This window comes from Bradyrhizobium sp. AT1, from assembly GCF_001590795.1.
In the GTDB taxonomy this organism is placed as follows: Bacteria; Pseudomonadota; Alphaproteobacteria; order Rhizobiales; family Xanthobacteraceae; genus Bradyrhizobium.
In genome coordinates this window covers 1064589-1148862 of sequence record NZ_JXDL01000001.1, presented here as the reverse complement: position 1 = coordinate 1148862, position 84274 = coordinate 1064589, and the positions used below count along the sequence as shown (strand labels likewise).

The following is an 84274-nucleotide window of genomic DNA, read 5'->3' as shown; positions in this document are numbered from 1 at the left end:
GGGCGCGCTGACGGCGGTGATGGTTCGGCCCGTCGATACCGCGGTCGAGTTCGGCGAGCTGCTCGGCGACAAGCGCTACGGCACCTGCATCATCGGCCCCGGCGCGGGCGTCGGTGAGCGCACCTGCGATCTCGTCCACACCGCGCTGGGCGCGCAGCGGCATCTGGTGCTCGATGCCGATGCGCTCACGAGCTTTGCCGCCAGGCCCGAGCGGCTGTTCGAATCGATCAAGTCCTCAGGTGACAAGGCGGTGGTGCTGACCCCGCACGAGGGCGAGTTTCCGCGCCTGTTCTCCGATCTCAGCAACAAGTTCCCGGGCCGTTCCAAGCTCGAGCGCGTGCGCACCGCCGCCGAGCGTTGCGGTGCCGTCGTGCTGCTGAAGGGGCCGGACACCACGATCGCGGCCCCCGACGGCCGCGCCACCATCGCCGCCAACGCGCCGCCCTGGCTCGCCACCGCCGGTGCCGGCGATGTCTTGTCCGGGATTATCGCAGGCCTGCTGGCGCAGGGCGTGCCGGCCTTCGAAGCCGCCAGCATCGGCGTGTGGATGCACGGCGAGGCGGCGCGCGAGGCGGGGCCGGGCCTGATCGCGGAAGACCTCACCGAGACGCTGCCCGCGGTGCACCGCCGGATCTACGACGCGCTGGGGGTGGAGTACTAGTGCTTCGGCAGCTCGCGCTCGCCGATATGGACGCGGCGGCGCAGATCCATCGGATTGCGTTCGACTTCGCGATGCCATGGCTCGCCGGGCTGCACACGCCGGATGAGGACCGCTGGTTCTACCGCGAGCGTGTGTTCCTGACGTGCCAAGTGTGGGGCCGCTTCGACGGTGGCGAACTGATCGGGATCATCGCGTTCCGCGAGGGGTGGATTGAGCAGCTCTACGTGCTCCCTACAGTCCAGGGCCGCGGTGCCGGCACCGAGCTCCTCGACATCGCGAAGGACGCCGGCGAACGGCTGGAGCTCTGGACCTTCCAGCGCAATACGCCGGCGCGGCGCTTCTACGAGGCGCGTGGGTTCGTGCAGGTGGAGCAAACCGAAGGGGCGAGGAACGAGGAGCGGGAGCCCGACGTCCGCTACCTCTGGACCCGTGGGCCACTTGATCCGCGGTCGATAGTAGTTTAAAAACTACACGTGGTTGAGCTCAAGCAAACCGAGACGTTTCGAAAGTGGCGATCGCGTCTCCGGGATCAGCGAGCCAGAGCGTTGATTTCCTCGCGCCTGGATCGGTTGGCTTAGGGACACCCCGGAGACGTCGAGCCCGTAGGCGATGGAATAAGCGAATTGCGTATCCATTATGGGCCCGGCTACCGCGTCTATTTTCAGAAGCGGGGCAATACGATCATCGTGTTGCTGTGCGGTGGCGATAAGAGCACGCAGGCGAAAGACATCAAGGCGGCAAAGCCTTGCCGCCATGTGGAGCAAATGACATGGCCGAGAAGCTGACGACTTATGATCCGGCCGAGGACCTTCAGTCCGACGAGGCGATTGCCGTCTTCATGGAGGAGGCGTTCAAGACGGAGGATGCGGCCTATATCGCACATGCGCTTGGCGTCGTCGCCCGTGCCAAAGGCATGACGCAGATCGCCAAGGATACCGGCCTGTCACGCGAGCAACTCTATCGCTCGTTCAGCACCAACGGCAATCCGACGCTCAAGACGACGATCGCGGTGATGAAGGCGCTGGGAATCGAGCTTACGGCCAAGCCGCACGTCTAGCTGCGTGTATCACTCCACCCCGTACCAGCGCACCAGCCGCGGCGCGGCCCAGTCTGTGGCGACGGATTCGAGCAGCCAGCGTCCGGGAGAGGCCGCGGCGAAGGCGATGCGCTGGGTCTGGCCGGGCTCGATCGCGAGCGTGTCGAGCCAGTAGGGCTTCCAGCCGTCATCGAGCTTGTCGAGCAGGCGGAAGGGTTGGCCGTGCAGGTGGAACACGGTTGTTGCGGGAGCAGCGTTTTTGAGGGCCAGCACGACGGTGCGGCCGGGCCTGGCGCGGAAGGCGGGCGCTGAGGCGGTCGAGAAGCCTGCCGGCCGTACCCAGCCGGCCTCTGTTGCGCCGAGCGCGACATCGAACCGCAGGGCGCCTCTCAGGTCGAGCTTCTCGGGCAGGTCGTTCGGAGGCAGCGGCTGCGCCGGCAACAGGGGCACGCGCCGCTCCAGCTGGCCGGATATCTTCAAGCTGCCGACCTGCCGGGAGGCCTTGCCGTCATGCAGCAGCAATGCGGCCGATGTGGCCGCATCCACGAAGGCGTCGGCACGGCCACCGGGCGCCAGCACCAGGGCGCCATTGCGCGCCGAAAACGGTTCGGCCGGCTGGCCGTCCAGCGCCATGACGCGGACGTCATGGCTTTCCAATTTGATTGCCAGAACAGTACGTTGGGAGCCGTTGATAAAGCGCAGGCGCAACCGCTCCCCAACTGCGGCTGAGAGTTCGAATGAACTCTGCCCGTTGATCGTATAGAGCGGCGTCGCGTCCTTCGCCTCCTGGCCCGGCGGGATCGCGGTGCCGTCGGGGCGCAGACGCCATTCCTCGATCAGCAGCACCTCGTCACGATCGACCGCGACCCCGGCGGTTTCGGCAGCGATGATCGGGAGCGGGCGCGCCGGTTGCTTCAAGCCATCCTCGAACAGGCGGAAGTCGGCCAGCAGGGTCCCTGCGTTGAGTATTGAAATAATTGATGTTTCAACCGCGTTGGGCGGCGCAGGCGCGCGCCCCCGGAGCGGGTCGGCCGGTGCCCCGCCGCTCAGGCCGTACCAGACTGGCGCAAGCGGCACAGGCAGATCGTTCCGAAACACCAGCTCGCAGCGGTCACCGCGCTTGAGACGGACGTCACGCACATGGCTTACGGCGGCCAGCTCCCAGATTGGTGTAGGCGGCTGGCCCGGCCTCAAAGCCAGCGTCGCCGGCCTGGCCTGAAGGGCGAGCTGGGCCGTCACCGGCGGGCCCGCGCCTGCCGCGATCAGCCCGGCCGCCGAGGCGCCAAGCCCGGCCAAAAGCTCGCGTCTGGTCGGGTGGAATATCCCAGATTTCATGCCTCGATCCGGACCACGCCGCGCTGGATAAGTCCAGCCGCAGCGCCTACTTGAAGCCTGCCGCCATCGGGCCATTTTTTTGCTGCGAACAGTCAGGCGCATGTTATAAGCCCGGCCGCCCGCGGCATCGCGGCCGGTCTTGATGCAACTTCACGCGGGCGTGGCGGAACTGGTAGACGCGCTGGATTTAGGTTCCAGTGACGAAAGTTGTGGGGGTTCGAGTCCCTCCGCCCGCACCAAGCGCTTATCGCGTTTGCACGGATTACGAGACCTGCTTTCGCGCGGATGTTTGTCCGCCGGGAGCCGGTCCGATTGAAGCACCGGCGTTGAGGCGTTTGCCTCGCGCCGGATCGATTAATGACAGCGTCCCGACGCATGCGCGCCGGGACCGAAGAGAAGAAGATTGGACGCCATGCAGGTCACAGAGACCCTCTCGGAAGGTTTGAAGCACGAGTTCAAGATCAGCGTCCCTGCGTCGGATCTCGACGCCAAGGCCGGTGCCAAGCTCGTTGACCTCAAGGACAAGGTCCGCATCAACGGCTTCCGTCCCGGCAAGGTGCCGGTCGCTCACCTGAAGAAGGTCTACGGCCGCTCGGTGATGGCCGAGACCATCGACCAGACCATCCGCGACACCAACACGCAGCTGTTCTCCGAGCGCGGCTTCCGCCTTGCGACCGAGCCGAAGATCACCATGCCGAGCGAGCAGGCCGAGGTCGAGGAGCTCCTCAGCGGCAAGACCGATCTGACCTACACGGTCGCGATCGAGGTGGTTCCCGCGATTGCGCTCGCCGACTTCAAGACCTTCGAAGTCGAGAAGCCCGTCGCCGACGTCACCGACGCCGACGTCGATGAGGCCATCAAGCGCATCGCCGATACCAACCGTACCTTTGCCGACAAGGGCGAGGGCGCCAAGGCCGCCTCGGGTGACCGCGTCACCATCAACTTCAAGGGCAGCATCAACGGCGAGGTCTTCGAGGGCGGCACCGGCGAGGGCATCCAGGTCGCCATCGGCTCCAACACCTTCATTCCCGGCTTCGAGGAGCAACTGATCGGCATCGGCGCGGGCGAGACGCGCACGCTGAAAGTGTCGTTCCCGAAGAACTACATGAACGAGAAGCTCGCCGGCCAGCCCGCCGAGTTCGAGACCACCGCGACGCTGATCGAGGCGCCGCAGGATCTCGCGATCGACGACGAGTTCGCCAAGACGCTCGGCCTCGAATCGCTGGACAAGCTGAAGGAAGCCGCGCGCGAGCGCCTGGTTGCCGAGTTTGCCGGCGCGACGCGCCAGCGCGTCAAGCGCGCGCTGCTCGACCGCCTCGACGAAGCGCACCGCTTCGAGGCGCCGCCCTCGCTGGTCGATGAAGAGTTCAATCTGATGTGGAACTCGGTCAAGGCCGAGATGGATTCCGCCGGCAAGACCTTCGCCGACGAGGACACCACCGAGGACAAGGCCAAGGAAGAGTACCGCAAGATCGCCGACCGCCGCGTGCGGCTCGGCCTCGTGCTCTCCGAGATCGGCGAGAAGAACAAGATCACCGTGACCGACGACGAGGTCGGCCGCGCTGTGATCGAGCGCGCGCGCTCGATGCCCGGCCGCGAGAAGGAAGTCTGGGACTATTACCGCAGCAACGCCCAGGCGCTGGCCCAGCTTCGCGCACCGATCTATGAGGACAAGGTCGTCGACTTCATCCTCGAGCTCGCCAAAGTGACCGAGAAGAAGGTCTCGCGCGAGGACCTCTACAAGGACGACGATGCGGAAAAGACCGCGGCCTGAAGGGTTTGACGAAGTCGTCTATTAAGGATGATCGGCAAAGAGGCCCAGCTAGCCAGATGGCCGGCTGGGCCTCTTTGTGCGAATCAGCTTCAACTGCCCGACGGATTAAGCCTTAATGCGCTCCGCACTTGTCAGAAGCGAATTGGGCTATATCTGTCGGTACGCCTTCTGCTTCTTACCCAAGTTCCTGCATCACAGGACGTCCATTCGCCCTTCCGGCAAATCCAGCCAAACTGGCCAGCCTGCCCGGCGATGTCCGTCTCCGAAAACCCTAGGTGACTCATGCGCGATCCGGTTGAAACCTACATGAACCTCGTGCCCATGGTGGTCGAGCAGACCAACCGTGGCGAGCGCGCCTACGACATCTTCTCGCGCCTCCTGAAGGAACGCATCATCTTCCTGACCGGGCCGGTCGAGGATGGTATGTCGACGCTGGTCGTCGCCCAGCTCTTGTTCCTCGAGGCGGAAAATCCGAAGAAGGAAATCTCGATGTACATCAACTCGCCGGGCGGCGTGGTGACGTCGGGGCTTGCGATCTACGACACCATGCAGTTCATCCGCCCGCCGGTCTCGACGCTGTGCACGGGGCAGGCCGCCTCGATGGGCTCGCTGCTGCTCGCCGCCGGCGAGAAAGACATGCGCTTCTCGCTGCCGAACGCGCGCATCATGGTGCACCAGCCCTCCGGCGGCTTCCAGGGCCAGGCCACCGACATCATGCTGCACGCCCAGGAAATCCTGAACCTGAAGAAGCGGCTCAACGAGATCTACGTCAAGCACACCGGCCAGACCTACAAGGCGATCGAGGACGCGCTGGAGCGCGACAAGTTCCTGACCGCGAACGACGCCAAGGAGTTCGGCCTGGTCGACAAGGTCATCGACAAGCGCGCCGAGGAGCCGGCAGCGGCGAAGACCCAGTAACACTACTGGGATGGACGGCGATCCCTCGGCAAGCCCTTGGGACCGCCGGTGACTTATCAGGTGGCGTTCACGCTATGGACGCGTGCGCGCCTTGCAAAACGCAGTTTTGCGCCCTGCAGCAGGCAGAAAGTTCCGCTTTCGTGCTTGTTTTTCGTGGCAATCCAGCAACGCGGTGGTGATTTCGGTCACTTCGCCCGTGCCAAGACCGGAAATCACGGTATTGTCACGGGTAGCCGGCGACCCCCGATTAGCGAATTCTTGATAGTCGGGTGACAGCATGGTTGGCTACGAATGATCGGCTATGATCGCGGAGAATCGAGCGACCGTGATTCGCACGGGATGTAATGCGTAGGGTCTTTTTTGGTACGGAATTTGCTCTACTTAAGCTTCATGCCGGCCATCGTGTCGGAATGGAGCGATCGAGCGGAACGGGATCGAACCGCGGACGGAGACATGAATGAGTAAGGTCGGCACGAGCGACTCCAAGAACACGCTATATTGCTCGTTCTGCGGCAAGAGCCAGCACGAAGTCCGCAAACTGATCGCGGGTCCCACGGTCTTCATCTGCGACGAGTGCGTCGAGCTCTGCATGGACATCATCCGCGAGGAGAACAAATCCTCGCTGGTCAAGTCGCGCGACGGCATTCCGACGCCGAAGGAAATCTGCAAGGTCCTGGACGACTACGTGATCGGCCAGAGCCATGCCAAGAAGGTCCTGTCGGTCGCGGTGCACAACCACTACAAGCGCCTCAACCACCAGACCAAGCACAACGACGTCGAACTCGCGAAGTCGAACATCCTGCTGATCGGTCCGACCGGCTCGGGCAAGACGCTGCTCGCGCAGACGCTCGCCCGCATCCTGGACGTGCCGTTTACCATGGCCGATGCGACGACGCTGACCGAGGCCGGCTATGTCGGTGAGGACGTCGAGAACATCATCCTGAAGCTGCTCCAGGCCGCCGACTACAATGTCGAGCGCGCCCAGCGCGGCATCGTCTACATCGACGAAATCGACAAGATCAGTCGCAAGTCCGACAATCCCTCGATCACGCGCGACGTGTCGGGCGAGGGCGTGCAGCAGGCCCTGCTGAAGATCATGGAAGGCACGGTGGCTTCGGTCCCGCCGCAGGGCGGCCGCAAGCATCCCCAGCAGGAATTCCTGCAGGTGGACACCACCAACATCCTGTTCATCTGCGGCGGTGCGTTCGCCGGGCTCGAGAAGATCATCTCGGCACGCGGACGGTCGACCTCGATCGGTTTCGCCGCCCAGGTGATGGCGCCGGAAGATCGCCGGACCGGCGAGATCTTCCGTCACGTCGAGCCTGAGGATCTCCTGAAGTACGGCCTCATCCCCGAATTCGTCGGCCGTCTGCCTGTCGTGGCGACGCTCGAGGACCTCGACGAGACCTCGCTGAAGAAGATCCTGACGGAGCCGAAGAACGCGCTGGTGAAACAGTACCAGCGGCTGTTCGAGATGGAGAACATCGAGCTGACCTTCGCCGACGAGGCGCTTGGCGCGGTCGCCCGCAAGGCGATCGAGCGCAAGACCGGCGCGCGTGGTCTGCGTTCGATCCTGGAAGCGATCCTGCTCGAGACCATGTTCGACCTGCCGGGCCTGGAAGGTGTGGAAGAAGTCGTGATTTCCCGCGAAGTCGTGGAAGGCACGGCGCGTCCGCTCTACATCTACGCCGATCGGTCCGATCGCGCCGTCGAGAACGCCAGCGCCTGATCTGACGGCGCTGGAACGCTCCAATCTTACCTTCAAGTCGGGCTGCGGACGAGTATCTCCGCAGCCGGTGTTGCGTCGCTTACCGCGTTGCGTAAGCGCCTGATGGCGCGCGTTTTTCAATGACTTGACACCCCCCGGGTCGATAGCCACCTAATGTCGGCGGCGAGCGAAAATTCTCTTCAAGATTCGCCTCAGTTCCGATCCGGCAAGCCCGGTCCAACCTTCGATTGGTAGGCCGGTTTCTCGGATCACCTCGGCACCTTGTGGCGGTTGCGCATGACGACGGCGGGCTGCGTGCAAGGGGGCAAAGCAAAAGGAAAAGGCCATGACTAATCCAAAACCGCGGCCAACCATCGTCCATGGCGAAACGCACGCTTATCCCGTGCTGCCGCTGCGCGACATCGTCGTCTTCCCGCACATGATCGTTCCGCTCTTCGTCGGCCGCGAGAAGTCCATCCGCGCGCTCGAAGAGGTGATGAAGAACGACGCGCTGATCATGCTCGCGACGCAGAAGAACGCGTCCGACGATGATCCGGCGCCCGACGCCATTTACGAGACGGGTACGCTCGCCAGCGTGCTGCAGCTCTTGAAGCTCCCCGACGGCACCGTGAAGGTGCTGGTCGAAGGGCTCGAGCGTGCGCGCGTGCAGAAGTACACCGATCGCGCCGACTATTACGAAGCGACCGCCATCGCGCTCGCCGACACCGATGCGAAGTCGGTCGAGGCGGAAGCGCTGGCGCGCTCGGTCGTGTCCGACTTCGAGAGCTATGTGAAGCTCAACAAGAAGATCTCTGCCGAGGTCGTCGGTGTCGTGCAGGCGATCACCGATTTCGCCAAGCTCGCCGACACCGTCGCCTCGCATCTCGCCGTCAAGATCGCCGATCGCCAGGGCATCCTGGAGACGCTGTCGGTCACCACGCGCCTGGAGAAGGTGCTGGGCCTGATGGAGAGCGAGATCTCGGTGCTGCAGGTCGAGAAGCGCATTCGCTCGCGCGTCAAGCGCCAGATGGAGAAGACCCAGCGCGAGTATTATCTCAACGAGCAGATGAAGGCGATCCAGAAGGAACTCGGCGACGACGACGGTCGCGACGAGCTCGCCGATCTCGAAGAGAAGATCTCCAAGACCAAGCTCTCCAAGGAAGCGCGCGAGAAGGCGCAGCATGAATTGAAGAAGCTGCGCCAGATGTCGCCGATGTCCGCGGAGGCGACCGTCGTGCGCAACTATCTGGATTGGCTGCTGTCGATCCCGTGGAACAAGAAGTCCAAGGTGAAGAAGGACCTGGAGCAGGCGCAAGCCATTCTGGATTCCGATCACTACGGGCTGGAGAAGGTCAAGGAGCGCATCGTCGAGTATCTCGCGGTGCAGTCGCGCGCCAACAAGCTGACGGGCCCGATCCTGTGCCTCGTCGGTCCTCCCGGCGTCGGCAAGACCTCGCTCGGCAAGTCGATCGCGAAGGCGACGGGGCGCGAATTCGTGCGCGTCTCGCTCGGCGGCGTGCGCGACGAGGCCGAGATCCGCGGTCACCGCCGCACCTATATCGGCTCGATGCCCGGCAAGATCATCCAGTCGATGCGCAAGGCCAAGTCGTCCAACCCGCTGTTCCTGCTGGACGAGATCGACAAGATGGGCGCCGATTTCCGCGGCGATCCGTCGTCGGCTCTGCTCGAGGTGCTCGACCCCGAGCAGAACGGCACCTTCAACGACCACTATCTCGAGGTCGACTACGATCTGTCCAACGTGATGTTCATCACGACCGCGAATACGCTCAATATTCCCGGCCCGCTGATGGACCGCATGGAGATCATCCGGATCGCGGGTTACACCGAGAACGAGAAGGTCGAGATCGCGCGCAAGCACCTGATCCCGAACGCGGTGTCCAAGCACGGCCTGGACTCCAAGGAGTTCTCGATCGACGACGACGCGCTGCTGCTTCTGATCCGCCGCTACACCCGCGAAGCGGGCGTGCGTAACCTGGAGCGTGAGCTCTCCACACTCGCCCGCAAGGCGGTGAAGGAGCTGATGATCTCCAAGAAGAAGTCGGTCAAGGTCACCGAGAAGACTCTGGAAGAGCTGCTCGGCGTGCCGAAGTACCGCTTCGGCGAGATCGAGAGCGAGCCGCAGGTCGGCATCGTCACCGGCCTTGCCTGGACCGATGTCGGCGGCGAGCTGCTGACCATCGAAGGCGTCATGATGCCCGGCAAGGGCAAGATGACGGTCACGGGCAATCTGCGCGACGTGATGAAGGAGTCGATCTCGGCTGCGGCGTCCTACGTCCGCTCGCGTGCGATCAACTACGGCATCGAGCCGCCGATGTTCGACCGCCGCGACATCCACGTGCACGTACCGGAAGGCGCGACGCCGAAGGACGGTCCGTCCGCGGGCGTCGCCATGGCCACCGCGATCATCTCGGTGATGACCGGCATCCCGGTCCGCCACGATGTCGCGATGACCGGCGAGATCACGCTGCGCGGCCGCGTGCTGCCGATCGGCGGCCTGAAGGAGAAGCTGCTGGCTGCGGCCCGCGGCGGCATCAAGACGGTGCTGATCCCCGAGGACAACGCCAAGGATCTCACGGAGATTTCCGATGCGATCAAGGGCGGCATGGAGATCATCCCGGTCTCCCGCCTCGACGACGTCGTCGCCAAGGCGCTGGTGAAGAAGCCGGTGCCGATCGTCTGGGAAGAGGACACCAAGGTGACGGTGAAGCCGGACGGCGACGAAGCCGCCGGCGGCCTGACCGCTCACTAGGCCATCGCGAAAGATGATAAAACGGCGCCTTCGGGCGCCGTTTTTGTTTTGCGGCCAAGGGGAGAGGGCGATGCAGATCGACGGGCAATGCCATTGCGGCAAGATCACCTATGAAGCCGAAGTCGATCCCGAGGCCGTGTCGGTCTGCCACTGCACCGATTGCCAGACCCTGACGGGCTCGCCGTTCCGGGTGACGGCCGTCTGCACCAAGGCCGATGTCCGCCTGACCGCCGGCACGCCAAAAATCTACGGCAAGCGCGGCGACAACGGCCGGATGCGCTTCCAGCACTTCTGCGCCGATTGCGGTTCCCCACTGTTCACCAGCGGCGAGGGCGACCAGGCCGACGATTGGGGCGTCCGCTGGGGCTCCATCCGCCAGCGTGACAAGCTGCGGCCTGTGCGGCAGATCTGGTGTCAGTCCGCGGCGGTCTGGATCGATGCGGTGCCGCTACTGCCGGGCAGGCCGGGGGATTGAGGAAGGGCTGGCCTGCCGAGCCGTAGCTCGCGAAGCGAGCGAAGGCTGGTGGGCGGTCACGGATTCGAACCGCGGACCCTCTCGGTGTAAACGAGATGCTCTAACCAGCTGAGCTAACCGCCCCTCGGCGCCCTCTTTAGCGCTCCGGCGGGGGGAGGAGCAAGGGGCCGCAAGAGCGAAGATCCAGCCCATTTGACCGCTCGATCGGCTTCCGACGTGTTATCACCGCTGGGGAAAAGTGACTGAGGAACCCGATGCAACAGCCAAGCGGCCACGAACAAAACGCCGACCAGATCGCCTATTGGAACGGCCCGAGCGGCCAGCGCTGGGCTGATCGCCATGCGGCGCAGGAGAGCCTGCTCGGACCGATTGCCGAGATGCTGATCGATCGCGCCAAGCCAAAGCCGGGCGAGCGCGTTCTCGATGTCGGCTGCGGCTCAGGCGCGACGACGTTCGCCTTCGCCAGGGCGGTGGCGCCCGATGGCTTCGCGCTCGGCCTCGATGTGTCGGAGCCGATGCTGTCACAGGCGCGCGCGTTTGCGCCAAAGGGCCTGCCGCTCGATTTCGTGCAGGCGGATGCGACGGTGCATCCGTTCGAGCCGGCCAGCTTCGATCTGCTGACCTCGCGCTTCGGCGTGATGTTCTTTGCCGATCCCGTTGCGTCCTTCACCAACCTTCGCCGCGCGCTGAAGCCGACCGGGCGGCTCGCCTTCGCCTGCTGGCGCGAGCCGAAGGAGAACCCGTGGATGATGGCGCCGCTGATGGCGGTCTACAAGCACGTGCCGAAAATGCCGCCGGTCGGGCCGGAGGAGCCGGGCCCGTTCGCCTTCGCCTCGGAAGAGCGTGTGACGCGCATCCTGAAGGGAGCGGGCTTTGCGGATGTCGCCATGGAGCCGCACAATCTGGCGATGGACGTCGCGATCGGCGACGGCCTCGACGCGGCGGTCGACGGTGCCCTCCAGATCGGCCCCGCCAGCCGCGCGCTGCAGGGCCACCCGCCGGAGACCTATGCTGCCGCAAGAGCCTCGATCCGCGAGATGCTGGCGCCGTTATTGAAGGGGCAGAGCGTGGCGCTGCAGGGCGCGATCTGGATCGTGACCGCGAAGGGGGCCTAGTTGTGCCTCATCCGAACTGTTCGCGAGCGAACCAGCTGAGCCGCGTGGCGTTGCACACCACGGGATGCGCTGCTAGGTGTGGACGGGATGGGAGACGCTCAACTTCATGGTCGGCTGCCGGGCGTGCAGCTCGGGCGCGCGGTCGCTGCCCTGGCAGTCTTTTACTTTCACACGCATCTCGCGCTGGTCTATTTCGACAAGTCGCAGCTGGTCACTTGGAAATTTCTGGCGGATCGCGGGGCCGACGGTGTCGACCTCTTCTTCGCCATTTCCGGTTTCATCGTCTGCTACATCTCGACGGCGCCGGGCTACACGCCCTTCAGTTTCCTCGCCAAGCGCTTCTTTCGCATCTACCCCCTCAACGCGCTGGCCACGCTGGTCATGATCGTTTTCTTCAGCCGCAGCATCGGCGAGGCGCCTCACGAGATCGAGCTGGGACGGGTAATACGGTCGTTCTTGATCGTTCCGCAGTCCGCGCCGATGAACGCGGTCGGCTGGACGCTCGAGTACGAAGTGATTTTCTACCTCGTCTCCGCGGTGCTCATCCCGCTCGGCGGAGTCCGGCTGCTGCTCGTCTGGTGCATTGCCGCCACCTGGATCGGCAGAGCGATCGAGCCTCAGCCGCCGATCATCGCGCGTTTCCTTGATGGCCACTACGCGGACTTCGCCGCGGGCGTGTTCGCCTATATGATGGTTGCACGGCTCTCGCCGCGCTGGAGCTCCAGTCTGGGGTTTCTGGCGCTCGCGGTCGGCACGTACGCATACGGCTCGCGACTGACGATATGGTCGACCTCCATGGCGTGCGGCCTGGCCGTTGCCGGCTTGGCGCTGTTGCCCGCCGCGCCGCGCCTGCTGGTCAGGCTTGGCGACATCTCCTATGGCATTTATGTGTGGCACTGGCCGGCGGTCATGTTCTTGCCGTGGCTGGCGGTTTCGAGGCACTTGGACAAGGCGAATGGCGAGATCTGGCGCTGGAGTCTGCTCGTGCTCGTCATCGCGGTTGCGTCGGCGTCCTGGATCCTGTTTGAACGCCCGATCAATCGTTGGGCGGCGCGTTGGCTGGCGCGGCGCTCGAAGACCGGCGTCGTCGCAGGTGCGCCCAGTTCCGGCGTGACGACCTAGCGGACATATCGATGGCCGGCATGCAAATGGATCGAGGACCACGCCAGCGCTCCGGCTTTTGGTCTGCATGGCCCGGGCGGGTGAACTCTGTCGCGTGGTTCTGGGTCTGGGCTGGCGCGATCGGCCTCGCCCTGATGGTCCACCTCGCGTTCCTGGCGGCCTGGCCGGATCATTTCATCCACGAAGACAGTGCGGCCTATATCATACAGACGGAATCCATCCTCAGGGGCCAATATGTCGACGACGTGATGAAGCGGCCGTATGGGTTGGCCGTCTTCCTCGCGCTGCTGTCGAAGCTGTTCGGCCCGCACATCCTCGTCTTCGTCATCGCACAGCACCTGATGAGCGTCGGCACCGCGCTTTTCGTCGCGGCAATCGTGCGTTTTGCCGGCGCGCCGCGTTTCTTCGCGCTCGTGGCCTTTTGTCTGGCGGCGTTGCACGGCCGCATCGTCCACTACGACAACACCATTGGCGCGGAGACGATCTCCAACTTCCTGGTCAGTCTCGCGGCCTTCATCGCCGCGGGCGCCACATTGAGGAAGTGGCCGGCGTTGCCTGCTGCGGCGGCGGTGGGTTTGACGCTCGGTGCCCTGTTGGTCTGCCGATCGGCGGCGATAGGACAGGCGGCCGTCATTCTGTTGTGGCTGGCGGTGGTGCTGGATGCAGGCCTTCTGCGCCGGCTCGGCGTGCTCGCGCTTGCGGGATTGCTCGCATCAGTCGTCTCTGTGACGCCGGCGGCGATCAATGCCGTGATCGGCAAGCGCGCCGCCGGCAACGAGATTCTGGCCGTGATGGCCTTCGTGGTCGGCTATTCCGGCGATTTCGAACACGGCGTTCATCTCGACCGCAAGGCGCAGGCGCGGCCGTTCGTCGAGCAGATGAGGGCTGCGGACACATCTCAAGGGTGGCCCGACGTCGAGGTCTATCAATGGCCGTTCGGCGCGATACACCGCCTGGCGAAGCCGGGCGACGGCGATGCGGATATCGAGAGGGTCGTTCGCGACATCTTCATCGAGACACTCACGACCCCGTCGACGCTCTATCGACACCTCACCAGGCATTTTCTCCGTGAGATGTACTTCCTGCTGTTCGACGCAAATTCGGTGGCGCGACGGACGCCCAATCCGCAGGGCTACGAGTACTTCATGAACCGCGACAGGTTTCCGTTCTTCGGCAGCCCGACCGGGCTCAAGCCCGGACAGTTGATAAGCGAGTATTACAAACCCTGGTGGCCGCTGTCGCGGCTGCTGTCCGCGGATCAGCTTCAGCTCACCCTCAACCGGGTGTTTGCGCGCGGCTATGCGCCGAACTCGGAACTCGTCCCGCTGTGCTGCGGGTTGCTGGTGTCGACCGAATATGACGATGTCCCGGGCGCGATCTGGTGGCTGTCCTCGGCGACGCTCTTTCTTGCCCTCGTGCTTCTGATCGGCGTCCCCGCGCGCCATGCGGGCTGGATTCGGCGGCCCTCCGGCGGGCTCGTTGCCGGCGGGGCCTTGATGATCATGCTGGCGCTGGTGAGCGCCGCAGTTCCGACCTTCCTCATTTATGGGCTCAATCGCTACGCGTATTACGCCATTCCCTTCCTCGCCGGCGCGAGCGCGATGCTGGGAAGTCTCCTGTTCGATTGGTTGAGGGCCAAGACCGGTCGGGCCGGCGGGGGCCAAGCGTAAGCGCGCTCACACCACGTCATCCGGCGCCAGCGCGCAGCCATTGTCCGGATGGGTCTCGACCTGAAGCGTGGTGTGGCCGATGCGGAATGATGTTTTCAGGAGCTGCGCCGTCTCCATCAGGAAAGCATCGGCGGTGCCGGCGGGCATGACGAGGTGGCAGGTCAGCGCCGTCTCGGTGGTCGAGATCGGCCAGACGTGGAGATCGTGAATCGCCGAGACGCCGGGACGCGCCAATAAAAACACCCTGATCGCGGCGAGGTCGGTGCCCCTGGGCGCTGCGGCCATCGACATGTCGATGGAGCCGCGCAAGAGGTTGGTGGTGCTCCAGAGGATGGTGGCGCAGATGACGAGGCTGGTGACGGGGTCGAGCCAGAGCCAGCCGGTCCAGATGATCAACGCGGCCGACACCACGACGCCGAGCGAGACCGCAGCATCGGCCGCCATGTGCAGATACGCGCCTTCAATGTTGATGTCGTCCTTGCGCCCGCCTGCAAACAGCAAGGCAGTGAAGCCGTTGATGAGGATGCCGATGCCGGCGACCACCATGACGGTGAGGCCTGCGACCGGCTCCGGCTCGCGCAGGCGCAGGATCGCTTCCCAGCCGATCGCGCCGGTCGCGACCAGCAGGAACACCGCGTTGGCTAGCGCCGCAAGAATGGTGGAGGCGCGAAAACCGTAGGTGAAGCGACCGCTGGGCGCGCGCCGCGCCGCGATCGAGGCGCCCCAGGCGACGACCAGGCCGAGCACATCGGAGAGGTTATGGCCGGCGTCGGCGAGCAGGGCGGTGGAATTGCCGAGATAACCGTACACCGCTTCGGCCACGACCAGCGCGGTGTTGAGCGTGATCCCGATCGCGAACGCCTTGCCGAAATTGGCGGGCGCATGGACATGACCATGTGTGTGGTCGTGACCATGGCCATGACCGTGATCGCCGTGATCGTGGTGGTGATGACCGTGATGGTCGTGGCTGCCCAATTCTAGCGCTCCCCGGAAGCCGCCAAATCAGGCGCCATTGTAGGCGTTTCGGTTGCCGCGTCACGCCGGAACAGCACGTAGAGTGCCGGCAGCACCAGCAGCGTCAGCACTGTCGAGGAGACGATGCCGCCGATCACCACGGTCGCCAGCGGCCGCTGCACCTCGGCGCCGGCGCCGGTGGCGAGCGCCATCGGCACGAAGCCGAGCGAGGCGACCAGCGCCGTCATCAGCACCGGCCGCAGCCGCGTCAGCGCGCCTTCGCGCACGGCCTCCACGAGCGGGCGCCCCTCGCTGCGCAGCCGCTCGATGAAGGCGATGATGACGAGGCCGTTGAGCACGGCGACGCCCGACAGCGCGATGAAGCCGACGCCGGCGCTGATGGAGAGCGGAATGTCGCGCAACAACAGCGCCGCGACTCCGCCGGTCAGCGCCAGCGGCACGCCGGAGAACACCAGCGCCGCATCCGCCACCGATCCCATCCCCATGAACAGCAGCAGGAACACCAGCAGCAGCGCCACCGGCACCACGATCGTCAGCCGCTTGGTCGCGGAGACCAGCTGCTCGAACTGGCCGCCCCAACCGATCCAATAGCCCGGCGGCAGCTTGACCTTCTCCGCGACCGCTGCCTCGGCCTCGGATACGAAGGAGCCGAGATCGCGTGCGCGGACATTGGCGGTGACGACGATGCGCCGCTTGCCGTTCTCGCGGCTGATCTGGTTCGGGCCGGGCGTCGCATCGACGGTCGCAACCGAGGACAGCGGTACATAGCGCATCTGGGTGAGGGGCGAGGCGGCCAGCGCGGTTCGAATAGCCGTGCCGGAGCCGGCCTCCTCGCCGGGCGGCAGCGGGATCGGGATGGCCCGGATCGCCTCGAGGTCGCCGCGCAGATGCTCGGGCAGGCGGACCACGATGTCGAAGCGGCGGTCGCCCTCGAACAGCTTGCCGGCCGACTTGCCGCCGACCGCGATCTCGACGATGCCCTGCACCTCGCTGACGCTGAGGCCGTAGCGGGCGAGCGCCTGGCGATCGAGGCGGACGGTGAGGATCGGCAGGCCTGCGACCTGCTCGATCTTGACGTCGCTGGCGCCGCGGATGCCGCGGATCGCGGCCTCCACCTGCTTGGCGGCGCCCTGCAGGATGTCGAGGTCGTCGCCGAAGATCTTGACGCCGACATCGCTGCGCACCCCCGAGATCAGCTCGTTGACGCGGAACTGGATCGGCTGGGAGAGTTCGTACGCGCTGCCGGGAATGTCGTCGGCGGCCTTGTCGATGGCCTCGATCACCTCCGATTTCGTTTTGCCCGGGTCGGGCCATTCGGCGCGCGGCTTCAGCATGATGTAGCCGTCGGTCTGCGCTGGCGACATCGGATCGGTCGCGATCTCCGCGGTGCCGATGCGGGTGAAGAACTCCTTCACCTCCGGAATCTGCATGATGCGCTTTTCCAGCGCCTTCTGCAGGTCGAGCGATTGCGTGAGGCTGGTGCCGGGAATCCGGATCGAGGCCAGCGCGACGTCGCCTTCATCCAGGCTCGGAATGAATTCGCCGCCCATCCGCGAGGCCGCAATGCCGCTTGCGATCACGATGAGCGTGGCCATGATGGCGACCGCGCCCCGGTTGTCGATGGCAAAGCGGAGCAGGGGGAGATAGACGCGCTTTGCCATCCGCATGAACAGGTTTTCGTGCTCGGACACCTTGCCGGTGACGAAGATGGCGACGGCCGCCGGCACGAAGGTGATGGAAAACAGGACGGCGGCGCCGAGCGCCATCAGCACGGTCAGCGCCATCGGCGTGAACATCTTGCCCTCGACGCCGGTCAGTGTCAGCACGGGCAGATAAACCACCGCGATGATCAGCGTTCCGAACAGGCTCGGCTTGATCACCTCGCTCGATCCGCGCAGGATCGCGCGCAGCCGCTCGGATGTGGTCAGCAGCCCGCCTTTCTCGCTCTGGGCCGCGGCCAGCATGCGCAGGCAATTTTCGACGATGATCACGGCACCGTCGACGATGATGCCGAAGTCGATGGCGCCGAGGCTCATCAGGTTCGCGCTGACCTTGGTCTCGACCATGCCTGATATCGTCATCGCCATGGACAGCGGAATGACGCAGGCCACCACCAGCGCCGCGCGGATGTTGCCGAGGATCAGGAACAGCACGGCGACCACCAGCGCCGCGCCTTCGAGGAGGTTGTTCTTGACGGTGCGGATGGTGGCTTCGACGAGATCCGTGCGGTCGTAGACGGTCCGCGTCACGACGCCTTCGGGCAGCGATTTGGCGATCTCGTCCAGACGGGCGGCGACGCGGCGCGCCACGGTTCGGCTGTTCTCGCCGATCAACAGCATGGCGGTGCCGAGCACGGTTTCCTCGCCGTTGCGCGTCGCGGCTCCGGTGCGAAGATCGCGCCCCTCTGTGACGGTTGCGACATCCCTGATCCTGACGGGATTGCCGCCGCGCGAACCGATCACGACGTCCTGGATCTCGCTGATATTGCCGACTTGGCCCGGGGAGCGAACAAGGTATTGCTCCCCATTGCGCTCGATATAGCCGGCGCCGACATTGGCGTTGTTGGCGGCGAGCGCCGTCATCACGTCGCGAAAGCCGAGCTTATAGGCCATCAGCTTGCCGGGATCGGGCAGCACGTGGAATTGGCGCTCGAAGCCGCCGATGGTGTTGATCTCGATCACGCCGGGCACGTTGCGAAGCTGCGGCTTGATGATCCAGTCTTGCACGGTCCGCAGATCGGTGAGTGAATAATCGTGGCCGCCTTGCGCCTTCGCGCCCGTCTTGGCGCCCGGCTTGGCCTCGACGGTGTACATGAAGATCTCGCCGAGTCCGGTCGAGACCGGGCCCATCGCGACCTCGACGCCAACAGGCAGCTGGTCCTTGACCTGCTGGATGCGTTCGCCGACGAGCTGGCGGGCGAAGAAGATGTCGGTGCCGTCCTTGAAGACGACCGTCACCTGGCTGAGGCCGTAGCGCGACAGCGAGCGGGTATAGTCGAGTTTCGGCAGGCCGCCCATCGCGGTCTCGACCGGGAAGGTGATGCGCTGCTCGGTCTCCAGCGGCGAATAGCCGGGCGCGCGGGTGTTGATCTGGACCTGGATGTTGGTGATGTCAGGCACCGCGTCGATCGGCAGGCGCTGGAAATTCCAGGCCCCGAACGCAACAGTGCCGAGCGCAAGCAGCAGGACCAGCCAGCGCTGCGCAAGCGAGGCGGCGATGAGGCGCTCAATCATGTTCGGCCTCGCCCTTGCCCATCTCTGCCTTCACGACAAAACTGTTCTCGGCGACGTAATGCTCGCCGGCGGACAGGCCCGCCTTGATCTCGACATGGCGCGGATCGGAATCGCCAAGCTCCACCGGACGTGCCTCGATCTTGTCGCCATCCTCGCGGACGAACACGATGGTCCTGTTCTCCAGCGTCTGGATCGCGCTTCGGCGCACGGCGACGGCGACGTTGCGCGCGGCGAGGATCAGCCGCGCGGTGACGAACAGGCCGGGCCGCAGCCGCCCGTCCGGGTTTTGCAGCACCACGCGCGCCAATGCAGTCTGGGTCTCGCTCGAGCCGATCGGCGCCATGTAGGAGATCGTACCTTTGATTTCGCCGCGGCCGTCGTCGGGATCGATCAGCACCTCGTCATTGAGGCGAACGCGCCTGAGATCCTGCCGGTAGATCGACAGGTCGACCCAGATGGTGGAGAGGTCGGCGACGACGAAGGCCGGCTTCTGCTCGGAGGCATATTCGCCGAGCGAGATCTGCCGCTCGATGATGGTGCCGGCAATCGGCGCCTTGAGTTCGTAGACGGTGAGGCTCTGGTTGCTCTCGATCGCGGCGAGCAGATCGTCCTTGGCGACCTTGTCGCCGATGCGCTTCTGGATGGATTTCGCAAGGCCCGGGAAACGCGGCGTCACCTGCACCACAGCTTCCTGATTGGCGCGCAGGATGCCGTTGAAGGCGAGCGTGTCTGTCAGTGTCGCGCTCGCAGCCTCCGCGAGCACCACGCCCGCGGCCGCCAGCTTGACGTCGGAAATGCGGATGCGGTCGGCGCCGTGCTCGTCCTGCTCGACATGGTCGTTCGGTTTCTTCGGCTCGGAATGCTCTGCGTGCTCGTCAGGGGCATGCTTGCCGGGAGCGAGCAGGGAATAGCCGTAGGCGCCGAGCGCCGCGGCGACGATGGCAACGAGGATGGTCGAGGCGGTTCTCATCGCGCGCTCTCCCGCGCCAGCGTGAAGGGATTGCCGACGAGGCCTTCGATGGTCGCGACGCCGGCATGGAAGTTCTGCAGCGCCTCCTGCTCGCGCAGCCGCGCCTGGGTGACGCTGGCCTGGGCGTCGAGCACCTCGAGCAGGGTGAAGCGGCCCTGGCCGTAGCCTTGGGCGATCGCCTCGGAGGCCTCGACGGCCTTGGGGATGGCAGTCTCACGCAGCACTGCGAGCTCGCGCAGCGAGCCCTGCAGCGAGTCGTAGGCGCGGCCGGCGATCACGATCAGCGTGTTGCGGTTGGCCTCGCGCTCGGCCTTGGTCTTGGCGAGGCTTTCCTGCGCCGACAGGATGTTGCCCTTGTTCTGGTCGAACACGGGGATCGGCACCGAGAGGGAGAGCCGCACCGCATCGTCATTGGTCTCATTGAAGTGACGCCAGCCGGCCGCGATCCGAACGTCCGGATAGGGTTTGAGCCGCGCCAGCAGCAGTTCGGCATTGCGCTGGGCAAAGACCGCGGTCCAGCGCACCAGCTGGGGATTGGCGTCGATGGCGGCGATGACCGACTGGAACGTCGGCGGCTTGCCCATGGTGTCGAGCCGGCCGGAGACCTCGCCGAATTTCGCGTTGGGGTCGCCCATCAGCACCGCAAGCTCGCGCCGGGCACTGGCCAGACTTGCCTTGAAGCGCTCGCGGTCGGCCTTCACCAGGGCGGAGGCGACCTCGGCGCGGCCGGTCTCGGCCGGCGAGGAGGCGCCGGCCTCGACGCGGCGGCGCAAGAGCGGCGTCAGGCGGTCGATGGCGGCGATCTGCTCGTCGAGGATCTGGATGCGGCGCTGCGCGCCGAGCACGCTGAGGAAGGCGATTGCGGTCTCCGACAGCACCTCGAGCCTGACGGCCTTGCGCTGGATCGCTGCGACCTCGACGCCGGCAGCGCCGGCCGCGATCCGCGCGTCGCGCTTGCCGAACAGCTCGAAAGCCTGGCTGATCTGCAGCGTGGTCTCGGCCGATCGGGTCCCGCGATATTTGCCGGAGCCGAATGAATCGTCCTGCTCATAAGTCAGTTCCGGATTGAGCAGGGCGCCCGCCTGGATGCGCTGGCCCGTGGCGATGCCGACGTCGCGTTCCGCCGCCGTCAGCCGCGGGCTCGCGGCCAGCGCGCGCGTCAACGCGCTCCGCATCGTCAAAGTCTGGGCGTGAGACGGTTCAAACACCGATCCGGCAATCAGACACGCCGCCGCGCACGCCATGCGCGCGGCCATTCCCCTGGAAAACATGAAACCGACCTGTGAAGGATGAACCTAATGGGCGCGGGGCGCCCGACCAATCCGTTCAGGCAATATGTTTGGGAGGCGGGGAGTCGGTATCGGGGATGATTCCGGCGAGCCGGGGCGCAGGTTGCGGGCTCGTTGCCGACACGAGCGCGCTAGATGCGGCCGATGGCGCGGGCTGCGCAACCGTGACCGAGAAGCAGCCATGGCAATGATGCCCGCCGATGGCCTTGTGGTCGCTATGACCCGGGGAGCTATCGAGGGCCGCAGTGATCTCCGAGCCCCCGCCGGGCGTGGTGACGTCGATATCGTGCGCGCCGTGCAGCGCGCTCGCGAGCAGATAGACAACCGCGATCAGCACGGAGAGCAGCCCGCGCCAATTGCCCGGACGGCAGGTTCCTGATGACTGGCGGTTCGCGGGCACGACGTCACTCTGGTTGCGGTCTATGTCCGGCCTAGCATGACGGTAGGAACAGTGTCGACCCGCAACATTGTTACGTCCTTGGAACAATTGCCGCAGCGGTGCTGCCGCCTCTCACTGGCGGACGATGACAGCTCGATGCGAGGCAATAGTTTCGATGTCAGTCGTGCGGGTCGGTCGCGCGACGTGGCTGCCAACGTCGGCTTTCACGGCGATGGCGGGCCGGCAACTCGCTTCCATCGCCCGCTCCAGCCATTTGATGGCTTCGTCGATCCACTGGTCGTGATGCTCGGGATCGGCGAGGGCCTTCTCCCGAAAAGCATCCGCCTGATGCAGGCACGCCGTTCTGCGATCCACGCGCCGCTCCCGATCTGGAGGGTTCCTGCCCGGTTGCATCTTTGATGATCTCCCGGTCGGCGTCGTTAACATAGGACAGGCCAGGGAGAGAGAGCGGCGCATCAAATGCGGAAGGGCCCCAGCCGCGGCTTACCGGCTGAGGCCCTCGTGCTCACAATCTTCATCCTTTGGACTCGCACAAGCAATGCGCATCCGGCCGGTTCGTTCCGCAACCTTGCCGAATTTAGGAACGTTCCTCCTCCTTTCTGATTAGCCAGCAGAAACATCTTGAGGAGGATGGGACCATGGACGGACTGATTTATCTGATCGGCTTGATCGTCGTGATCATGGCGGTGCTGTCGTTCTTCGGCCTGCGTTGAGAGGACGGCAATGGAAACGCTCGTAAGGGAAGACATGATGGAGGGCGGCGTAACGGCCGCCGACGGACGCCGGGCCATCCAGTGGAGCTCTGTGTTCGCAGGCGCTCTCGCCGCTGGCGCCATGTCTTTCATCCTGATCGGCTTCGGGGTCGCAGTCGGCCTCGGTGTCAGTTCGGCCTCGCCGACTTGGCGCGATGCCTCGGCGGCACTGGCGCTGCTCTCCGGGTTCTATCTGATCATCCAGGCGATCATCAGCTTCGGCTTCGGCGGCTACATCGCAGGAAGGACAACGCGACCGGCGCCCGCGCTGGCGACGATCGAGGACGACGGCGAGCGGCGCGACGGGCTGCATGGCCTGACCGCCTGGGCGCTGGCCGTGCTCGCTGGCGCAGCTCTGCTCGCACTTCTCGGCGCGGCTGCGATCGACCGTTCGCCGATGCGGAGCTCGGCGAGCAATACCTCCACGGCCGAGCCTCTGCTGAGCTATGAGCTCGACAAGCTGTTCCGCGCGCCTCGCCGCGCGCCAAACATCGATCTGAGGGAAGCGCGTGCTGAAGCTGGACGAATCCTGATGACGTCGTCCAGCCACAGCGGCGTCAGCACCGATGACCGGGCCTATCTGGTGCAGCAGGTTGCCGGTCTGACGGGGCTGCAGGCCCCTGACGCCGAACGGCGTGTCGATGCGCTGATCGCGGACTCCAAGACCGCCATCAACCGCGCGCGGCGCAACTCCATCATCGTGGCCTTCTCGGTCGCAGCCGCGACCCTGATCGGCGCCGCGGTGGCCTGGGCTGCGGCTGTCGCCGGCGGACGGCATCGCGATGGCGCGCCATTGCCGAACTGGATGGCGAGCTCAAATCGCTTCCATCGCAATCCGCGCGCAATGCCGGTCCCGTAGGCGCCAAACAAATGGCCGGGCGCAGGCCAGGCCATGGCGAACGTCTGCAGGAAAGCTCAGGCCTTCTCTTCCCAGATCATCGCCAGATGCACGATGGTCTGCACGGCCTTCTCCATGTCCTGCCGGCTGACCCATTCCAGCCGCGAGTGAAAGGCGTGCTCGCCGGCAAAGATGTTGGGGCAGGGCAGGCCCATGAAGGACAGGCGCGAGCCGTCGGTGCCGCCGCGGATCGCGGTGCGCATCGGGCGCAGGCCGGCGCGGCGGATCGCCTCGATGGCGTATTCGAGCACGTGCGGGTGACGGTCAATCACCTGCTTCATGTTGCGATACTGCTCGCGAACCTCGAACTTGTAGGTCGAGCGCGGATAGTCCTTCATCACGCCCTTGACGATGCCCTCGAGCAGGTCCTCCTTCTCCTTCAGCCCTTCCTCGGTGAAGTCGCGGACGATGAAGGACAGCCTTGCCTGTTCCAGCGCGCCCTCGATGCCGATCGGATGCAGAAAACCCTGCTTGCCCGAAGTGGTCTCCGGCGAGCAGCCTTCTTTCGGCAGCCGCTCGACGATGGCGGCCGCGATCTTGATCGCGTGCTCCATCTTGCCCTTGGCGTAGCCGGGATGAGCGCTGACGCCTGATATGGTGATGGTGGCGCCGTCGGCCGAGAAGGTCTCGTCCTCGACACAGCCGGCGCTCTCGCCGTCCATGGTGTAGCCGAAATCGGCGCCCAGCTTCTTCAGGTCGACATTGTCGACGCCGCGGCCGATCTCTTCGTCGGGCGTGAACAGGATCTTGATGGTGCCGTGCTTCACATCGGGATTGTTGATGAAGAAATGCGCGGCATCCATGATCTCGGCGACGCCGGCCTTGTTGTCGGCGCCGAGCAACGTGGTGCCGTCGGTGGTGATGATGTCGTTGCCGATCTGGTTCTTCAGCGCAGGGTGCTCATTGAAGCGGATCACCTGGCTGCTGTCGCCCGGCAGGGTGATGTCGCCGCCGCGATAGTTCTTCACCAGTTGCGGCTTGACGTCCTTGCCGGTGACGTCGGGAGAGGTGTCCATGTGCGAGCAGAAGCAGATCACCGGCACCTTCTTGTCGGTGTTGGCCGGGATGGTGCCGTAGACGTAACCATAATCGTCGAGATGCGCGTCGGCGACGCCCATGGCTTTCAGCTCGGCGGCGAGGACGCGGCCGAGATCCTTCTGCTTCTCGGTCGAAGGCGAGCGCGGGGATTCCGGATCGGACTGGGTGTCGATGGTGACGTAGCGCAGGAAGCGTTCGGTCACGGTATGCGAGAAGGTGAGGGAGGACATTTCTGGTCAAACCGCCGGGTCAGGGGAAGCGGGCGGTATATCAGAAAAAGCGGGCCGGGATGCGGCCGGAACGGCGCCGATCGAACGCTGACCCTCAGATCGCCTCTTTGAGTTCCTTGACCGGGCGGAAGGTGACCTTCTTGCTGGCCTTGATGTGGATCGGCTCGCCGGTGGCGGGGTTGCGGCCTGTGCGGGCGGCACGCTTGCGGACCTGGAGGATGCCGAGCCCGACGATGCGGACGCGGTCGCCCTTCTTCAGGTGCTTGGCGATCAAATCGACCATGTCGGTCAGGACGGCTTCGGCGTGCTTTTTGGAGAGGTCCTGGCTCTCGGCGATATCGGCGGCGAGGTGCTTGAGGGTGACGGTGGCGGGAGCGGCTGCCTTTTTTGCCGAATCCTTCTTACCCATAGCTGGCCTCCTCGATTGTCCAATGACAGGGAGGCCCCGAAAAGCCGGCAACGTGTGGGGAATCCCTCTAAGCCCCGGAAGACGTAGACGATTCGGCTGCAGGCTGACTATGCCGAGAGTTCCCGTCCAGCCGCAGGCCATCGTCGGCGCAGATGCGATCGGCGTCGAGAAGATCTCGCTAAGACTATGAAGGAATTGCCAAAATGGCGCGAGAGACGGGGCTCGAACCCGCGACCTCCGGCGTGACAGGCCGGCGCTCTAACCAACTGAGCTACTCCCGCGTGGTTCGCTCGATGCGCGCGGAACGAGGGGGGAATTAAAGGCGGGGCTGGGTGAAGTCAAGGACGTTGCGCTTCGCCGGTGCATCTCCGCTTAAGCATTGCTCTGGAAAACGAAAAAGGCCGCCCGGAGGCGGCCATGGGTCAGCCCGGAAGGGGGGCGTGTCAGCGAATCTCCGAGGTCCCGGCGCTCGTCACCACCACCGGCTTGCCGGCCTTGATGACGTGGGTCGACTGGGCGGTCTGGCTGTAATCGGCATTGGTGCGGGCTGCGATCCCGAAGCCGGCCACCATGATGCCAGCCACCAGCGCCACCACCACGATCTTCAGGTGGGTCGCACGATCAGCAGAGTGAATGGAGTGGTTCATCTGAGCCTCCCGACGGGCTTTGCCGCCGTCTATGGGCTCATCTTTTAGGGACCATCTGTTTCCGGATGGTTTCGCGGGTTCCGCAAAATGGTTTCATTCATACGCCCGTCCGGTTTCGCCGGGCTTGCGGGGGATAAGGTCTCAGGCCGCGGCCCTCTCGATATCGGCCCGGATCGACCGCGCCGCCCAGATGAAGAGCAGGGCGCCGACCGTGGTCGTGACCGCCGCCGAGAGCAGGGAATAGCGCACGGCCTCGACGCCATAGCTGCCTTTCAACGCGTCGTTGACCATGCCGACCGCGAGCGGGCCGACGCCCTGGCCGAAGCAGGTGGCGGTGAGCGCGATCAGCGCGGAGGCGAGCGCCCGCATGCTCGGCTTGGCCACCGTCTGCGCGATCGCGAAGATGGGGCCGAGATGGAAGCCCACCAGGAACGAGGTCAGCGCCAGCATGGCGACCATCATCGAAAAATCCTGCGTCAGCATGCACAGCGCGAACACCGGGCCGGCGAGCCCTGATGTGATCGCGGGTGCCCACAGCTTCCAGCGGTCGTCGCGACGGCCGATTTGCGCCACCACGAAGCCGCCGAGCAGGGTGCCGGCCATGCCGGCGAGACCCTTGAAGGTGCCGGCATAGGTGCCGATCTCGGCGCTCGACAGATGATGCACGCGCGCCAGGAATGGCGGGATCCAGGCCGCGGTCGCGTAGTTCGTGTAGGTGGTCAGGCAGAAGCCGATCAGCACGATGAGGAAGCTCTTCTGCGAGGCGAGAAAGCGCAGCGTCGGCCCGAGCGGCTCGGGCACGAAGCTTTCCTGCATCGCGCCGCGCTTCGGCTCGGAGATCGTCAGCCACAGGATAGCCGCGAGCAGGATGCCGGGCAGGCCGGCGACATAGAACGCCATCCGCCAGCCATAGTGCTGGTTGACGTAGCCGCCGACGAAATAGCCGAGGAAGACGCCGAGATAAGTGCCGATGGCGTAGATGCCGAGCGCGCGCGGGCGCTCGTTCTTGGCAAAGAGATCGGCGACGATCGACTGCGAGGCGGGGGAGCCGGCGGATTCGCCGATGCCGACGCCGATGCGGGCCAGCGCCAGCGAGGTCACGCTGGTGGCCGCGCCGCATAGCGCCGTCATCGCGCTCCAGAACGCAAAGGCCGCCGCGACGATGTTACGGCGGTTGAGCCGGTCGGCGGCGCGCGCGATGGGGATGCCGAGCAGGGAATAGAACAGCGCAAAGCCGAAGCCCGCGAGCAGGCCCATCATGGTGTCGCTGAGCGCGAACTCCTTCTTGATCGGCTCGATCAGCACGTTGAAGATGGTGCGGTCGAGGAAGTTCAGCGCGTAGATGATGGTGAGCAGTCCCAGCACGTAATAGCGCCGCGCCGAGGGCTTTGCCGCGGCGGCCGTCTGTACCGACATCTGTGACGTCACATCCACCATCGCGTCCCCCAATTTGTCTTTGTTATCGTTGGCGGTCCAGCCTGATCGGCTGCAACTCAGCCTTCGCGGATGTAATTCCCCGCTTCGAATTCGACCGGCGGCGCGCTCGCATCGAACGAGACGCCGATCGGATCGCTACCCGCGGCGAGCGCGTCGAGCTGGTCGCTCAGCATGCGCCGGATCATCAGGATGCCGCGGTCGCTCTGGCCGAAATGCTCCTCGGAATGAATCGTCACCTCGCCCTGGCCGACCTGGGCTTCGTAGTCGCCCGGGAATTGCTGGTGCTCCTGCTCGGTCATGTCCCACCAGAACTTGCCGTTGAACTTCGAGCGCATCCGGCCGATGTCGCCGGAGGTCTTGACGCGGCCGGCGACATAGATGCGGAACGAGGTGTCGTCGATCGGCAGCGTCCAGCCGATCGACTCGACGCGGGCGAATTGCGCCACGCGCGGGTTCGGCACGACGCGCAACGTGGGGAGGGCGGCTTCGGTGACGCGATAGAACACCTTGCCGTCGTCCTGCTTGCGGATCGAGCGCACGGCGATGCCGCGCGGTGTCTTGTCGAACTTCACCTCCGGGATCGAGGCCATCATGTTGGTGAATTGCGGTCCCGAGAACGAGCCGTGCAGCACCGGCACGTGATAGGGATCGACCACGTTCTCGAAATGCTGCAGCCAGTTGCAGGGGATGATGGCGGGGCCGCCGCCGCCGATCGAGGAATCGTCGGCCTCGACGAACTCGCCATCGTCCATCTGCTCGAGACATTCGTAAGCCGGCAGCACCGGGCGTTTCTCGGCCGGGCCCATATAGGCGAAGATCAGGCCGTAGCGCTCCTCGACCGGATACCAGGGCTGGCGCACCTTGTCCTTGTACGGAGCGCCCTCGGGCTCGCAGGGCTGCTCCAGGCAATGGCCTTCGGTGTCGAATTTCCAACCGTGATAGCAGCAGCGGATGCCGTCCTCCTCGACCTTGCCGTAATAGAGCGTGGTGCCGCGGTGGCAGCAGCGGGCGTGCAAGAGGCCGGCGCGGCCCTGCTTGTCGCGAAACAGCACGAGATCCTCGCCCAATGCGCGCACCTTTTTCGGTGTGTCGGTGGCGTCACCGACGAGCCCGACCGGGTGCCAGTAGCGGCGCAGCAGCTCACCCATCGGCGTGCCGCGGACGACCGAGGTCAGCTCGGTGCGGGTGTGCGCCGGCTTCATCGCATAGGCCGTGCCGAGATCGCGATCCCGCTGGGTGATCGTCATGCTGGTCCTCCCGCTGTGGGCCGTGCTGGCCGGGCCCTTTTTGGGCGTCTTGCGGCCAGTGAAAAATAATTCGATGACAATGTCAACGATATTTCCAAATGCCTCTTAGTCGCATCTGATGAGCTGGCCGGCGCTTGGCAGGTCCCGGCTTTCTTGGCAGAGGTGGATCATGAGCCAGAGCGAGAGCAGCGGCGGGGAGACGTCGCCCGCGGCGGACGAGAGCGAACCGTCAGCCCCGATCACAGTGATGCTGTCGTCACGACTGATGGTGCTTGCCAACCTGCTCAAGCGTGGCGCGATCCTGCGCTACAAGCGTCTCACCGGATTGTCCTCGGTCGAGTTTGGTCTGGTCGCCTCGCTCGGCCGCCGGCCGCCGATGAGCGTGGCGCGGCTCGCCGAGGCCGTCGGCCAGGACAAGGGGCAGATCAGCCGCGCACTGGCCAATCTGCTCTCACGCAAGCTGATCGCGAAATCGGCCAATCCCAGAGACAGCCGCGAGGTGCTGATCTCGCTGACCGCCACCGGCCTTGCCGCGCATGATGCGATCGTCGAAGGGGCGCAGGAGCGCAACCGGCGCCTGCTGGAACATTTGAGCGAAGCCGAGTTCCGCACGCTGCTGGGGCAGGTCGATCAGCTCACGGCGATCGCTGCCGACATGCTCGAGAGCGAGAAGAGCTCACGCTGATCTCGCGCCGATCCCTCGATATGTTGGATCGCTTATAAGAGCCCTTCTAAGACCTTTTCAATTAGGGAATTTTCGCGCCCTCACATAAGCGTCGCCCTCGAGCGCGTGCCGTCCGGGGACAGACGGCATGGCGCATCGAACATGCAGTTTCGGGGTGGCGCGTTGAACAGTCTTGGAATGCTGCGATCGGCCGTGTTGGCGACCGCATCCGCTTTGGTCTTGGTGCCGCAGGCATCGCTTGCACAATCATCCGCGCCGAGCGGCGCAACGAGCCTGCCGTCGGTGACCGTCACTGCACCGGAATCTCGCCGCCGTGCGGCCACAACGCCGCAGCGTCGCGCGCCGAGTTCGGTGCAGACCGCCAATCGAAGCAAGCCGCAGCCGCAGCGCAATGTCGGCTTCGTCGAGACGCCGCGTGGCCCTGTGAACGGCTACGTCGCCGGCCGCAGCTCGTCCGGCACCAAGACCAACACGCCGATCATGGAGACACCGCAATCGGTGTCCGTCATCGGCGCCGAGCAGATCCGCGACCAGAAGCCGAACAAGCTCGACGAGGTCTTGCGCTATACCGCCGGCGTGCGGGCAGGGACCTTCGGCGCCGACACGCGCAACGATTGGTGGCTGATCCGCGGCTTCAAGTCCGACGACATCGGACTGTTCCTCGACGGCATGCAGCTGTTCTATACCTCCTATGCGAGCTGGCGGCTGCCGCCGTCCAACATGGAGCGCGTCGAGGTGCTGCGCGGCCCGTCCGCCGTGCTCTATGGCGGATCGAGCCCGAGCGGCATCGTCAACGTCATCAGCAAGATGCCGCCCACCGAGCCGATCCGCTACATCGAGACCGGCGTCAACAATTTCGGCAACGCCTATGTCGGCTTCGACGTCGGCGGACCGGTCGCGACGCAGCCCCGGGATGGCAAGCTGTTCTATCGTGCCGTTGGTGAGATCAGGAATGGGGGCACGCAGGTCGACTTCACGCCGGACAATAATTATTTCATCGCGCCGTCCTTCACGTGGAGGCCGGATGCCGACACCAGCTTCACGGTTCTCGCATCGGCCTCGAAGACCGACACGAGAGGCATCAACTTCCTGCCCTACCAGGGCACGGTGACGAACGCGCCGTTCGGCAAGATCCCGACCAGCTTCTTCGTCGGTGATCCCAGCGTCGACAAGTTCACGCGCGAGCAGGAGATGCTCGGCTATCAGTTCGAACGCAATCTCACCGACGACCTCACGTTCCGGCAGAATGCACGGTTCGCGCATATCGACCTGACTTATCGCGGCTACATCGGTAACGGCTGGGACAACATCAACACCGCCACGATGGGGCGATATAATTGGTACGCGAAGAACACCGCGAACCAGGCCAATCTCGACAACCAGCTGGAGTATCGCTTCAACACGGGGCCGGTGCGGCACACGATGCTGTTCGGGGTGGATCTGAAAGGCTATCAGATCGACGACTACCAGAATTTCAATTTCGGCACCGTCCCATCGGTCAACGTCTTCAATCCCGTCTACGGTCTCAACATTCCGCTGACGGGCGCGCCGTTCCGCAACTTCCTGATCACGCAGAAGCAGGCGGGCACCTATCTTCAGGATCAGATGAAGCTCGGCAACTTCACGCTGGTCTTGAGCGGCCGCAATGATTGGGTCGAGACGATTCAGGACGCGCGCGATACCGGGGCCAACGTCGCCAGCCGTAGCGACAGCAAGTTCAGCGGGCGGGCCGGGCTGATCTACAATTTCGACAACGGCATCGCGCCCTATGTCTCCTATGCGACGAGCTACAATCCGGTCGTCGGTCTAAACGCCAGCAACCAACTCTTCCTCCCCGAGACCGGGCAGCAGACCGAGATCGGCGTGAAGGTCTCGCCGAAGGGCTTTGACGGCTATTTCACGGCTTCGGTGTTCGACCTGAAGCGCCAGAACGTCGCGACGACCGCGGGCACGCCGATCCTGCTGAACCAGACCGGCGAGGTAACCTCGCGCGGCATCGAGCTCGAAGCGGTGGCCAACGCCACCAAGGAACTCAAGCTGATCGGCGCCTTCACCGCCTATCATCTCTTCAACAGCCGGGATCTCGATCCGTCGCTGGTCGGCAAGACGCCGACCAACACGCCTCAGCTCCTGGTCTCCGGCTGGGCCGACTACACCTTCAAGGACGGGCCGCTCGAAGGCTTCGGTTTCGGCGGCGGCGTGCGCTATATCGGCTCGTCCTGGGCTGATCCCGCCAACACCCTCGAGGTTCCCGCGGTGGTGCTCGGCGATCTCGCGCTGCATTACGAATGGCAGAACTGGCGCACCGCCCTCAACGTCATCAACCTGACCGACAAGATCTATGTCGCGAGCTGTTCGTTCCCGACCTCCTGCTTCTACGGCGACCGAAGGCGCGTCACGGCCAGCGTCTCCTACAAATGGTGAGGATCGGGGAGGGCGGCGACATCTGGTGCCGCCGCTCTTCCACACGGGATCGATGAGCTCCCGGCTATGCCCCCCCGGCCTGAAGCTCATCCGGGCGCGGCGCGCGCGACGGCCATGCACGTCGCCGGCGCCGCGCTCGCGGCCCGCCGGACTGCGAAATATATGGCAGGACGCGGCAGCTTTCGCGGAAGGCGGGTCCGGTCCCGCCGTCACGCATGGCTCGTCTGATCATTTGCGCCTGTGGATAGGTGTCTTTGCTGCAACTGTCCTGCGCGCGATCGCGACCATTTTCGGCGATCCGGCATCGCGGCTCCCAGACACGGGGCAGCCAATATGTCACCGGGGCGACAGTTGGGCTCCCAGCCCTCGGTTTGGGTGCGCTGCCGCACTCGAAACCAAGCATTTTTCTCGGACGATGCACGGCAAAGCGCTACCGCAGCCCGTATGCCGCAATCCCCGGACTGCCGCCCTGCAAAACCGGTGGCCGCCCTTGCTGGCCCTGCCGATCTGCTCCATACCAGCGCGGGGTGATTCCGGGATTTTCACCGTTCTGGGAGCGGCAAAGGGCCTGAAAAGAGCGTGTCTTGCGCCCATTGGTGCACTGCGCTAAGGCTCAGAACAATTCCAAATCGGACGAATCCGTGGCTGTCCCGAGGCTGCGGGAAAAAGGGCTCGCCAATGAGCGGCATTCTGCAGAACTATCTTCCACTCGTCGTCTTCATAGCGGTCGCGGGCCTCATCGGCCTGGTGCTGCTGATCGCGCCCTTCATCGTGGCGTTCCAGCAGCCGGATCCGGAAAAGCTGTCGGCCTATGAGTGCGGTTTCAACGCCTTCGACGACGCACGCATGAAGTTCGACGTCCGCTTCTACCTGGTCGCCATCCTCTTCATCATCTTCGACCTCGAAGTGGCGTTCCTGTTTCCCTGGGCGGTGGCGTTCGGCAAGCTTGGCGCGACCGGCTTCTGGTCCATGGTGGTGTTCCTCGGCGTGCTGACGATCGGGTTCGCCTATGAATGGAAGAAGGGAGCACTGGAATGGGATTGAACCCTGCATCGCCCGCTGGTCCGGCGATCGCGCCGGCCCCCAAGGGCATCCTGGATCCCTCGACCGGCCGGCCGGTCGGGGCCAATGATCCGTTCTTCCTCGAGGTCAACTCCGAGCTGTCCGACAAGGGCTTCTTCGTGGCCGCGACCGACGACCTCATCACCTGGGCCCGTACCGGCTCGTTGATGTGGATGACCTTCGGTCTCGCCTGCTGCGCCGTCGAGATGATGCAGGTGTCGATGCCGCGCTACGACGTCGAGCGCTTCGGCTTCGCCCCACGTGCCTCGCCGCGCCAGTCCGACGTGATGATCGTCGCGGGTACGCTGACCAACAAGATGGCGCCCGCGCTGCGCAAGGTCTACGACCAGATGCCCGAGCCGCGCTACGTCATCTCGATGGGCTCCTGCGCCAATGGCGGCGGCTATTATCACTATTCCTACTCGGTCGTGCGGGGCTGCGACCGCATCGTGCCGATCGACATCTACGTGCCGGGCTGCCCGCCCACGGCGGAAGCGCTGCTGTACGGCGTGCTGCTGCTGCAGAAGAAGATCCGGCGCACCGGCACCATCGAACGCTAAGGTTTTACGTCATGGACGACGCCAAGCTCGACGCCCTGGGGCAGACGATCGTTAGCGCGCTTCCGGGCGCCGCCACCGGTCATTCGGTGGCCTTCAACCAGCTGACGGTTGATGTCGAGGCCAGCAAGATCGTCGAGGTGGTCAAGTACCTCCGCGACGATCCGAACTGCCGCTTCGTCAACTTCACCGACATCACGGCCGCGGACTATCCGTCGCGCGAAAAGCGTTTCGACGTGATCTATCACTTCCTGTCCCCGACCTTGAACGCGCGCATCCGGCTCAAGGCCCAGGCCGACGAGACGACCCAGGTGCCGTCGCTGATCGAGGTGTTCCCGGGCGCCGACTGGTTCGAGCGCGAGGCCTACGACCTCTACGGCGTGTTCTTCGTCGGCCATCCCGACATGCGCCGCATCCTCACCGATTACGGCTTCGAGGGGCATCCGCTGCGCAAGGATTTCCCGACCACCGGTTTCGTCGAGGTCCGCTACGACGACCAGGAGAAGCGGGTGGTGTACGAGCCCGTCAGGCTCAACCAGGAATTCCGCAAGTTCGATTTCCTCTCGCCGTGGGAAGGCGCGGACTATCCGGTCCTTCCGGGAGATGAAAAAGCGGGGCCGAAGGTCTGATCATGAACGAGCAACCCGAACAGCTTCGCAACTTCACCATCAATTTCGGACCGCAGCATCCGGCGGCGCACGGCGTGTTGCGCCTGGTGCTGGAGCTCGACGGCGAAGTCGTCGCGCGCGTCGACCCGCATATCGGCCTGCTTCACCGCGGCACCGAAAAGCTGATCGAGCAGAAGACCTACCTGCAGGCGATCCCTTATTTCGACCGGCTCGACTACGTCGCGCCGATGAACCAGGAGCACGCCTTCTGTCTCGCCGCCGAGAAGCTGCTTGGCATCGAGGTGCCGCGCCGCGGCCAGCTGATCCGCGTGCTTTATTGCGAGATCGGCCGCATCCTCTCGCACCTGCTCAACGTCACCACGCAGGCGATGGACGTCGGCGCGCTGACCCCGCCGCTGTGGGGTTTCGAAGAGCGCGAAAAGCTGATGGTGTTCTACGAGCGCGCCTCGGGCAGCCGTATGCACGCGGCTTACTTCCGCGTCGGCGGCGTGCATCAGGATCTGCCGCAGAAGCTGGTCGACGACATCGAGGCCTGGTGCGATCCGTTCCTGAAGGTCGTGGACGACCTCGACCGGCTGCTCACCGCCAACCGCATCTTCAAGCAGCGCAACGTCGATATCGGCGTGGTGCCGCTGAAGGAAGCCTGGGAGTGGGGCTTCTCCGGCGTGATGGTGCGCGGCTCGGGCGCGGCCTGGGACCTGCGCAAGTCGCAGCCCTATGAGTGCTACGCCGAAATGGATTTCGACATTCCGATCGGCAAGAACGGCGACTGCTACGACCGCTATCTGATCCGCATGGAAGAGATGCGCCAGTCCGTGCGCATCATGAAGCAGTGCATCCAGAAGCTGAACGCGGCCGACGGCAAGGGCCCCGTCGTCGTCGAAGACAACAAGGTCGCGCCGCCGCGACGCGGCGAGATGAAGCGCTCGATGGAAGCGCTGATCCATCACTTCAAGCTCTACACCGAGGGCGTTCACGTGCCGGCCGGCGAAGTCTATGCCGCGGTCGAGGCGCCCAAGGGCGAGTTCGGCGTCTATCTGATCTCGGACGGCACCAACAAGCCCTACAAGTGCAAGATCCGCGCGCCCGGCTTTGCGCATCTGCAGGCGATGGACCACATCTGCCGCGGCCATCTGCTCGCCGACGTCTCGGCCATCCTCGGCTCGCTCGACATCGTGTTCGGAGAGGTCGATCGGTGATGGGGCAGCAGGCGCCAATCCAGTTCGACCGCGCCTCGGGGGCCCTGGAAGGGGCCAACCTGTGGGAGCGGACTGCTGCCTTGGCGCTGGTGACGGGATCGAAGATCTCCTCGCACTTCTCGCATATGGGCTACATCGCCTGCGCGAATTTGCTGCGGAAGACGCTGCCCGAGCGCAACATCGCGATCAGGCTCAATCCCGACGCCGTGTTCGAATTCCCCTATGGCGACGGCTATTGGAGCAAGCTGCTCAACCGCTCCTACAATTACGAAGACGAGCTCGAGGTCCTGTTCGCCGATAGCATCGACGTCGACTATACGCTGCTCGATTGCGGCGCCAATTACGGCTACTGGTCGGTGCTGGTCTCGAGCAAGCCGTTCGGTTCGCACAAGGCGATCGCGATCGAGCCGTCGGGGCAGAACTATCCGAAGCTCGCCAACAACGCTCGCGTCAACGGCAATCGCTTCGAGACCATGAAGTGTGCGATCGGTGCATCGCGTGGCACGGCGCGGCTGTCCGGCACCAAGCACGAGGCCTTCAGCATCGCCGGCGATCCGTCGGCAGGCGGTGAGGACGTGCCGGTCATCTCGCTCGACAATCTGATCGAGGACGGCAAGATCGCAGCTACCGGCAAGTACCTGATCAAGCTCGACGTCGAGGGCGTCGAGATCGAGGCGATCAAGGGCGGCGCACGGCTGCTCGAAGCCGACAGCGTCATCATGTGCGAAGAGCACGGCAGCGACCGCAATCACTCCGTGTCGCGCTTCATCCTCGAGCAGACCCCGCTGAAGCTGATCGTGTTCGATCCGCGCAGCAACCGCATGGAGACCGTGACCGAGCTGTCGATCCTCGACCGCATCAAGGTCTCGACCCATGTCGGCTACAACGTTTTCGGCACCGCAAGCGCATTTTGGCAGGACAGGATCGAAGCCCTGAATGCCAAAACCGCGCGCCGCATGCAGTGAGAGATAGAAGAGATGTCCGTTCGCCGATTAGCACCGAAGGAAGTCCAGCCCGCGAGCTTCGCGTTCACGGAGGAGAACCTCGCGTTCGCCAAGCAGCAGATCGCGAAATATCCGGCCGGCCGGCAGGCCTCTGCGGTCATCGCGATCCTCTGGCGCGCGCAGGAGCAGCACGAGGGCTGGGTCTCGGAAGCCGCGATCCGCGTCATCGCCGACATGCTCGACATGCCCTATATCCGCGTGCTGGAAGTCGCGACCTTCTACACGATGTTCCAGCTCGCCCCCGTCGGCAAGAAGGCCCACGTCCAGGTCTGCGGCACCACGCCGTGCCGGCTGCGCGGCGCAGAGGATCTGATCCACGTCTGCGAGCACCGCATCCATCACGAGCCCTTCCATCTGTCCAAGGACGGCAATTTCAGCTGGGAAGAGGTCGAGTGCCTCGGTGCCTGCGTGAACGCGCCGATGGTGCTGATCGGCAAGGACACCTATGAGGACCTGACCAAGGAAAGCTTCGGCAAGGTTCTCGACGGTTTCGCATCGGGTAATCCGCCCAAGCCCGGTCCGCAGAACGGCCGCCAGTTCTCGGCGCCAATCACCGGGCCGACCACGCTGAAGGAGATCACCTGATGCGTGATCTCTCGCAGCCAGCCCTGCAGGGGAACGGTGCCATGAAGAGATGGGGCTTCATCGCGATGCACGCCGCCGTGGCGGCCACCTTCATTTTCCTGCTGCAGCGCTTCAGCCTGAACGCCTCGCTGGAATCCAGTCTGCTCTGGGCGCTGACTTTCGCCGTCTGCGCCGCCGCACTTGCCTACAAGCAGACCATTCGTTGATCGGAAAGCACTGATATGCTCGAGGACAAGGACCGCATCTTCAAGAACCTCTACGGCCTCCACGATTGGGGGCTCGAGGGTGCGCGGCGTCGCGGCGCCTGGGATGGCACCAAGAACATCATCGACAAGGGCCGCGACTGGATCATCAACGAGATGAAGGCGTCGGGCCTGCGCGGCCGCGGCGGCGCCGGCTTCCCGACCGGTCTGAAATGGTCCTTCATGCCGAAGGAATCGACCGACGGGCGGCCGAGCTATCTCGTGGTCAACGCCGACGAGTCCGAGCCCGGCACCTGCAAGGATCGCGAGATCATGCGGCACGATCCGCATCTCTTGATCGAAGGCTGCCTGATCGCGAGCTGCGCGATGAACGCGCATGCCTGCTACATCTATGTCCGCGGCGAGTTCATCCGGGAGCGCGAGCATCTCCAGGCCGCGATCGACCAGGCCTATGAAGCCAAGCTGGTCGGCAAGGACAACGTCAACGGCTGGCCGTTCGACATCTACGTCGCGCACGGCGCCGGCGCCTATATCTGCGGCGAGGAGACCGCGCTGCTCGAAAGCCTCGAAGGCAAGAAGGGCCAGCCGCGGCTGAAGCCGCCGTTCCCGGCCAACGTCGGCCTGTTCGGCTGCCCGACCACCGTCAACAACGTCGAGTCCATCGCGGTTGCGCCCGACATCCTGCGCCGCGGCGCCGCCTGGTTCGCCGGCATCGGCCGTCCGAACAATGTCGGCACGAAACTCTTCTGCATCTCCGGCCATGTCGAGCGGCCCTGCAACGTCGAAGAGGCCATGGGCATTCCGTTCCGTGAGCTGATCGAAAAGCATTGCGGCGGCATCCGCGGCGGCTGGGACAACCTCAAGGCCGTGATCCCCGGCGGCTCGTCGGTGCGCATGGTGCCGGCCGAGCAGATCATCGACACGCCCATGGATTTCGACTCCTTGAGCAAGCTGCGCTCGGGCCTCGGCACCGCGGCCGTGATCGTGATGGACAAGTCCACCGACCTGATCCGCGCCATCGCCCGTATCTCCTATTTCTACAAGCATGAGAGCTGCGGCCAGTGCACGCCGTGCCGCGAGGGCACCGGCTGGATGTGGCGCGTGCTCACCCGCATGGCCGAAGGGCGCGCCCACAAGCGCGAGATCGACATGCTGTTGGAGGTGACCAAGCAGGTCGAAGGCCACACCATCTGCGCGCTCGGCGACGCGGCGGCCTGGCCGATCCAGGGCCTGATCGCGCATTTCCGTCACGAGATCGAAGCGCGCATCGACGAGTATTCCCACAAGTCCGACATTGACGATATCGGCGTCCGCGATCCCGTGAACATGGTCGCGGCGGAGTAAGAGACATGACCAAGCTCATCATCGACGGCAAAGAGATCGATGTGCCCGCCGAGTACACGCTGCTTCAGGCGTGCGAGGCGGCAGGCGCCGAGATTCCGCGCTTCTGCTATCACGAGCGGCTGTCGATCGCCGGCAATTGCCGGATGTGCCTCGTCGAGGTGAAGGGCGGCCCGAAGCCGGTCGCAAGCTGCGCCTGGGGCGTGCGCGACTGCCGTCCGGGCCCGAAGGGCGAGCCGCCGGAGATCTCGACGCGTTCGCCGATGGTGAAGAAGGCACGCGAAGGCGTGATGGAATTCCTTCTGATCAACCACCCCCTGGATTGCCCGATCTGCGACCAGGGCGGCGAGTGCGATCTGCAGGACCAGGCGATGGGCTATGGTGTCGACACCAGCCGCTTCGCCGAGAACAAGCGCGCGGTCGAGGACAAATATCTCGGCGCGCTGGTCAAGACCTCGATGAACCGCTGCATCCAGTGCACGCGCTGCGTCCGCTTCTCGGCGGAAGTCGCCGGCGCCCCTGAAATGGGTGCGACCGGGCGCGGCGAGGACATGGAGATCACAACCTATCTCGAGCACGCCCTGACGTCGGAGTTGCAGGGCAATCTCGTCGACATCTGCCCGGTCGGCGCGCTGACCTCGAAGCCCTATGCTTTCGCGGCGCGCCCCTGGGAGCTCGGCAAGACCCAGTCGATCGACGTCATGGACGGCGTCGGATCGGCGATCCGCGTCGACACCCGCGGCCGCGAGGTGATGCGCGTGCTGCCGCGCATCAACGAGGCTGTGAACGAGGAGTGGATCTCCGACAAGACACGCCACATCGTCGACGGCCTGCGCACCCAGCGCCTCGACCGGCCCTACATCCGTGAAGCCGGCAAGCTGCGTGCGGCGAGCTGGCAGGAGGCCTTCGCCGCGATTGCCGCCAAGGCGGCGCGCACCGACGGCAAGCGCATCGGCGCGATTGCCGGCGACCTCGCGGGTGTCGAGGAGATGTTCGCGCTGAAGGATCTGCTCGCCAAGTTCGGCTCGGCCAATCTGGCGGTGCAGGGCGGCGATGCCTTCGATCCCGCGCTCGGCCGCGGCTCATATATCTTCAACCCCACGCTGGCCGGCGTGGAGCAGGCGGATGCGCTGCTGATCATCGGCGCCAACCCGCGGAAAGAGGCGGCCGTATTCAACGCCCGCATCCGCAAGCGCTGGCGTGCCGGCGGCTTCAAGGTCGGCGTGATCGGAGCCAAGCCCGACCTGACCTACGATTACGATCACCTCGGCGCGGGCACCGAGACGCTCGGTGAGCTCGCGGCCGGCAAGCATTCCTTCATGGACGTGCTGAAGAACGCCAAGAACCCGATCATCCTGGTCGGCGGGGGCGCGGCCTCGCGTCACGACGGTGCGGCCATCCTCGCTGCGGCCGCCAAGCTCGCGCTCGATGTCGGCGCGGTCAAGGACGGTTGGAACGGCTTTGGCGTGCTGCACGAGACCGCCTCGCGCGTCGGTGCGCTCGATATCGGTTTCGCCGCGACCGGCGGCGGGCTGAACGCCGCGCAGATGACGACGTTCGGCACGCTCGACCTGCTGTTCCTGCTCGGCGCCGACGAGATCAACGCGCCGGATGGCACCTTCGTCGTCTATATCGGCACCCATGGCGACCGCGGCGCGCACCGCGCCGACGTGATCCTGCCGGCGGCAGCCTATACCGAGAAGTCCGCGATCTACGTCAACACCGAAGGCCGCGTGCAGATGACGGGCCGCGCCGCGTTCCCGCCGGGCGAGGCCCGCGAGGACTGGGCGATCGTCCGCGCGCTGTCGGAAGCGCTCGGCAAGAAGCTCGGCTACGACTCGCTGGCGCAACTTCGCCAGGCGATCTTCAAGGCCGTGCCGCACCTGATCCGTCTCGACCAGATCGAGGCCGGCTCGGCCGACCAGATCAAGAAGCTGGCCGGGAAGGGCGGCTCGCCCGAGAAGGCGCCGTTCAAGCCTGTTGTCGAGGACTTCTATTTGACCAACCCAATCGCGCGTGCGTCCGCCGTGATGGCGGAATGCTCGCGGCTTGCCTCCGGGCAGATGCTGACCGCAGCGGAGTGAGCTGATGGAATTCTTCGAAAGCGCATTCTGGACCGGCTTCCTCTGGCCGCTGATCATCATGATCGCGGAGAGCGTCCTGGTGCTCGTCGTCCTGTTGGTCGCGATCGCCTACATCCTGCTCGCCGACCGCAAGATCTGGGCGGCGGTGCAGATCCGGCGCGGCCCGAACGTGGTCGGCCCCTGGGGCCTGCTGCAATCCTTCGCGGACCTGCTCAAGTTCGTGCTGAAGGAGCCGATCATCCCGGCCGGCGCCAACAAGGGCGTGTTCCTGCTGGCCCCGCTGGTATCGTGCGTGCTGGCGCTCGCGGCCTGGGCGGTCATCCCGACCAACCTCGGCTGGGTGATCGCCGACATCAATGTCGGCGTTCTCTTCATCTTCGCGATCTCGTCGCTGTCGATCTACGGCATCATCATGGCCGGCTGGTCGTCGAACTCGAAATACCCGTTCCTCGCCGCGCTGCGCTCGGCGGCGCAGATGGTGTCCTATGAAGTCTCGATCGGCTTCGTCATCATCACCGTGCTGCTCTGTGCCGGCACGCTCAATCTCTCGGCCGTGGTCGAAGCCCAGCACGCGCGCGGCCTTGCCAGCCTGATCGGGCTGCCGCAGCTGACCATCCTGAACTGGTATGTCTGGCCGCTGTTTCCCATGTTCGTGGTGTTCTACGTCTCGGCGCTGGCGGAAACCAACCGCCCTCCGTTCGACCTCGTGGAAGCTGAATCCGAGCTCGTCGCCGGCTTCATGGTCGAGTACGGCTCGACGCCGTACCTCCTGTTCATGCTCGGCGAGTATGTCGCGATCGTCACGATGTGCGCGCTGGCGACGATCCTGTTCCTCGGAGGCTGGCTGCCGCCGGTCGACCTGCCGCCCTTCAACTGGGTGCCGGGGATCATCTGGTTCTCGCTGAAACTGTTCTTCATGTTCTTCCTGTTCGCGATGGCAAAGGCGATCGTGCCGCGCTACCGCTACGATCAACTGATGCGCCTCGGCTGGAAGGTGTTCCTGCCGCTGTCGCTGGTGATGGTGATCGTGGTGGCCGGCGTGCTGCATTTCGCCGGCATCGCGCCGAAGTGAGGGCCGTCATGGGTATCAACATCAACGCCACTGCTCGCTCGCTTCTGCTGTCGGAATTCGTCTCGGCGTTCTTCCTCGCCATGCGCTATTTCTTCCAGCCGAAGCCGACGCTGAACTATCCGTTCGAGAAGGGCCCGATCTCGCCGCGCTTCCGCGGCGAGCATGCGCTGCGCCGCTACCCGAACGGCGAGGAACGCTGCATCGCCTGCAAGCTGTGCGAAGCGGTCTGCCCGGCGCAGGCCATCACCATCGAGGCCGGCCCGCGCCGCAACGACGGCACCCGCCGCACCGTGCGCTATGACATCGACATGGTGAAGTGCATCTATTGCGGCCTCTGCCAGGAGGCCTGTCCGGTCGACGCCATCGTCGAAGGTCCGAACTTCGAGTTCGCGACCGAGACCCGCGAGGAACTGTTCTATGACAAGGCCAAGCTGCTCGCCAACGGCGATCGCTGGGAACGCGAGATCGCGAAAGCGATCGAGCTCGACGCGCCGTACCGGTGAGGTGAGGGCATGATCCTTCCCGCGCTCTTCTTCTATCTCTTCGCCGGCGTCTGTGTCGCCTCGGCGGTGATGGTGATTGTCTCGCGCAATCCCGTCCACTCCGTGCTGTACCTGATCCTGGCCTTCGTCAACGCATCCGGCCTGTTCGTGCTGATGGGCGCCGAATTCCTCGGCATGATGCTGATCGTCGTCTATGTCGGCGCGGTCGCCGTGCTGTTCCTGTTCGTGATCATGATGCTCGACGTCGACTTCCTCGAGCTGCGCGAGGGTTTCATCGAGTATCTGCCGGTGGGCCTCGTGATCGGCGGCATCTTCCTGTTCGAGCTGCTGCTCACCGTCGGCTTCTGGGTCATCAACCCCGGCGTCGCCAAGACGATCACGGCGGCGATCCCGGCGAACGTCTCCAATACCGAGGCGCTCGGGCTCGTGCTCTATACGAAGTACATCCACTACTTCCAGCTCTCTGGCATGGTGCTGCTGGTAGCCATGATCGGCGCCATCGTGCTGACGCTGCGCCACAAGGCGAGCGTGAAGCGGCAGGACATCAACGTTCAGAACGCGCGCACGCCCGAGATGGCGATGGCGATGCGCAAGGTGGCGCCGGGGCAGGGCCTCTCGGATGCCGATGCGGCGGAGTGGGTGAAATGACGATCGGGCTCGGACATTACCTGGCGGTCGGCGCGATCCTGTTCACGCTCGGGATCCTCGGCATCTTCCTGAACCGCAAGAACATCATCGTCATCCTGATGTCGATCGAGCTGATCCTGCTCTCGGTCAATATCAACCTCGTCGCGTTCTCGACCTTCCTCGGCGACATCGTCGGCCAGGTCTTCGCGCTGCTGGTGCTGACGGTTGCGGCTGCGGAAGCCGCGATCGGTCTCGCCATCCTGGTGGTCTATTTCCGCAACCGCGGCTCGATCGCGGTTGAGGACGTCAATCTGATGAAGGGCTGAGCTCTCAAATGGTTCAGGCAATCGTTTTCCTGCCTCTGCTGGGCGCCATTCTGGCAGGGCTCATCGCCCTGGCCGGCGCGCATGCCCGCAATCCCTCGGGCGACGAGCTCGATCATCACGGCGACCACGGCCATGGCGATGCGCATGCGTCGGCGGCTCACGACGCGCATGGTCATGACGACCATGGTCACGACGATCACGGTCACGGTCCGACCGAGCCGCCCGCGGCTGGCTCGCGCGCTGCCGAGCTGATCACCACGGCATTGCTGTTCGTCTCGGCCGGGCTGTCCTGGATGACGCTGGTCGATGTCGGCTTCATGCACCACGATGCCCGCATCCAGCTCTTGCCCTGGATCTTCTCCGGCGACCTCCAGGTCTGGTGGACGCTGCGGGTCGATACGCTCACTGCCGTGATGCTGGTGGTGGTGACGACGGTGTCATCGCTCGTGCACCTCTATTCCATCGGCTACATGGACGAGGACCCGAACCGGCCGCGCTTCTTCGGCTATCTCAGCCTGTTCACCTTTGCCATGCTGATGCTGGTGACCGCGGACAACCTAGTGCAGCTGTTCTTCGGCTGGGAAGGCGTGGGTCTCGCCAGCTATCTGCTGATCGGCTTCTGGTACCAGAAGCCGACGGCGAACGCCGCCGCCATCAAGGCCTTCGTGGTCAACCGCGTCGGCGACTTCGGCTTTGCGCTCGGCATCTTCGCGATCTTCATGCTGGCCGGCTCGACCGATTTCGAGACGATCTTCCATGCCGCGCCCGGCCTCACCGGCAAGACCATCAACTTCCTCGGCTGGCACGTTGACGCGCTGACGCTGACTTGCCTGCTGCTGTTCATGGGCGCGATGGGCAAGTCGGCCCAGTTCCTGCTGCACACCTGGTTGCCGGACGCGATGGAAGGCCCGACCCCGGTGTCGGCGCTGATCCACGCCGCGACCATGGTCACCGCTGGTGTCTTCATGGTGGCGCGCCTGTCGCCGCTGTTCGAGCTCGCTCCGAATGCGCAGGCCGTCGTGATGTTCTTCGGTGCCACCACGGCGTTCTTTGCCGCGACCGTCGGTCTCGTCCAGAACGACATCAAGCGCATCGTGGCGTACTCGACCTGTTCGCAGCTCGGCTACATGTTCGTGGCGATGGGAGCAGGGGCCTATTCGGTTGGCATGTTCCATCTGTTCACGCACGCTTTCTTCAAGGCGCTGCTGTTCCTAGGCTCCGGCTCGGTGATCTACGCGATGCACCACGAGCAGGACATCCGCAACATGGGCGGACTCTGGAAGAAGATCCCCTACACCTATGCGGTGATGGTGGTCGGCACGCTGGCGCTGACCGGCTTCCCGCTCACCGCCGGCTATTTCTCCAAGGACGCGATCATCGAGTCCGCCTACGCCTCGCACAATCCGTTCGCGACGTACGGCTTCCTGATGACGATCGTCGCCGCCGGCCTGACCTCGTTCTACTCCTGGCGCCTGATCTTCAAGACCTTTCACGGCGAGCCGCATGACGAGCATCATTACGAGGCCGCGCATGAGGCACCGCTCTGGATCCTGATCCCGATCGGCGTGCTGGCGGTCGGCTCGTTCGTCGCCGGCCTGCCGTTCAAGGAGCTGTTCGCCGGCCACGGCGTCGAGGAGTTCTTCCGCGAGTCCGTGAAGATGAACCCGCACATCATCGAGGAGATGCACCACATCCCCGAGACCATCGCCTTCCTGCCGACGGTGATGATGGTGCTGGGCTTCCTCGTCTCGTACCTGTTCTATATCCGCCGGCCCTATCTGCCGGTCGAGCTCGCGAACACGCAGCCGATGCTGTACCAGTTCCTGCTCAACAAATGGTATTTCGACGAGCTCTACGACATCATCTTCGTCCGTCCGGCGAAGTGGATCGGCTATCAGCTCTGGAAGAAGGGCGACGGCTTCATCATCGACGGCTTCGGCCCCGACGGCGTCTCCGCCCGTGTGCTGGACGTCACCCGCAACGTCGTGAAGATCCAGACCGGCTATCTCTATCACTACGCGTTTGCCATGCTGATCGGCGCCGCCGGCCTGATCACCTGGTTCATGTTCGGCTTTGGAGGCCAGTAAATGACGACCTGGCCCATCCTATCGGTCACGACGTTCCTGCCGCTGGTCGGCGCGCTGATCGTTTATCTGAGCCGCGGTGACGACGAGGCGGCCAAGCGCAATTCGCGCTGGATCGCGCTCTGGACCACGCTGATCACCTTCGCGGTGTCGGTGATCCTGGTCATGCGCTTCGACCCCGGCAATCCCGACTTCCAGTTCGTCGAGAAGGCGAACTGGCTCGCGACCGGCATCACCTACCACATGGGCGTCGACGGCATCTCGCTGCCGCTGGTGATCCTCACCACCGCCGTGATGCCGTTCTGCATCGCCGCGAGCTGGAAGGCGATCACGAGCCGCGTCCGCGAATACATGATGGCGTTCCTGATCCTGGAAACGCTGATGATCGGCACCTTCTCGGCGCTCGATCTCGTGCTGTTCTATTTGTTCTTCGAGGGCGGCCTGATCCCGATGTTCCTGATCATCGGCGTCTGGGGCGGTCCGCGCCGGGTCTATGCATCGTTCAAGTTCTTCCTCTACACGCTGCTCGGCTCGGTCCTGATGCTGCTCGCCATCATGGCGCTGTACTGGAACGGCGGCACCACCGACATCCCGACCCTGATGCACACCGCCGTGCCGCGCAACTTGCAGACCTGGGCGTGGCTGGCCTTCTTCGCCTCGTTCGCGGTGAAGATGCCAATGTGGCCGGTGCACACCTGGCTCCCGGACGCGCACGTCGAGGCGCCGACCGCGGGCTCCGTGGTCCTGGCCGCGATCCTCTTGAAGATGGGTGGCTACGGCTTCCTGCGCTTCTCGCTGCCGATGTTCCCGCTGGCCTCGCATGACTTCGCGCCGCTGATCTTCACGCTCTCGGCCATCGCCATCATCTATACCTCGCTGGTGGCTTTGATGCAGGAGGACATGAAGAAGCTGATCGCGTACTCGTCGGTCGCGCATATGGGCTTCGTCACCATGGGCATCTTCGCCGGCACCATGCAGGGCGTCGCCGGCGGCGTGTTCCAGATGATCTCCCACGGTATCGTCTCCGGCGCGCTGTTCCTCTGCGTCGGCGTCGTCTACGACCGCCTGCACACCCGCGAGATCGCGGCCTATGGCGGCCTCGTCAACCGGATGCCGCTCTACGCGCTGACCTTCATGGTCTTCACCATGGCCAATGTCGGTCTGCCCGGCACGAGCGGCTTCGTCGGTGAGTTCATGACGCTGCTCGGCACCTTCAAGGTCTCGATCCCGACGGCGTTCTTCGCCAGCTTCGGCGTGATCCTGTCGGCGTGCTACGCGCTGTGGCTCTATCGCAAGGTCGTGTTCGGCGCGCTGGTCAAGCCGTCGCTCGCAAGCATGAAGGATCTCACCTTGCGGGAGTGTGTGATCCTGTTCCCGATGATCGCGCTGACGATCCTGTTCGGCGTCTATCCGAAGCCGGTGCTCGACATGTCGGCCGCCTCGGTCCAGCAACTCGTCAACAACTACAACACCGCTGTGACGGCCGTGAAGGCCGCCGCACTGCTCCAGTGACCGGGCAGGTCAGGATATCGCCATGAGCTTTGAGACTGCAGGTTATCAACTGGCGCCGGTACTGCCCGAGATCGTGCTCGCGATCGGCGCCATGGCTCTGCTGATGCTGGGAGCCTATCGCGGGCAGGGGACCACCGGCGCGGTCACCTCGCTGGCGGTCGTGCTCCTGGTCGTCGTCGGGGTGCTCGAATACATGCTGCCTGCCGGCAAGCATGTGACCTTCGGCGGCAGCTTCATCGTCGACGACTTCGCTCGCTTCATGAAGATCCTGGCCCTGATCGGCTCGGCGGTGACGCTGGTGCTGTCGACCGAGTTCCTGTCGGATCCGTCGCGCCGCATCTTCGAATACGCCATCCTTGTGCTGCTCTCGACGCTCGGCATGATGGTGCTGATCTCGGCCGGCGACCTGATCTCGCTCTATCTCGGCCTCGAACTGATGTCGCTGGCGCTCTACGTCGTGGCGGCCTCCAACCGCGACAATGCCAAGTCCACCGAAGCCGGCCTGAAGTACTTTGTCCTGGGCGCGCTGTCCTCGGGCATGCTGCTGTACGGCGCCTCGCTGATCTATGGCTTCACCGGCACGGTCAGCTTCACCGGCATCGCCGCGGCCGCGACCATCTCCAATGTCGGCCTGTTGTTCGGCCTGGTCTTCCTGCTCGTCGGTCTCTGCTTCAAGGTCTCGGCCGTGCCGTTCCACATGTGGACGCCTGACGTCTACGAGGGCGCGCCGACCCCGGTCACCGCCTTCTTCGCTTCGGCGCCGAAGGTCGCTGCGCTTGCCGTGTTCACTCGCGTCACGCTGACCGCATTCCCGGGCATCGTCTCGCAGTGGCAGCAGATCCTGGTGTTCGTGTCGATCGCCTCGATGGCGCTGGGTTCGTTCGCCGCGATCGGCCAGAGCAACATCAAGCGCCTGATGGCCTATTCCTCGATCGGCCACATGGGCTTCGCGCTGGTCGGCCTTGCCTCGGGCACGGTCGAGGGCGCGCAGGGCGTGCTGATGTACATCGTGATCTATGTCGCGATGACACTGGGCTCGTTCTCGATCATCCTCGCCATGCGCCGCAACGGCCAGGCCGTCGAGCAGATCAGCGATTTCGCTGGTCTGTCGCGCACCAATCCGCTGCTCGCCTTCATGTTCGCGATGCTGCTGTTCTCGCTCGCGGGCATTCCGCCGCTCGCCGGCTTCTTCGCCAAATGGTACGTCTTCGTCGCCGCCATCAAGGCGAACCTGTTCACGCTCGCCGTCATCGGCGTGCTGACCAGCGTGGTCGGCTGCTATTATTACCTGTCCATCGTCAAGACGATGTATTTCGACGAGCCGGCCGGCCAGGTCGATCCGGTGCGCGTCGAGGTCAAGACGGTGCTGGCGGTGTTCGGCCTGTTCAACATTCTGTTCGCGCTGTTCGCAGGTCCCGTGGTGAGCGTCGCCTCCGCCGCGGCAAAGTCGCTGTTCTAGGATGGCTTTCGCGCTCGGTCCTCGCGCATCATCCGCGGGCTACAAGCTCGCGGCGTTCGAACGGACCGGCTCGACCAACACCGAGGCGATCGAGCGCGCCAGGGCTGGCGAACGCGGCCCGATGTGGTTCGTGACGTCGGAGCAAACCGCCGGCCGTGGCCGTCGTCAGCGCCCCTGGATCGCGCCGCGCGGCAATCTCGCCGCCAGCGTGCTCGAAGTCCTGGACGTAGCGCCGGCGGTTGCCGCCACCATCGGCTTTGCCGCAGGCCTCGCCGAAGAGGCCGCGCTGGAGAAGGTCAGCCTCGAAGCTGCGCTGCGCCTCGGCGAAGGCCGTCCCCGCTACGCCCTGAAATGGCCCAATGACGTCCTGGCCAACGGCAAGAAGCTGGTTGGCATCGGGTTGGAGGCGGAGGCCATCGGCGACCGCCTCGCCATCGTCGTCGGCATCGGCACCAATGTCGTCGCTGCGCCCGAGGGGACGCCAACGCCCGCCGTCTCGCTGGCCGCACTGGGCGTCCAGATCAGCGCGGAGGAGCTGTTCGCGGCGCTCTCCGACGCCTGGGTCGAATTCCGCGGCATCTGGGCCAATGGAAGCGGCTTTGCCGAGATCCGAAAGCTGTGGCTCGAGCGCGCCGCGGGTCTTGGCGAGAAGGTCGCGATCCATACGGGGACGATGACGCTGGAAGGCATTTTTGACACCATCGACGACACCGGCTGCCTGATCGTCCGAACCGCGGAGGGCCGCCGCGTGCCGGTCGCCGCGGGCGAGGTGTTCTTCGGTCCGGTCGCCTCCGTGGGAGCTGCGTGATGGCGAAGCCTGAAGAACTGGTGTTTGCGCCGCTCGGCGGCGTCGGCGAGATCGGCATGAACCTGTCGATCTACGGCCTTGGGAGCCGCCAGCAGCGCGCCTGGATGGCGGTCGATCTCGGCGTCTCCTTCGGTGACGAGGAGCATCTGCCGGGCATCGACCTGATCATGCCGGACATCTCCTTCCTGGAGAAGGAACGCAAGAACCTGATGGGCCTGGTGCTGACCCACGCTCACGAGGACCATTTCGGCGCCATCATCGATCTCTGGCCGAAGCTGAAATGCCCGATCTACGCGACGCAGTTCAGCGCCGCCTTGTTCGAGGCCAAATGTGCCGCCGAGCGCAATGCGCCGAAGATCCCGGTGACGGTGGTGCCGTCGGGCGGCCGCGTCGACGTCGGCCCGTTCAACGTCGAGTTCATCCCCGTCGCGCACTCCATTCCCGAGGCGCACGCGCTGGCGATCCACACCTCGGCCGGCACGGTGCTGCACACCGGCGACTGGAAGATCGACCCGACCCCGACGCTGGGGCGTCCGACCGACGAGAAGCGGCTGCGCGAGCTCGGCGAAGAGGGCCTGCTCGCCCTGATTGGCGATTCCACCAACGCGGTGCGCGACGGCCGCTCGCCCTCGGAAGCCGAGGTCGCCCGCACCATCATCGACCTCGTGAAATCGGCCAAGGGCCGCGTCGCGGTCACGACCTTCGCCTCCAACGTCGCGCGCATCAAGGCCGTGGCCGCCGCCGCCAAAGCCGCCGATCGCGAGGTCGTCGTCGTCGGCCGTGCCATGGAGCGCGTGGTGCAGGTCGCGCGCGAGACCGGCTATCTCGACGGCGTGCAGAATTTCCGCTCGCCCGAGATCTACGGCCATCTGCCGCAGGACAAGGTGCTGGCGCTCTGCACCGGCAGCCAGGGCGAGCCGCGCGCCGCGCTGGCGCGCATCGCCAATGACGACCACCCCGAGATCACGCTCAACCGCGGCGACTGCGTCATCTTCTCCTCGCGCACCATCCCGGGCAACGAGAAGGCGGTCGGCTCGATCGTCAACAATCTGGTGCTGCAGGGCGTCGAGATCATCACCGACCGCGACGCGCTGGTCCACGTCTCCGGCCATCCCCGTCGCGACGAATTGCGCGACCTGATCGCCTGGACGAAACCGCAGCTCCTGATCCCCGTCCATGGCGAGGCCCTGCATCTGCACGAGCACGCCAAGCTGGCGCGCGCCGCCGGCGTGCAGCGCGTGCTGGTCTGCCGCAACGGCGACCTCGTCAAGCTCGGCCCCGGCGATCCCGGCATCGTCGGCGAGGTGCCCTCGGGCCGTCTCTACAAGGACGGCACGATTTTGGAGGATTCCAAGTCGCGCGCCGTGGTCGAGCGCCGCCGCATGGCGTTCTCCGGCTGCGCCTTCGTCGCCATCGCCATGACCGAGCAGGGCGAGCTCGCCGACGATCCCGAGGTCGATCTGGTCGGCATCCCCGAGAAGAACCGGGCCGGCGAGCCCTTCGACGACATCGTCTTCGATGCCGTGGTCTCCACCATCGAGGGCCTGCCGAAAGCGCGCCGCCGCGATGCGGATGCGCTGGCGGAGTCGGTGCGACGCGCTGTCCGGGCCGTGATTAACGAACATTGGGGCAAAAAGCCCCCCTGTCTGGTACACGTACTGACAGTCTAGTCTGGGCATGATCTTCTCGGAAAACCGCTTCACACTTTTCCGGATCATGCCTTAAGGGAGAACAACCATGCTGGGCCGGCTCAACCACGTCGCGATCGCGACCAAGGATGCCGTCAAGGCGGCCAGGATCTATGGCGCCGCGTTCGGCGCGCAGATCTCGGATGCCGTGCCGCTGCCCGAGCACGGCGTCATCACGGTGTTCGCCACGCTCCCCAACACCAAGATCGAGTTCATCGAGCCGCTCGGCGAGGCCTCGCCGATCGCAAAATTCGTCGAGCGCAACCCCGACGGCGGCATCCACCATGTCTGTTACGAGGTCGTCGACATCATCGCTTCGCGCGACACGCTGGTGAAGGAGGGGGCGAGGGTGCTCGGCGACGGCGTGCCGAAGATCGGTGCCCACGGCAAGCCGGTGCTGTTCCTGCACCCGAAGGATTTTTCCGGCGCGCTGGTCGAAATCGAGCAGGCATAAGGCCGTCCCATGGCCATCCAGATATCGACCGCGATCGCGATCTACTTCGTCATCTGGTGGGTCGCGCTGTTCCTGACGCTGCCGTTCGGCGTGCGCAGCCAACACGAGGACGGCGTCGGCGCGCCCGGCACCGATCCCGGCGCGCCGATCCTGACGCGGATGGGCGGCAAGCTGATCTGGACCACGATCATCTCCGCGATCATTTACGGGATCGCCATGGTCGCCTATCACGCCGGCTATCTCTCCATCGAGCGCCTGTCGAAGCTGATGGGGATGCCGTTTTAAATTTTTGGTTTTGCTTTTGGGGGGACGAATGACTTTTCAACGCATCGTCGTCGCGCTTCTGGTGCTGATCGTCGCCGGCCTTGGTGCCATCGGCTATGTCGAATGGAGGATGGCGGTGCAGGTGCGCACGCTGAAGGCTTTCGTCGAGGGCTATGTCTTCAACGAGGCCGTCGCAGCCTGCGAGCAGGCTAAGAGCTCGACCCCGTTCAAATGGAACGGCGGCAAGAGCACCTCGGTGATCGGCCTGAACTCGGTCAAAACAGACAAATACAATGTCAGCGCCAGCTACACGCTGGTGGCGGATCTCGTTTATTGTGATTACGATCCCATCAAAAGAAAGGCCGAGATCGGCTCGAGCTTCCTGGAGCGGGAGTAACGATCCGGCCCTGCAGAGCATGCTCCGGACCCGGAGGGCCGCGCTAGCGCAAAGTGTGAAGCGGTTTTCCGAAAGATCATGCTCAAAATAGGAATGGGATGGGATCGTCATGACGCAGGAGCGGGAGGACTACCGGATTCTGCATGAGGCGGCCTTGCGGGATTATCTCGCAGGCCTGCCGGACTTGAAAACGCTCCTCGGCGGCGATCCCGCCCACTGGGCAATCACCGAGGTCGGCGACGGCAATCTGAACCTCGTCTTCATCGTCAAGGGCACGAACGGCGGTATCGCCGTGAAGCAGGCGCTGCCTTATGTCCGCCTCGTCGGCGAAAGCTGGCCGCTGCCGCTGTCGCGGGCCCATTACGAATATCTGGCGCTGTCGAAGCAGGCCGAGCTCGCGTCCGGCCTCGTGCCGGCTTTGCTGCATCACAACGAGGCGCTGGCACTGACGGTGATGGAGCTGCTCGAGCCCCATATCATCATGCGCAAGGGACTGGTTGCGGGAACGCAATATCCGGGCTTCGTCGATGACATCACCACCTTCATGGCGCGGACGCTGTTCTTCACCTCCGATCTCGCGCTGTCCGCGGCCGAAAAGAAGGAGGGCATCGCGGCTTTCGCCGGCAACCACGCGCTCTGCAAGATCACCGAGGATTTGATCTTCACCGATCCCTATCGCATCGCCGAGCAGAACCGCTGGACCGCGCCCTATCTCGACGGCCTCGCCGCGGAGCTCCGCGACGACATGGACCTGCACGTCGCCATCTCCCGGCTGAAGCTGAAATTCATGGCGAGCCCGGAGGCGCTGCTGCACGGCGACCTCCACACCGGCTCGATCATGGTCACGGAGAGCCAGACGCGGGTGATCGACCCGGAATTCGCGTTCTATGGTCCGATGGGCTTCGACGTCGGCGCGGTGCTCGCCAATCTCCTGATGGCCTATTTCGCCTCCGCCGGCCATGAGCGTGCGCCGGGCGAGCGGGCCGCGTTCGAGGCCTGGGTGCTGCAGACCGTGGAAACGGTGTGGAGCGAGTTCGCCCGGAAATTCCTCGAGCTCTGGCGCGCGCAAGGCACCGGCGATGCCTATCCGATCTCGCTCTTCGCCGGTGAGAAGGGCGCCGCGCGGCTGGAGGCCGAGCGGCAAGCCTACATGCAGCGCCTGTTCACTGAGACGGTCGGCTTCGCCGCAGCGAAAATCATCCGCCGCATCTTCGGTCTCGCCCACAACATCGATTTCGAGCTGATCGAGGATGCTCGGAAGCGGGCGGTGAGTGAGGCGCGCGCCGTGCGGCTCGCGCGCGGGATGATGGTGGAGGCCGCGGCGTTTCGGGTGATCGCCGATGTTACGGGGGCTGCACGAAAGCTGAAGGACTGGCAGCCGGAATTGTCCGGCTGAAGATGTTGTGCGGGGCGCACCCGCATGCTCCGTCGCGAGCGCTCCTCGCAATGTCGTGGGGGGAGCTTCGCTCGCAATGACGGGGAGGGATTGTTGCGGAACGCTAATACAGCCGCAACGGAAGCGGGGCCCCATCGGGGCCGACCAGCAGGCCCCAGGTTTCGTTGGCCGCGACCTCGAACTCGCGCTGCTGCGCCGCGCGGCCTTCGAGCTCGAGCGTGACCTTGTACCTGCCCGGCGGCAGATCGATCTTCTGGCTATCAGGCAGCCTGCCTGCGGCGGCGTCGGAATCCGTCAGGTCCTCTCCGGCGCGAGCCTCCAGTCTGATGGTTCGCTCGTTGACGGTGATATCGGCAGCTTCATCCGTCTTGTTGCCGACCAACAGCATCACTCGGTCCGGCGCCGGCCGGATGCCGGACGTTGCGGCCAGCACCTTGCGCAGCGACAGGTCGGCAATCGTCACGTTGTTCTGACGGCCAAGCCGGAGCAGCCCCGGCCCATCCGACGTCGTGAAGGCGACAACGGCCCTCTCAGCCTCGACGACCGCGCCATCGTTTTCAGTCCAGCCGCGCTGATCGAGTGCGGCGCGATAGAAGCCGAGCACGGCCGCAAGACCAAGCGGCGTTTCGACGTGAGCCGACCGGATGAAGGGTGAATTCTTCGCAGTCATCAGGCCCCAGCGGTCGGCGAGCGGCAGGCCCAAATCGTCGGACATCTTGGCCTCGAACGTCCGGCTGGTGGCCCCAGCCAACAGCCCGATGGCATCGCAGAGCAGGCGTTCGCCAAGATTGTCCGGCGTGCAACGTTCCCTGAGCGCCCACCATGTATCGTCGACATAGCCGTTGGACCGCGTGGTGTGGGACCAGTTGATATGGATGGTGTTGGTCGGGCGGTCGCGAACGGGGTCCGGCGTCACCGGGATCGCCATCGCCGCCGTCGCGGCGACCAGACTGCAGGCGAGTAGAAAACCTAGCTTTCGGCGTTTCATGTTTCCGCGATCCCTGTTTTCGCGATTTCCGGGGCTCAGGTGACGATCCACAGCTTGGTCGCGTTGGCTGCGAAAAATGTTCACTTGTCCCGGCCGGCTGATGACGCACCGCGTCAATCGTCGGCTTGTATCGCTGCGGGGATGCAACCCGGTCTCGGAGGTCTCCGCGTTGAAACCCGGCCTCCCGGAACAGACATTGGTCTCCATCAAAAACGAAGCTTGCATTCGACAGGCTGCGAATGATCAAATCTCTGATCGGCATGCACCTGCGTTGTTGGGGGACACATGATGTTCAGGATGATCGCGATCGTCGCGGGGGTGGGGCTGGCGCTCGCCGGGTCAGTGGAGGCGCAGACGCCGCGCAAGGGCGGAACCATCCGCATGACCGCGCCTTATGGCTCGAGTTTCACCAGTCTCGACATTCACACCACCCAGCGCGCCCAGGACGAGATCTACGCCAAGGCGCTGCATCGCTCGCTCTACATCTGGAATTCGGCGGAAGGCAAACCGGTTCTGGAACTGGCCAAGGAGGACGCCGTCTCGGGGGGCGGTCTCGTTCACACCTTCAAGCTGCGCGATGACGCCTATTTCCACAACGGCCGCAAGATGACGGCGGACGACGTCATCTGGTCCTACACCCGCATCATGGACGGCACCAAGGCCTTTCCCGGTGCGCGTTTCGTCCGCGTGATCGAGGGCGCGGCCGCGGTCGAGAAGGGCCAGGCCAAGGAAATCTCCGGCCTGAAGAAGATCGATGATTTCACCATCGAGATGAAGCTGACCGAGAAGGTCGATCCCGGCTTCTACTTCTTCACCGCGCTGACCTCGATCTATCCCGCCGACGAGGGCGCCAAGGAGAGCTTCATCCAGCATCCGATCGGTCTCGGACCGTTCAAATTCGTCGAGCACGTACCGGGATCGCGCATCGTGCTGGAGCGGTGGGACCGGTTCTACAAGCCCGGCAAGCCCTATGCCGACAAGGTTACCGTGTCGATCATGGCCGAGGCCGCCGCGCGCGATGTCGCCTTCCGCAACAAGGAGATCGACACCTCGGTGCTTGGGCCTGCGCAATACGTCGCCTATCAATCGGACGCCAATCTCAAGGGCACCATCGTCGAGGTCGCCGAGGTCTTCACGCGCTACATGGGGATGAATCCCTCATTCAAGCCGTTCGCCGACAAGCGCGTCAGGCAGGCGATCAACTACGCGATCGACACCGATCTGATCATCAACAAGCTGGTCAAGGGCAAGGCCTATCGTGCCACCAGCTGGCTGCCGCTGACCTCGCCGGCCTACGACAAGGCGATGAAGCCGTATGCTCACGATCCCGCCAAGGCCAAGCAGCTGCTCACCGAGGCCGGCTACCCCAACGGCTTCGAGTTCGAATGGACCACCAGCCAGAACGAGAGCTGGGGCTTGCCGATCGTCTCGGCCGTGATCCCGATGCTGGACAAGGTCGGCATCAAGGCCAAGGTCAAGCAGGTCGAGACCGCGGTGCTTGCGGAGGTGGTTCGCACCGGCGACTACCAGGCCTTCATCTATTCCCAGGCGAGCGGGCCGGATCCGCTGGCTGCCCTCAAATGCTTCCATTCGTCGACGCCGCAGCCGGCCTGCAACTACACCACCTTCAAGAACGCCGATTTCGACAAGATGGTCGACGAGGCCGGACAGGCCGACGATCCCGCCAAGCGCATCCAGCTGCTGCAAAAGGCCAATGCGCTGCTCTATGAGGAAGCGCCGGTCTGGTTCTTCAACTACAACAAGGCGGTCATGGCGGTGCAGCCGTGGCTCAAGGGCGTTCAGCTCAATGCGACGGAGCTGACCCACCAGAACGTCGAGGACCTCTGGGTCGACGAGACCTCGCCCGCGAAGTGACGCGCGCTGTCGCGCTCCCTCCATCGCGTCACGTGATGGAGGGAGAGAGGAGAGGTGCCGATGCTCTCGTTCCTGTTCCGTCGCCTCCTGCAGACCATCCCGACCGTGCTCGCTGTCGTGCTGCTGGTCTTCGTGCTGTTCAGCGTCGTGCCCGGCAGCATCGCTTCGAGCATGAGCGATGATGCCGATCCGCAGGTCGAGCTGCGCATGAAGAAGCAGCTCGGCCTCGACGATCCCGTCTATGTGCGTTTCGGCAAGTACATCGCCAAGCTCACGACCGGCGATTTCGGAACCTCGTTCCGAACCCGCGAGCCGGTCACGAGCATGATCGCCAAGCGGGCCTGGCCGACGCTGCAACTGATATTCGCCGCGATGGCGTTTGCGATTGCGATCGGCGTTCCCCTCGGTTTCATCGCGGCGCTGAAACCCGGGGGCATCGTCGATACCCTCGCCATGGTCGTGGCGGTGTCGGGCCTGTCCATTGCCAAGTTCTGGCTCGGACTCGTCCTGATGTATCTGTTCGCGTTGAAGCTCGGCTGGCTGCCGAGTTTCGGCTATGGCGACGGCGGGCTGAAATACCTGCTGCTGCCGGCCGTGACGCTCGGCGTCTCGCCGATGGCGCTGTTTGCGCGGACGACGCGCGCCGCGGTCCTGGAGATCATGACCGCCGATTTCGTCCGCACGGCGCGCTCCAAGGGCATGAGCGAGGCGAGAGTGGTGAAGTGGCATGTGATGCGCAATGCGCTCGTCATCATTCTGACCACCGTGGGCCTGCAATTCGGCGGCCTGATGGGGCAGGCGGTCGTGGTCGAAAAGCTGTTCTCCTGGCCGGGCATCGGCTCGCTGCTGGTCGACAGCGTCCTGCAGCGTGACATTCCCGCCGTCCAGGGCTCCATTCTCGTGGTGGTGCTGGCGTTTCTCGCGATCAATCTCTTGATCGACGTGCTCTACGGCGTGATCGATCCCAGGATCAGATACGCATGAAGCTCCGCGCCAATCTCGTCATCGGTGGGGTCCTGTTCGCGCTGGCTGTCCTGGTTGGGCTGCTCGCGCCCTGGCTGGCGCACACCGATCCTGTCCTGGACGCCAATTTGATGAACGCCGAGGAGCCGCCGAGCTGGACCTGGTGGTTCGGCACCGACGACCAGGGCCGCGACATCTATTCACGCGTCGTCTACGGCGCGCGCGTCTCGCTGACGGTCGGCATCGTCTCGCAGCTGATCAACAGCGTCATCGGCGTGGCCTTGGGACTCAGCGCCGGCTATTTCGGCGGCTGGTGGGACGATGTCGTCAACGCTCTCACCAATCTGATGCTGGCGATCCCCTCGCTGATCTTCGCGCTGGCGATCATGGCGGTGCTGGGACCCGGCCTGACCAGCCTGCTGATCGCACTCGGCTTGACCAACTGGTCCTTCACGTGCCGGATCGCACGGGCCTCGGCGTTGTCGCTGCGCAGCCAAGGCTATGTGCAGGCGGCGACCGTGCTCGGCTACGGCGAGCTCAGGATCATGGTCACGCAGCTCTTGCCGAACATGCTCGGCCCCATCGTCGTCATCGGCACGCTGGGCATGGGCAGCGCGGTGTTGTCGGAGGCCGCCTTGTCGTTCCTCGGCCTCGGCGTCCGCCCGCCGTTTCCGAGCTGGGGCAGCATGCTGTCGGACGCTCGCGAGCAGATCACGACAGCGCCGTGGCTCTCGATCTTTCCGGGCCTTGCCATCTTCCTGACGGTGCTTGGCCTCAATCTGCTCGGCGACGGCTTGCGCGACATTCTCGATCCCCAATCGCGGAGCCGGCGGACATGACCGGAACGCCGCTGATCGAAGTCGAGGATTTGCGTATCGATCTCGACGATGGGTCGAGGCGCGTTGCGGCAGCCGAGGGCATTTCGTTTCGCATCGACCGCGGCGAGACGTTCGGCCTCGTCGGCGAATCCGGCTGCGGCAAGAGCATCACGGCGCTCGCGCTGATCGGGCTGTTGCGGCATCCCCTGTCGATCGGCGGCGGCGTCATCCGGTTCGAGGGGCGGGAGATCCAGCACTTGTCCGCGGCGCGGCAGCGCGACCTGCGCGGCGACCGCATCGCCATGATCTTCCAGGAGCCGATGACCGCGCTCAATCCGGTCTCGCCGGTGGGCCGTCAGATCGCCGAGATGTTCGTGCTGCACAAGGGCAAGAGCTGGCGGGAAGCCAACCAGCTCGCGATCGAGGCACTGGCCAGCGTCCGCGTGCCTGCGCCCGAGCGCCGCGTGAGGGATTACCCGCATCAGCTCTCCGGCGGCATGCGCCAGCGCGTGATGATCGCCATCGCGCTCGCCTGCGGCCCGGATCTGCTGATCGCCGATGAACCCACCACCGCGCTCGACGTCACCGTGCAGGCCGAGATCATCGAGCTGATGCGCAATCTATGTGCCGAGCGGGGAACGGCGGTCCTGATGATCAGCCACGATCTCGGCCTCGTCGCCAATGTCTGCCGGCGCGTCGCCGTCATGTATGCCGGCCGCATCGTCGAGGAGCGCGGCTCGGCCGATATTTTTCGCGCGCCATCTCATCCGTATACGCAGGGCCTGGTGGACTCGCTGCCGCGGCTGGGCAGCCGTGCCGCGCTCGGGCGCAGCAGGCTGAAGGAGATTGCGGGCGTCGTCCCGGCCATCAGCAGCTTCCCGGACGGTTGCCGGTTCAATCCGCGCTGCGCGCAAGCGACCGAGATTTGCCGGACGGTCGTGCCGGAGGCGGATCGGCTGGAGGCGGGCGGCCTGGTCAGGTGTCACCACCATGCGTGAGCCGCAAGACGTGCTGGGCAAGGCGAGACCGGATGACGATCTCATCCTCAGCGTCGAAGACCTCGCGGTGCACTTTCCGCTGGGCGGCGGCCTGCTGGGCCGTGGCCGGCGACTGCTTCGGGCCGTCGACGGCGTCGATCTCACGCTGAAGCGCGGCGAATGCCTCGGCCTCGTCGGCGAGTCCGGCTCCGGCAAGTCGACCGTCGCCTTGTCGATCCTGGGTCTCCTGACGCCGACGCGCGGCCGCGTCGTGCTGGACGGGCAGGTCGTCACGAACCGGCAATCCGGCGATCGCAAGGCGCTGGCCCGCACCGTGCAGATGGTGTTTCAGGACCCGTACGCCTCGCTCAATCCGCGCCAGACCGTGCGTCGCACCCTGGAAGATCCCTTGCGGGTGCATGGCGTGACCGCGAAAAGCGAGATCGAGGATCGCGTCGCCACCATGCTGCGGCATGTGGGCCTGCGGCCCGAGCAGGCCGATCGCTATCCGCATGAATTCTCCGGCGGCCAGCGCCAGCGGATCGGCATTGCCCGTGCGCTGATCCTCAATCCCAAGATCGTCATCTGCGACGAGCCGGTCTCGGCGCTAGATGTCTCGATCCGCGCCCAGATCATCAACCTGCTGCTGGAGCTGAAGGAGACGCTCGGCCTCTCCTACATCATGATCAGCCACGACCTCGGCGTCGTCGAGCACATGAGCGACCGCGTCGCCGTGATGTATCTCGGCCGCATCGTCGAGAACGGCCATTGGCGCGAGATCTTTGAGCGACCCGCGCACCCCTATACGCAGGCCTTGATCGCGGCGATTCCCGATCCGCTGCATCATGCACCACTGGCGACGACGGGCGGCGATCTGCCCAACCCGCTCAATCCACCCAACGGCTGCGCCTTCAGCCCAAGGTGCCGCCACGCTGATGCGGTGTGCCGGCGAGAGCCGGGGCCGGCGCTGGAGACGCGGCCCGACGGGCATGCGGTGCGATGCTGGCGGGCGGACGAGATCGGCGCAGCGAGCGTCGCGCTATCCCCGTCACCCTGAGGTGGCCGCTTCTTCAGCGGCCCTCGAAGGGCGACGGCCCAGCTGGCGTCACTTCCGATGGTTCGCCCCTCTGTCTCGGCGGAAGCAGCACAGCGGCGGCCAGGATACCGGCAAGGCACACGATGGTCGCGGTGAGGAAGAGCAGGCTGTAGGCATCGGGTCGGTCTGTCGTTACGAGCGTCGCACCCAGCGCGGCAATGCCGATGGCGAAGCTTGCCTGCCGGACCACGACCGTGGCTGCCGACGCCATGCCCGCTTGCTCGCTGCCCGCCAATGCCACCACGGCGCCGGATAGTTGGGGATGAGCGAGCGCGGCGCCCGAGCCGATCAACGCCATTGCCGGGATGACGGACCAGACTGATAGGACGTTCGAGACCAGCGTCACAGCGAAGATGGCGTTGCCGATTGCCATGAAACCGAGTGCGACGACGAAATGCCGGCGCCAGCCGAGCGCGGAAACGCTTCTGCCGCCCAGTGGAGGAAGCAGCAACATCGGCAAGGTCGCGGCCAGCAGCGTCGTTCCGACCAGATCAGTCTCGAGGCCTCGAACATGGGCGAGGAACGGTGGCAGGTAGACCAGCAAAGCCCAATATCCAACCGAGACGGCTGTGAGAAGCAGCGCAATTCCGGCCACCGTCCTGTTTGCGAAGACGCTGGGGTCGAAGATCGGCTGCACGCGTCTGCTCTGCTGCTTGATGAAGGTGGCAAAAAGCAATGACGCGAGGCCGAATCCCGCCGAGGACGCAGCGGGTGAAGAGGCGACATGCAGGAGCGAGACCACCAGCAGCAGCAAAGCGCCCGTCAGCATCGCCATTCCCGAGAGGTCGACGAACCGGGGGGCCGGGTCCCGGGCCTCGGCAATCAGGCGCGGCACGCTCCAGCAGATCAGTCCGCAAATCGGCAGGTTCAGGAGGAAGATCCATCGCCATCCCAGCCAGGCGGCCGTCAGGCCGCCAAGCGTCGGTCCCATCGCCATTGCAATGCCCGAGGTGACGCCGAGCCAGGAGAACGCGCGAGCCCGCGAGGTCGGGCTCGGGTAAGTGGTGGCCATCAAGGCAAAGCCGCCCGTGACGACGAAGGCGGCGCCGAGTCCCTGGGCGGCGCGTGCAGCCGCCAGCGAAGCCTCGTTCCAGGCCAGTCCGCATCCCAGCGACGCGGCGGCGAACGCGAGATTGCCGAGCAACAGCGTTCTGCGGCGCCCGTATCGGTCTGCGAGCGCACCGGCGATCAGGAGCCAGCAGGTGAATGACAGGCTGTAGGCGTCCATCACCCAGGCATAGCCGGCGACATCGAGCCCGAGGTCCCCCGCGATGGCCGGAAGCGCCGCGACCACCGCGGTGACGTCGAAATTGGCAAGGAAGGCGGCCAGACCGAGCGCAAGTGCAGGCCAGACATGGAAGGCAGGGGCCTGCTCGGCGGGCCCGGATGGTTCGCTGCATGACATCCGACAGCTACATCAGCATTACCTATTCACGTCAGTATGAATCTCATTCATAATCTCAGTATGAGACAGTTGCCTCCCTTCGACGGACTTGTTGCTTTCGAGGCCGCCGCGCGTCATCGCAGCGTCACGCTCGCGGCCGGCGAATTGGGGCTGACGCAGAGTGCAGTGAGTCACCGCCTCCGGAAGCTCGAGGACTTCATCGGCGCACCCTTGTTCACCCGTGGCGTGACTGGATTGGCGCCGACCCCCGCAGGCGTCTCGCTGCTGGAGAAGATCGGCCTGCTTCTCGACGACATGGCAGGGCTTCGAGCGCAGTTCAGGGCCACGGCCAAGCCATCGAGCCTCAGGGTTGGCGTCGGTGCCGCCCTGGCGCATTACTGGCTCGCGCGACGGCTGCCGGGTTTCATGCAGTCCCACCCCGATATCGGCCTCGACCTTGTCGTCGTCGAGACCGAGGCGCAGATGCGTGCAGCCGACGTCGACGTCCTGATCCTGTGGTTGCCGACGTCCATCGCCCGGGCGAGCTCCACGCAGCGCCTGCTGTTCAGGGAGCGGGTGTTTCCCGTTGCCGCGCCGCGCTTCCTGCGTCGAGGCCGGCTGCTGTCAAATCCGCAGATGCTTCGTGACCTGCCGCTCATTCACAAGGGCCAGGCGGGTCGCAATGACGGCGCCGAATGGTCATGGCCGGTCTGGTTCGAGCGGCTGGGAATTGAAGGACGGGTGCCGGAGGGCGTCCGGTTCAGTTCGCTCAGCCTGGCACTTGCGTCCGCTCTCGAAGGTGGCGGTGTGGTGCTCGCGCGCTCGCTCCTGGTTCAGGACGCTTTGGCCGAGCGCAGGCTGTTTCGCGTTCTGGCTCCGAAATGGGACATGCCGTCGAGCAAGGCACACCTCCTGCGCTGGCAACCCGCGCTGACCGGCGACAACCGTGTCAAACGATTTGCGACCTGGATCGCCGGAGAGGCGGAGCGCACCTCGGTCCCGCGATCGGCGCAGGGGGGATCGGCAGGCCAAATTCCCCAATAATTTGTACTGTGCATGGGGTTGTTTTCGCACTTTTTGCTTTGGGGCTGTCTACTCCGCCGCCTTCTCCCTCAGCCGCTGCGCGTAGACGTTGATGACCAGCGCCGCCAAGAGGATCAGGCCGCGGATCAGGATCTTCAGGAAGCTGTCGATGTTGACGTGGTCGAGGCCGTTGTTGAGGACGCCGAGCACGAACAGGCCGACGATGGTGTTGCCGATGCCGCCGCGGCCGCCGAACAGGCTGGTGCCGCCGACCACGACGGCGGCGATGGAGTCGAGCAGGTAGGTGTCGAACTCGTTCTGCTGCGCGCTGCCGAAATGGGCGACGCCGAGCATGCCGCCGATGCCGGAGCACACCGCCGAGATCACCATGACCGCGCCCAGGATGAGCTTGACGTTGAGGCCGGCATATTCGGCCGCCTCGCGGTTGCCGCCGACCATGTAGACGTAGCGGCCGAAGCGCGTATAGGTCAGCACCAGATGTCCGCCGAGCAGCATGATGGCGGCGACGATGACGATCCAGGGAATGCCGCCGATTGATCCCGAGCCGAGCGTCGTGATCAGGCTCGGCACCTTGTAGGCGATCTGGCCGCGCACCAGGAGCGCCGAGATGCCGGCCGCGATCTGCATCATCGCCAAGGTCATGATGAAGGAGGGGATGCCGATCACGGTCAGCCCCAGCGCGTTGACGAGGCCGAGCAGGGCGCAGAGCAGGATCGACAGGATGATCGCGACCGCGCCGGGCAGCGGGATGTTGGCGATGTTGACGTAGGATTCCTGCAGCGTGAAATAGGCGACCGCGATGCCGGTGACGTTGGCGATGCTGGCGATCGACAGGTCGATCTCGGCACACAGGATCACGAAGGTGAGGCCGACCGCGATGATGCCGGTCACCGACACCTGGGTCAGGATATTGCCGAGATTGTCCAGCGTCGCGAAGGAGGGGCTGGCGAAGGCAAAGAAGCCGGACAGGAAGATCAGCGTCAGGAAGGGTGCGATGTTGCGCATCTGCGATCGCAGGAAAGGCGCAAGGCCCCGCGGCCGCCGTCCCGTCGCCAAGGCCGTCTCGCTGCTCATGTGCTTCTCCGTCACGCCGCTTCCAGCAGGCGGTCCTTGCTGACCGGCTCGTTCCTGAATTCCCGCACCAACGCGCCGCGCTTGAGCACGAGGATACGGTCGGCCAGCGACAGCACCGTCTCTGGCTCGGTCGACAGCACGATGACCGCGAGCCCTTTTGTGCGGAGGTCGCGGACGATGTTGATGACGTCGTTCTTGGCGCCGACATCCATGCCGCGGGTCGGCTCGCACAGCACCAGCAGCTTTGGCGGGTACGTCAGCCACTTCGCCAGCGCGACCTTCTGCTGGTTGCCGCCGGAGAGCATGCCGAGATCGAGCCCAACCACCGGCGGCCGGATCTGCAGCTGCTCGACCTGGCGCTGGGCGATGTCGCGCTCCTGCGCGGGCTTGAGCAGCAGGGAGGAGATGCGATCAAGGATGCTGATCGAGATGTTCTTGTAGACCGGCTCCTGGTGAAACAGCATGTCGCGCCGGCTCTCCGGAACCAGCGCCACGCCGGCGCGCCGCGCTGCCGCCGTGCTGGCGAAGGTTTTCGGCTGACCCTCGACGAAAAGCGTGCCGGCATCCGGCTTCAGCTTGCCGAACAGGATGCGCGACAGCTCCTGCTGGCCGCAGCCCATGAAGCCGTAGATGCCGAGCACTTCGCCGGCGCGGGCCTCGAACGAGACGTCCTTGAGACTGCGGGCGAGGGACAGCTGGTCGACCTTCAGGATCACCGAATTGCCGCTCGGCTGCGGCAGCATCAGATCCTCGGTGTAGCTGTGCTCGAGCGCTTCGCCGCCGCGGCCGATCATGGCCTCGATCAGCGCACCCTTGCTGGTCGCAGCGCTCGCGGTCTCCGCGACTTTCCGCCCGTTCCGGAACACGGTCACCGTGTCGGACACGCGCAGGATATCTTCGATGAAATGCGAGATGAAGACGATGGCGGTGCCTTCCTCGCGCAAGCGCCGGAGCGTTGCAAACAGACGCTCGACCTCGGGCGGGGAGAGCGCGGAGGTCGGCTCGTCCAGGATGACGATGCGGGCGCCGGAGAACAGCACGCGCGCGATCTCGATCAGCTGCTGCAGGCCGATCGAGAGGTCGCCGAGCCGGCTCATCGGATCGACGTCGAGACCCAGTCGTGCAAGCTGCTCGCCGGCCTCGCGCGCCATCCGCCGCCATTGCACGACGCCAAGCGCGTTGGTGGGCTGGTTGCCGAGGAAGACGTTCTCGGCGACCGTCAGGTCCGGCGCGACAGAGAGCTCCTGATGCACCATCGCGATGCCGGCCGCGTGCGCATCGCGCGCCGAGCGGAAATGGGTCTCCTGACCGTCGATCAGGAAGCGGCCGGAGAATTCGCTATGCACGCCGGCGATGATCTTCATCAGCGTGCTTTTTCCGGCGCCGTTCTCGCCGACGAGACCGTGGATCTCGCCGGGATAGAGCGCGAAGTCGACACCACGAAGCGCTTCGACGCCGCCGAAGCTCTTCGTGATGCCCTGCAGTTCAAGGATGGGCGAGCGACCCTCGGACATGAAAGCTCAGATCAGGAAGTGATCCTGCATCCACTGCATCCCGGCGGCATTGGCCTTGGTCACGACAGGGCCGTCCGTCACGACATTCTTGGGAATGCCCTGTCCGCTCTTCTCGCCGCCGACCACGGCCGAAACGCCCGCGATGATGGCGCCGCCATGGATGCGGCAGGAGGGATTGCGGACGGTCGCGAACATGCGGCCTTCGCTCACCGCCTGGATCGCCGGCGGCATGGCGTCGACGCCGCCGATCAGGATGTTGGTGTGGCCGCGCGCCTTCATGATGTTGGCCGCCGCGAGCGCCATGTCGTCATTGTGGAAGAACGCCGCATCGATCTGCGGATATTTGGTCAGATACGTCTCCCAGAGGCGTGCCGTCTTGGAGACGTCCCAATCGGCCGGCTGGGTGTCGAGCACCTCGATGCCGGGGAATTGCTTCACCGTGTTGGTGAAGCCCTTGGCCCGTCCTTGCGCGCCGGTGTGGCCGAGCGCGCCCTGCGTCATGATGATCTTGCCCTTGCCGCCCATCGCGTTGCAGAGCGCCTGGGTCACCGAGGCGCCCATGAACTCGTTGTCGGGAGCGAGGAAGGAGTGGACGTTGATCTGATCGAGCGGCGCAATCAGCGTGTCCATGTCGATCACCGGCGTGCCGGCATCGATCATCTTCTGCACGGGCTGGGTGAGGGTGCCAATGCCGAAGGCCTGGATCGCGACGAAGTCCCATTTCTGCGAGGCCATGTTGTCTATCGCCGCGCGCTGCTTCACGGCATCGAGCTGGCCATCGAACCAGGTCACCTCAACGTTGAACAGCTTGCCCCAGAATTCGGCGGCCTGCTTGCCCTGTGCGCACCAGGTCGCCTGCAGGCCTGCGTTGGAGAACGCCGCCTTCAGCGGCTTCTCGCTGCGTCCCACTTCGGCGGCCAGTGCTGGATTTATGCCCATGCTGCCGAACAGGGCAGCTCCGGCGCCGGCGGCCGCTACCGCCTGAAGAAGATCGCGCCTCGTCGTCGAGAAATCTTTCGTCCCGGACATCGCTCGCTCCCATAAATCTTATCGTCGGCGCGTCATTGATTGCGCGACCGATGTCCGAAAGTCTCTCACAAGAGTTGGCGCCACTCAATCTGCAATCAGTCGCTGCAAGCTCAGTTGGTGCAGCGCAAAGCGTCAGGCTGTCGCACGAGCGAATGCGTCGATCTCGACGAGCAGCTGGTCCCAGGCTTGCGCGATCTCGGTTGACCATTCCTCGCCGAGCAGATCGCGTACGCTGTCCCTGATCACGGCGAAGAACGCCATGAACAGCTCGCGCGGCGTGCCATAGCCATCGTGCGAGGCGACCTCGCAAGCGATCAGCCGGAAATGCCCGTGCCGCTCGCCGGCGAAATCGAGGACGGCCTCGATCGCCAGCGCGAGCATCGATCCCTTCACGAGGTCACCGCCGTCCGTGCGGAACATCGCCTGCGCTTCGGGATGCGCGTCGAACAGCCGCCGGTAGACGAGCGGTGTGAGATCCGCGCAGCGCATGGCCGCGCGTTCGAAACTGATTTCGATCGGATTGGACGAAGCCTTCATCGGCGCTTCAGCCCCTTGCCAACGAAACTTGCGGACAAAAAAAGAGCGGGGCCCTGGCCCCGCTCAAAAATTGTGTCGACCCTATTATCCCCGATTCTAAGATTTGCTCTTGATTGACGGGGCGACGCTGCATTTTGCGCGCCAGGGGCTCCTCCCGAGACTTGGACCACCAGGCCTCGACCTTGCGGTCAGCGCCTGAGCAAGAGGGATGCTAGATCAACTTTTCTCACTTGTCATCATTTTCGGCAACGAATGTTCAAAATTCGATCAGTAGACGAAATGATCGGGCGTCATGGCCGCAAGTATATGACAAGTAAAAGAAATCTGTGGGTTTCAGGTTGGCTTGACATGCCTCAAATGCCCAACCCCGTGCCATGCTGGGTTACCGCGGCCACGGATTTCGCCTAATTTGCGCTGGGCCAAGAAGGCGGCGGAACTGACCTCGACTTGGGGCCGGCACGGTGTTTAGTTAGCAGACGAACGAATGGTTCGGCGGATGCGCGCGCGGCTACAAAAATTCCTGCCCCTGGTCCTGCTCGCTTTGGCGATGCAGGTGCTGGCGCCCATTGCCGCCTGCTGGGCGACGGGCCTTGCCGTTGCCGATCCGCTGTCTGCCGGAATCATCTGCCACAGTGGGGGCGATCGAGGCGGCCTGAGCGATCAGACCGGCGCGCCGACCGCACATGCCGGCGCGTGTGCCCTGTGTTGTCTGGGCCAAGCCAATGCGTCGCTCGATTCGCCTGGGCACGCGGCTCTCCCGATTCCCTTCCGCCATGCTGAACCCGTGGTGTGGCGTCCGGCAGATGCGCTTGCGATCGCCGTTCACGCGGATACGAGCGCTCAGGCGCGCGCCCCGCCTCAATTTTCCTGACGTAGCGACAAACCGAACCGTTGGTGCGCGCCGTTGCCGTGCCGATGGCGTGCTCAATCACCGGCCGACGTGCCGGATGTCAGGAATTCAAGAGATGTTACGCATTCGTGCGATCGGGCGCGCGGGCTTGCCCGTGTTCGTCGGACTGCTGTCCCCGGTCGGTTCAGACGCGCTCGCCCAGGCGGCCTCGGAAGCGATTCCCGCGGTGACGGTCGAGGCGCCGCAGGCCAGCCGTCCCAAGCCAATCACCCGTCCATCGCGATCGCGCTCCGCTTCGGCGGCCCGTGCCGTGAGGCCGGTCGCGCGGAACGCGACCGATGGCTCCCAGGGGCAGAACAACACGAGGAGCGCGGGCGAGGCGCGGGCCAGCCTGAACCAGTCGCCGGCCGGCCAGACCGCGACCACCATCGATCGCAGCCAGTTCGACAACCGGCCGTCGTTTTCGGTCGGCGACGTGCTGCGGGACAGCCCGGGCATTTCGATCAAGCAGGGCAACGGTCCCCGGGATTTCGGCATCTCGATTCGGGGCTCCAACGCCCGCAACGGGTTTGCCATCCGCAATCTCGTGATCTTCGAAGACGGCTTCCCGGTGACGCAGCCGGACGGCCTGTCGCGCAGCGACCTGATCGATCCCCACGCCTATGGTGCCATCGACGTGGTCCGGGGGCCTTCCTCGGCGCTCTACGGCAACTATGCGACCGGCGGCGCGCTCAATTTCCGGACGCGGCCGGGCGGCACGATCGACGGCGTCGAATACGGCGTGGACGGCGGCAGCCACGGCTACCTCAACAATTATCTGGCGGCCGGGAAGAAGGTCGGGAATTTCGAGGGCTCGCTGTTCGCGAGCGACACAAGGGGCGACGGCTACATCGGCAACAGCTGGTTCAACACCCAGACCGTCAACTTCCTCGGCACGCTCAAGGCAACGCCGGACGACCGCTTCACGGTCAAGATCATCAACAACGATCTCAGCGCGCGGCTGCCGCTGCGGCAGTCGCTGAACCAGTTCTACACCAACCCATTCCAGCAGGGGTGCACGATGGGCGCGGCGCCGGCTGCCGGATGTCCGACCGTATCGCTTTTCAGGAACGGCTTTAACGGTGGCAAGGATACCGAGACGGCGACGCAAGCAGGTCTTGGGCGAACCGATCGGCGAACCATTGTCGGAGGACGATGGGAACACGACTTCGACAACACGATGACGTGGCGCAACCAGTTCGTCTTCGACGACAGGAACATCAGTCAGCCCACCGGCTCGACCAGCGCCATCGGCGATTTCCCTTCCTACAACTATATGAGCGACATCACCAAGCGCGGAGAGATTTTTGGCCTGGAGTCGACCACGTTTGTTGGCGCCTGGTACAACACCCTTGTGGCGTCGAGCGATACGCGCAACGTCATGCCGGGCGGCAACGCGACGCTGGGATTGATCTCGGCCAATACCTACAGCGATACGTCCAATTACGGCATACGGGCGAGGGAGGAGCTGAAGCTCACGCCTGACTTGACCGCGATCGCCGGAATTGGGTGGGAAACCACTATTCTGAAGGGCGTCAATACCCGCTACACTTACAATACGATCAACGTTCCGGTCGCCACGATACCTGCGCCGACCACCGTCAACCGCAGGATCGAGAACACGGCTCCCGAATTGGCGCTGCTCTACAGGCTCAATCAAGAATGGCAGTTTCGCGGACGGGTTGCGACCGGATACGGAACGCCGCAGGTGTCGAACCTGTTCGTTCTTCCGAACGGCGATTTCGGCAACAACACCCAGCTCCAGACGCAGACCAATGTCGGCTACGATCTTGGCTTCGATTGGACGCCGAGCAATGCGCTCAAGTTGAGTGCCACCGCGTTCTACGAGTTCTTCCGGAACGAGCTGGTCAGTCAGGCCGCGAGTAACCCCAGCCCCAGCAACGCGACCTATATGTTCAACGCGCCGCGGTCGGAGCATCGTGGCATTGAGCTTGCCGCGGACTGGAAGTTCTATCCGGGCTGGCGGTTCATGATCGCCTACACCTATCTCGACGAGGTCTATACCGAATATGTCGAGAACATCACCAAGGGGGCCGTGTTCAGTTTCAACCGTGCCGGCCACAAAATTCCCGGTATCTCGCCCAATGAGCTGACAGCCCGAATTGGTTACGACGAGTTCGCTGGGCCGCTGGCGGGCCTGGGAGGCTTCGTCGAGGTGCAGTGGAAGGATTCCTTCTACATGGACAATGCCAATTTGCTGAAGGCGCCGGGCTATGAATTGGTCAATGCAAACGTTCACTACAAGACCGACCTCGTGTCCGACACCTTCAGATCTCTGAATCTGTTCCTCGAGGTCAGAAACGTATTCGATCGCACCTACGTCGCGTCGGCAAATAACATCGGCAATTCGGTTTCGGCGACTGGCACTCCAGATGCTGCAAGCACGCTCGCAAACACGACAGGGTCGATCTACGCTGGCTCGCCACGCACGTTCGTTGCGGGTATGAAGGTGGCATTCAAATGATCCGTGCTCTCGAAGGGAATAGGGCCGTGATCCGAACTGGCTTACTCGCGATCGTCGCGCTCGCATTCGCGCAAGGGACGGCGGTCGCACAGATGCGGGCTCCGCCTGCATCTGAAGCAGCCTGCGAGGAGCCGACGCTGCGCTGTGCGACCAAGGCGACGCCCGCCTTCGGTCCGGACGGGACGCTGTGGCTGGTCTGGATGGCGGGAGGGCAGGTCTCGGTCGCGAGCTCGCACGATGAGGGGCGTAGTTTTTCGGCACCCACCCAGGTCACGACGAAGCGGCTGAATCTCGATTGGGGGCCGGATGCGCGGCCGAAGATCGTGGTCGATCGCAAGGGCGGCATCGCGCTCGCGTTCTCGACCTTCCGGGACGAGGCCTTCAATGGCGAGGTGTTCTACACGCGCTCGGCCGACGGCGGGAAGAGCTTTGCAGAGCCAAAGCCCATCACTGCCAACAAGGAGAGCCAGCGGTTCGAGGCGCTGGCTCTCGATCAGGATGGAACGGTCTTTGCGGCCTGGCTCGACAAGCGCAATCGCATTTTTGCGAAGGAAGCGGGACAGAAGTACGAGGGAGCCGGGCTGTTTTTCACCTCGTCCAGCGACGGTGGCGCCACCTACGCAGAAGCGAAGCTGGCGCGCGAGGGCACCTGCGAATGCTGCCGCTTGGGGCTGGCCTTCGCTGCGCCCGGGCGGCCGGTCGCAATCTTCAGAAACATCTTTGAGGGCGGCGTGCGCGATCACGCGGTCATGACCTTCACTGATGTCGCGACCCCGGGTGAGGTCCGCCGGGTCAGCCATGACGACTGGCAGATCAACGCCTGCCCGCACCACGGGCCGAGCCTCACCGTTGCGCCGAACGGAACTTATCACGTCGTCTGGTACACGAACGGGAAGGCGCGGAAGGGGTTGTTCTACGCCCACTCGCGCGACGAAGGGCGGACCTTCTCTGCGCCGATGGCGCTGGGGCAGCCAGGCCGAAATCCGACACGCCCCTACGTGCTCGCGGGCCCGAAGGGGACGGTCATCGCCTGGAAGGAGTTCGATGGCGAGAAGACCTCGGTCCACGTCGCGACCTCCCGCGACGATGGCGAGACCTGGTCGCCGCCCAAGACCATATCGAACACGACCGACACCTCCGACCATCCCTTGCTCGTGTCCAACGGCGGGCAGGTCTACCTGTCATGGATGACGAAGGCAGACGGCTATCGTCTCATAGCGATCGAGGACCAACCATGAGATTTCGATTTGCAGCGATGCTGGGTCTGGGTGTCCTGATCGCATCGGCGGCTGCGCTCGGTGCATCACCCGCCTTGAAGCCATTCGAGCGCGGCACCTGGCAAAGCGTATTGAAGGGGCATTCCGGACGTCCGACGCTCGTGCACTTCTGGGGCGTGACCTGCGGGCCCTGCAAGGTCGAGCTGCCCTTGCTCGGGCGGTTTGCAAAGGACCATCCGGAGATCGACGTCGTCACGATCAGCGCCGATCTCGTGCCCAACCTGCCGGCCGCCACGCAATCGATGCTCGACAAGGCCGGGCTGTCGTCGACCGAGAACTTCGTCTTCAACGACGGCTTTGCCGAGCGCTTGCGGTTCGAGATCGACCCTGCCTGGCAGGGTGACATCCCCCGGACCATGCTGATCTCCCGGGAAGGGGCCGTCACGACGATCGAAGGCTCGGCCGAAATGGCCGATCTCGAAAAATGGTCGGCGCAACAACTCTCCAAACATTGAAGCCTAGGTCTGCAAAGGGAATACGGAAATGAAGACAATCTCGAAAATGCTGCTCGTCACGTTCGCTCTAGCGATCTCCGCAGCACCGGCGCTCGCCGACGACGTCAAGGCCGGCGATCTCGTCATCTCGCAGGCGTGGAGCCGCGCGACGCCGGGCGGCGCGAAGGTCGCCGGCGGCTATCTTACCATCGAGAACAAGGGGACGACGCCGGACAGGCTGGTCAGCGTGTCCGCCGATATCGCTGGCAAGGCCGAGATCCACGAGATGGCGATGGACAACGGCGTCATGAAGATGCGCCCGCTCGACAAGGGGCTCGCGATCGATCCCGGCAAGACGGTGAAGCTCGCGCCCGGTGGCAATCATTTGATGCTGCAGGAGCTGAAGGGCGCGTTCAAGCAGGGCGACAAGGTGCCGGTGACGCTGCAGTTCGAGAAGGCCGGCAAAGTCGCCGTCTCCCTCGACGTCCAGGGCGTCGGTGCGCAGGCGCCCGGCGATGCCGGCCATTCGGGTCACATGGACATGAAGAAGATGCCGGATCATTCGGGAATGAAAATGAAATGAGACGGATCTGGGCTCTCGGGAGACCGAACATGAATCGATCCTGCCTGTTCCTGATTGCCGCGTTTGCCGCCTCACCGGCGGCGGCGCATGTCTCGCTCGAGGCCAAGCAAGCAACGGTCGGCGCGCCGTACAAGGCCGTCTTCACCGTGCCGCACGGCTGCGCGGGCTCGCCGACGGTGAAGATCCGCGTGCAGATTCCGGAAGGGGTGATCGCGGTGAAGCCGATGCCGAAGGCGGGCTGGAACGTCGATGTCGTCGAGGGCAAATATGCCACCGAGTACGACTATCACGGCAACAAGCTCTCCGCCGGCGTCAAGGAGGTGACGTGGTCCGGCGGCAAGCTGCCGGACAAGAACTATGACGAGTTCGTCATGCAGACGTTCCTGACCGACGGCCTGAAAGCGAATACGACGCTGTACTTCCCCGTAGTCCAGGAATGCGAGACCGGCGTCAGCCGCTGGATCGAGATTCCTGCGGAGGGAGCAAAGCATTCGCACGATGGTAAAACGCCGGCGCCAGGCGTGAAGCTGGTGCCGAAGCCCTGATGCGCCTCGTCGCCGCGCTCGCGACGCTGCTCCTCGTTGTCGGCTTCGCGACCGGCGCCTTTGCCCATGCGGCGCTCGTCTCGGTCGAGCCGGCGAGCGGCAGCATGCTGGCGGGTGCCCCAAAGGCGGTGGAGCTGCGCTTCAACGAGGTGGTGACGCCGGGCGCGATCCGGCTGATCGACGGTGCGGGCAGGGCGCGGGACGATACGCGCGTCAGCGTATCTGGCGAGACGATTTCGATCGCGATGCCGGCGGATCTGCCCGAGGGGACAGCCGTCGTCAGCTACCGCGTGATCTCGCAAGACGGCCATCCTGTCGCGGGATCGGTGATCTTCTCGATTGGCGTGCCGACGGCGACGAAGCCAACCGCCGCCGCAGACAGCGGCTTGAACGCGCTGATCTGGCTGGCGCGGATCGGCCTCTATCTCGGATTGTTCGTTGGTGTCGGCGGCGTGTTCTTCGCGCGCTGGATCGCACGGTCGTTGACCGGCACGGCCGTGCCGCGAATGGCGCTCGCCGTCGGCATCCCGAGCGCGATGGCGTCTCTTGGCGCCGTGGGCCTCGACCTGCTCGGTCTGCCGCTGGCAGCCCTTGCGACCGCGGCCCCCTGGAAAGTCGCGCTCGCGACAAGCGCCGGTCCCGCGCTGCTGGTTGCCCTGCTTGCGATGCTGCTCGCGCTGACGGCGCTGCGCAGCGCGTCGTACGGGCGCGCGCTTGCGATCATGGCGTTGGTCGGCGTCGGCCTGTCGCTTGCCATGACCGGGCACGCTGCGACCGCACCGCCCGAGGTTCTGACGCGGCCGGCGATCTTTCTCCATGGGCTTGGTGTCGCCATCTGGATCGGTGCTCTCGCGCCGCTCGTGGCGCTGCTGTCGCGGCCGACGATTGCGACCCTTCAGATCGTGAACCGCTTTTCCCGCATGGCTTCGCTCGCGGTCGGCGTGTTGGCCTTGACCGGCCTCACACTTGCGATCGTGCAGCTCGAAAAGCCGGGAGCGCTGGTCGAGACCCGTTACGGGCTGATCCTCTCGGTCAAGCTCGTCCTGGTCACGGGATTGCTGGCGCTGGCTGCGCTCAATCGGTTCCGGCTGACTCCGGCGTTGGCCCGGAACGAGACAGGCACACCCGCACTCAGGCGCTCGATCCTGCTCGAAAGCTTTGTCGCGCTGGCGATCCTGGCCGTGGTCGCCGGCTGGCGCTTCACGCCGCCGCCGCGGACCATCGTTCCCGAGACGCCGCTGGCGATCCACATCCACACCGACAAGGCGATGTTCCAGGTGCTGGTGTCGCCCGGCAGACCCGGTGTCGACGATTTCGTGCTCCAGCTCATGACCGGCGAGGGGACGCCGCTGGTGGCCAAGGAAGCGACGCTGACGCTGAGCCTGCCGGAGCGCGGCATCGAGCCGATGGAGCGGAAGGCCTCGCTGGGGCCGGACGGCTATTGGCATGTGCGCAAGGTCGAGCTTCCTTTCGCGGGTCGCTGGCATGTGCGGATCGACGCGCTGGTGACCGACTTCGAGCAGGTCACGCTCGAAGACGAACTCGACGTCACCGGGCCGTAGAGGCGCAGCTTAAGCTGAATCTGAAGTCCGACGGAAAAATGACAGGAATTCCGTTGCCTTAGCGGCTTTTCCTCATTCCCGGTCTTGTGTTTTCGCTCTCAATCCGGTTTCACTGCACCCGGTCACTGATTCCACGAGTATTGCCATGCGCTTGTCGCGGTTCTTTCTGCCCATCCTGAAGGAAAATCCGAAAGAGGCGGAGATCGTCTCGCACCGGCTGATGCTGCGCGCCGGCATGATCCGGCAGGAGGCCGCGGGCATTTATGCCTGGCTGCCGCTCGGCTTCCGCGTCCTGAAGAAAATCGAGCAGATCGTGCGCGAGGAGCAGGACCGCTCCGGTGCGCTGGAACTGTTGATGCCGACCTTGCAGCTCGCCGACCTCTGGCGCGAGAGCGGCCGCTACGATGCCTACGGCCCGGAGATGTTGCGCATCGCCGACCGTCACAAGCGCGAGCTCTTGTACGGGCCGACCAACGAGGAAATGATCACCGAGATCTTCCGCGCGTATGTGAAGTCCTACAAGAACCTGCCGCTGAATCTCTATCACATCCAATGGAAATTCCGCGACGAGCAGCGTCCGCGTTTCGGTGTGATGCGCGGCCGCGAGTTCCTGATGAAGGACGCCTATTCGTTCGATCTCAACGAGGCCGCGGCGCGCGTCGCCTACAACAAGATGTTCGTGGCGTATTTGCGCACCTTTGCCCGGATGGGGCTGAAGGCGATCCCGATGCGCGCCGAGACCGGCCCGATCGGCGGCGATCTCAGCCATGAGTTCATCGTGCTGGCCGAGACCGGGGAATCCGGCGTCTTCATCAATCGCGACGTGCTGGATCTGCCCGTGCCGGGCGAGGACGTCGACTATGAGAGCGATCTGACGCCGATCATCAAGCAGTGGACCTCGGTTTACGCCGCGACGGAAGACGTTCACGATGCCGCCCGGTTCGAGCAGGAAGTCCCCGCGGAGAAGCGGCTCAACACCCGTGGCATCGAGGTCGGGCAGATTTTCTATTTCGGCACCAAATATTCCGAGCCGATGAAGGCGATGGTGGCGGGGCCCGACGGCGTCGACGTGCCGATCCATGGCGGCTCCTACGGCGTCGGCGTCTCGCGCCTCCTGGGCGCCATCATCGAGGCCTGCCATGACGACGCCGGCATCAAATGGCCGGAGGCCGTGGCCCCGTTCCGGGTGTCGATCCTCAACCTGAAGCAGGGCGACGCCGCGGTCGATGCGGCCTGCGAGAAGCTCTATGCCGAGCTCTCCGCGAAGGGCGTCGACGTGCTCTATGACGACACCGACCAGCGCGCCGGCGCCAAATTCGCCGCGGCCGACCTGATCGGTATTCCCTGGCAGATCATGATCGGCCCGAAGGGGCTCGCCGACGGCAAGGTCGAGATCAAGCGCCGAAGTGACAGCTCCCGCGAGACCATGTCGCCTGCGGACGCGGTCGCAAGACTTGTGGGCTGATAAGGCCGGTCGGCTGAATATTGTTCATCGCGCGATATCGCGGCCGCCAATCCGGCCACAATTGACCCCGAATCATGGGATTATCGAGCGATGGATGAAACCATGACTGAAACCGTGCAGACCGCGCCTTTTGCGCCATTCGAGTGGATGCTGTCGGCGCGCTATTTGCGGGCGCGCCGCAAGGAGGGATTCATCTCGGTCATTGCCGGGTTCTCGTTCCTCGGCATCATGCTGGGCGTGGCGACGCTGATCATCGTCATGGCCGTGATGAACGGCTTCCGCAAGGAGCTGCTCGACAAGATCCTGGGGCTGAACGGCCACATCCTGGTGCAGCCGCTGGAATCGCCGCTGACCGACTGGAAGGACGTCGCCGATCGCCTCAGCCAGGTGAAGGGGATCCGGCTTGCCGCGCCCGTGGTGGACGGCCAGGCGCTGGCGTCCTCGCCGTGGAACGCCTCTGGCGTGCTGGTGCGCGGCATCCGCTCCGACGATCTCAACAACCTCACCTCGATCGCCAAGAACATCAAGCAGGGCTCGCTCGAGGGCTTTGACGACGGGCAGGGCGTCGCGATCGGCCGGCGTCTCGCCGACCAGCTCTCGCTGCATGCCGGCGACAGCATCACGCTGGTTGCTCCGAAGGGCGCGGTGACCCCGATGGGTACCACGCCGCGCATCAAGCCGTACAAGATCGCCGCCGTGTTCGAGATCGGCATGTCCGAATACGATCTCGGCTTCGTGTTCATGCCGCTCGCGGAGGCGCAGGCCTATTTCAACCGCAGCAACGACGTCACCTCGATCGAAGTGTTCACCACCAATCCCGACCAGATCGTCGCCTTCCGCCAGGCCGTGACGGAAGCTGCGGGCCGGCCGGTGTTCCTAGTCGACTGGCGGCAGCGCAACTCGACCTTCTTCAACGCGCTCCAGGTCGAGCGCAACGTGATGTTCCTGATCCTGACCATGATCGTGCTGGTCGCAGCGCTGAACATCGTCTCGGGCCTGATCATGCTGGTGAAGGACAAGGGCAGCGATATCGCGATCCTGCGCACGATGGGGGCCTCGCAAGGCTCGATCATGCGGATCTTCCTGATCACGGGCGCCTCGATCGGCGTGGTCGGCACGCTGGTCGGCTTCGTCGTCGGTCTCGTGATCTGCCTCAACATCGAGTCCATCCGGCAATTCCTGTCCTGGCTGACCTCGACCGAGCTGTTCTCGCCGGAGCTCTATTTCCTGTCGAAGCTGCCCGCCGAGATCGACGTCGGCGAGACCACGGCGGTCGTCATCATGGCGCTGACGCTGTCGTTCCTGGCGACGCTGTATCCGTCGTGGCGCGCCGCGCGCCTCGATCCCGTCGAAGCGCTCCGGTACGAGTGAGGGGCTGATGGAGAGCCAAGGGGCTGAGCAGGGGGCCGACGATGTACCGGTCATTTATCTCCACGAGATAAAGCGGCAGTACTTGCAGGGTGAGGTGCCGCTGACGATCCTCGACGGCGCCAAGCTGGCGCTGTGGGCGGGCCAGTCGGTCGCGCTGGTGGCCCCGTCAGGCTCGGGCAAGTCGACGCTGCTGCATATTGCGGGGCTGCTCGAGGCGCCGGATTCCGGAGAGGTCTATGTCTCGGGCGCGCCGACCTCGCAACTGCCCGACATCGAGCGCACGCAGCTGCGCCGCACCGATATCGGCTTCGTCTACCAGTCGCACCGGCTGTTGCCGGAGTTCTCCGCGCTGGAGAACGTCATGCTGCCGCAGATGATCCGCGGCCTGAAGAAGTCCGAGAGCGTCAAGCGCGCCAAGGAAATCCTGGGCTATCTCGGCCTTGGCGACCGCATCACCCATCGCCCGGCCGAGCTGTCGGGCGGCGAGCAGCAGCGCGTCGCGATCGCGCGCGCGGTGGCCAACGCGCCGCGGGTGCTGTTCGCGGACGAGCCGACCGGCAATCTCGACCCGCACACCGCCGACCACGTCTTCCAGGCGCTGATGCAGCTGGTCAAGGCGACCAAGGTCTCGATGCTGATCGCGACCCACAACATGGAGCTCGCCGGCCGCATGGACCGGCGTGTGTCGCTGTCGAACGGCCAGGTGGTCGAGCTCGAATAGCAAAACTGCGAAAACAACCCCATGCACAGTAGCCAAGTGCTTGGGGGGACTTGCAAAAAGATTCGGCCGCGGCACCCCGTCGCCGCCGCGATGCTCAGGGCCTGATCACCGTCAGTTTGAACGGCCCGCCATTGGCCGCGGAATGCGCGACCGCTTCATTGGCATGGTCGAGGTCGAAGGCCGTCGCTGCGTACTCATCGAGCCGCAGCAGCCCGGCGCGCACCAGGGCGATCAGACGGCTCGCGGCATCGGGCGGATACATCCAGACGCCGTGAATGCTGATGCAGTTGCGCATGATCCAGGGATAGGGCAGCTCGAGCCCTGCGCCGCCGGCCATGCCGACGCCGCCCATCAGCGCGACGCGGCCGTAGGGGCGCACCGTCATGACCGCCGCCCGCACGACGGTCGGGCTCACCGAGGGCGGCATGATGTCGAGCACGCAGTCGATCGGACCTGCCGCAGCGCGCTTCATGCTTTCGCGGTCGTGGTCCTCATTGCCGGTGAGCGTGACCGGCTTCACCCGCGGGCCGAAGCGGCGGACGAGGTCGGCCAGGATCGTCTCGTTTCGGCCGGGTGCGACCACAAAAGAAGCGCCCATCGCCAGCGCGACCGAGACGGCGGCGCTGCCGAAATTGCCGGTCGCCCCGCTCACCAGCACGCGCTCGCCTGGTTGCAGGTCTGCGGCGAGGAAGCCGCCATAGGGCACCAGCAACGTCCCGAGGGCACACCATTGCGTCGCTTGCTCCGACGTGATCGCGCCGAGGGGTTTGACGTTCTCGGTCGGCACGCGCATCTGCTCGGCAAAAGAGCCGTGGCGAAAATGCTGTTGCAGGCGCATGCCGCCGGGGCCGGCGGCCGTGAGCCCTTGCAAGGCGATGTCGGGCGCGACCGCGTCGTCGCGAGAACGCACCGTCGGATCGCAGAACACCCAGTCGCCGACGCTGAGCTTGGTCGCATCCGGACCGATCGCACGCACGCGGCCGATGCCGCCGGGGCCGGGGATGATTGGCAGGTCGAGCGCGTAGTTGCGCGTCCCGTCGAAGACCTCGTTCATGTAGGAGAGCACGCGGGTGGCGACGACATCGACGATGACCTCGCCGGTGCCGAGCACCGGGTTGGGGGCATTCTCGATCGCCAGCGGCGAGCCGAAGGATTTGAGCACGGCAGCTTTCATGATGTTCACCTCGAAGACAGGTGAGGTTGATATGCGCCGCCTTGGAAGGGACAAGAAGGCCTGGTATTATCCTAGTATTCCAGGGGCCCTCCATCGCGGGAGCGACAGCAATGGCCGACCCACGCCGCGTCGAATTCGGCGATTTCCTCAGGTCCCGCCGTGAGAAGCTGTCGCCGAAGACCGTCGGGCTTCCGGCGGGGCGCCGGCGGCGCACCGCAGGGCTGCGGCGTGAGGAGGTCGCCCAGCTCGCCGGCATCGGCGTCGACTGGTATATCCGCCTCGAGCAGGGCCGCACCGTCAGCCCGTCCGTCACCACCATTGACGCGCTGGCCCGCGCGCTTCGCCTCAGCAAGACCGAGCACGCGCATCTGAAGGCGCTGGCGCGCGACGGCGCAACAAGCGCGTTCACGCGCGAAATCGTGCCCCCGCCCATTCGCCGGATGATCGAGAGCCTGAAGCAGCCGGCTTATATCACCGGCCGGCGCTGGGACGTCTTGGCCTGGAACGAGGCGGCCGAGGAGATCTTCGCCTTCGGGCAATTGCCGGAGCAGGATCGCAACACGCTGCTGCTGGTCATGACCAACAAGCAGACGCGAAAATTCTACGGCGCAAGCTGGACCGACGTCGCCAAGAGCATGGTCGCGATGTTTCGCGCGACGCACGACGTCTGGGCCGGCGATCCCGCTTTTGTCGAGCTGCTGACGCGGCTGCGCCAGGGCAGCCCGGAATTCGTCAAATGGTGGGAAGCGCACGAGATCCGCAGCACCATGTCCGGCCTCAAGACCATGAACCATCCGACCCGGGGCGTGCTGCGGTTCGAGCACACCAGTTTCCAGGCCAACGACGATCCCGCGCTGAAGCTGGTGATCTACACGCCGGTCGCGGGCGGAGGCTGACGGACCGGCGACGCGTCAGCTTCGCAAGGGCGAACCGCAGGCCTGCCAGCGCTCGCTGCGCGCCTACGGCGCGGGCGTGGCCGAAGGCGCGGCGCTGACGTTCGGCAAAGAACCGGTCGCTTTCCAGGGAATGGCGGTCCAGGGCGTCGGCTGGGGAGCATTCGCTGGCCAGGGTTTTGCCGGGCCGGCCGCTGCCGAGCTGCACGACGTTCCGAGTTGCGTCCACACCGAGGTCAAACCGGACATGTCGATGTTGAAGCTTGTGACCGCAGCCTTTCCCTCCGCCTCCGGTATGGTTTCCCGGACCTGGAGGGAGTGTGAGGCCAGCACCGCCTCGACCATGTCGGGATCGACGGCGCCGCTCCAGACCTCGTACTTTCCGAGCCGCACCGGAGGTCCTCCCGCTTCCTTGCTGAGGTCGGCGCTGGCAGCCATCAGGATCGATTTCTTAGCCGTGGTGGATGCGTCGATCTCGCTTGCGAACATCAGCGGCACGCGCTTCTTGTTTTCGCAATACAGGCGCCATTCCATGGTCCGGAACGAGGCGTCGCTCTCCTTCTTCAGCGCGGCGAGCTTGCTGACGAACGGCCGTGCTCCCTTTTCCAGCCGCCATTTCGTCTCGGCCAGCGGCCGCGTGTCTATGCCGAAGCGGTAGAGCTCGGGCCGCGTCAGCACGTGCAGGTTTTCGAACTTCACGGTGCGGATCAGCGCATCGAGCTCGCGGCTGATTCCCATCGCCGCGATGTACGCGGCGCGGTCGTGGTCGGCGCCGGCGATCCGGCGCCGCCGCGCTTCGGCGACCACCTCCGGAGGAGGATTGCCCCGGAATGTGAGGATCAGCCTGGAATTATGGACCGCCAGCGCGGCATCGGGGGCAACCTCGCGCGAGGTCGCGCCGAAAAACAGGTAACCGCAGGCCGAGTTGCACATCGCATGGTAAGTGGTGAGCTCGGCCTCGACCTCGCCGGTCGCATTCTTGATCTTCAGGCACGCGGCGTCCTCCTGCGTGCCGGCGCTGCACGCCGTCGCGATCGTCCGGCCAACCCGCGCGATGGCCTTTCGACCGCGCAGCAGCCGGCCGATCACGTAGGACTGCTCCACGTTGCCGCCGGGCGAATGAAGATAGATCGGCCGCTGCGTGTCCTTGACGCCGGCGAGGAAGCGACGAACGCGGGAGGCGGCGTCCTGATCGATCTGGCCCTCGATCGCGATCCAGCGGTCGCAGCCCGGCCCGCATGCGTCGGGAGCGCCCTTGGCCAGATAGATCGTCAGCTTGGAGGCGAAGCCGGCCTTCTCGGCCGGCGGTCCTGCTGCGCGCAATGCGCCGGGAAACAACAGCAAGGCCAGGAGAAACAATATTCGGGCGAGCATGAAACGATCGACTACGTATGGTGAGAGACCGTAGCTGACGCTATACGACGATCGGCGCTTTCACAACTTGCGGTGGCGCGTCGATCCGCGTTTATTTGCCGGCATGTGCCGCTTCCCGCGCGGCTGTTCGTGATTTGCCCGCCGGCTTGGCCCGGTCAGTTCGCCGGCCAATATCGGCGGCGGAAGCGAAGCCGCGATGCGCGGGATCTCGCGGGAACCTTAGCGCCTTCATGAGGTTATCAGGGCGCGCGGGTGCCAACCTCTCGCTGGCGTCGTCATCGGCTTCAAGCGGATGCCGCGAGATTGCTTGGACGATATTCGGTGAAACGAGCAACGTGTCGGGGGAGGTCAGATGACAACGGCGGCCGGGGAGACCTCGACCGATCGCAATGCCGTCCTGGCCGCACTCGGCGACTACATCCGAGAGATCAGCAATCCTGACGATCTTGCCTACGCTGCGGCAGAACTGCTCGGCCGGAGTCTGAAGGTCAGCAGGGCCGGTTACGGCACGGTCGATACATCGGCCGAGACCATCACGATCGCACGCGACTGGAATGCACCGGGAATTTTGAGCCTCGCCGGTGTGCTGCACTTTCGCGACTACGGCAGCTACATCGAAGACCTGAAGCGCGGCGAAACGGTTATCTGTGCCGACGCGGAGAAAGACCCCCGCGTCGGCGACCGTGCTCGCGCACTCGAGGCCATCTCGGCGCGCGCGCTCGTCAACATGCCGATCTCCGAGCCTGACGGCGTCGTGGCGCTGCTGTACCTCAACAATGCCACGCCGCGTGAATGGAGTCCGGAGGAGCTCGAGCTCATCCGCGACGTCGCCGAGCGCACACGCACCGCCGTCGAACGCCGCCGGGCGGAAACGGCCGTGCGGGAGAATGAAGCGCGGCTGCTGTTCCTGGACGCTCTCAACAAGGAGACGGCCAAGACGCGCGATGCCGACGGCGTGATGGCCGTGACGACCAGGATGCTCGGTGAGCATCTCGGCGTCTCCAATTGCGCCTATGCCGACATGGATCCCGATCAGGACGGCTTCACCATTCGCGGGGATTGGGCGGCGCCGGGCGCGATGCATATTCTCGGCCATTACAGCCTGGCTGACTTCGGCGAAAAGGCGGTGCGAGAGCTGGGCGCCGGCAGGCCGCTCGTCATCAACGACAATTTGAAGGAGATCGCGCCCGAGGAAGCTGCCGCCTTCCAGAGCATCGGGATCGGCGCGACGATATGCATGCCGCTGGTCAAGGAGGGGCAGTTGACCGCCTTGATGGCGGTTCATCACCGCGGCCCGCATCTTTGGACCGCGCGCGAGCTCGCCTTGCTCGCCGAGGTGACCGAGCGATCATGGGCACATATCGAGCGCGTTCGCTCCGAGCAGGCGGCCCGGGAGGCCGCCGAGCGGTTGGTCCTGGCGAACAAGGCGGCCGGCATCGGCACCTGGGACTACGATCCGGTCAACGACGTTCTGCGATGGGACAGCCGCTGCAAGGAGGTGTTCGGTCTCTCGCCGGACGCCGAGGTCAGCTATCAAGGCTCGTTCCTGAGGGGCATTCATCCGGACGATCGGCAGCGCGCGCACGAGGCCGTCAATTCAGCCTTGAAGCCGCATTCTCCGAGCTACAACATCGAATACCGTACCATCGGCATCGAAGATGGTATCGAGCGCTGGATTGCCGCGACCGGTCAAGCGATCTTTTCCGGCGGCCAGGCGATCCGGTTCATCGGCACGGTGCTCGATATCACAGCGCAGAAGAAGACCGAACGTGATCTCAGGATCCTGAACGATACCGGAGCATCGGTTGCCCGCGAACGCGATCTCGGGACGATCGTGCAGATCGTGACGGATGCCGGCGTCGAACTGACCGGGGCCCAGTTCGGAGCCTTCTTTTACAATGTTCTGACCGCGGATGGCGGCAGCTACATGCTGTACTCGTTGTCCGGCGCGCCGCGATCTGCCTTCGAGAACTTCCCGATGCCCCGCAACACGGCCGTCTTCGAACCGACATTCAAGGGCACGGGCGTGGTGAGGTCCGACGACATCCTGCAGGACCTGCGATATGGCAAGAACGCACCGCGGAAGGGCATGCCAGAGGGCCATCTTCCGGTCCGATCCTACCTCGCGGTCCCCGTGATCTCGCGGACGGGCGAGGTGCTCGGGGGGCTTTTCTTCGGACATGCCGACACAGGAAAATTCCAGGCCGGGCATGAGGCCAGTTTGCTCGGGATCGCCGGCCATGCTGCCACCGCGATCGACAACGCCCGGCTTCTGACCCGGCTCGAGGCGCTCAACGCCGAGCTGGAGCAGCGTGTCGCCGACGAGATCGCCGAGCGCATGAAGGCCGAGGAGCAATTGCGGCAAGCCCAGAAGATGGAAGCCGTGGGTCAGTTGACCGGCGGTATCGCGCACGACTTCAACAACATGCTGGCCGTGATTCTCGGCGGCTTGAATCTCGCCAAGCGTCGGCTCGGCAAGGGGGAGGTCGACGTCGACCGATTCATCGAGGGCGCCATCGACGGTGCAAACCGCGCGGCCACGCTGACGCAAAGGCTGCTCGCGTTCTCGCGCCAACAGCCTTTGGCGCCTGAAGTTGTGGACCTCAACAAGATGGTCGGGGGAATGAGCGAGCTGCTGGAGCGGTCGCTCGGCGAGCTTGTCCGGCTCGAAACGGTGCTTGCGGTCGGCCTCTGGCGCGTCAGGGCGGATCCGGCCCAACTGGAAAGCGCGGTCATCAACCTCGCGGTGAATGCGCGCGATGCGATGCCGAAGGGCGGCAGGCTGACGATCGAAACCAGCAACGTCTCGATCGACCGGAAATTTGCCCAAGAATACGCATTGTCGGCCGGTCAGTATGTCCTCATTGCCGTGACGGATAACGGCACTGGAATTCCGGCCGAGGTGCTGGGAAAGGTGTTCGATCCGTTCTTCACGACCAAGGTCGTGGGCAAAGGCACCGGTCTGGGCCTCAGTCAGGTCTACGGCTTCGTGCGGCAGTCGGGCGGCCACGTCAAAATCTACTCGGAAGTCGATGTCGGCACGACCGTGAAGATTTATCTTCCGCGCTACGCCGGCCAGGAGGCCGTCTCGATTCCGTCGCAAAGCGTGGCGCATCCCGGTGCAAGCCTCCAGGGCGAGACCATCCTCGTCGTCGAGGACGACGAGCGGGTCCGCAGCATCTCATCAGAGAGCCTGCGCGAGCTCGGCTATACGGTGATCGAGGCCGCCAGCGCCAAGGAAGCGATCAGGACGATCGAAAACGGCTTCGTTCCGGATCTGCTGTTTACCGACGTCGTCATGCCCGACATGACCGGCGCCGAACTTGCAAACGAGCTCTCGAAGCGACACCCGGATCTGAAGGTGCTGTTCACCACCGGCTATACGCGCAACGCAATCGTGCACAACGGCATGCTCGATGCCGGCAAACATCTGTTGTCCAAGCCCTTCGCGATCGAAGACCTGGCCGTCAAGGTGCGCAATCTGCTGGATGAGGGGTGAGGACGTCTTAGGCGCGGGTAACGCTCCGGTTTGCAAGCGGGCTTCACACGCGCTATGCCGCGGCTTTCGTAGAGAGCCCTGACATGACGATCTCTGATGACGACGACCTGACGCGCCTGAAAGAGATCGGGCGCATCGTCGCCAATACGCTGGAGGCGATGGGGAAGGCGCTCGAGCCGGGCATGACCACCTCCGAGCTCGACCTGATCGGGCGAAAGCTCCTGGAGGACG

The 84274-nt window shown here is 64.7% G+C and carries 74 protein-coding genes, 3 tRNA genes and 2 pseudogenes; 57 read left to right on the top strand and 22 right to left on the bottom strand.

The genetic code is table 11. The annotated features are described in order from the left end of the window. The 4 genes and pseudogenes from SE92_RS05375 to SE92_RS05360 form a co-directional block, all read left to right on the top strand. Positions 1 to 661, top strand: a 661-nt coding sequence (locus tag SE92_RS05375) for an ADP-dependent NAD(P)H-hydrate dehydratase (RefSeq protein WP_198172563.1), incomplete at its 5' end; no start/stop codon positions are given. Beyond that, the gene (locus SE92_RS05370; RefSeq protein WP_063194802.1) at positions 661 to 1125 is read left to right on the top strand and encodes a GNAT family N-acetyltransferase; all 465 of its coding nucleotides are present in this window, start codon (positions 661 to 663) and stop codon (positions 1123 to 1125) included. The genes SE92_RS05375 and SE92_RS05370, both read left to right, overlap by 1 nt. A gap of 9 nt (positions 1126 to 1134) precedes the next feature. After that, positions 1135 to 1429, top strand: a pseudogene (locus tag SE92_RS34805) (type II toxin-antitoxin system RelE/ParE family toxin). Position 1430: 1 nt separating this feature from the next. Next, complete coding sequence (locus SE92_RS05360; RefSeq protein WP_063194800.1) at positions 1431 to 1718, top strand: addiction module antidote protein; 288 nt, start codon at positions 1431 to 1433, stop codon at positions 1716 to 1718. 9 nt (positions 1719 to 1727) lie between these two features. Here SE92_RS05360 and SE92_RS05355 read toward each other — a convergent pair whose 3' ends face one another. Next, complete coding sequence (locus tag SE92_RS05355; protein WP_063194799.1) at positions 1728 to 3032, bottom strand: multicopper oxidase domain-containing protein; 1305 nt, start codon at positions 3030 to 3032, stop codon at positions 1728 to 1730. Between the two features lie 154 nt (positions 3033 to 3186). On the opposite strand from SE92_RS05355, the gene SE92_RS05350 reads away from it, so the two are divergent. From SE92_RS05350 to SE92_RS05325, 6 genes are all read left to right on the top strand, one after another. Further along, a tRNA-Leu gene (locus SE92_RS05350) sits at positions 3187 to 3271 on the top strand. Between the two features lie 173 nt (positions 3272 to 3444). Then, positions 3445 to 4806, top strand: a complete 1362-nt coding sequence (gene tig / locus SE92_RS05345) for a trigger factor (RefSeq protein ID WP_063194798.1) — start codon at positions 3445 to 3447, stop codon at positions 4804 to 4806. Positions 4807 to 5088: 282 nt separating this feature from the next. Then, positions 5089 to 5724 carry an ATP-dependent Clp protease proteolytic subunit gene (locus tag SE92_RS05340; protein WP_063194797.1) on the top strand — a complete coding sequence of 212 codons (636 nt, stop codon included), beginning with the start codon at positions 5089 to 5091 and terminating at the stop codon, positions 5722 to 5724. A gap of 457 nt (positions 5725 to 6181) precedes the next feature. Then, positions 6182 to 7453, top strand: a complete 1272-nt coding sequence (clpX, locus tag SE92_RS05335) for an ATP-dependent Clp protease ATP-binding subunit ClpX (protein WP_018320118.1) — start codon at positions 6182 to 6184, stop codon at positions 7451 to 7453. A 325-nt stretch (positions 7454 to 7778) separates the two neighbouring features. Continuing rightward, on the top strand, positions 7779 to 10202 hold the full coding sequence (gene lon, locus SE92_RS05330; protein ID WP_063194796.1) for an endopeptidase La: 2424 nt from the start codon (positions 7779 to 7781) through the stop codon (positions 10200 to 10202). A 70-nt stretch (positions 10203 to 10272) separates the two neighbouring features. After that, positions 10273 to 10677 carry a GFA family protein gene (locus SE92_RS05325; protein ID WP_063194795.1) on the top strand — a complete coding sequence of 135 codons (405 nt, stop codon included), beginning with the start codon at positions 10273 to 10275 and terminating at the stop codon, positions 10675 to 10677. A 46-nt stretch (positions 10678 to 10723) separates the two neighbouring features. Here the strand turns inward: SE92_RS05325 and SE92_RS05320 are convergent. Beyond that, positions 10724 to 10800, bottom strand: a tRNA-Val gene (locus SE92_RS05320). 131 nt (positions 10801 to 10931) lie between these two features. Between SE92_RS05320 and SE92_RS05315 the strand changes: the two genes are divergently transcribed. The 3 genes from SE92_RS05315 to SE92_RS05305 all read left to right on the top strand — a co-directional run bounded on the left by SE92_RS05315 (position 10932) and on the right by SE92_RS05305 (position 14584). Then, entirely contained in the window at positions 10932 to 11792 is an 861-nt protein-coding gene (locus SE92_RS05315; protein WP_063194794.1) for a class I SAM-dependent methyltransferase, read from the top strand. A gap of 87 nt (positions 11793 to 11879) precedes the next feature. After that, positions 11880 to 12914: an acyltransferase family protein gene (locus SE92_RS05310; RefSeq protein ID WP_084251757.1), complete on the top strand. Its 1035-nt coding sequence runs from the start codon at positions 11880 to 11882 to the stop codon at positions 12912 to 12914. A gap of 80 nt (positions 12915 to 12994) precedes the next feature. Continuing rightward, positions 12995 to 14584 (top strand): hypothetical protein, encoded by a 1590-nt coding sequence (locus SE92_RS05305; RefSeq protein WP_063194792.1) that lies wholly within the window; start codon positions 12995 to 12997, stop codon positions 14582 to 14584. A gap of 6 nt (positions 14585 to 14590) precedes the next feature. Here SE92_RS05305 and SE92_RS05300 read toward each other — a convergent pair whose 3' ends face one another. The 6 genes from SE92_RS05300 to SE92_RS05275 all read right to left on the bottom strand — a co-directional run bounded on the left by SE92_RS05300 (position 14591) and on the right by SE92_RS05275 (position 21844). Then, on the bottom strand, positions 14591 to 15559 hold the full coding sequence (locus SE92_RS05300) for a cation diffusion facilitator family transporter (RefSeq protein WP_063194791.1): 969 nt from the start codon (positions 15557 to 15559) through the stop codon (positions 14591 to 14593). A gap of 2 nt (positions 15560 to 15561) precedes the next feature. After that, positions 15562 to 18792 carry an efflux RND transporter permease subunit gene (locus SE92_RS05295; protein ID WP_063194790.1) on the bottom strand — a complete coding sequence of 1077 codons (3231 nt, stop codon included), beginning with the start codon at positions 18790 to 18792 and terminating at the stop codon, positions 15562 to 15564. Next, the gene (gene ihpB / locus SE92_RS05290) at positions 18785 to 19762 is read right to left on the bottom strand and encodes a divalent metal ion exporter adaptor subunit IhpB (protein ID WP_063194789.1); all 978 of its coding nucleotides are present in this window, start codon (positions 19760 to 19762) and stop codon (positions 18785 to 18787) included. The genes SE92_RS05295 and ihpB overlap by 8 nt, the downstream gene beginning before the upstream one ends. Continuing rightward, positions 19759 to 21033 (bottom strand): divalent metal ion exporter subunit IhpA, encoded by a 1275-nt coding sequence (gene ihpA / locus SE92_RS05285; protein WP_063194788.1) that lies wholly within the window; start codon positions 21031 to 21033, stop codon positions 19759 to 19761. The genes ihpB and ihpA overlap by 4 nt, the downstream gene beginning before the upstream one ends. A 55-nt stretch (positions 21034 to 21088) precedes the next feature. Further along, positions 21089 to 21451, bottom strand: coding sequence for a hypothetical protein (locus SE92_RS05280; protein WP_063194787.1), 363 nt, complete (start codon positions 21449 to 21451; stop codon positions 21089 to 21091). 111 nt (positions 21452 to 21562) lie between these two features. Further along, on the bottom strand, positions 21563 to 21844 hold the full coding sequence (locus SE92_RS05275; RefSeq protein ID WP_063194786.1) for a hypothetical protein: 282 nt from the start codon (positions 21842 to 21844) through the stop codon (positions 21563 to 21565). A gap of 330 nt (positions 21845 to 22174) precedes the next feature. On the opposite strand from SE92_RS05275, the gene SE92_RS05270 reads away from it, so the two are divergent. Next, the gene (locus SE92_RS05270) at positions 22175 to 23062 is read left to right on the top strand and encodes a hypothetical protein (protein WP_063194785.1); all 888 of its coding nucleotides are present in this window, start codon (positions 22175 to 22177) and stop codon (positions 23060 to 23062) included. Between the two features lie 56 nt (positions 23063 to 23118). Here the strand turns inward: SE92_RS05270 and pepT are convergent, their stop codons facing one another. The 6 genes from pepT to SE92_RS05240 all read right to left on the bottom strand — a co-directional run bounded on the left by pepT (position 23119) and on the right by SE92_RS05240 (position 28109). Continuing rightward, a complete protein-coding gene (gene pepT, locus SE92_RS05265) occupies positions 23119 to 24369 on the bottom strand; it encodes a peptidase T (protein ID WP_063194784.1) in 1251 nt (416 codons plus the stop codon). A gap of 94 nt (positions 24370 to 24463) precedes the next feature. Continuing rightward, positions 24464 to 24778, bottom strand: coding sequence for an HU family DNA-binding protein (locus tag SE92_RS05260; RefSeq protein ID WP_063194783.1), 315 nt, complete (start codon positions 24776 to 24778; stop codon positions 24464 to 24466). Positions 24779 to 24982: 204 nt separating this feature from the next. Next, positions 24983 to 25059 (bottom strand) — tRNA-Asp (locus SE92_RS05255). 162 nt (positions 25060 to 25221) lie between these two features. Continuing rightward, positions 25222 to 25425, bottom strand: a complete 204-nt coding sequence (locus SE92_RS05250; protein WP_063194782.1) for a hypothetical protein — start codon at positions 25423 to 25425, stop codon at positions 25222 to 25224. Positions 25426 to 25566: 141 nt separating this feature from the next. Next, positions 25567 to 26862: a spinster family MFS transporter gene (locus tag SE92_RS05245; RefSeq protein ID WP_063194781.1), complete on the bottom strand. Its 1296-nt coding sequence runs from the start codon at positions 26860 to 26862 to the stop codon at positions 25567 to 25569. Between the two features lie 56 nt (positions 26863 to 26918). Continuing rightward, on the bottom strand, positions 26919 to 28109 hold the full coding sequence (locus tag SE92_RS05240; RefSeq protein WP_063194780.1) for an aromatic ring-hydroxylating dioxygenase subunit alpha: 1191 nt from the start codon (positions 28107 to 28109) through the stop codon (positions 26919 to 26921). Positions 28110 to 28278: 169 nt separating this feature from the next. Here SE92_RS05240 and SE92_RS05235 point away from each other — a divergent pair, with 169 nt between their 5' ends. The 24 genes from SE92_RS05235 to mtnK all read left to right on the top strand — a co-directional run bounded on the left by SE92_RS05235 (position 28279) and on the right by mtnK (position 52472). Next, positions 28279 to 28794, top strand: coding sequence for a MarR family winged helix-turn-helix transcriptional regulator (locus tag SE92_RS05235; protein ID WP_063194779.1), 516 nt, complete (start codon positions 28279 to 28281; stop codon positions 28792 to 28794). A 177-nt stretch (positions 28795 to 28971) separates the two neighbouring features. After that, on the top strand, positions 28972 to 31218 hold the full coding sequence (locus SE92_RS05230; protein WP_063194778.1) for a TonB-dependent siderophore receptor: 2247 nt from the start codon (positions 28972 to 28974) through the stop codon (positions 31216 to 31218). A 678-nt stretch (positions 31219 to 31896) separates the two neighbouring features. Then, positions 31897 to 32262 carry an NADH-quinone oxidoreductase subunit A gene (locus SE92_RS05225; protein WP_063194777.1) on the top strand — a complete coding sequence of 122 codons (366 nt, stop codon included), beginning with the start codon at positions 31897 to 31899 and terminating at the stop codon, positions 32260 to 32262. After that, entirely contained in the window at positions 32253 to 32840 is a 588-nt protein-coding gene (locus SE92_RS05220) for a NuoB/complex I 20 kDa subunit family protein (RefSeq protein WP_063194776.1), read from the top strand. The genes SE92_RS05225 and SE92_RS05220 overlap by 10 nt, the downstream gene beginning before the upstream one ends. A gap of 11 nt (positions 32841 to 32851) precedes the next feature. Then, positions 32852 to 33466, top strand: a complete 615-nt coding sequence (locus SE92_RS05215; RefSeq protein WP_063194775.1) for an NADH-quinone oxidoreductase subunit C — start codon at positions 32852 to 32854, stop codon at positions 33464 to 33466. Between the two features lie 2 nt (positions 33467 to 33468). Then, a complete protein-coding gene (locus tag SE92_RS05210) occupies positions 33469 to 34665 on the top strand; it encodes an NADH-quinone oxidoreductase subunit D (protein WP_063194774.1) in 1197 nt (398 codons plus the stop codon). Further along, positions 34665 to 35630: an FkbM family methyltransferase gene (locus tag SE92_RS05205; RefSeq protein ID WP_063194773.1), complete on the top strand. Its 966-nt coding sequence runs from the start codon at positions 34665 to 34667 to the stop codon at positions 35628 to 35630. Before SE92_RS05210 ends, SE92_RS05205 begins: the two co-directional genes overlap by 1 nt. Before the next feature lie 12 nt (positions 35631 to 35642). Further along, a complete protein-coding gene (nuoE, locus tag SE92_RS05200; RefSeq protein WP_063194772.1) occupies positions 35643 to 36254 on the top strand; it encodes an NADH-quinone oxidoreductase subunit NuoE in 612 nt (203 codons plus the stop codon). After that, positions 36254 to 36460: a hypothetical protein gene (locus SE92_RS05195; protein ID WP_063194771.1), complete on the top strand. Its 207-nt coding sequence runs from the start codon at positions 36254 to 36256 to the stop codon at positions 36458 to 36460. The genes nuoE and SE92_RS05195 overlap by 1 nt, the downstream gene beginning before the upstream one ends. 15 nt (positions 36461 to 36475) lie before the next feature. Beyond that, positions 36476 to 37801 (top strand): NADH-quinone oxidoreductase subunit NuoF, encoded by a 1326-nt coding sequence (gene nuoF / locus SE92_RS05190; RefSeq protein WP_063194770.1) that lies wholly within the window; start codon positions 36476 to 36478, stop codon positions 37799 to 37801. A 5-nt stretch (positions 37802 to 37806) separates the two neighbouring features. Next, positions 37807 to 39882, top strand: coding sequence for an NADH-quinone oxidoreductase subunit NuoG (nuoG, locus tag SE92_RS05185; RefSeq protein ID WP_063194769.1), 2076 nt, complete (start codon positions 37807 to 37809; stop codon positions 39880 to 39882). 4 nt (positions 39883 to 39886) lie between these two features. Further along, positions 39887 to 40954, top strand: coding sequence for an NADH-quinone oxidoreductase subunit NuoH (nuoH, locus tag SE92_RS05180; RefSeq protein ID WP_157095141.1), 1068 nt, complete (start codon positions 39887 to 39889; stop codon positions 40952 to 40954). Between the two features lie 14 nt (positions 40955 to 40968). After that, entirely contained in the window at positions 40969 to 41457 is a 489-nt protein-coding gene (nuoI, locus tag SE92_RS05175; protein ID WP_026232873.1) for an NADH-quinone oxidoreductase subunit NuoI, read from the top strand. A gap of 9 nt (positions 41458 to 41466) precedes the next feature. Then, on the top strand, positions 41467 to 42105 hold the full coding sequence (locus SE92_RS05170) for an NADH-quinone oxidoreductase subunit J (RefSeq protein WP_063194767.1): 639 nt from the start codon (positions 41467 to 41469) through the stop codon (positions 42103 to 42105). After that, a complete protein-coding gene (gene nuoK, locus SE92_RS05165; RefSeq protein ID WP_008547737.1) occupies positions 42102 to 42410 on the top strand; it encodes an NADH-quinone oxidoreductase subunit NuoK in 309 nt (102 codons plus the stop codon). Before SE92_RS05170 ends, nuoK begins: the two co-directional genes overlap by 4 nt. Positions 42411 to 42418: 8 nt before the next feature. After that, positions 42419 to 44497: an NADH-quinone oxidoreductase subunit L gene (nuoL, locus tag SE92_RS05160; RefSeq protein WP_063194766.1), complete on the top strand. Its 2079-nt coding sequence runs from the start codon at positions 42419 to 42421 to the stop codon at positions 44495 to 44497. After that, the gene (locus SE92_RS05155; protein WP_063194765.1) at positions 44498 to 46006 is read left to right on the top strand and encodes an NADH-quinone oxidoreductase subunit M; all 1509 of its coding nucleotides are present in this window, start codon (positions 44498 to 44500) and stop codon (positions 46004 to 46006) included. It begins immediately after the preceding gene. A 22-nt stretch (positions 46007 to 46028) separates the two neighbouring features. Further along, complete coding sequence (gene nuoN, locus SE92_RS05150; protein ID WP_063194764.1) at positions 46029 to 47465, top strand: NADH-quinone oxidoreductase subunit NuoN; 1437 nt, start codon at positions 46029 to 46031, stop codon at positions 47463 to 47465. A gap of 1 nt (position 47466) precedes the next feature. Further along, the gene (locus SE92_RS05145; protein ID WP_063194763.1) at positions 47467 to 48273 is read left to right on the top strand and encodes a biotin--[acetyl-CoA-carboxylase] ligase; all 807 of its coding nucleotides are present in this window, start codon (positions 47467 to 47469) and stop codon (positions 48271 to 48273) included. After that, positions 48273 to 49943, top strand: a complete 1671-nt coding sequence (locus SE92_RS05140) for a ribonuclease J (RefSeq protein ID WP_063194762.1) — start codon at positions 48273 to 48275, stop codon at positions 49941 to 49943. The genes SE92_RS05145 and SE92_RS05140 overlap by 1 nt, the downstream gene beginning before the upstream one ends. 67 nt (positions 49944 to 50010) lie before the next feature. Beyond that, complete coding sequence (mce, locus tag SE92_RS05135; RefSeq protein ID WP_028136079.1) at positions 50011 to 50415, top strand: methylmalonyl-CoA epimerase; 405 nt, start codon at positions 50011 to 50013, stop codon at positions 50413 to 50415. A gap of 9 nt (positions 50416 to 50424) precedes the next feature. Continuing rightward, positions 50425 to 50700, top strand: coding sequence for a DUF1467 family protein (locus SE92_RS05130; protein ID WP_063194761.1), 276 nt, complete (start codon positions 50425 to 50427; stop codon positions 50698 to 50700). Positions 50701 to 50728: 28 nt separating this feature from the next. After that, a complete protein-coding gene (locus SE92_RS05125; RefSeq protein WP_063194760.1) occupies positions 50729 to 51076 on the top strand; it encodes a hypothetical protein in 348 nt (115 codons plus the stop codon). Between the two features lie 109 nt (positions 51077 to 51185). Then, the gene (mtnK, locus tag SE92_RS05120; protein ID WP_063194759.1) at positions 51186 to 52472 is read left to right on the top strand and encodes an S-methyl-5-thioribose kinase; all 1287 of its coding nucleotides are present in this window, start codon (positions 51186 to 51188) and stop codon (positions 52470 to 52472) included. Between the two features lie 103 nt (positions 52473 to 52575). Here the strand turns inward: mtnK and SE92_RS05115 are convergent, their stop codons facing one another. Further along, a complete protein-coding gene (locus tag SE92_RS05115; protein WP_063194758.1) occupies positions 52576 to 53460 on the bottom strand; it encodes a hypothetical protein in 885 nt (294 codons plus the stop codon). Between the two features lie 285 nt (positions 53461 to 53745). On the opposite strand from SE92_RS05115, the gene SE92_RS05110 reads away from it, so the two are divergent. The 5 genes from SE92_RS05110 to SE92_RS05090 are packed head-to-tail and all read left to right on the top strand — an operon-like array spanning position 53746 to position 59150. Further along, positions 53746 to 55335 carry an ABC transporter substrate-binding protein gene (locus SE92_RS05110; protein WP_157095139.1) on the top strand — a complete coding sequence of 530 codons (1590 nt, stop codon included), beginning with the start codon at positions 53746 to 53748 and terminating at the stop codon, positions 55333 to 55335. A gap of 60 nt (positions 55336 to 55395) precedes the next feature. Continuing rightward, positions 55396 to 56319: an ABC transporter permease gene (locus tag SE92_RS05105; RefSeq protein ID WP_063194757.1), complete on the top strand. Its 924-nt coding sequence runs from the start codon at positions 55396 to 55398 to the stop codon at positions 56317 to 56319. Beyond that, positions 56316 to 57137 carry an ABC transporter permease gene (locus SE92_RS05100; protein ID WP_063194756.1) on the top strand — a complete coding sequence of 274 codons (822 nt, stop codon included), beginning with the start codon at positions 56316 to 56318 and terminating at the stop codon, positions 57135 to 57137. Before SE92_RS05105 ends, SE92_RS05100 begins: the two co-directional genes overlap by 4 nt. Then, positions 57134 to 58114: an ABC transporter ATP-binding protein gene (locus SE92_RS05095; protein WP_063194755.1), complete on the top strand. Its 981-nt coding sequence runs from the start codon at positions 57134 to 57136 to the stop codon at positions 58112 to 58114. The genes SE92_RS05100 and SE92_RS05095 overlap by 4 nt, the downstream gene beginning before the upstream one ends. Then, on the top strand, positions 58107 to 59150 hold the full coding sequence (locus tag SE92_RS05090; RefSeq protein ID WP_063194754.1) for an ABC transporter ATP-binding protein: 1044 nt from the start codon (positions 58107 to 58109) through the stop codon (positions 59148 to 59150). Before SE92_RS05095 ends, SE92_RS05090 begins: the two co-directional genes overlap by 8 nt. A gap of 13 nt (positions 59151 to 59163) precedes the next feature. Here the strand turns inward: SE92_RS05090 and SE92_RS05085 are convergent, their stop codons facing one another. Continuing rightward, positions 59164 to 60594, bottom strand: a complete 1431-nt coding sequence (locus SE92_RS05085; protein WP_063921207.1) for an MFS transporter — start codon at positions 60592 to 60594, stop codon at positions 59164 to 59166. 36 nt (positions 60595 to 60630) lie between these two features. Here SE92_RS05085 and SE92_RS05080 point away from each other — a divergent pair, with 36 nt between their 5' ends. Further along, entirely contained in the window at positions 60631 to 61617 is a 987-nt protein-coding gene (locus SE92_RS05080; RefSeq protein ID WP_063921206.1) for a LysR substrate-binding domain-containing protein, read from the top strand. Between the two features lie 48 nt (positions 61618 to 61665). Here SE92_RS05080 and SE92_RS05075 read toward each other — a convergent pair whose 3' ends face one another. From SE92_RS05075 to SE92_RS05060, 4 genes are all read right to left on the bottom strand, one after another. Beyond that, positions 61666 to 62691 carry an ABC transporter permease gene (locus SE92_RS05075; RefSeq protein ID WP_063194753.1) on the bottom strand — a complete coding sequence of 342 codons (1026 nt, stop codon included), beginning with the start codon at positions 62689 to 62691 and terminating at the stop codon, positions 61666 to 61668. Positions 62692 to 62702: 11 nt separating this feature from the next. Continuing rightward, complete coding sequence (locus SE92_RS05070; protein WP_063194752.1) at positions 62703 to 64205, bottom strand: sugar ABC transporter ATP-binding protein; 1503 nt, start codon at positions 64203 to 64205, stop codon at positions 62703 to 62705. 6 nt (positions 64206 to 64211) lie between these two features. Next, on the bottom strand, positions 64212 to 65234 hold the full coding sequence (locus tag SE92_RS05065) for a sugar ABC transporter substrate-binding protein (RefSeq protein ID WP_063194751.1): 1023 nt from the start codon (positions 65232 to 65234) through the stop codon (positions 64212 to 64214). Positions 65235 to 65366: 132 nt separating this feature from the next. Further along, on the bottom strand, positions 65367 to 65771 hold the full coding sequence (locus SE92_RS05060; protein WP_063194750.1) for a globin: 405 nt from the start codon (positions 65769 to 65771) through the stop codon (positions 65367 to 65369). Between the two features lie 496 nt (positions 65772 to 66267). Here SE92_RS05060 and SE92_RS34800 point away from each other — a divergent pair, with 496 nt between their 5' ends. The 10 genes from SE92_RS34800 to SE92_RS05010 all read left to right on the top strand — a co-directional run bounded on the left by SE92_RS34800 (position 66268) and on the right by SE92_RS05010 (position 77103). Continuing rightward, positions 66268 to 66642, top strand: coding sequence for a DUF2946 domain-containing protein (locus tag SE92_RS34800; protein WP_198172902.1), 375 nt, complete (start codon positions 66268 to 66270; stop codon positions 66640 to 66642). Between the two features lie 94 nt (positions 66643 to 66736). Beyond that, complete coding sequence (locus SE92_RS05050) at positions 66737 to 69145, top strand: TonB-dependent receptor family protein (RefSeq protein ID WP_063194748.1); 2409 nt, start codon at positions 66737 to 66739, stop codon at positions 69143 to 69145. A gap of 26 nt (positions 69146 to 69171) precedes the next feature. Continuing rightward, the gene (locus SE92_RS05045; RefSeq protein WP_063203356.1) at positions 69172 to 70383 is read left to right on the top strand and encodes a sialidase family protein; all 1212 of its coding nucleotides are present in this window, start codon (positions 69172 to 69174) and stop codon (positions 70381 to 70383) included. Next, positions 70380 to 70877 carry a TlpA family protein disulfide reductase gene (locus SE92_RS05040; protein ID WP_063194747.1) on the top strand — a complete coding sequence of 166 codons (498 nt, stop codon included), beginning with the start codon at positions 70380 to 70382 and terminating at the stop codon, positions 70875 to 70877. The genes SE92_RS05045 and SE92_RS05040 overlap by 4 nt, the downstream gene beginning before the upstream one ends. 28 nt (positions 70878 to 70905) lie before the next feature. Further along, on the top strand, positions 70906 to 71439 hold the full coding sequence (locus SE92_RS05035; protein ID WP_063194746.1) for a copper chaperone PCu(A)C: 534 nt from the start codon (positions 70906 to 70908) through the stop codon (positions 71437 to 71439). Positions 71440 to 71468: 29 nt separating this feature from the next. Then, a complete protein-coding gene (locus SE92_RS05030) occupies positions 71469 to 71984 on the top strand; it encodes a YcnI family copper-binding membrane protein (protein ID WP_063194745.1) in 516 nt (171 codons plus the stop codon). Continuing rightward, positions 71984 to 73546 (top strand): copper resistance CopC/CopD family protein, encoded by a 1563-nt coding sequence (locus SE92_RS05025; RefSeq protein WP_063194744.1) that lies wholly within the window; start codon positions 71984 to 71986, stop codon positions 73544 to 73546. Before SE92_RS05030 ends, SE92_RS05025 begins: the two co-directional genes overlap by 1 nt. Before the next feature lie 145 nt (positions 73547 to 73691). Further along, positions 73692 to 75011 (top strand): proline--tRNA ligase, encoded by a 1320-nt coding sequence (gene proS / locus SE92_RS05020; RefSeq protein ID WP_063194743.1) that lies wholly within the window; start codon positions 73692 to 73694, stop codon positions 75009 to 75011. A gap of 90 nt (positions 75012 to 75101) precedes the next feature. Beyond that, a complete protein-coding gene (locus SE92_RS05015; protein ID WP_063194742.1) occupies positions 75102 to 76382 on the top strand; it encodes a lipoprotein-releasing ABC transporter permease subunit in 1281 nt (426 codons plus the stop codon). 7 nt (positions 76383 to 76389) lie between these two features. Next, positions 76390 to 77103, top strand: a complete 714-nt coding sequence (locus SE92_RS05010) for an ABC transporter ATP-binding protein (protein ID WP_063194741.1) — start codon at positions 76390 to 76392, stop codon at positions 77101 to 77103. 94 nt (positions 77104 to 77197) lie between these two features. On the opposite strand, the gene SE92_RS05005 is transcribed toward SE92_RS05010, so the two are convergent. Further along, complete coding sequence (locus SE92_RS05005) at positions 77198 to 78277, bottom strand: alcohol dehydrogenase catalytic domain-containing protein (RefSeq protein WP_063194740.1); 1080 nt, start codon at positions 78275 to 78277, stop codon at positions 77198 to 77200. A 110-nt stretch (positions 78278 to 78387) separates the two neighbouring features. Here SE92_RS05005 and SE92_RS05000 point away from each other — a divergent pair, with 110 nt between their 5' ends. Next, positions 78388 to 79173 carry a helix-turn-helix transcriptional regulator gene (locus SE92_RS05000; protein WP_063194739.1) on the top strand — a complete coding sequence of 262 codons (786 nt, stop codon included), beginning with the start codon at positions 78388 to 78390 and terminating at the stop codon, positions 79171 to 79173. A gap of 63 nt (positions 79174 to 79236) precedes the next feature. On the opposite strand, the gene SE92_RS04995 is transcribed toward SE92_RS05000, so the two are convergent. Continuing rightward, positions 79237 to 80544 (bottom strand): COG3904 family protein, encoded by a 1308-nt coding sequence (locus SE92_RS04995; protein WP_063194738.1) that lies wholly within the window; start codon positions 80542 to 80544, stop codon positions 79237 to 79239. Between the two features lie 352 nt (positions 80545 to 80896). Here SE92_RS04995 and SE92_RS04990 point away from each other — a divergent pair, with 352 nt between their 5' ends. Both SE92_RS04990 and SE92_RS37035 read left to right on the top strand, forming a co-directional pair. Beyond that, positions 80897 to 84043, top strand: coding sequence for a GAF domain-containing protein (locus tag SE92_RS04990; protein WP_063194737.1), 3147 nt, complete (start codon positions 80897 to 80899; stop codon positions 84041 to 84043). Between the two features lie 83 nt (positions 84044 to 84126). Then, positions 84127 to 84274 (top strand): annotated as a pseudogene (locus tag SE92_RS37035) (type I methionyl aminopeptidase); the annotation flags it as partial.

What these genes read in the sequence shown, in the direction of transcription:
- SE92_RS05360 (WP_063194800.1), top strand. Translation starts at nt 1,431, where the DNA reads ATGGCCGAGAAGCTGACGACTTATGATCCGGCCGAGGACCTTCAGTCC.
- SE92_RS05355 (WP_063194799.1), bottom strand. Translation starts at nt 3,032, where the DNA reads ATGAAATCTGGGATATTCCACCCGACCAGACGCGAGCTTTTGGCCGGG.
- tig (WP_063194798.1), top strand. Translation starts at nt 3,445, where the DNA reads ATGCAGGTCACAGAGACCCTCTCGGAAGGTTTGAAGCACGAGTTCAAG.
- SE92_RS05340 (WP_063194797.1), top strand. Translation starts at nt 5,089, where the DNA reads ATGCGCGATCCGGTTGAAACCTACATGAACCTCGTGCCCATGGTGGTC.
- clpX (WP_018320118.1), top strand. Translation starts at nt 6,182, where the DNA reads ATGAGTAAGGTCGGCACGAGCGACTCCAAGAACACGCTATATTGCTCG.
- lon (WP_063194796.1), top strand. Translation starts at nt 7,779, where the DNA reads ATGACTAATCCAAAACCGCGGCCAACCATCGTCCATGGCGAAACGCAC.
- SE92_RS05325 (WP_063194795.1), top strand. Translation starts at nt 10,273, where the DNA reads ATGCAGATCGACGGGCAATGCCATTGCGGCAAGATCACCTATGAAGCC.
- SE92_RS05315 (WP_063194794.1), top strand. Translation starts at nt 10,932, where the DNA reads ATGCAACAGCCAAGCGGCCACGAACAAAACGCCGACCAGATCGCCTAT.
- SE92_RS05310 (WP_084251757.1), top strand. Translation starts at nt 11,880, where the DNA reads ATGGGAGACGCTCAACTTCATGGTCGGCTGCCGGGCGTGCAGCTCGGG.
- SE92_RS05295 (WP_063194790.1), bottom strand. Translation starts at nt 18,792, where the DNA reads ATGATTGAGCGCCTCATCGCCGCCTCGCTTGCGCAGCGCTGGCTGGTC.
- ihpB (WP_063194789.1), bottom strand. Translation starts at nt 19,762, where the DNA reads ATGAGAACCGCCTCGACCATCCTCGTTGCCATCGTCGCCGCGGCGCTC.
- ihpA (WP_063194788.1), bottom strand. Translation starts at nt 21,033, where the DNA reads ATGTTTTCCAGGGGAATGGCCGCGCGCATGGCGTGCGCGGCGGCGTGT.
- SE92_RS05275 (WP_063194786.1), bottom strand. Translation starts at nt 21,844, where the DNA reads ATGCAACCGGGCAGGAACCCTCCAGATCGGGAGCGGCGCGTGGATCGC.
- SE92_RS05270 (WP_063194785.1), top strand. Translation starts at nt 22,175, where the DNA reads ATGGAAACGCTCGTAAGGGAAGACATGATGGAGGGCGGCGTAACGGCC.
- pepT (WP_063194784.1), bottom strand. Translation starts at nt 24,369, where the DNA reads ATGTCCTCCCTCACCTTCTCGCATACCGTGACCGAACGCTTCCTGCGC.
- SE92_RS05260 (WP_063194783.1), bottom strand. Translation starts at nt 24,778, where the DNA reads ATGGGTAAGAAGGATTCGGCAAAAAAGGCAGCCGCTCCCGCCACCGTC.
- SE92_RS05250 (WP_063194782.1), bottom strand. Translation starts at nt 25,425, where the DNA reads ATGAACCACTCCATTCACTCTGCTGATCGTGCGACCCACCTGAAGATC.
- SE92_RS05245 (WP_063194781.1), bottom strand. Translation starts at nt 26,862, where the DNA reads ATGGTGGATGTGACGTCACAGATGTCGGTACAGACGGCCGCCGCGGCA.
- SE92_RS05240 (WP_063194780.1), bottom strand. Translation starts at nt 28,109, where the DNA reads ATGACGATCACCCAGCGGGATCGCGATCTCGGCACGGCCTATGCGATG.
- SE92_RS05235 (WP_063194779.1), top strand. Translation starts at nt 28,279, where the DNA reads ATGAGCCAGAGCGAGAGCAGCGGCGGGGAGACGTCGCCCGCGGCGGAC.
- SE92_RS05230 (WP_063194778.1), top strand. Translation starts at nt 28,972, where the DNA reads ATGCTGCGATCGGCCGTGTTGGCGACCGCATCCGCTTTGGTCTTGGTG.
- SE92_RS05225 (WP_063194777.1), top strand. Translation starts at nt 31,897, where the DNA reads ATGAGCGGCATTCTGCAGAACTATCTTCCACTCGTCGTCTTCATAGCG.
- SE92_RS05220 (WP_063194776.1), top strand. Translation starts at nt 32,253, where the DNA reads ATGGGATTGAACCCTGCATCGCCCGCTGGTCCGGCGATCGCGCCGGCC.
- SE92_RS05215 (WP_063194775.1), top strand. Translation starts at nt 32,852, where the DNA reads ATGGACGACGCCAAGCTCGACGCCCTGGGGCAGACGATCGTTAGCGCG.
- SE92_RS05210 (WP_063194774.1), top strand. Translation starts at nt 33,469, where the DNA reads ATGAACGAGCAACCCGAACAGCTTCGCAACTTCACCATCAATTTCGGA.
- SE92_RS05205 (WP_063194773.1), top strand. Translation starts at nt 34,665, where the DNA reads ATGGGGCAGCAGGCGCCAATCCAGTTCGACCGCGCCTCGGGGGCCCTG.
- nuoE (WP_063194772.1), top strand. Translation starts at nt 35,643, where the DNA reads ATGTCCGTTCGCCGATTAGCACCGAAGGAAGTCCAGCCCGCGAGCTTC.
- SE92_RS05195 (WP_063194771.1), top strand. Translation starts at nt 36,254, where the DNA reads ATGCGTGATCTCTCGCAGCCAGCCCTGCAGGGGAACGGTGCCATGAAG.
- nuoF (WP_063194770.1), top strand. Translation starts at nt 36,476, where the DNA reads ATGCTCGAGGACAAGGACCGCATCTTCAAGAACCTCTACGGCCTCCAC.
- nuoG (WP_063194769.1), top strand. Translation starts at nt 37,807, where the DNA reads ATGACCAAGCTCATCATCGACGGCAAAGAGATCGATGTGCCCGCCGAG.
- nuoH (WP_157095141.1), top strand. Translation starts at nt 39,887, where the DNA reads ATGGAATTCTTCGAAAGCGCATTCTGGACCGGCTTCCTCTGGCCGCTG.
- SE92_RS05170 (WP_063194767.1), top strand. Translation starts at nt 41,467, where the DNA reads ATGATCCTTCCCGCGCTCTTCTTCTATCTCTTCGCCGGCGTCTGTGTC.
- nuoK (WP_008547737.1), top strand. Translation starts at nt 42,102, where the DNA reads ATGACGATCGGGCTCGGACATTACCTGGCGGTCGGCGCGATCCTGTTC.
- nuoL (WP_063194766.1), top strand. Translation starts at nt 42,419, where the DNA reads ATGGTTCAGGCAATCGTTTTCCTGCCTCTGCTGGGCGCCATTCTGGCA.
- SE92_RS05155 (WP_063194765.1), top strand. Translation starts at nt 44,498, where the DNA reads ATGACGACCTGGCCCATCCTATCGGTCACGACGTTCCTGCCGCTGGTC.
- nuoN (WP_063194764.1), top strand. Translation starts at nt 46,029, where the DNA reads ATGAGCTTTGAGACTGCAGGTTATCAACTGGCGCCGGTACTGCCCGAG.
- SE92_RS05145 (WP_063194763.1), top strand. Translation starts at nt 47,467, where the DNA reads ATGGCTTTCGCGCTCGGTCCTCGCGCATCATCCGCGGGCTACAAGCTC.
- SE92_RS05140 (WP_063194762.1), top strand. Translation starts at nt 48,273, where the DNA reads ATGGCGAAGCCTGAAGAACTGGTGTTTGCGCCGCTCGGCGGCGTCGGC.
- mce (WP_028136079.1), top strand. Translation starts at nt 50,011, where the DNA reads ATGCTGGGCCGGCTCAACCACGTCGCGATCGCGACCAAGGATGCCGTC.
- SE92_RS05130 (WP_063194761.1), top strand. Translation starts at nt 50,425, where the DNA reads ATGGCCATCCAGATATCGACCGCGATCGCGATCTACTTCGTCATCTGG.
- SE92_RS05125 (WP_063194760.1), top strand. Translation starts at nt 50,729, where the DNA reads ATGACTTTTCAACGCATCGTCGTCGCGCTTCTGGTGCTGATCGTCGCC.
- mtnK (WP_063194759.1), top strand. Translation starts at nt 51,186, where the DNA reads ATGACGCAGGAGCGGGAGGACTACCGGATTCTGCATGAGGCGGCCTTG.
- SE92_RS05115 (WP_063194758.1), bottom strand. Translation starts at nt 53,460, where the DNA reads ATGAAACGCCGAAAGCTAGGTTTTCTACTCGCCTGCAGTCTGGTCGCC.
- SE92_RS05110 (WP_157095139.1), top strand. Translation starts at nt 53,746, where the DNA reads ATGATGTTCAGGATGATCGCGATCGTCGCGGGGGTGGGGCTGGCGCTC.
- SE92_RS05105 (WP_063194757.1), top strand. Translation starts at nt 55,396, where the DNA reads ATGCTCTCGTTCCTGTTCCGTCGCCTCCTGCAGACCATCCCGACCGTG.
- SE92_RS05100 (WP_063194756.1), top strand. Translation starts at nt 56,316, where the DNA reads ATGAAGCTCCGCGCCAATCTCGTCATCGGTGGGGTCCTGTTCGCGCTG.
- SE92_RS05095 (WP_063194755.1), top strand. Translation starts at nt 57,134, where the DNA reads ATGACCGGAACGCCGCTGATCGAAGTCGAGGATTTGCGTATCGATCTC.
- SE92_RS05090 (WP_063194754.1), top strand. Translation starts at nt 58,107, where the DNA reads ATGCGTGAGCCGCAAGACGTGCTGGGCAAGGCGAGACCGGATGACGAT.
- SE92_RS05085 (WP_063921207.1), bottom strand. Translation starts at nt 60,594, where the DNA reads ATGTCATGCAGCGAACCATCCGGGCCCGCCGAGCAGGCCCCTGCCTTC.
- SE92_RS05080 (WP_063921206.1), top strand. Translation starts at nt 60,631, where the DNA reads ATGAATCTCATTCATAATCTCAGTATGAGACAGTTGCCTCCCTTCGAC.
- SE92_RS05075 (WP_063194753.1), bottom strand. Translation starts at nt 62,691, where the DNA reads ATGAGCAGCGAGACGGCCTTGGCGACGGGACGGCGGCCGCGGGGCCTT.
- SE92_RS05070 (WP_063194752.1), bottom strand. Translation starts at nt 64,205, where the DNA reads ATGTCCGAGGGTCGCTCGCCCATCCTTGAACTGCAGGGCATCACGAAG.
- SE92_RS05065 (WP_063194751.1), bottom strand. Translation starts at nt 65,234, where the DNA reads ATGTCCGGGACGAAAGATTTCTCGACGACGAGGCGCGATCTTCTTCAG.
- SE92_RS05060 (WP_063194750.1), bottom strand. Translation starts at nt 65,771, where the DNA reads ATGAAGGCTTCGTCCAATCCGATCGAAATCAGTTTCGAACGCGCGGCC.
- SE92_RS34800 (WP_198172902.1), top strand. Translation starts at nt 66,268, where the DNA reads ATGCGCGCGCGGCTACAAAAATTCCTGCCCCTGGTCCTGCTCGCTTTG.
- SE92_RS05050 (WP_063194748.1), top strand. Translation starts at nt 66,737, where the DNA reads ATGTTACGCATTCGTGCGATCGGGCGCGCGGGCTTGCCCGTGTTCGTC.
- SE92_RS05040 (WP_063194747.1), top strand. Translation starts at nt 70,380, where the DNA reads ATGAGATTTCGATTTGCAGCGATGCTGGGTCTGGGTGTCCTGATCGCA.
- SE92_RS05035 (WP_063194746.1), top strand. Translation starts at nt 70,906, where the DNA reads ATGAAGACAATCTCGAAAATGCTGCTCGTCACGTTCGCTCTAGCGATC.
- SE92_RS05030 (WP_063194745.1), top strand. Translation starts at nt 71,469, where the DNA reads ATGAATCGATCCTGCCTGTTCCTGATTGCCGCGTTTGCCGCCTCACCG.
- SE92_RS05025 (WP_063194744.1), top strand. Translation starts at nt 71,984, where the DNA reads ATGCGCCTCGTCGCCGCGCTCGCGACGCTGCTCCTCGTTGTCGGCTTC.
- proS (WP_063194743.1), top strand. Translation starts at nt 73,692, where the DNA reads ATGCGCTTGTCGCGGTTCTTTCTGCCCATCCTGAAGGAAAATCCGAAA.
- SE92_RS05015 (WP_063194742.1), top strand. Translation starts at nt 75,102, where the DNA reads ATGGATGAAACCATGACTGAAACCGTGCAGACCGCGCCTTTTGCGCCA.
- SE92_RS05010 (WP_063194741.1), top strand. Translation starts at nt 76,390, where the DNA reads ATGGAGAGCCAAGGGGCTGAGCAGGGGGCCGACGATGTACCGGTCATT.
- SE92_RS05005 (WP_063194740.1), bottom strand. Translation starts at nt 78,277, where the DNA reads ATGAAAGCTGCCGTGCTCAAATCCTTCGGCTCGCCGCTGGCGATCGAG.
- SE92_RS05000 (WP_063194739.1), top strand. Translation starts at nt 78,388, where the DNA reads ATGGCCGACCCACGCCGCGTCGAATTCGGCGATTTCCTCAGGTCCCGC.
- SE92_RS04995 (WP_063194738.1), bottom strand. Translation starts at nt 80,544, where the DNA reads ATGCTCGCCCGAATATTGTTTCTCCTGGCCTTGCTGTTGTTTCCCGGC.
- SE92_RS04990 (WP_063194737.1), top strand. Translation starts at nt 80,897, where the DNA reads ATGACAACGGCGGCCGGGGAGACCTCGACCGATCGCAATGCCGTCCTG.